General features: G+C 56.9%; 93 protein-coding genes, 2 tRNA genes, 1 other RNA gene and 2 pseudogenes (1 of these 98 running past the window's edge). 51 read left to right on the top strand and 47 right to left on the bottom strand.

What is annotated here, in order from left to right; translation table 11 throughout:
• The 4 genes in view from cas2e to cas6e are tightly spaced (at most 9 nt apart) and all read right to left on the bottom strand, a layout consistent with a single transcriptional unit that may run on beyond the window.
• Positions 1–195 carry the 5' portion of a type I-E CRISPR-associated endoribonuclease Cas2e gene (gene cas2e / locus ACEE09_RS04210; protein ID WP_449082360.1) on the bottom strand. The gene continues 117 nt to the left of window position 1, outside the view, so only the first 195 of its 312 coding nucleotides appear in the window; the start codon lies at positions 193–195; its stop codon lies beyond the left edge, outside the window.
• Between the two features lie 2 nt (positions 196–197).
• Positions 198–1,136: a type I-E CRISPR-associated endonuclease Cas1e gene (gene cas1e, locus ACEE09_RS04205; protein WP_449082358.1), complete on the bottom strand. Its 939-nt coding sequence runs from the start codon at positions 1,134–1,136 to the stop codon at positions 198–200.
• The gene (gene cas3, locus ACEE09_RS04200) at positions 1,133–3,763 is read right to left on the bottom strand and encodes a CRISPR-associated helicase Cas3' (protein WP_449082356.1); all 2,631 of its coding nucleotides are present in this window, start codon (positions 3,761–3,763) and stop codon (positions 1,133–1,135) included. Before cas3 ends, cas1e begins: the two co-directional genes overlap by 4 nt.
• A 9-nt stretch (positions 3,764–3,772) precedes the next feature.
• Positions 3,773–4,462, bottom strand: a complete 690-nt coding sequence (gene cas6e, locus ACEE09_RS04195; protein ID WP_449082354.1) for a type I-E CRISPR-associated protein Cas6/Cse3/CasE — start codon at positions 4,460–4,462, stop codon at positions 3,773–3,775.
• A 258-nt stretch (positions 4,463–4,720) separates the two neighbouring features.
• Here cas6e and ACEE09_RS04190 point away from each other — a divergent pair, with 258 nt between their 5' ends.
• From ACEE09_RS04190 to ACEE09_RS04160, 7 genes are all read left to right on the top strand, one after another.
• Positions 4,721–6,346, top strand: coding sequence for a type I-E CRISPR-associated protein Cse1/CasA (locus ACEE09_RS04190; RefSeq protein WP_449082352.1), 1,626 nt, complete (start codon positions 4,721–4,723; stop codon positions 6,344–6,346).
• Positions 6,336–6,953 (top strand): type I-E CRISPR-associated protein Cse2/CasB, encoded by a 618-nt coding sequence (locus ACEE09_RS04185; RefSeq protein ID WP_449082351.1) that lies wholly within the window; start codon positions 6,336–6,338, stop codon positions 6,951–6,953. Before ACEE09_RS04190 ends, ACEE09_RS04185 begins: the two co-directional genes overlap by 11 nt.
• 12 nt (positions 6,954–6,965) lie before the next feature.
• Complete coding sequence (gene cas7e / locus ACEE09_RS04180; protein WP_449082349.1) at positions 6,966–8,030, top strand: type I-E CRISPR-associated protein Cas7/Cse4/CasC; 1,065 nt, start codon at positions 6,966–6,968, stop codon at positions 8,028–8,030.
• Entirely contained in the window at positions 8,027–8,740 is a 714-nt protein-coding gene (gene cas5e, locus ACEE09_RS04175) for a type I-E CRISPR-associated protein Cas5/CasD (protein ID WP_449082347.1), read from the top strand. The genes cas7e and cas5e overlap by 4 nt, the downstream gene beginning before the upstream one ends.
• A 156-nt stretch (positions 8,741–8,896) precedes the next feature.
• The gene (locus ACEE09_RS04170; RefSeq protein ID WP_449082345.1) at positions 8,897–10,018 is read left to right on the top strand and encodes a pirin family protein; all 1,122 of its coding nucleotides are present in this window, start codon (positions 8,897–8,899) and stop codon (positions 10,016–10,018) included.
• A gap of 397 nt (positions 10,019–10,415) precedes the next feature.
• Positions 10,416–11,255 (top strand): NlpC/P60 family protein, encoded by an 840-nt coding sequence (locus ACEE09_RS04165; RefSeq protein WP_449082343.1) that lies wholly within the window; start codon positions 10,416–10,418, stop codon positions 11,253–11,255.
• 237 nt (positions 11,256–11,492) lie between these two features.
• A complete protein-coding gene (locus tag ACEE09_RS04160) occupies positions 11,493–12,629 on the top strand; it encodes a trans-sulfuration enzyme family protein (protein WP_449082341.1) in 1,137 nt (378 codons plus the stop codon).
• Between the two features lie 62 nt (positions 12,630–12,691).
• On the opposite strand, the gene ACEE09_RS04155 is transcribed toward ACEE09_RS04160, so the two are convergent.
• Positions 12,692–13,213: a hypothetical protein gene (locus tag ACEE09_RS04155; RefSeq protein WP_449082339.1), complete on the bottom strand. Its 522-nt coding sequence runs from the start codon at positions 13,211–13,213 to the stop codon at positions 12,692–12,694.
• Positions 13,214–13,693: 480 nt separating this feature from the next.
• On the opposite strand from ACEE09_RS04155, the gene ACEE09_RS04150 reads away from it, so the two are divergent.
• Genes ACEE09_RS04150 through ACEE09_RS04140 form a run of 3 tightly spaced genes read left to right on the top strand, consistent with a single transcriptional unit; the run spans position 13,694 to position 15,988 of the window.
• Positions 13,694–14,512 (top strand): transporter substrate-binding domain-containing protein, encoded by an 819-nt coding sequence (locus tag ACEE09_RS04150; RefSeq protein WP_449082337.1) that lies wholly within the window; start codon positions 13,694–13,696, stop codon positions 14,510–14,512.
• Between the two features lie 56 nt (positions 14,513–14,568).
• Complete coding sequence (locus ACEE09_RS04145) at positions 14,569–15,246, top strand: amino acid ABC transporter permease (RefSeq protein ID WP_449082335.1); 678 nt, start codon at positions 14,569–14,571, stop codon at positions 15,244–15,246.
• Positions 15,239–15,988 (top strand): amino acid ABC transporter ATP-binding protein, encoded by a 750-nt coding sequence (locus tag ACEE09_RS04140; RefSeq protein WP_449082334.1) that lies wholly within the window; start codon positions 15,239–15,241, stop codon positions 15,986–15,988. The genes ACEE09_RS04145 and ACEE09_RS04140 overlap by 8 nt, the downstream gene beginning before the upstream one ends.
• Before the next feature lie 217 nt (positions 15,989–16,205).
• Here the strand turns inward: ACEE09_RS04140 and ACEE09_RS04135 are convergent, their stop codons facing one another.
• Positions 16,206–16,895, bottom strand: a complete 690-nt coding sequence (locus ACEE09_RS04135; RefSeq protein ID WP_449082332.1) for a hypothetical protein — start codon at positions 16,893–16,895, stop codon at positions 16,206–16,208.
• A gap of 467 nt (positions 16,896–17,362) precedes the next feature.
• Here ACEE09_RS04135 and ACEE09_RS04130 point away from each other — a divergent pair, with 467 nt between their 5' ends.
• Entirely contained in the window at positions 17,363–18,574 is a 1,212-nt protein-coding gene (locus ACEE09_RS04130; protein WP_449082330.1) for a glucose-1-phosphate adenylyltransferase family protein, read from the top strand.
• Between the two features lie 26 nt (positions 18,575–18,600).
• Here the strand turns inward: ACEE09_RS04130 and cls are convergent, their stop codons facing one another.
• Positions 18,601–20,100, bottom strand: coding sequence for a cardiolipin synthase (cls, locus tag ACEE09_RS04125; protein ID WP_449082329.1), 1,500 nt, complete (start codon positions 20,098–20,100; stop codon positions 18,601–18,603).
• A 162-nt stretch (positions 20,101–20,262) separates the two neighbouring features.
• Between cls and ACEE09_RS04120 the strand changes: the two genes are divergently transcribed.
• On the top strand, positions 20,263–20,898 hold the full coding sequence (locus tag ACEE09_RS04120) for a TetR/AcrR family transcriptional regulator (protein WP_449082327.1): 636 nt from the start codon (positions 20,263–20,265) through the stop codon (positions 20,896–20,898).
• Between the two features lie 169 nt (positions 20,899–21,067).
• Here the strand turns inward: ACEE09_RS04120 and ACEE09_RS04115 are convergent, their stop codons facing one another.
• The 6 genes from ACEE09_RS04115 to ACEE09_RS04090 all read right to left on the bottom strand — a co-directional run bounded on the left by ACEE09_RS04115 (position 21,068) and on the right by ACEE09_RS04090 (position 31,368).
• Complete coding sequence (locus ACEE09_RS04115) at positions 21,068–23,215, bottom strand: glucose PTS transporter subunit IIA (RefSeq protein WP_449082325.1); 2,148 nt, start codon at positions 23,213–23,215, stop codon at positions 21,068–21,070.
• 254 nt (positions 23,216–23,469) lie between these two features.
• Positions 23,470–25,995: an HAD-IC family P-type ATPase gene (locus ACEE09_RS04110; RefSeq protein ID WP_449082324.1), complete on the bottom strand. Its 2,526-nt coding sequence runs from the start codon at positions 25,993–25,995 to the stop codon at positions 23,470–23,472.
• Between the two features lie 92 nt (positions 25,996–26,087).
• Positions 26,088–26,864 carry a heme ABC transporter ATP-binding protein gene (locus ACEE09_RS04105; RefSeq protein ID WP_449082322.1) on the bottom strand — a complete coding sequence of 259 codons (777 nt, stop codon included), beginning with the start codon at positions 26,862–26,864 and terminating at the stop codon, positions 26,088–26,090.
• On the bottom strand, positions 26,861–27,895 hold the full coding sequence (locus ACEE09_RS04100; RefSeq protein ID WP_449082320.1) for a FecCD family ABC transporter permease: 1,035 nt from the start codon (positions 27,893–27,895) through the stop codon (positions 26,861–26,863). The genes ACEE09_RS04105 and ACEE09_RS04100 overlap by 4 nt, the downstream gene beginning before the upstream one ends.
• 6 nt (positions 27,896–27,901) lie before the next feature.
• Positions 27,902–29,116 (bottom strand): heme/hemin ABC transporter substrate-binding protein, encoded by a 1,215-nt coding sequence (locus ACEE09_RS04095; RefSeq protein ID WP_449082318.1) that lies wholly within the window; start codon positions 29,114–29,116, stop codon positions 27,902–27,904.
• 71 nt (positions 29,117–29,187) lie between these two features.
• Entirely contained in the window at positions 29,188–31,368 is a 2,181-nt protein-coding gene (locus ACEE09_RS04090; RefSeq protein WP_449082316.1) for an HtaA domain-containing protein, read from the bottom strand.
• A 198-nt stretch (positions 31,369–31,566) separates the two neighbouring features.
• Between ACEE09_RS04090 and ACEE09_RS04085 the strand changes: the two genes are divergently transcribed.
• Positions 31,567–32,223: a biliverdin-producing heme oxygenase gene (locus ACEE09_RS04085; RefSeq protein WP_321104048.1), complete on the top strand. Its 657-nt coding sequence runs from the start codon at positions 31,567–31,569 to the stop codon at positions 32,221–32,223.
• Positions 32,224–32,576: 353 nt separating this feature from the next.
• Here ACEE09_RS04085 and ACEE09_RS04080 read toward each other — a convergent pair whose 3' ends face one another.
• The 9 genes from ACEE09_RS04080 to ACEE09_RS04040 all read right to left on the bottom strand — a co-directional run bounded on the left by ACEE09_RS04080 (position 32,577) and on the right by ACEE09_RS04040 (position 45,535).
• Positions 32,577–33,233: a hypothetical protein gene (locus ACEE09_RS04080; protein WP_449082314.1), complete on the bottom strand. Its 657-nt coding sequence runs from the start codon at positions 33,231–33,233 to the stop codon at positions 32,577–32,579.
• A gap of 441 nt (positions 33,234–33,674) precedes the next feature.
• Entirely contained in the window at positions 33,675–35,993 is a 2,319-nt protein-coding gene (gene purL, locus ACEE09_RS04075) for a phosphoribosylformylglycinamidine synthase subunit PurL (RefSeq protein ID WP_449082312.1), read from the bottom strand.
• Positions 35,994–36,018: 25 nt separating this feature from the next.
• A complete protein-coding gene (gene purQ, locus ACEE09_RS04070; protein ID WP_449082310.1) occupies positions 36,019–36,828 on the bottom strand; it encodes a phosphoribosylformylglycinamidine synthase subunit PurQ in 810 nt (269 codons plus the stop codon).
• A 5-nt stretch (positions 36,829–36,833) separates the two neighbouring features.
• A complete protein-coding gene (purS, locus tag ACEE09_RS04065) occupies positions 36,834–37,085 on the bottom strand; it encodes a phosphoribosylformylglycinamidine synthase subunit PurS (protein WP_449082308.1) in 252 nt (83 codons plus the stop codon).
• 174 nt (positions 37,086–37,259) lie between these two features.
• A complete protein-coding gene (locus ACEE09_RS04060) occupies positions 37,260–38,348 on the bottom strand; it encodes a C4-dicarboxylate ABC transporter substrate-binding protein (RefSeq protein ID WP_449082306.1) in 1,089 nt (362 codons plus the stop codon).
• A gap of 16 nt (positions 38,349–38,364) precedes the next feature.
• Positions 38,365–39,297 (bottom strand): 3-methyladenine DNA glycosylase, encoded by a 933-nt coding sequence (locus ACEE09_RS04055; protein ID WP_449082304.1) that lies wholly within the window; start codon positions 39,295–39,297, stop codon positions 38,365–38,367.
• A 687-nt stretch (positions 39,298–39,984) separates the two neighbouring features.
• Positions 39,985–41,274, bottom strand: a complete 1,290-nt coding sequence (locus ACEE09_RS04050; protein ID WP_449082302.1) for an aspartate kinase — start codon at positions 41,272–41,274, stop codon at positions 39,985–39,987.
• A 145-nt stretch (positions 41,275–41,419) separates the two neighbouring features.
• Positions 41,420–42,310: a recombination mediator RecR gene (recR, locus tag ACEE09_RS04045; protein ID WP_449082300.1), complete on the bottom strand. Its 891-nt coding sequence runs from the start codon at positions 42,308–42,310 to the stop codon at positions 41,420–41,422.
• A gap of 12 nt (positions 42,311–42,322) precedes the next feature.
• Positions 42,323–45,535, bottom strand: a complete 3,213-nt coding sequence (locus tag ACEE09_RS04040; RefSeq protein ID WP_449082298.1) for a DNA polymerase III subunit gamma and tau — start codon at positions 45,533–45,535, stop codon at positions 42,323–42,325.
• Positions 45,536–45,754: 219 nt separating this feature from the next.
• On the opposite strand from ACEE09_RS04040, the gene ACEE09_RS04035 reads away from it, so the two are divergent.
• From ACEE09_RS04035 to ACEE09_RS04025, 3 genes are all read left to right on the top strand, one after another.
• Entirely contained in the window at positions 45,755–45,979 is a 225-nt protein-coding gene (locus ACEE09_RS04035; protein ID WP_449082296.1) for a transposase-like zinc-binding domain-containing protein, read from the top strand.
• 153 nt (positions 45,980–46,132) lie between these two features.
• Complete coding sequence (locus tag ACEE09_RS04030) at positions 46,133–46,411, top strand: transposase (protein ID WP_449082294.1); 279 nt, start codon at positions 46,133–46,135, stop codon at positions 46,409–46,411.
• Positions 46,412–46,433: 22 nt separating this feature from the next.
• Positions 46,434–46,940 (top strand): hypothetical protein, encoded by a 507-nt coding sequence (locus ACEE09_RS04025; protein WP_449082292.1) that lies wholly within the window; start codon positions 46,434–46,436, stop codon positions 46,938–46,940.
• A 123-nt stretch (positions 46,941–47,063) separates the two neighbouring features.
• Here the strand turns inward: ACEE09_RS04025 and ffs are convergent.
• An RNA gene (ffs, locus tag ACEE09_RS04020) (signal recognition particle sRNA small type) lies at positions 47,064–47,160 on the bottom strand.
• A gap of 197 nt (positions 47,161–47,357) precedes the next feature.
• On the opposite strand from ffs, the gene ACEE09_RS04015 reads away from it, so the two are divergent.
• Positions 47,358–47,445: transfer RNA gene (locus ACEE09_RS04015), tRNA-Ser, on the top strand.
• A gap of 102 nt (positions 47,446–47,547) precedes the next feature.
• On the opposite strand, the gene ACEE09_RS04010 is transcribed toward ACEE09_RS04015, so the two are convergent.
• From ACEE09_RS04010 to ACEE09_RS03990, 5 genes are all read right to left on the bottom strand, one after another.
• A complete protein-coding gene (locus tag ACEE09_RS04010) occupies positions 47,548–48,717 on the bottom strand; it encodes a cysteine desulfurase family protein (protein WP_449082290.1) in 1,170 nt (389 codons plus the stop codon).
• Between the two features lie 3 nt (positions 48,718–48,720).
• The gene (gene nadC, locus ACEE09_RS04005) at positions 48,721–49,575 is read right to left on the bottom strand and encodes a carboxylating nicotinate-nucleotide diphosphorylase (protein ID WP_449082288.1); all 855 of its coding nucleotides are present in this window, start codon (positions 49,573–49,575) and stop codon (positions 48,721–48,723) included.
• A gap of 38 nt (positions 49,576–49,613) precedes the next feature.
• Positions 49,614–51,173: an L-aspartate oxidase gene (locus ACEE09_RS04000; protein WP_449082286.1), complete on the bottom strand. Its 1,560-nt coding sequence runs from the start codon at positions 51,171–51,173 to the stop codon at positions 49,614–49,616.
• Between the two features lie 5 nt (positions 51,174–51,178).
• Complete coding sequence (gene nadA / locus ACEE09_RS03995; protein WP_449082285.1) at positions 51,179–52,432, bottom strand: quinolinate synthase NadA; 1,254 nt, start codon at positions 52,430–52,432, stop codon at positions 51,179–51,181.
• A 240-nt stretch (positions 52,433–52,672) separates the two neighbouring features.
• Positions 52,673–53,341 carry a TetR/AcrR family transcriptional regulator gene (locus ACEE09_RS03990; RefSeq protein ID WP_449082283.1) on the bottom strand — a complete coding sequence of 223 codons (669 nt, stop codon included), beginning with the start codon at positions 53,339–53,341 and terminating at the stop codon, positions 52,673–52,675.
• Positions 53,342–53,562: 221 nt separating this feature from the next.
• Between ACEE09_RS03990 and ACEE09_RS03985 the strand changes: the two genes are divergently transcribed.
• The 6 genes from ACEE09_RS03985 to ACEE09_RS03960 all read left to right on the top strand — a co-directional run bounded on the left by ACEE09_RS03985 (position 53,563) and on the right by ACEE09_RS03960 (position 59,398).
• Positions 53,563–54,273: a queuosine precursor transporter gene (locus tag ACEE09_RS03985; RefSeq protein WP_449082281.1), complete on the top strand. Its 711-nt coding sequence runs from the start codon at positions 53,563–53,565 to the stop codon at positions 54,271–54,273.
• 269 nt (positions 54,274–54,542) lie between these two features.
• The gene (locus ACEE09_RS03980; protein ID WP_449082279.1) at positions 54,543–56,000 is read left to right on the top strand and encodes an amino acid permease; all 1,458 of its coding nucleotides are present in this window, start codon (positions 54,543–54,545) and stop codon (positions 55,998–56,000) included.
• A gap of 128 nt (positions 56,001–56,128) precedes the next feature.
• Positions 56,129–57,568 carry an amino acid permease gene (locus ACEE09_RS03975; protein ID WP_449082277.1) on the top strand — a complete coding sequence of 480 codons (1,440 nt, stop codon included), beginning with the start codon at positions 56,129–56,131 and terminating at the stop codon, positions 57,566–57,568.
• A 78-nt stretch (positions 57,569–57,646) separates the two neighbouring features.
• Positions 57,647–58,714: a GTP-binding protein gene (locus tag ACEE09_RS03970; protein ID WP_449082275.1), complete on the top strand. Its 1,068-nt coding sequence runs from the start codon at positions 57,647–57,649 to the stop codon at positions 58,712–58,714.
• A gap of 52 nt (positions 58,715–58,766) precedes the next feature.
• Positions 58,767–58,889: a type B 50S ribosomal protein L36 gene (ykgO, locus tag ACEE09_RS03965; RefSeq protein ID WP_449082273.1), complete on the top strand. Its 123-nt coding sequence runs from the start codon at positions 58,767–58,769 to the stop codon at positions 58,887–58,889.
• Positions 58,890–58,924: 35 nt separating this feature from the next.
• Positions 58,925–59,398 (top strand): acyl-CoA thioesterase, encoded by a 474-nt coding sequence (locus tag ACEE09_RS03960; protein WP_449082271.1) that lies wholly within the window; start codon positions 58,925–58,927, stop codon positions 59,396–59,398.
• A 41-nt stretch (positions 59,399–59,439) separates the two neighbouring features.
• Here ACEE09_RS03960 and ACEE09_RS03955 read toward each other — a convergent pair.
• Positions 59,440–59,640: pseudogene (locus tag ACEE09_RS03955) on the bottom strand (IS110 family transposase); the annotation flags it as partial.
• Between the two features lie 149 nt (positions 59,641–59,789).
• Between ACEE09_RS03955 and ACEE09_RS03950 the strand changes: the two are divergent.
• The 3 genes from ACEE09_RS03950 to ACEE09_RS03940 are packed head-to-tail and all read left to right on the top strand — an operon-like array spanning position 59,790 to position 62,979.
• The gene (locus tag ACEE09_RS03950; RefSeq protein ID WP_449082269.1) at positions 59,790–60,086 is read left to right on the top strand and encodes a hypothetical protein; all 297 of its coding nucleotides are present in this window, start codon (positions 59,790–59,792) and stop codon (positions 60,084–60,086) included.
• A gap of 31 nt (positions 60,087–60,117) precedes the next feature.
• Positions 60,118–62,319 (top strand): hypothetical protein, encoded by a 2,202-nt coding sequence (locus ACEE09_RS03945; RefSeq protein WP_449082267.1) that lies wholly within the window; start codon positions 60,118–60,120, stop codon positions 62,317–62,319.
• A 9-nt stretch (positions 62,320–62,328) separates the two neighbouring features.
• The gene (locus ACEE09_RS03940) at positions 62,329–62,979 is read left to right on the top strand and encodes an ABC transporter ATP-binding protein (protein ID WP_449082265.1); all 651 of its coding nucleotides are present in this window, start codon (positions 62,329–62,331) and stop codon (positions 62,977–62,979) included.
• An 82-nt stretch (positions 62,980–63,061) separates the two neighbouring features.
• Here ACEE09_RS03940 and ACEE09_RS03935 read toward each other — a convergent pair whose 3' ends face one another.
• Positions 63,062–63,562 carry an SRPBCC family protein gene (locus ACEE09_RS03935; protein ID WP_449082263.1) on the bottom strand — a complete coding sequence of 167 codons (501 nt, stop codon included), beginning with the start codon at positions 63,560–63,562 and terminating at the stop codon, positions 63,062–63,064.
• Positions 63,563–63,814: 252 nt separating this feature from the next.
• Positions 63,815–65,182: pseudogene (gene tgt / locus ACEE09_RS03930) on the bottom strand (tRNA guanosine(34) transglycosylase Tgt); the annotation flags it as partial.
• A 216-nt stretch (positions 65,183–65,398) separates the two neighbouring features.
• Between tgt and ACEE09_RS03925 the strand changes: the two are divergent.
• Positions 65,399–67,222, top strand: coding sequence for an ATP-binding protein (locus ACEE09_RS03925; RefSeq protein ID WP_449082261.1), 1,824 nt, complete (start codon positions 65,399–65,401; stop codon positions 67,220–67,222).
• Between the two features lie 20 nt (positions 67,223–67,242).
• Here the strand turns inward: ACEE09_RS03925 and ACEE09_RS03920 are convergent, their stop codons facing one another.
• A complete protein-coding gene (locus ACEE09_RS03920) occupies positions 67,243–68,505 on the bottom strand; it encodes a glycoside hydrolase family 76 protein (protein WP_449082259.1) in 1,263 nt (420 codons plus the stop codon).
• A gap of 117 nt (positions 68,506–68,622) precedes the next feature.
• Here ACEE09_RS03920 and ACEE09_RS03915 point away from each other — a divergent pair, with 117 nt between their 5' ends.
• Positions 68,623–69,933 carry an MFS transporter gene (locus tag ACEE09_RS03915; protein WP_449082257.1) on the top strand — a complete coding sequence of 437 codons (1,311 nt, stop codon included), beginning with the start codon at positions 68,623–68,625 and terminating at the stop codon, positions 69,931–69,933.
• A 14-nt stretch (positions 69,934–69,947) separates the two neighbouring features.
• Here the strand turns inward: ACEE09_RS03915 and ACEE09_RS03910 are convergent, their stop codons facing one another.
• From ACEE09_RS03910 to ACEE09_RS03885, 6 genes are all read right to left on the bottom strand, one after another.
• Positions 69,948–71,057, bottom strand: a complete 1,110-nt coding sequence (locus tag ACEE09_RS03910) for a pseudouridine synthase (RefSeq protein WP_449082255.1) — start codon at positions 71,055–71,057, stop codon at positions 69,948–69,950.
• 61 nt (positions 71,058–71,118) lie between these two features.
• Positions 71,119–72,006 carry a DNA-formamidopyrimidine glycosylase family protein gene (locus tag ACEE09_RS03905; protein ID WP_449082253.1) on the bottom strand — a complete coding sequence of 296 codons (888 nt, stop codon included), beginning with the start codon at positions 72,004–72,006 and terminating at the stop codon, positions 71,119–71,121.
• A gap of 144 nt (positions 72,007–72,150) precedes the next feature.
• Positions 72,151–77,823, bottom strand: coding sequence for an Lhr family helicase (locus ACEE09_RS03900; RefSeq protein ID WP_449082251.1), 5,673 nt, complete (start codon positions 77,821–77,823; stop codon positions 72,151–72,153).
• 105 nt (positions 77,824–77,928) lie between these two features.
• Positions 77,929–78,717 carry a DUF4232 domain-containing protein gene (locus ACEE09_RS03895; protein ID WP_449082249.1) on the bottom strand — a complete coding sequence of 263 codons (789 nt, stop codon included), beginning with the start codon at positions 78,715–78,717 and terminating at the stop codon, positions 77,929–77,931.
• Between the two features lie 5 nt (positions 78,718–78,722).
• Positions 78,723–79,043, bottom strand: a complete 321-nt coding sequence (locus tag ACEE09_RS03890) for a 2Fe-2S iron-sulfur cluster-binding protein (protein WP_449082247.1) — start codon at positions 79,041–79,043, stop codon at positions 78,723–78,725.
• A gap of 210 nt (positions 79,044–79,253) precedes the next feature.
• A tRNA-Arg gene (locus ACEE09_RS03885) sits at positions 79,254–79,326 on the bottom strand.
• A gap of 447 nt (positions 79,327–79,773) precedes the next feature.
• Between ACEE09_RS03885 and ACEE09_RS03880 the strand changes: the two genes are divergently transcribed.
• The gene (locus ACEE09_RS03880; RefSeq protein WP_449082246.1) at positions 79,774–81,597 is read left to right on the top strand and encodes a phosphoenolpyruvate carboxykinase (GTP); all 1,824 of its coding nucleotides are present in this window, start codon (positions 79,774–79,776) and stop codon (positions 81,595–81,597) included.
• 315 nt (positions 81,598–81,912) lie between these two features.
• The gene (locus tag ACEE09_RS03875) at positions 81,913–83,400 is read left to right on the top strand and encodes a sugar ABC transporter ATP-binding protein (RefSeq protein WP_449082244.1); all 1,488 of its coding nucleotides are present in this window, start codon (positions 81,913–81,915) and stop codon (positions 83,398–83,400) included.
• 119 nt (positions 83,401–83,519) lie between these two features.
• Here ACEE09_RS03875 and ACEE09_RS03870 read toward each other — a convergent pair whose 3' ends face one another.
• Entirely contained in the window at positions 83,520–83,888 is a 369-nt protein-coding gene (locus ACEE09_RS03870) for a hypothetical protein (protein WP_449082243.1), read from the bottom strand.
• A 354-nt stretch (positions 83,889–84,242) separates the two neighbouring features.
• On the opposite strand from ACEE09_RS03870, the gene ACEE09_RS03865 reads away from it, so the two are divergent.
• Positions 84,243–84,722, top strand: a complete 480-nt coding sequence (locus ACEE09_RS03865; protein ID WP_449082241.1) for an RrF2 family transcriptional regulator — start codon at positions 84,243–84,245, stop codon at positions 84,720–84,722.
• An 87-nt stretch (positions 84,723–84,809) separates the two neighbouring features.
• A complete protein-coding gene (locus ACEE09_RS03860; protein WP_449082239.1) occupies positions 84,810–85,802 on the top strand; it encodes an FAD-binding oxidoreductase in 993 nt (330 codons plus the stop codon).
• A gap of 103 nt (positions 85,803–85,905) precedes the next feature.
• Here the strand turns inward: ACEE09_RS03860 and ACEE09_RS03855 are convergent, their stop codons facing one another.
• A complete protein-coding gene (locus tag ACEE09_RS03855) occupies positions 85,906–87,309 on the bottom strand; it encodes a phosphomannomutase/phosphoglucomutase (protein WP_449082237.1) in 1,404 nt (467 codons plus the stop codon).
• 130 nt (positions 87,310–87,439) lie between these two features.
• Here ACEE09_RS03855 and manA point away from each other — a divergent pair, with 130 nt between their 5' ends.
• From manA to nrdG, 5 genes are all read left to right on the top strand, one after another.
• Positions 87,440–88,648, top strand: coding sequence for a mannose-6-phosphate isomerase, class I (gene manA / locus ACEE09_RS03850; protein WP_449082428.1), 1,209 nt, complete (start codon positions 87,440–87,442; stop codon positions 88,646–88,648).
• 109 nt (positions 88,649–88,757) lie between these two features.
• Positions 88,758–89,027, top strand: a complete 270-nt coding sequence (locus tag ACEE09_RS03845) for an ACT domain-containing protein (protein ID WP_449082235.1) — start codon at positions 88,758–88,760, stop codon at positions 89,025–89,027.
• Between the two features lie 12 nt (positions 89,028–89,039).
• Complete coding sequence (locus ACEE09_RS03840) at positions 89,040–90,404, top strand: DUF711 family protein (protein ID WP_449082233.1); 1,365 nt, start codon at positions 89,040–89,042, stop codon at positions 90,402–90,404.
• A gap of 302 nt (positions 90,405–90,706) precedes the next feature.
• A complete protein-coding gene (gene nrdD / locus ACEE09_RS03835) occupies positions 90,707–92,647 on the top strand; it encodes an anaerobic ribonucleoside-triphosphate reductase (RefSeq protein WP_449082231.1) in 1,941 nt (646 codons plus the stop codon).
• Positions 92,644–93,258: an anaerobic ribonucleoside-triphosphate reductase activating protein gene (nrdG, locus tag ACEE09_RS03830; RefSeq protein ID WP_449082229.1), complete on the top strand. Its 615-nt coding sequence runs from the start codon at positions 92,644–92,646 to the stop codon at positions 93,256–93,258. The genes nrdD and nrdG overlap by 4 nt, the downstream gene beginning before the upstream one ends.
• Before the next feature lie 10 nt (positions 93,259–93,268).
• On the opposite strand, the gene ACEE09_RS03825 is transcribed toward nrdG, so the two are convergent.
• Complete coding sequence (locus tag ACEE09_RS03825) at positions 93,269–94,426, bottom strand: DNA polymerase III subunit delta' (RefSeq protein WP_449082227.1); 1,158 nt, start codon at positions 94,424–94,426, stop codon at positions 93,269–93,271.
• Positions 94,423–95,127: a dTMP kinase gene (gene tmk / locus ACEE09_RS03820; RefSeq protein WP_449082225.1), complete on the bottom strand. Its 705-nt coding sequence runs from the start codon at positions 95,125–95,127 to the stop codon at positions 94,423–94,425. The genes ACEE09_RS03825 and tmk overlap by 4 nt, the downstream gene beginning before the upstream one ends.
• Before the next feature lie 426 nt (positions 95,128–95,553).
• Between tmk and ACEE09_RS03815 the strand changes: the two genes are divergently transcribed.
• From ACEE09_RS03815 to ACEE09_RS03790, 6 genes are all read left to right on the top strand, one after another.
• Positions 95,554–96,285: an ATP-binding cassette domain-containing protein gene (locus ACEE09_RS03815; RefSeq protein ID WP_449082223.1), complete on the top strand. Its 732-nt coding sequence runs from the start codon at positions 95,554–95,556 to the stop codon at positions 96,283–96,285.
• A gap of 231 nt (positions 96,286–96,516) precedes the next feature.
• On the top strand, positions 96,517–97,521 hold the full coding sequence (locus ACEE09_RS03810) for a hypothetical protein (RefSeq protein ID WP_449082221.1): 1,005 nt from the start codon (positions 96,517–96,519) through the stop codon (positions 97,519–97,521).
• Positions 97,522–98,115, top strand: coding sequence for a hypothetical protein (locus ACEE09_RS03805; protein WP_449082219.1), 594 nt, complete (start codon positions 97,522–97,524; stop codon positions 98,113–98,115).
• Positions 98,116–98,220: 105 nt separating this feature from the next.
• Positions 98,221–99,402, top strand: a complete 1,182-nt coding sequence (locus ACEE09_RS03800) for a trans-sulfuration enzyme family protein (protein ID WP_449082217.1) — start codon at positions 98,221–98,223, stop codon at positions 99,400–99,402.
• A 12-nt stretch (positions 99,403–99,414) separates the two neighbouring features.
• Positions 99,415–99,729, top strand: a complete 315-nt coding sequence (locus tag ACEE09_RS03795; protein ID WP_449082216.1) for a DUF2516 family protein — start codon at positions 99,415–99,417, stop codon at positions 99,727–99,729.
• 126 nt (positions 99,730–99,855) lie between these two features.
• Entirely contained in the window at positions 99,856–100,596 is a 741-nt protein-coding gene (locus ACEE09_RS03790; RefSeq protein WP_449082214.1) for a phosphoglyceromutase, read from the top strand.
• Between the two features lie 81 nt (positions 100,597–100,677).
• Here the strand turns inward: ACEE09_RS03790 and ACEE09_RS03785 are convergent, their stop codons facing one another.
• Together ACEE09_RS03785 and phoU are read right to left on the bottom strand one after the other, a co-directional pair.
• On the bottom strand, positions 100,678–101,982 hold the full coding sequence (locus ACEE09_RS03785) for a trypsin-like serine protease (RefSeq protein WP_449082212.1): 1,305 nt from the start codon (positions 101,980–101,982) through the stop codon (positions 100,678–100,680).
• 192 nt (positions 101,983–102,174) lie between these two features.
• The gene (gene phoU, locus ACEE09_RS03780) at positions 102,175–102,831 is read right to left on the bottom strand and encodes a phosphate signaling complex protein PhoU (RefSeq protein ID WP_449082210.1); all 657 of its coding nucleotides are present in this window, start codon (positions 102,829–102,831) and stop codon (positions 102,175–102,177) included.
• A 182-nt stretch (positions 102,832–103,013) separates the two neighbouring features.
• Between phoU and ACEE09_RS03775 the strand changes: the two genes are divergently transcribed.
• Together ACEE09_RS03775 and ACEE09_RS03770 are read left to right on the top strand one after the other, a co-directional pair.
• Positions 103,014–104,261, top strand: coding sequence for a sensor histidine kinase (locus ACEE09_RS03775; protein WP_449082209.1), 1,248 nt, complete (start codon positions 103,014–103,016; stop codon positions 104,259–104,261).
• A complete protein-coding gene (locus ACEE09_RS03770; protein ID WP_449082207.1) occupies positions 104,262–104,942 on the top strand; it encodes a winged helix-turn-helix domain-containing protein in 681 nt (226 codons plus the stop codon).
• An 88-nt stretch (positions 104,943–105,030) separates the two neighbouring features.
• Here the strand turns inward: ACEE09_RS03770 and ACEE09_RS03765 are convergent, their stop codons facing one another.
• On the bottom strand, positions 105,031–105,552 hold the full coding sequence (locus ACEE09_RS03765) for a hypothetical protein (protein ID WP_449082205.1): 522 nt from the start codon (positions 105,550–105,552) through the stop codon (positions 105,031–105,033).
• A 256-nt stretch (positions 105,553–105,808) separates the two neighbouring features.
• On the opposite strand from ACEE09_RS03765, the gene ACEE09_RS03760 reads away from it, so the two are divergent.
• Genes ACEE09_RS03760 through ispF form a run of 3 tightly spaced genes read left to right on the top strand, consistent with a single transcriptional unit; the run spans position 105,809 to position 107,567 of the window.
• A complete protein-coding gene (locus ACEE09_RS03760; RefSeq protein ID WP_185173529.1) occupies positions 105,809–106,294 on the top strand; it encodes a CarD family transcriptional regulator in 486 nt (161 codons plus the stop codon).
• Between the two features lie 23 nt (positions 106,295–106,317).
• Positions 106,318–107,094, top strand: a complete 777-nt coding sequence (gene ispD / locus ACEE09_RS03755; RefSeq protein WP_449082203.1) for a 2-C-methyl-D-erythritol 4-phosphate cytidylyltransferase — start codon at positions 106,318–106,320, stop codon at positions 107,092–107,094.
• Positions 107,091–107,567: a 2-C-methyl-D-erythritol 2,4-cyclodiphosphate synthase gene (gene ispF, locus ACEE09_RS03750; protein WP_449082201.1), complete on the top strand. Its 477-nt coding sequence runs from the start codon at positions 107,091–107,093 to the stop codon at positions 107,565–107,567. Before ispD ends, ispF begins: the two co-directional genes overlap by 4 nt.
• A gap of 12 nt (positions 107,568–107,579) precedes the next feature.
• On the opposite strand, the gene ACEE09_RS03745 is transcribed toward ispF, so the two are convergent.
• Together ACEE09_RS03745 and ACEE09_RS03740 are read right to left on the bottom strand one after the other, a co-directional pair.
• Complete coding sequence (locus ACEE09_RS03745) at positions 107,580–108,920, bottom strand: alpha/beta hydrolase (protein WP_449082199.1); 1,341 nt, start codon at positions 108,918–108,920, stop codon at positions 107,580–107,582.
• A complete protein-coding gene (locus ACEE09_RS03740) occupies positions 108,921–111,464 on the bottom strand; it encodes a bifunctional lysylphosphatidylglycerol flippase/synthetase MprF (protein ID WP_449082197.1) in 2,544 nt (847 codons plus the stop codon).
• Between the two features lie 127 nt (positions 111,465–111,591).
• Here ACEE09_RS03740 and ACEE09_RS03735 point away from each other — a divergent pair, with 127 nt between their 5' ends.
• The 3 genes from ACEE09_RS03735 (at position 111,592) to rlmB (ending at position 115,003) form a co-directional block, all read left to right on the top strand.
• Positions 111,592–112,488 carry an alpha/beta fold hydrolase gene (locus ACEE09_RS03735; protein WP_449082195.1) on the top strand — a complete coding sequence of 299 codons (897 nt, stop codon included), beginning with the start codon at positions 111,592–111,594 and terminating at the stop codon, positions 112,486–112,488.
• A 2-nt stretch (positions 112,489–112,490) separates the two neighbouring features.
• The gene (cysS, locus tag ACEE09_RS03730) at positions 112,491–113,915 is read left to right on the top strand and encodes a cysteine--tRNA ligase (protein WP_449082194.1); all 1,425 of its coding nucleotides are present in this window, start codon (positions 112,491–112,493) and stop codon (positions 113,913–113,915) included.
• A 107-nt stretch (positions 113,916–114,022) separates the two neighbouring features.
• Positions 114,023–115,003 (top strand): 23S rRNA (guanosine(2251)-2'-O)-methyltransferase RlmB, encoded by a 981-nt coding sequence (gene rlmB, locus ACEE09_RS03725; RefSeq protein ID WP_449082192.1) that lies wholly within the window; start codon positions 114,023–114,025, stop codon positions 115,001–115,003.
• The last annotated feature ends 340 nt before the right edge of the window (positions 115,004–115,343 follow it).

The raw sequence follows: 115,343 nt of genomic DNA, 5'->3' as shown, positions 1-115,343 counted from the left end.
TTCCGACTGTCGGTCGCTGGTAACCATAGTGAATGATCCTTCTTTCGCGGCGAGCACACATCTTGCCCAAAGGTTTTCTCGTACTCGTTTTGACACATTACCGACGTATAGACCTGTCGATGCTTCTGACAAGAACCTGCTGAGATACCCACGCAGATGTTCAGGGATAGCAGTAGCCGAGAGAACTATAAACATACCTATTGTTCACCTCCGTACTGGGTGTGCCCTTCAACTTCTTCGCCGCGGTCGCTGATAAGCCGGTCGTCGTCTCTATTAGGTAAATGTGGGGTGAGCACTTCCATTAAAGTCTGAAGCATACCTTTGAGAACCTGCTGTTTAACAAGTTCCTTTCGAACTCCCGTCCTAACGTCTTCGGCAAGATTAATACTGCTATGACATGCGAAAGCAACGGGGATTGATAGCGAGGGCTTGTAAAGGTCAGCAAGATCAAAAAGAAGAGAGCGGGCGTCACCTCGATGAATAACTCCTAAAGCAGGGTTTACTCCGATAGCAGCACAGGCTGCTGCAGCACACCCGTAGAGGATAGAGTTAGCGATATTAAGCGCCATATTTACATTATCGTCGGCATCGACTTGCCTACGGAAGCCTATAATTTTGTGTTTTTTTGCTGTGTCGCGGTAGAGGTTTCTGATAGTCCGCCCCTCTAGTCCACGCATAGTGGCGATAGTTCCCCCGGGCATATGTTCAATACCAAGTTGCTTTTTATATAGGACGAGAGCCGCTGTGCGTTGATTCTTTTCTTGTGAAACGAGACGCGCTTGGGCGATTGCCCAACGAGCAGATGAGGTCAGCGGAGTTGCATGAGAGTAGGCTGGGACCCCACCGCCACCCGTGAACATGACTGTTGTTCCGGCACGGGTGCAAGAAATTATCGCGGGCTGGGTAATACTTGTTCCGGGACCAAGCATGAGCACTGAGAGTCCACTAACAGGTAACTGAACTCTTTTGCCAGCTATAACGCCTTTATCTGTATCTCCACCGTAAGCGATGACCCCTGTTTTATCTTGCCGGATAACGCAATATTCAAGGTAGAGGAAGGATACACGGTCTTCTAATCTGACTTGGTGGTCAGTGGGGATAGTTGAGAAGGCGAGAGCTTCTTCTGAGTAACTCATTGTTCACCGGTTCCTGTAAAGCCAAGGACAGGGTCGTAAACACTATTGTGGGGTATCTGCATGTAGTAGTAACGATTGAGAAGAGTCTTAGAGCTATCTAGCGAGGGTAGGGAATTGAGGTACTCTCGATTATCTTTTGATACAACAATGGGTAAGGACGCCCGTAGTGCCTTTTGGATTTCTGTTTGGTCATGCGCGGTGAGAGCGCACAGATCTTCTAAAGTTCCTTCCCAAGCACCGGGTATTTGCTCAGGACTTCCACCTACAATAACTTGACGGATTTCGCTATTGATAAGGCGGGTAAAGGCGCCATCATCTGAGTCGTTAAAATTTTTATCCGTCATGTCGCTAAACTCTTTGATGGTACTTAGAGGGTGCAGGGCATTGGCTAGTTTCTCAGATTTATCTTTACCTTTACGAAGGGCGGCAGAGTTTTCAGCGAACTGGTCTAGGTCTTCTGAAGTGAGAATAGAGTCAAGGGTTACAGCGGCAGCATCTACGAAGTCTTGGTTCATAGTTGGACATTCGAAGGTAGGGTTATCTTGTAGAAAACCCCAGGTACGTTGGAGCTCAGCTGGGTAGTATGGCTTAAGCATCCATGTTTCAGGCATATTGGGTTTGACAACTTGAATCGGTAGATTCGTAATTCCAGGGATTCGATTCTTTCTGTCGATATCTTCTCGTCTCCATACGCGTCCTGCTCGTTGAATCAAGGATGGTGCGGGGCAGAGATCCATAGAGAGCAAATCAAGGTCGATATCGAGAGAGGCCTCAATCGTTTGGGTACCAACAACAGTTAATGCCGTTCCTTGACCATTAGAGCCAATTGTTTGTTCAAGAAGTTCAGCATTACGTTTGCGGTGTTCAGCAGTCATGCGAGAATGCAACAGGATAACCGTTTCGCCCAGGTCTGATAGCTTCTGCGCAATGGCTTGAGCCCTTTTGACCGTATTACAGATAATGCCCAGTCTTGCTGAGGGAAATTCGTGTCGGTGCTCGATAGCCCATTGAATATGAGTTGACTCCAAATCAGGGTAGTCAGGCTCTGCGAAAGTAAAGTCAATAGTGTAAGTGGGAACGCTAAGTACGGTTTGGCTAGTCATGAAGTTTTCGACGTCAGCTGACTCGGCTGAAGGGAAAATCCCTTCCTTCTCTGGTTTGTGGCCCGTATACGCTGTGAGGAAGCGCTCGCGTTGCCATTGAGGAAAAGTCGCGGATAGAAAGGTTACCCGAGTGCGAGTGAGACCTAGCCAGGTTAATAGGGGTACTAGTAGTTCACTTTGGTAATGGTCGAGAGTATGAATCTCATCGATGACTACATGGGCGTTCGCGAGTGCTAGTAATCGTAGGTGAGTCCATTTCATGGGGATAGAGGCCATGAGTGGCTGATCGATAGTGCCAACACAAACGGGCGCAAGTAAGCGAGGAGCGCCTGATTTGACGAACTCGGTTGGATAGAGGCCCCCACTATCTTGACCATTACAGGTATCTGAGAAAACAGTGACGGGCCTGGTGTAGAAGTCTTCGATGGAAGATAGCCCATGTGCTAGAGAGGCAACGTTAGGGGTAGTGGAATATGCTTTTTGGACGCGTCGCATGAGAGCGTTAGTTGTGGCTTGGGTGGGAAGAAGGAAAATGAGCCGTTCATCTTTGAGCGAGTGCCGGAGCAGAGCTGCTTCAGTTTTTCCATTGCCAGTTGGTGCCATTGCATTCCAAATGCCTTCGCTTGCCGTGAGCGCTTCTTGTTGCAATGGTCTAGGTGCGTAGTTACCTAGGATAGAGGATTGAGCTGTTTCTGCATTTTCCCAACCGTGGTAAAGGCCTACAGTATCTTTGACGCGTTCTAGGGCACGGTCAGTACAAGCCTCAATCCAAGCTGCAGGTTCTTTAAAGGAAAGCTTCCCTTCCGCCAAAAGTTCTTGGTTCTGTGCTACCCAGTCAGTTCCCGAGGCAATACGGTCGGCAAGAATAACGAGTCCTGAAAGCAAGATGGTGACGGTCGGTGATACTTCTTCAGGAAAATCATCAGGTGAGATTCCAAGGGCTTCAGAGAGAACTTCGAGTAGGTCAGTTTGAGCGTCAGACCAGCCTGCTGCAAGTGCTTGTTGGAACCTTCGCTGGGTGACTTTGTTATTTCCCCGATCGGGGAAAGTGAAAGCGCCGTGATGCCCTAGCGCCGGAAGAGCAAACCAAAAATCTGACGTGCAATCATTACTATCAATTAGCTCTTCCTTAGCGAGGAAAAAAGCTCCAACTTGTTCATGCCGGGCAAGAAATCTATTACCACTTCGAGCTATATCAGCTAGAGTTCTCTCATCTAGGAAGAGACAGTCAGGCTCATGAACAGATATAGACTTGCGTATCTGATCCCATTCAAGGCCTTTTCGACGAGGCTGAGCCTGGAATATGGGTGAAGCCTTACCTATATCGTGAGAACCAGCAACCCACTGAACGATGCGTTCGCTTTCATCCCCTAGCTCGGAGGAGATAATATTACGTAGTCCCGGGCGAAGCCAATATCTGTAGAGTGCTTGAGCTACCGCTGCAGTATCTAGGAGATGCGCTAAGAGAGGATAAGCCTGATTAAGACCATTTTGCTTGGACCATAGATAAGGGTGAGTCTTCATTGTTTCTCCCTACTCAGCTAGTGGACGAATAGAGAGCAAACCACACCCATATGATTTTGCTCGACCGATGCCTTTCAACAGTATTTCTTCCAGATGTGCGGGATCTTCAACACGGGCAAAACCATCGACCGTATCAACTTGCACTACAAAAGGGCTCCCTTGTGCTCGTCCTGATCGGTCAGATCCCAGAACTTGTCGCTGATGGTTCATGATTGTTACATCACTAAGAGCGGGTGAGAGCTTATCAGCTAACCATTCGCTCATACGGGGAAGGGCCTTGTCGGCTTCTACGTCCCCGTCAAAGGGAATCTGAACGATTCCTTGGCCTCGTTTACCGTTGCTTCCTGGTTTGTTGCCCTTTCTCTTAACCGCGTTGAGAGCTAAGCGGAAAGATATATATGTTCCTGCAGGAGGTGAAACCAGTTCAACCTGTTTTGCTTCTACCGGGTGCCCCTCATTAGGGGCCAGACTAGACTGAATGAGGAAGTATGGGGCACTTCCTGCAATAGCATCGAGGCGAAAGAGGATGCTAGAGTCTGCGCGCGGGGTGTCGCCCATAAGTTCTGGAAAAAGGTGCATGATGGCACGATGGCGGAAAATAGGGGAGTTGACATCCCATCCACGTTGTGGTTTGTTGGGGTGATCTACCATGAGAGCTTCATGAACAGGATATTTGGTGAGGAACACTGTGCGAGACACTATTGCTTGCCTTCTTTCTGGCTGTATCAGCTGGGGTTGGTAAAGTTATTCTTGGCTCGGGTTCCTGCTACGTTTTCTGACGAGTGGCGGGGTAGTTCAATATAGTTGTAATGTCCGAGGCCTTCCCCGTAGTTACGGGGGAATCTGTTTCCAGTGTACTTACCTGGGAACAGAAGGGCAATAATTTTCTGGACATATAATTGTATTGTCTGTTCTTATGATTTACTCTGGAGATACAGATACCGAAGGAGGTAGTCGTTGCTATCTAATGCTTTGACTGACATTCCCTGGATTCGTCTTGAGACGGATAAGGGCATGTCTAGTGTCACTATAAGGGATGCGCTCTTATCTTCCCATCAAGAAGAAACAGCCCTTGATAAAAAAATCCCTGGGTACCTTTTAGGAGCCCAGAAACGGATTCTCCGAGACGTACTTGCTATAGTACTACGTCATGAAGAAGGCTATGAACCTCGAAAAGAAAAGAAACTAGCGAAAAAGATTCTTGAGCAGGGATTAAGCGAATCAGCCGTGGATCAAGGGCTTAAACAACTAGAGGACGGCGCAGATGTTTTTTCATCTACCTTCCCCTTCTTACAGCGTCCACCACTAGAGCCCGCCTCTTCCAAAGACTCCGCTCGTCTGCTCGCTCCTGGCAAGCAACCTGTCAAAAAATTGCTCCCTGCTATGCCAGCAGATCAAGGTGAGGACTTCTGGAACCTATCAGTAGCCCAGCAAACTAGCTTGAATCTTGTGGAAGCAGTGCAGAATCTTGCAGTGCATCACCATTACTCAATGGCTGGAAACAACACCTATGACGGTGAAAAGTGCGCTATGGGTTCTCCAGGGATTCGTTTTCTTGGAAAAGGGAACACCTCTACAGAAATTTTTTGGGAAGAGGATAGCCTGCTAGCAACTCTCCTGCAGTCTCTGCCCAAGACCTGGGTACAAGGAGAGGGCCTGCCAGCCTGGTGCGATAGATTGGGGACTACAGCCCTACTAGGTGATGGCACAGAACACCCCCTATGGGCAGGTACCTGGAGCTCCAATACTGCAGCCTGCCTCTGGGAAAGCGACCGCCTAGTCGGCGTGCGTATTGGCGGTATTCCTCAGGAATGGTATCTGCCTACTATGGGACAGGATAAAAATACGCGAAAGAACTGGTGGGACCAGCGCAATACCCACGATCCTTTTTATCTCTATATGGAGAACGAACAAGGCGACCCCAAGGCACAGCGACTTGATTTAGGCCGAGATGCTACAGATCTTGCTGTTGAATGGGCCGCGGCACATAAATCCGTAGCAGCTAAAAGCCAACGAGATGATTGTTTCTACTCATCCACTAAATCCAGGTTAGCTTTTATCCGACATCAGATTGAAGGAACTGCATCATCGCCCAGCATCCGTGCTTCACAGGTTTATACCCCTGACCCCGAGCGTTGGGTCTTTGGGCAAAGTGAAGACATACAAGACCTCATTAGAGAACAGGCTCGCGTCATACAACAGATGCACGCTATCGTCTGTTCACCTTTTAGGCGAAAAAATACGGGAGATGAAAAACGTGCTCAAGAAGGATACGCACCTGTCGTTCTTGATGATTTGGAGCAACTAAAGCCTGACGCTTCTGCTAACTATTGGAGAGCTATCACTCCGGTCTACATAGATTTCCTTCAACACGACTGTAAAGAACAGGGTTATCTGCCAAACTCTCTCCTCGAAGAGGCAATACATGCAGCAATAGGCGCATATGATGCGACCGTTTTGCCTTATCGCAACCAAAACGTGGCCCGCACCGAGTATGTGCGCGGACAACTTTATATGCGTCTTCGAAAAGCGATGAACATTATCAAGGAAACCCCTAACCAGGAGGAAACCGATGACAAATAATCAGCCAGAGACGTGGTATCACCTCATCAAAAAGGTGAACCGGATGGCAGCGCAAGAAAGCGGTCATGCCAAAGAAATTTCTGCCTTGCGCCGCGGAAATAGCCCCGTAACTGAACACTACGCTTACCCTTATGTTCTGCCCTACACAGCAGATTTTAAGTCTAAAGAACAGCAGACGGCTCTTTTAAGGGCTGTTGCGATGCTTGCCGAATATAAGGATATTCCAACATTCAGTAGAGACAATGGGGCGGGGTACCGCTCTTTTGGGTCCTGGTGTTATCACCTCTCCAAGCATCTAGCAGACGGAAAGCAAACGATTCTTAACCCCGATAAGCCTGATGTTGTGGGGCAGCGTCTTGCCTACCTTCATACGCAGCCACTTGAAGAGGCAGTCTTGAGCGTTAGGCGATTACTGGCTCTTGCTAATGGTTTGCAAAACCCACCGGCTCTCGATAAATACAACCTAGCAAAAACCATCATTTACTGGGGTAACGGACTCTCTCCGGCCTCGCAAGATATTCGTCGCCAGGTGCTGCGAGACTACTACTCTTCATTCAACTACACCCTTTCACAGGCCGAGGAAAACTCACCGGCCGACGACCAGTAAGGACAACTGACCATGTCAAACCATCTCACTATTAGCATCCTGACCTCCGTCCCCTACTCCAACCTCAACCGAGATGATAATGGAACACCCAAGCGTGTTACCGTTGGTGGCGCTCTACGTGCCCTCCACTCGTCCCAGTCAGTTAAGCGCGGTATTCGCGTTGCGTACGAAAAATCCTCTCTTGACCGTTCCGTGCGCTCAGGGGACCTTGCTAGTGAAGTCGTGGCTAAGGCTCTAGAAATTTCTCCCGATGCAGATGAAAAAGCTCTCTTGAAAGCGGCTAAAGGTATTGTCGGAACCCTTACTAAGGGAAGCGGTAAAGAGGAAGACAACGAAAGTGGTTCTGCACGTTCATCGTGGCTAAGCGAAGAAGAGATTACTACTGCCGCAACAACTATCCTGGATAAAACTAACTCTGATTTTATTCAGGAAGGTAAGACTGGCTCCCTCGCAATAGCCAGTTTCGGCCGCATGTTTGCCAACGCCCCACAGAAGAACACTGAGGCAGCTTTAAGCGTCTCACCTGGGGTGACAACCCATGCAGCTACTATCGAAACCGACTACTTCTCAACGGTAGACGATGTGAAAGAACGTAGGGGTGAAACTGGTGCAACCTTCCTGGGCGTGGCCCAGTACACCAATGGGATCTTCTACCGCACAATTAGCATTGATAAGGCCCAGCTCAAAGAATCCTGGACTGGCTTTGGCCAAGAGCGTTCAGAAGGTAACCTCCGCGACCTCATTACCGCAATTATTTACGGCCTGCCCCGCGGCAAGGAAAACAGCACTGCCCCCTATATCCAGCCTGCTCTCGTCCTCGCAGAGGAACAGCAGTACCGCACTGCCTATGACTTTGAAACCCCAGTGCTTAACGGCAAAGAGGGGGGCTACCTAGCTCCCAGTATTGAACGCCTTGCCAAGCAGTACCGCCAGGCCCGCAACTTTGACCCTGATAATTTCGGCCCTGTTGAAGCGCTGACTGGAACCTATGAGGGGCTCGACGGCCAGTTCGGCAACCTTAAAGCCACCTCCCTCAATGAATTCATCGATACTGTTGTTGAATGGATCCAGCAGTGAGTGATTCCATTTACATCCGGCTTGCCGGTCCCCTGCAGTCTTGGGCTGGGGCCACAGTAACCGGCAATATTGTTCATACTGAAGAAGTACCATCACCGCGGAGTCTTCGAGGTCTTCTTGCAGGGGCTATGGGATACAAGCGTGATGATGAAATGCCAATCTGGCTTGAAAGTATCCATTTCACTGTACGACAAGAACGCAGAGCGATTTTTGTAGATGACTTTCACACCATCAATCAACGTACTGGTGAAGAGAAATTTCGTCGTCGGTTGCTCTTGGCTCAGGGGATGAAAGCTAGTAGCGCTAAAAATCTAGTTTTTACTCCTGACGCTCAGGGCGGCACATCTATCGTCAACCGCACCTACCTGGCAGACGCGGAATTTATTGTCCGTATTACAGCCGAAGGTCGTACCGAAGAAATCGATCAGGCTCTGCGTAGCCCACGATTCTCCACTTATCTCGGACGAAAAGCCTTCCCTGCGGTTTTTCCCTTCTACCTGGGCGTAGGTAACTCAGAGCTGCTCTATCAGCTTCCTACAGTTGCCACGAGAAAAGGTCAGGAAAAAGCGTTGGTCACTATCCATGAGTTCGTGCAGAATCAGGCTATAGCCCCCTTCACTACGGAAGTCCCTGCGGTTTCTAATCGTGGGACTTGGCTGAAGGACGTTGGCACTCAGCTAAAGCGTCGCAAGACCGTCCTCTCTGCCTAGGGCGCTCCGCCGAACGCGACTCTTTTTCCCCACAGGACGTTAAAACAACGCCCGCTCGGGAAAAGGAGTCGCATTCGGCGTATCTGCCATCTGCCGTCCGCTTGCCCCGGCCGTCCGGTCACCCCACCCCCGTCCGCCCCGGCGTACACTAAACCTATGAAACTCATTGAGCCTCGCCCCGTGCCCCTGGGTGGGTTGCGCGCCATGACCGTCCGCCGCCTGCTGCCCTCTCGCGACCGCCGTATGGTCGGTGCCTGGTGCTTCATCGACCACTATGGCCCCGATGACGTCGCCGTCACCGGCGGTATGCGCGTCGCCCCGCACCCTCACACCGGCCTGCAAACTGCCAGCTGGATCTTCACCGGCACTATCGAACACCGCGACTCCCTTGGCACCGTCGCCGACGTCCGCCCCGGCGAGCTCAACCTCATGACCGCCGGCTACGGCATCAATCACTCCGAATACTCCACGCCAGACACCACTGTGCTGCACGGCATCCAGCTCTGGATCGCCCTGCCCCGCGACGATATGAACACCGCCCCCGCCTTCGAAAACTTCGTGCCCGAGGCCCTCACTTTCGGCGGGCAGGGGAGCGGGCAGAACGCGTCCGCCCCGGCTGGAGTGCAGGCCCGCGTCTTCCTGGGGGAGCTGGGTGTGACTGTCGATGAGGAAACCAAGACCGCCTCGTCCCCCGTCACCACCTTCTCGCCCCTGCTGGGCGCTGAAATCCTGGTGGGTGCCCCCGGCTCAGACCCTCGGGCCGACAAGAACCCGGCAGAAGATGCCCCGCGCCGAACCCTCACCCTGACCCTTAACCCCGAGTTTGAGCACGGCTTTGTGGTCGATACCGGTGCCCTCCTTATTAAGGGCCAGCGCGTTGCCGCCGACGAGATGCTCTTCATCGAGCCCGGCACCGAAGAGCTGACCATTGGGGCCATCGGGGACACCCGCCTGATCCTGCTCGGCGGCACCCCCTTTGGCGAAAAAATCACCATGTGGTGGAACTTCATCGGCCGCACCCATGAAGACATCGTTGAGGCCCGCGCCGCCTGGAACGCCCAGGCCGGCAGCTTCGAGGCCGTTACCGCACCGGCGGGTGCCTCTGGTGCTGACATCGTGACCGGTGGCGCCCTTGCCGCCGGTCAGGGCGCTACCGCCGATCACCCCCGCTTCGGCGGGGTGGTGCTACTGCCCGGTGAATACGACGAAAAGCCCCGCACCTCCGTCATTCCCGCCCCGGAGCTACCTAACGTCCGACTGAAGCTGCGCGGCGACTAGCCCCCGTGCAGGGGGCGGACGTCCGCCCTTACCCCCACCAGCAGTTAAGGTGTAGTCTGTGTCACTGTTTTGTGATGAAACCGTGACTCACCCGCTATTGTGGCGCATATTATGCCAGTTTGCTCCAACTAGGCAGGTTGCTGCCCATTAATCCGCGGTGACCAGGGTTAACGGAAAGCACCCGCCGCCTCTCACACCCCCGCAAGAGGGTGATATATGCCCGAAAAACCAACTTTCTATAACGATTCGGTATACATCGTTACCAAACCGTTATAGGCTGTTCAGAGTCCAATCAGCTTCCGAGGGAAGCATGGGAGCCCACAACCCCACGTACGGGCCACCCAGCAGTAGCAGCAACCCGGCTGCGAAATCTCAAGAAGAGACGAAAGGTACAACATTGCGTCGTTCACTCTCCGTAGGTGCGGTAGGCATCATCCTGTCCGGTGCTGTTCTAGCAGCAGCAAACGCATCAGATAATGAAGCACCGCAGACCACCGTAGACAACGGTGCAACCGTTTCAACCCCCCTACTCAAGTCATTCGCCGTTGCCGGTGAAGGCAAGGTCGTTGACTGGGGCGTACCCGAATACGTCGTGGCCCCCGAAAAGCCCGTTGAAGCAACCCCCGTCATCGAAGAAGCTCCCGCAGCTGAAGAGGCACCCGTAGAGGAAGCCCCCGCTGTTGAAGAAGCACCGGTTGTTGAAGAAGCTCCCGTTGTAGAAACCCTCGTCACTGTTCAGGCAGAAACCATCGAGGTTGTAGAAGCAGCTCCCGCTCCTGCCCCCGTTGAAGAAGTTGCAGCCCCCGCACCCGTTGAGACTGTAGCTCCCGTAGCAGCCCAGGCACCCGCCGCACCCGCTGCAACCCCCACTCTTTCCACCGCCACCAACCAGGCCAAGCGTGACGCTGTTGTAGCAGCCGCCCTCGGCGCTGCCGCAGTCAACGCACAGACCGACTGCACCATGCTGGCAACCAACTCACTGCGCGCCGCAGGCATCAACTTCCACGGCTGGCCCATGGACTACATGTCACTCGGCACCGTTACCGCCAACCCCCAGCCCGGCGACCTGGTCCTCTACCAGTCCAACGGCTTCGGTCAGCAGCACATCGCCGTTTATATCGGCAACGGCCAGGCCGTACACGGTGGCTGGAACGGCATCGGCACCACCGTATTCTCGGTCAACCTGCCCACCGCGTCCGCACCGATCTTCGTATCACCTGCTGGTTACAACAACTAAACCAGCCGCCTCGCGCGTCTTTACGTAAGAAAACCCTCGAACCCACTAGGGATCGGGGGTTTTCTGCTACCTAACTAACCTGCAACAAACATGACGAGCAGGCCTTCCTACACCCCTGGCCTGTACCCCGGTGAACACCCCAGCAGAATGTCATAAAGGCGTAACCTTAATTCCCTGCCTCGCAGATAAGAGGTATAGGCTCTATAGGTAGGATTTTTGATATTGAAGGGAATCACCGTGGCAGGCTTCACCACCCGCGCAATCCACGCCGTGCACACCAACGAAGAGCAAGCCGTGGTGCCCCCCGTCTACACAGCCACCACTTTCGGCCAACCCACAGACGGCACCGAAGGCCCCTTCGAATACCAGCGCGGTGGCAACCCCACCCGCTCCAAGACAGAAACCACCCTCGCCGCCATTGAGGGTGCCCAATACGCCTACCTCTACGCCTCCGGTATGGGTGCCACCGCCGCAGCCATGGGAATCCTCGAACACGGCCAAACCCTTATCATGGGCATGCCCGTCTACGGCGGCAACTACCGTTTTGCCACCATCGAACTGCCCAAGCGCGGCGTCAACCATGAACTAATCTACGACCCCTCCGCCCTCTGCGACGCTCACTTTGAAGGGAAAAACGTGGGCATGGTCTTCATTGAGACGCCCTCCAACCCCACCCTGCGCGTCACCGACATCAAAAAAGTGGCCGACCTAGCCCACCGCCACGGGGCCCTGCTAGTTGTCGACAACACCCTCATGACCCCTTACCTACAAAAACCCCTCGACCTGGGCGCAGACATCGTGGTGCAGTCCGCCACCAAGTACCTGGCCGGGCACGGTGACCTGCTCGCGGGCGTCGCCAGCACCAATAAGGCAGAGTTAGCTGACAAGCTTTTTAAGGCCCAGCTGATCTCTGGCGGTGTGCTCTCACCCATCGACTCCTACCGTCTGCTGCAGAACGTCAAAACCCTGGCCCTGCGCATGGAGCGCCAGCAGGCCAACGCCGCCACCCTGATTGAGGCTGTCGCTGCTCACCCCGCCGTTGACACCGTCTATTTCCCCGGCTCCTACAGCGCCGAAGAAGCTGAAATTCAGGCCGAACAGGCCACCGGCAAGGGCGCCCTCTTCTCCTTCACCCTCAAAGAAGGCCGCGACATCAAGGCCTTCCTCGATGCCCTGCAGGTCTTCACCTTCGCCGTCTCCCTCGGCGGCATTGAGTCCCTGGTCTGCCTGCCCACCACCATGACCCAGGGCGCCTACTCCCCAGAAGACCGCGACGACGCCGGCCTCACCACCCGCCTGGTGCGCGTTGCTGTTGGTATTGAAGATATCGATGACCTGCTGGAGGATATGACCTTTGCCTTGGATGCTGCCTAGGGCGGGGTAAAGATACGAAGGGTGGGCTTCTGCGGTAGAAGCCCACCCTTCTGTGTGAGGGGTCAGTTGAGCGGTTTAGCGGCGAACCCTCGAGGTATCATCTTGATTGAGGTTTTCTCAATGAGACCGTCGACTTGAACGCGGTCAAGTTCTTGACCGGTTGAGCGGTCGTAACGAATCATCTGGATTTCTTCGTCTTGGTTATAAGAGAAGACAACGATATCGTCTTCCCTGAAAACAACCTGTGAGTTGGACAGCCCTTTTTTAGTTGCGGAGATATCGAAGAGTTCTTTGGTGACGCCGGTGGCAACATCGGTCTCATAGATAGTGTTCCCCAGGTACCAGGACAGTTTGCCATCTTTGATAGCTTCATTATCTATGGCTTGAGCATGTGCTACTCCAGTGCCGTCTTCATGGGTAAGAGGTAGCGGGGCTCCTTCTTCATCCGTCACAGGGACCGCTAAGAACTCTCTTGTTTCAAGGTCGAAGGTGAGCACATCGCCGTACTGATAGCTACCGTATTCATTCTCTTCAGGCAGTGTACCCAGGGCAAATACTTTTCCGTCCCACCCTGATGGTTTCATAGGTTCCATCAGCTTTAATGAGGGCAAGATAGCTACGGTCAACGGGGGTCGAACCAACTACTGAAGGGCTGAGGTAGAGCACGTATTCAACGTCCTCTAAGTTATTCCCGGCAAGTTTTGCCTCGGGCCATCCGTCTAAAGCTGGGGGAGGGGTGCAGGCAGTAAGGAGGAAGGCGGCTGTGAGTGCGATAAGGCTTCTTTTTTTCATGGTAATCTCCTTACTTAGCTCACAGTATAGTAAATTTCGGTGTGTTCGGAGTCCTTAATGTTGTAGGGGCTCAGTTCTACAAGCTCGGCGATAGGGTCGTCGCTACTTGCTGAAGCAGCGGTGGCGGTCCCTGCATTGGTAGTGTTTTATGCCGCCTCCAAACTCTCTTGAAAAATTTTCCTCATCATCGCGTAACAATAATTCTTTGCAGGGGCTCCACCTGTTATAAGCTTGCGCCGTTACCCAAAGTGCCACCACCGAAAGGCAAACCCATGCAGAACATCACCCGCCGCACCGCACTCTCCCTCACCGGCGCGTCCGCCCTCGCCCTGGCCCTGGCCGCCTGCAGCTCATCAGACAAGACCGCAAGCACCGCAGCTGCTGACAAACTCCAAGCTATTAAGGACGCCGGAAAAATCCGCATTGGCTTCGAAGGCACCTTCGCCCCCTGGAACTACCACAACGAAACCGGCGAACTAGTCGGCATGGAAAAAGAAATCGGCGACCTCATCGCCGCCGACCTGGGCGTCACAGCCGAATACATCGAAACCCAGTGGGATTCCCTCCTAGCCGGTGTAGACGCTGACCGCTACGACATCGTCATCAACAACGTCTCACCCACCGAAGAACGCCAGAAAAAATACGACTTCTCCACCCCCTACGTCGCCTCACAAGGCAAGGTAGCCGTACTAAAAGACTCACCCCTACAGACCATCGCCGACCTCAACGGCGCCACCGCAGCATCCTCTGAAACCTCCGTCTTCCGCACCCTGCTCGAAGAAGCCGGCGCAAAAATGACCATCGTCACCGGCTTCGACGAAGCCATCGAACAGGTACTCACCGGCCGTGTGGACGCCTGCGGCAACGACGCTGTCACCTTCGCCTACTACCAGGAACAGCACCCCGACGCCCCCATCCGCCTACTCGATGGGCTACTAGGCGAACCCTCAGAATCAGCAATCCTGATGCCCAAGGGCGCCACCAGCCTACAGGCCGCCATCAACGACTCCATCGACAAGCACATAGCCAACGGCGACTTCAAAGCCATCTACGAAAAGTACGTTGGCATCGACCTGACCCCCAAGGCCTAACCGGCCCCGGCAAGCCGCCCACCGGCGTCCGAACCGAAAGTAACCCGTAGAAGACTATGGACCGCTACCTAGAACTCTGGGCACAATCCCTGCCCTCCCTGCTGCTGGCCACCGCCCAAGTGACCATCCCCCTGACCCTCATCTCCTTCGCACTGGCGCTGGTACTGGGTCTGCTGGCCACCGCCGCCCGCAACCTCAGCCGCTACAACCCGCTCAACTGGCTAGCAACAGCCTTCGTCTGGTTCTTCCGCGGCACCCCGCTTCTGGTGCAGCTCTTCCTAGTCTTCTACGGGCTACCCCGCATAGGTATCACCCTCGACACCTGGCCCGCCGCCATCATCGCCCTGAGCCTCAACACCGGCGCCTACGTGGCCGAAACCTTCCGCTCCGCCTACGCATCCATCCCCCGCGGCCAGTTCGAGGCCGCCCGCACCCTCAACTTCACTAAGATGCAAACCCTGCGCCACGTCGTCATCCCGCAGGCCACCCGCATCGCCCTACCCCCGCTAGGTAACGACCTGATCGACCTGGTCAAGGGCACCTCCCTGGTGTCGGTCATCTCCATGATTGACCTCTTCCAAGCTGGCAAGCAGGTCGCCGCCCGCACCTTCGAGCCCCTTGCCATGTACCTTGAAGTAGCCGCCATCTACCTGGTCATCTTCACCCTGCTCTCCATGGCCCAGCGCGCTCTAGAGAAGCACACCAGCCGTTACATAAGGACAGCCAATGCTTAGCCTGAAGAACCTCACCAAAAGCTTCGGCGAGAACACCATTCTGCGTGACATCTCCCTAGACCTAGAACACGGCGAAACCACCGTCATCCTCGGGCCCTCAGGCTCCGGCAAATCCACCCTGCTCCGCTGCCTAAACCTGCTAGAAACCCCCGAGGCAGGCGTCCTCACCATCGAAGGGGACTCGGTAAACTTCGCCACCGGCCTGAGCGAGGAGCAGGTGCGCACCATCCGCAAACACTCGGCCATGGTCTTCCAGAACTTCAACCTCTTCCCCCACTACACCGCCGAACAGAACGTGGCCCTGGCCCCGGTGCTCAACGGCAAGATGGGTAAGGACGCCGCCGCCCAACTCGCGCGCGAGCTACTAGAAAAAGTGGGGTTGGGGCATAAGGCAGACTCATACCCCGATAACCTCTCCGGTGGGCAGCAGCAGCGCGTCGCTATCGCCCGCGCCCTGGCAGTTGCCCCCGACTACCTACTCTTTGATGAGCCCACCAGCGCCCTGGATCCTGAGCTTGAAGCTGAGGTTATTCGCGTCTTGATTGACCTGGCACGCGAGAAACGCTCCCTGGTGGTGGTCACCCACAACATGGCTTTTGCCCGCCGGGTTGCTGACCGTATCATCTTCCTTGACGGCGGCAGCGTGCTCTACAACGGGGCCCCCGAAGCCTTCTTTGACTCCGATAATGAGCGTATTCAGCGCTTCTTGCAGATTTTTGAGATGACGGACTACCACATCTAAGGCGCTGGGGCGCTAGGGGCGGCCTGGGCGTAGAGATGCCGGCCTGAGCGCCGCAGAGCCGACTTCACCCCGTCCTTTCTCTCTTCACCCCGTCCTTTCTCTCTTCACCCCGAGATAATCACTAGGGTGAAGAGAGAACAGAGGGGGTAAAGTTTTGCTTCTCGAAGGCTGCGGTTGCGTGACTCTGGCAAAATTTATCTTTGATTAGCCCCGTCTGCTATTCAGCGAATTCCCCAGCGATAAATTCCTGCATATAGGGTAAGACAAAAGAGAGCTTGCCATGGCCTGTTGCCGCGATAACTTCCGCTTTCAAAAGACGCTGGCGGTAGACGCTGAGCTCTTGAACGGTTTTGCCGAGGCGCCCTGCAATGTCAGCAATTTTGCTTTCCCCTTCGTCATGAGCCATAGCCTTCAGAAATTCCATATCACCGTCAGAGAGTGCAGATAGGGCAGGCTCATGTACAAGATAGGTGAGCTTTGAGCGAGAAACCTGAATTGCTTCTTGCACTGTAGTTGCATCCACCTGAGAACCGTCAGCAGACAGCCGCCAGGCATGGTAGCCCAGTAACTGTATGAGATAGGGGTACCCCTGAGAGGCGATAGCTGCTTGTTCTACCGCCTCTGATTCGATGGTTTTACCGCTACTGGCAAATGCTTCTACAAAGGCGTTGTGTCTGGCTTGCGGTGAGAGAAGCCCTAGCGAATAGCGTTCTGCCCGCCTCAGAAAGGTAAGGACGTTGTCATTCAGCAAATCATGGATCGCGTGGGGTAGCCCGGCGGCAACAAACATGATGTTGCGCCCTTCACGGAAGAGATGTTGGATTGCTGTCGCAATTTCTCTGAGGTCATCTATGTTCTCGCGGTGGACTTCATCGAGGGTAATGAGTAACCTTGAGTTCCTTGGCACGGCCAAAGATATTGGGCGGGGTAGCACCGAAAGATGGGGAGAAAGGATTGCTCATACCCCTCATTTTATACTTTTTATACTTTTTTATACTTTCGTCTAAACCGCTACTCAACTTATCTGAGTACGGTCGGAGTGTGCACCACAATACCGTCACCCTCCCGCCCAAAAATAGGCTTTTTCACCATGCTCCTGCAAGGGGAAAGAAGGTCCGCTCTGCTTCTGCGATGATGAACCGCCCAACAGCGGCGCAACACGAGCAGGGGCAGAATGGTTAACGGCACCAATACCAATAATGGCTGTCCCACCTGCATAAAGGCAGGGGTGGGGGCTAAAATCTAGGCGGACGCCGCCGCACATTTTCTTGCCTGTGGGGCAGGGGAATGTGGGGTGGCGTCCTTGTTTCGGTGTGGAAAGTATGTCACCATATCAATAACGATATGCACGCTTATTATCTGAGGTAGAGGATCGTGTCAGACCCATTTCCCTATGCCCAGCAGTCACCTACTATTGCGCTCATTCTGGCCGGAGGGCAGGGGCACAGGTTATCTCCTCTCACTGATCACCGCTCCAAACCAGCTATCCCCTTTGCCGGTATTTACCGCATTATCGATGTAGCCCTATCAAACCTGGCTCATTCGGGCATCCGCCATGTGTGGGTGGTGGAGCAGTACCAGCCTTTTGCCCTCAACCAGCACCTAGCTGGGGGCCGCCCCTGCGATCTTGATGGCACCCGGGACGGCCTGCGTATTCTTCCCCCGATTGAGGGCCGCCCCGAAGATGGGTTCGCCCAGGGCAACGGCCATGCCCTTTTCCAACAGCTTCCCTTGCTGGAATCTGCCGGGGCCCAGAACGTGATAGTGATGAGCGCCGACCACCTCTACCAGCTTGATTTACGCCCGGTGCTGGCCCAGCACCAGGAACGCAGGTCAGATTTGACGGTGGTAACGACCGAGATAGATGAGGACGCCTCCCGCTACGGTGTGGTGCGCACCGGTAAGGGCGGGGCGGTCACCCACTACGATTACAAGCCTGAGCAGCCTGCCAGCCAGAAGGTTGCCACCGAGATTTTTGTTTTCTCTGTGGCAGCCCTGCGGGCGACCTTAGACAGCCTGCTTGAAGGTGTGGACCGCTCTGATACTGAGGCAGTTGGTGAGGCCCTGGGCGACTACGGGCAGACTATTATCCCGTCCCTAGTGAAGCAGCATACGGTGCACGAGTATCTGCTTGAAGGCTACTGGAAAGATATCGGCACCATTGACGCCTACTACCGCGCCCACATGGACCTCTTGGAAGGCAAGGGGCTGAACCTGGATGCTCCTGGGTGGGCTATTATCCCTCACCCTGACCCCTATGCCCCTGCCTACCTTGCACTTTCGGCGCAGGTGAACGGGTCCATGGTTGCCCACGGTGCCCGTGTGCATGGCCAGGTGGACTCTAGCGTCGTTGGCCCTGGTGTTACCGTCGAAGCTGGGGCTCGTGTGGAGCGTTCTATCCTGATGGGTAATACCGTGGTGCCTGCCGGGGCTCACCTTCAGTCTGTGATTGTTGATGTGGGTGTGAGTGTGCCTGCTGAGAAGGTAGGGCAGACTAAGCCGGGGCCGGGTAATATCACCGTTCTTGCCAGTAAGCCCACCGGCCAGGGTGATGGCCACGGGGATGAAACAGTCGCAATGGCCTAGAACCCTAGAGCCATAGATTCTAGAATCTAGAGCAGTGAGCTCCACAGGCGGCAAATGTTCTCAGCAATTTTCTGGTGGAGGGGGCGTTTGACCCAGTCATTGTACTCTAGGCGCTTGCACTGTGAGATGTAGTCCTGGGCTACATCATCAAGTTCTTGCACCATGCTCTTACTGACGACGAAGGTAGATACTTCAAAGTTCAGGGCGAAGGAGCGGGGGTCCATGTTGGAGGAGCCGATGAAGGTGATCTCTTCGTCCACAATCATGAATTTGGAGTGTAGTACGGTGGGGCCGGGGTACTCCTGAATCTTCACACCTGAACGTAGGAGCTGCTCGTAGTAGGAGCGCTGCCCCATAATGGGTAGAATCTGATCGCCCTTCTCACAGACGATGAGGGTCACGTCGATACCTGAGAGCGCCATGTTAGTCAGGGCCTGGAGCAGGGTTTCTTCGGGTAAGAAGTAGGGGGAGCAGATGATGATACGTTCTTCTGCGTTGTAAATCAGGTGGTTGATCAGGCGCAGGTTGTTTTCGGTCTCGAATCCGGGGCCAGAGGGCACAATTTGGGCGAGCGGACGCTGGCTCTCCTGCTCTGGGTCTTCATGGGCTTCCATGTTCGCGTCGATTTCATGGAGTAGGAGCTCTTTGGTCTCGGCGTACCAGTCAGAGACGAATACGGCGTTGAGTTCGTGGACTACCGGGCCGGTGCAGAAGAAGGAGAGGTCTTTCCATTCCAGGCACTTTTTGATGTTGGCTTTGAGGTTGTAGGTGCAGTCGATGGCGTTTTGGGAGCCGCTAAAGGCCAGGTCACCATCAATGACCACGATCTTGCGGTGGTTGCGTAGGTCGGGGCGCTGCCACTGGCCTTTCCAGGGTTTGAGGGGGAGCATGAGCCGCCAGGGCACACCTGCTGTGTCGAGCTTGCGCTGAAGTTTTTTCCAGCGGGGGTACTTGCGGGAGCCAATATGGTCGATGAGTACGTGAACTGCAACGCCTCGCTGGTGGGCGCGTATCAGGGAATCCCATAGGGGTTCGGTGGTGCTATCGAGGGCGGTGATGTAGAACTCGAAGTGAACGTATCTTTGTGCCTGATCGATTTTCTCCGCTAGTTCTTTGAGGGCTGCGTTGTTGTCGTGGCGTAGTTCGAACTCGTTACCGCCGACTAGCGGTAGGGCACCGAGCTTGTAGTTGAGGTGGGCAGCCACCCGCGCAGGCTCAGGTAGCACTGGGTCACCTAGTATGGCGTCGTCACCTTGGATGGATTTTTTGATGGTCTTGTTCATCTCGCTTTGGCGCTCACGGCGATGTTTGGGCACCAGGTTGGAGCCAAAGACCAGGAAGGCGATGAGGCCTACGAAGGGGAGGAAGAAGATTGCCATGAGCCAGCCCAGCGCCACCACAGGTTTGCGGTTGTAGGGCAACCAGCACAGAACGAGGATACGGATAAGAATGTCAATAGCGACGAGGGTTACCGATAGCCAGTCTGGGAGGTTGGGGATGTCAATAAAAGGCAAGCTGAAGTTCACTAACCTAAGTCTACCGGGGGCTTGGGCTTGAGCCGGGTGCCTGCCGTAACATGGGGTATTTCTGCTAGAGTTACGTTTTTCTCCGCTGTGACTCACCACATTAACCCCTAGCTGTGTGCACTTCTGCAATAAACTGGTGGTGTGAGGAAACCCGAGAAATCTGTGCGACAGCAACGCCGCGAGCGAACCCATGCAGCCATTCACGAGGCTGCTCTCACGCTTGTGCTTGAGAAGGGTCTTAAAACCACCACAACCGACGAAATCGCTGAAGTAGCAGGCGTCAGCCCCCGCACCCTCTTTAACTATTTCGCCAGCAAAGAGGACGCCGTGCTAGGTTTGCGTGCCCCCGTCATCACCGATGAGATTGTGCAGCGCGATATGCAACGGCAGGATCTTTACATTTTTGAGCGTATCGCCCACCTGATGCTTGATATTATCCTTGCCTCAGTTGATAACCCCACCTACCCGCAGGTGCGTTCTTTGGTGCAGGATTACCCGGAGCTGCACTACCGGCTCAAAACCCACCATATCGAGTGTGAGAATACCTTGGCGGGTCTGCTGCGTACCGTTGACTGGGTGGAGTTTAACGCGCGCGGACGCCGCGGGCCCTGGCCCTACCTGCCGGAGAATGAGCCCGGTGAGGGCATCCCAGAGCCTCGCCTGCGTGCAGCTCTTTATGTCACCTCAGCTCTCTTGCGTTACCTGGACTATACCCACGGTGTGCCTGAAGGAGCCGAACACGATAAGGTCATTCGTGAGGCCGTGCAGACCTTCCGTCACCTGCTGCGTGAGGACTAGCCCCTTACCTGCTCTACCTGCCCAGATTAATAAACTTCCTACCCCCCCCGCGGGTAAGAGCGCGCACTGGCGCAAGAAGATGAACTAGCTCAATCTAAATTGATAAAAAGCCGCCCCGCACCGTCTAGAAGGACGATACGGGGCGGCAGGCTCAAAAGCTAAGGTCAGATTACTTGGTAGTAACCTTCAGCAGCTCAGAACCAGGCTGAACATCACCAATAGCAGCCTCAACACCAGCGAAGCGGTTGGTGTTAGTGACCAGAATGGGGGTGACCAGTGAGTAACCGGCCTGCTTGATGACCTCAGGGTCGAAGGTCAGCAGAATATCGCCGGGGGCAACCTGCTGGCCCTTCTTAACCTTCACATCGAAGCCCTCACCGTTGAGGTTGACGGTGTCGATACCTACGTGAATCAGCAGTTCTACACCGTTATCGAGCTTCAGACCTACGGCGTGACCAGAAGGCATGGTCACAGAGACCTTACCGGCAGCAGGGGCCACAACGGTGTTACCGGTGGGTACGATAGCTGCACCCTTACCCAGCTTTTCAGCGGCAAAGATGGGGTCAGGAGTCTCAGACAGGGCGATTGCCTGGCCTTCCATGGGTGAAGCCATGGTCAGCACAGTACCTGCGGTAGGTGCTGCCTCTTCAGCTGCCCAAGGGGTAGCTGCGGTGGGGGCGGCGTCCTGTTTTTCAGCAAGAGCAACAGGGGCGGCAGCAGCAGTAGCTGCTACAGCGTCAGTGCGCTTTTCGGAGGCACCGGGGGTAACTGCTTCAGCAGCTGACTCGCCGATACCGGTCTCTGCAACGGCTGCGGCCTTAGCGGCAGCTTCAGCCTTTTGCTCCTTGGATTCGTAACCGAAAATCAGCACACCTGCCATAGCGCCGAAGTAGGCGATAGCCAGACCAATCATGTAGAGGTACCAGGGCTGCATAGCGGGGATAGAAATCAAGGAGGTGAAGGCAAAGGCGTAGGACTTAACACCCAGAGCTGAGATGGTGGCACCACCGATGATGGCAGGCACCAGAATCAGGGGGAAGACGCGCTTGTAGCGCAGAACAACACCGTAGAGGGAGGGCTCAGAGATACCACCGAGCAGACCTGAGGCGGCCGCACCAGCAGCGGTCTGGCGTAGCTCCTTGTTGCGGCGAGCTGCGATAGCAACACCGGTTACCACGCCGAAGACAGCGAAGTTGTAGGCACCCATGGGGGACTGGATGAAGTCCACACCGTCGGTCTGCAGGTTGTTAATCATGACGGCATTCAGGGGCCAGTGCAGGCCCAGGGGAACCATGAAGAGGTAAAGACCTGCGATAATACCGCCGACCAGCCAAGGAGCATCTTCGTTGACGCCACCGATAAAGTCAGAGATCGCCAGAGCGAACTTGATGCCGATGGGGCCAATCAGGAAGGCAGTCAGAGGCACCAGAATCATCACGGAGAACATGGGCACAAAGACCATGTGCAACATGGTGGGAATGATGCGCTTGAGCAAACGCTCCAGGGGGGCGAGCAGGGCTGCTGCGAAGAGGGGCGGGAAGATCTGGCCGGTGTAGTTCATGACGTACAGGGGCAGGTCAAGGCCCAGGAAGGGAACACGCACAACGCCGTCTACTGCGATATCGGCAAAACCCTGGAAGGTTCCGGTCATCAGTGCTGCGGGGATAGCTGCACCGACCCACATGTTGGCGCCCAGGCGCTTAGCGGCAGTTGCACCCAGCATGATAGGCATGAACTGCAGAACTGATAGGGCCGCAGCCAGCATCAAGAACCAGAAGGGGTAGGCTGCACGCCACTCATTGAGCATGGCCGCAGCAGCGTTTTCATCAGTCAAACGGGGGCCGTTGACGATGTCAACGTTCACAAGCTGACCGGTGAGGTCGGTGTACTGACCGAAGTAACCTAGCTGCTGCAGGAAAACAATCAGGGTCAGAATCATGGAGGTGCCCAGCAGCGCCCAAAGCAGGGGGCGGAAGGAATCTGAGAGCACATCGAAGACGCGGGTGAGAGGCCCAGCCTTCTTCTGATCGGCTGCTACGGAGCCTGCAGAAGAGCTTTCGCCCACTGAGCTCATACCCGGCAGCTTCAGCATTTCGTTGTAGACCGCCTCAACCCGGTCACCAAGGACGACCTGGGTCTGGCCGGACTGCTCAATCAAGGAGAGCACGCCGGGGGTCTTCTCAACAGCGTCCTTATCGACGGCGCTATTGGACTTAAGAGTCACGCGCAGGCGGGTGGCGCAGTGGGTTAAGTGCGAGATGTTCTCGGGGCCGCCCAGGCCTTCAAGAATCCGCTCACCAATCTGTGAATTATTCACGGGTAGAACCTTACTGGTGTGTGCGGACTGCTCACCGGTTGTTAAGACGAAAAAGACCCGAGCTGCTCATCTCACCTGCCTACCCGTGGAGAGTAAACAGGTGCTCATACAAGGGGCCTGGGTGTGGGTACACCGGTGCCGTATGAGCTGATAGCAACCCAGGTCTTGCCTGCTCAACCAGTAACAATCCTGATGATTTACTACATAAGTGTTATGGGTATGAACCCAGTCGTGCTCCAGCGTACTCCTTGAGCCTAGCCTTGTGCAAGTACCTGCGGGTGGTGATCCCGTAACCAGGCGGTGTGCAGGCGCAGGTTAATCTCAAGACCCAGGCAACCAAGAGCTGCCGAACCCACAGTGGCCAGCAGATATGCACCGCTAGGAATGGTGAACTGGTGGTACCAGAGCGAAGGAGGCAAAAGCAGAACAAGCACCAGCCCAGCGTACATGGTAGCCACAATAGCTAAACGTACACCCCGCACCGGTCGTACTACCGTGGTGATGTTATAGATACCCATGAGAGCTAGGGCTAGGAAGGTAGCAGTCTGCACCTCTGAGGTAGTGACCGCGCTAAGGCTACGCCCATAACCGTTGACGAAAACCAGTACCGCTGTGATCACAAGGGCCGCAGGCAGGGCAAAGCGCAGGGCCCTGTCTAAGAAGCCACTGACATAGCGTCGAGTATTAGGCAACATGGTAAGGAAGAAAGCAGGGCCGCCTATCATCAGCAGGTCAACAGTAGAGTACTGGCGCGGTAGGAAGGGGAACTTCCAGCAGAGCACACCCAAAGTCAGGCCCAGCAGGATAGCGAAGGCGGTCTTAGTAAGGAAGAGGTTGGTTACCCGCTCAATATTGGCGATAATCTTACGCCCCTCAGCCAGCACACCGGGTAGGCGGTCAAAGCGCCCATCCAGAAGTACCAGGCGCGACACTGCCTTAGTGGCAGGGGCAGCATTGCCCATGGCGATACCCAAATCAGCGTGCTTGAGGGCCAAAGCGTCATTAATACCGTCACCGGTCATAGCCACCACATGCCCGGACTGGCGCAGACCCAACACCATATTTTTCTTCTGCTCAGGGGAGACACGCCCAAAGACCGCGTGGGTGCGGGCAGCTTCTACCAGTTCAGGGCCAGACTCCGGGAGAGCGGAGGCGTCTATAGCACCGGCTGAGACGTCCATACCGGCGGTAGCTGCTGCGGCCGCTACCGTGCGGGGGTTATCACCAGAGAAGACCTTCAGGTCAATACCCTGACCCCTGAAGTAGGCCAGGGTTTCGGGGGCCTCTGAGCGTACCTGCTCACGGAAAATTACAAGAACCTGAGGCACCAACCCGGCAGGTATCTGGGTGGCAACCTTACCGGAAGGCTCACGCAGAAGAGCTGGGGCATGAGCCAAGACCAGCACGCGTAGCCCCTGTTCAGCCAGCCCACCGGCAAGCTCCCGGGCAGAAGAATCTTCAGGCAAAAGAGCCTCAGGTGCCCCCAGCAGCCAGGCCCCCGTACTACTGAACTCCACCCCGCTAAAACGCAGAGCAGAAGAAAAAGGTAGGACGCCAGTAGCCTCTGGAACACTGGCACCGGCCGGGGCCGCTGCGCCGGCAGCTTCAGCAAAGGGCTCCCTGAGGGCAGCAGCGGTAGAGTTAGCGTTCTGGTCAGCCCCCAACCAGCCCAGGGCAGCAGCCCAGCCGTCCTTAACCTCAGGGGCAGGGGCGCTGGCGTCCTGACCCTCAGCCTCACCACAGAGCACCTGCCCGCTCAAGGCACGAACCGACTCAAAACGCACCCCACCCTCAGTCAAGGTGCCGGTCTTATCAAAGCAGACCGTATCAACACGGGCCAGCACCTCAACGGCAGGCTGCTCCTGAATCAGCACCTCAGTGCGAGCCAGCTTAACCGAGGCAACAGCAAAAGAAATGGTAGTCATCAAAGCCAAGCCCTGAGGAATCATCGACGCCACCGACGAGACAGAAGTAATCAAAGCATCACGCCAAGCCCCTGAATCAAAGGCAAACTGCCAGCCACCAGCAGCCTGCATCTGCCCATTGAGCACCACCGCAATAATAGGAACCAGCGCCCAGGTAATCCAAGTAACCACCCGCTCCATGCCAGCGCGCAACTCAGAATGAATGGTAGTGAACTGGCGGGCCTCAGCGGTAATCTGAGCGGCACGAGACCTTTCACCTACCGCCGTCAGCCGTACCTTACCCGAGCCACCAATCACAGAGGACGCCGAAAGCACACCATCGCCCGGAACCTTACCCACAGGGTCGTTCTCACCGGTCAGCAAAGACTCATCCAAATCTAGGCCATCACTGGTGAGCACCACCGCATCAGCAGGGACCTGGTCCCCGCGCTTGAGTAGAACAACATCGTCACGAACTAGCTGGTCGAACGCGACCGGCACCAGCTCACCATTACGCACTACAGTAGCCGGGTCCCGCCGCAGCAAGGCAATACGGTCAAGCTGACGTTTGGCCGAAAACTCCTGGGTAAAACCAATCACCACATTAGCGATAGCCGCCAAAAGGAAAAGAGTATCAAACCAAGAACCCACCAGAATCACAGCCAACCCACACAAGCCCAACACCAGGTTAAACATGGTGAAAAGGTGAGTGCGGACGATAGTGGCCGTAGAACGGGACGTCGCATTATTTTGCGTGTTCACCAGCCCAGCAGCCTCACGCTCAGCCACCTGCTCGCCGCTCAGCCCAGCAGCCTCCAAAACCTGATCTGCAGGGGTGCTCACCATGACACAGGAAATAGGCGCGGTGCGAGGCATAGGGACTCCTTGGGATAAGGGCAGGTAAGGCATTACCTAGTCTAGTAGCAGAAACTGTGGCCGTGCGTCCGCCCTGAGGATGAAAAAGGGCATTAGTCGCGGGCCGGAAGCACCAGTAGACGCCCGGTTACCGGGTGGGTAAGCACCTCAATGGGATGACCGTAGACCGTGCTGAGCCGCTCGGCGGTGCAGACCTGCTGCGGGCGTCCTTGCGCCACCACCCGCCCCTTGGCAAGGAGCACCAGCCGGTCAGAGTAAGAGGCCGCCACATCAAGATCGTGGAGAACCACCACCACAGCAGCCCCCTGCCGGGCGTAGGCTCGGGCGTGGGTGAGGGTCTGCTCCTGATGAAGAATATCGAGCGCAGCGGTGGGCTCATCGAGTAGCAGCAGGGGAGTACGCTGAGCAAAAACCCGGGCCAGGTGGGTGCGGCCAGTTTCGCCGCCCGAGAGGGTACGGACGTCCCGGCCCGCCAGGCGTTCGGTATCGGTCTCGACAAGAGCGGCGGATACAATTTCGTAATTCTGGCGAGCTTGCTCGGTGCCCCGCCAGGGGGTGCGGCCCATCTGGACTACCTGCTGCACAGTATAGGAGAAGGCCACTGATGTGTGTTGCAAGAGCATGGCCCGGGTACGGGCCAACTCTACCGGTCGGTAGTCTGTCAGCGGACGCCCGCCCAGGGTAATCTGCCCCGAGCTGGGTGAGGTATCCCCTGCCAACAATGACAAGAGTGTCGATTTACCTGCCCCATTGGGGCCGATAAGAGCTAGGACCTCACCGGGAGCAACTTCGAGTGATATGTCGTGCAGAATCTGCCGACCATTCACCTGGTAGCCGACCGAGTCAGCAACGAGTAAAGGTGCGGTCATAAGGCCCCCTTGGCCAGAGTTCGGCGGAGCAAGATGAAAAAGGTAGGGCCGCCCACCAGGGCCGTAAAGATGCCGATGGGAAGGTCAGCGAAGTTCACCAAGGTGCGGGCAGCAAGGTCAGATGCCGCAATGAGTAGAGCACCACCCAGAATTGAGGCAGGCAGGAGCACCCGGTTGGAGGGGCCTATCACCATACGAAGCAGGTGGGGCACAATCAGGCCCACGAAAGCGATAATCCCCGCGTAGGCCACCGCAGCCCCGGTCAGCAAGGCGGTGCAGACGATAGCAGCCAGGCGTAGGCGCTCTACATGAATACCCGAGTGGGCAGCGGCCCGCTCGCCCAGGGCGAGCAGATTGAGCTGCCGGGCTAGAAGCAGGCAGCCAATAATACCGACGCCCACAATCGGGGCGCTGGTAGCTACCGACGCCCAGGTTGCCCCGTTCAGAGAACCCATCTGCCAGAAGATAATCTGGTCGCGGCTGGCGTCATCGGCGATGAAAACCATCAGGGCAATCAGGGCGTTAGCCACGGCGGTCACGGCAATACCGGTAAGAATCATCGATAATACCCCTGCCCGCCCGCCGGAGCGAGAGAAGACATAGACCAGAGCAGTGGTAGCTAGCGCACAGACAAAAGCGCAGAGGGGCACAGTGAACATGCCCAGAAGGTTCAGACCCAGAACGATAGCCCCGCAGGCTCCCACCGCAGCCCCGGCAGAAATACCGATGACACCCGGTTCGGCCAGCGGATTACCGAAGACCGCCTGCATTAAGGCCCCGGACGCCCCCAAGGCGGCCCCCACCAGCAGCCCTAGCAGAATACGCGGTAGGCGAATATTCCAAAGAGTAGCGTCTGCAAGTTGCATGGCAGGGTCAGCGGACGCCAGCCCCAGCTTGCGCAGAATACCCCCGGCAACCTGGGGTAGGGGAATCTCAAACTGGCCCAGACCGGCCGAAATGACTACCGCGCCGAGCAGTAGAAGGGGCAAGGCGGTAAAGACCGCTGTAAGAGTAGAAGAACGTACCTGCACGAGAACCTACTGCTGGGTATAGATAGCGGTAGCCAGCGATAGGAGTACCGCGGCACTGTTCGGCCCGAATGAGAGAACCTGGCCGTCTGCCATATCAATCACACGCTGATTGGCGCCGGCGGTAGTCTCAGCTACGCCAGGGCGGGCGAAGAAGGCCTCGATACCGCCAGTAGACTCCACCCCGCCGGTCATAGTTAAGATTAGGTCGGGGTTAGCCCGGGAGAGTGCTTCAGCGTTAGCGGGAACAGTGCCCGAAGCTCCGCCCTCACTCGCCACATCGCGCCCGCCCAGGGCCGTAATCAGCTCATCAGCCCCTGAGCCTTCACCGAGAATAAAGAAGATACCGGCGGTGCCTCGCACATAGAGGAAGGCCATGCCCACCTTCTGCGCCGGATCCTGCGGGGCTACCTCGGCAATGGTATCTAGTGCCGAATCAATCTCAGCCTGCACCCGCGCACCCAGCTGGGCACCGGCCTCCGGAACGCCCAGAGCCTGGGCAACCGCCTCAATCTGCGGAACTACCTGGTTCAGGGAACGGGAGGGGTCAAAATGAACCACGGTCACCCCTGCGGAGCGCAGCTGCTCGGTAATTTCCAGGGGGCCGTTGGTGGTATCCATGAGCACCACGGTCGGAGCGAGAGAAAGAACCGCCTCAGCAGAAATATCGTGGCCGTTCTGGGTAACCAGGGGCAGGTCTGCCAAAGTTGTCTCTGTCGAAGACGTGACCCGGCCTACCAGGTTGTCGCCCAGGCCCAGGGCCACAACGGTCTGGGCCAGGGTACCGTACATGTCCAGGGCAAGAATCCGGTCGGCGCTGGTCACTGTCACCTGGGTACCCTGAAAATCAGTGACGGTTACGGGTAGCTGCGGGGCCTGCGGGTTCTCAAGGGGCAGTACATCGGGCACAGACGCTGCCGTGGCAAGACCTGTCAGGCTCTTAGGGTTCTCTAGAGCGTGAGTTTTTAGGTAGTCCTCGGCCTGCTGTAGAGCAGTACGGTGCAGTTCTTCACTTGCGGGAGCCTCAATACCCCCGGCCGTTGCCGACGACTGCGCCTCACTCTCAACCGACGTAGAAGCTGCCTCCGCCTGCGGGCCTGTAGCGGCGGCGTCCGCACCGCTCTCTACCGACCCGGTACAGGCCGTTACCGCCAGAACCAGGGCCGCACTCAGAACAGAAAAACCCCGGCGCAGGGGCAGAGAAGAAAAAGAGCGCGTGAGCACCAGAACCTCCTGAGAGAAAGAAAGGGGGTGGGAACCGGGTACATTCCGGCTCCCACCCGGGGAAGGGAGAATTAGGACGCGCGGCGGCGGGCTACCACCACAGCACCAGCAGCCAGCAGGGCGGCACCCACAGCAACAAGGGCACCGACTGAAGCGCCAGTATTCGCCAGCTTGCCACCCTGGGCAGCTGTGCGAGCAGACTCAGCCTTCCGCTCAGCCTCAGCGTTTAGGGCATCACAGTTAGCGCCGTTCTCAGAGACATACTGAGTCTTCTCAATGGTCTGAGAAGCACCGGTGACGGTCTTTGAACCCAGGGTGCCGGTGAAGCTGATGGGGTCAAGGGCCATACCTGCTGAGTAGAAGCCAGCGAAGGCAGCAGCCCCGGCCTCGGTGAGGGTAGCTGAAGCGCCTGAGAGGGAGATGGTTGAGCCGTTAACGGTGAGAGAAGAGGTATCGACCGTGGCAAAAGCGACCTCACCGTAATTGGTGGCAACCCCATCAGTGTTGTTAGAGGTTATGGTCAGGTAGAGGGTGCCGGTAGAACCGTTGATCTCAAGGCGGGGGTTAGCCATCAGGGTGTTGAGGGCGCCCTTGTGGCCGGTGAAACGCACCGAACCGGTGAAGTTAACGGTTCCCTTTCCATCAGCAAAGCTACCGGTGCCCTGCGACCAGTTAAAGGTGCTGTTGGAGTAAGTTGTGTCGCTGAGTTCCCAACCGCCCTGGGCGATACCGCCACCGATGTAATTACGGAAAGACGAGCGCACGCCCCAGCTCAAGGTTGCTGCTGACACAGTGCCATCAGCCTGGGTGCTAGTTGCACCGGCAACTGTCTCAGTGACGGTTACCGGAACACACTGGGGGGCCGGGTCAGCAGGGTTGATGGAGGGCTGGGCAGCAGGCTCCTCAGTGGGCTGAGCAGAAGGAGCAGCCGTCGGCTCAACAGAAGGCTGGGCTGAGGGAGCGACGGTCGGCTCAGCAGTGGGCTGGGTAGTAGGTTCAGCGGACGGGCCAGGGGCGGGGGTCTCGCTGGGGGCAGGAGCCGGAGTTTCGCTGGGAGCCGGGGCAGGCACGTCCTCAACCACCGGCGCAGCCACGCGCAGGTAGAGGGGGTCAAACTCCGTACCCTCAGCGTAACGGGAGCCAAAAATGGTGGCCGCATGCCCGGTGGCATAGGTGGTTACACCGCTCAGGAGCAGATTGCCCTCGGCGTCGGTGGTTAGGGCGCTCGCGTCGAAGCTGGCGATGGGCTGATCAGTGATTTCTCCGGTGTTGGCTGAGGTGCCGGTGGCGTAGATGTAACCCTGGGCCCCATCGGTGACAACCCGGAATCTGTGCAGGTTAATGTTGAGCACCCCGCCGTGGGCTAGCAAGGAGAAACTACCCGGAACACTGATGGAATAGCCGGTGTCTGTTGTCTGCGCGGTCGCACCGGCGAAGGCAAAGTTATTGCCTTCGAGGCTGGTCTTTTCACCGGGAGTTACTGCGTTCTGCGCTAGCAGATAGTTGAGGAAGGAATCCTTAATACCCCAGGTGACGGTTCCCGCTGCATTGGTGACGCCGTCAGCGGTCGGTTCCGGGGTAGGAGCGGGGGCAGGGGTTTCTGCGGGCTTTCCGGTCAGGTCGGCTGAGAAGCTGAGGGGCGCGAGAACCTCGCCGGTCTTGTAGAAGCCGGCGAAGGCGTCCGCACCCTCGGCGGTGAGAGTAACAGGAGCGTTGGTGACTGATACGGTGCCGTTGCTGAAAGCGATGCTAGCAAGGTCTACGGTAGCGAAGCTGACGCCGGTGGCATCCACGTCGGGGGAGCCGTTGTAACCCTTGGACTTTACATCGGCTACCAGGGTGCCCTGGTTACCGTTGACTACAAGTTTGAGGTTGGCGTAGATGATATCTAGGGCGCCGTGGTGGGCGGTGAAGTGGATAGTTCCGGGGTAGTTGATGGTTCCCTGCGCACCGGTGAACTCCCCTTCAGCCCCCTCCCAAGAGAAGGTTGAACCGTTGAAGCTGGGGCCGCCGGTTACCTCTACGCTACCGCCGGCAAAAGTGCCGGTGACATAGCGGATAAAGGAATCTTTGAGTGACCAGGTGAGCTTGGCATTGCTGGCAGTGTGGGTTGCGGACGCAGCAGCGACGGTGCTGCTGGGGGTGTCTGCAGCGTCGGCGGTGGACGCGGCAACCAGGGTCATGCCTGACAGGGTGAGTGCGGCGGTGGCTAGGAGGGCGCAGGAGCGCCGGGCGCTGTGCTGAAGAGACATGGGCATCCTCGTGAAATCTATGTAGCGTAGGGTGGGCATATTTCGTAACATGCTCGGCCTTATTAAATTTAAAGGCATGCCTAAACTAACATTAAGGTGAACCTAATAAAAATAGATCACGAGGTCTTGACTTAATTATTTCCTGGTGACAATCTGTCAGTAAAGATTCCTCTGCAACCCCTCACCAAGGAGAACCCCATGACACTCACCCTTGCCGACACCGAACGTCCTACCTTCTCAGCCCGCCTTAAAACAGAAACCGCAGCCCGCCACAAGCAGGCAGAGCATTCCAGCTTCATGGCTGACCTCATGGGCGGCAAACTCACTGTGGAGGCCTACCGCATGTTGCTGACCCAGTACACCTACATCTACGAGGCCCTCGAAGAAGTGGCTGCTGGCTTCCGTGCTCAGCCCAACCCCATCACCGAACCCTTCGTGCTAAAAGGCCTTGACCGCCTTGCCTCTATTAAGGCTGATCTAGCTGAACTAGGCGGACCCATCGATGACCAGCCGTTATCGGCAACTGCTGACTATGCGGCAGCTATTCGAGCGACGGCGTCCGCCCCCGAACGTTTTCTAGCCCACCACTACCTGCGTTACTTGGGCGATTTATCGGGCGGCCAGGCTGTGGCTGCCCTAGTCGCCCGGCACTACGGGGTGCCTACTAAGGCTCTGAGCATGTACCGCTTTGAAACGCTCCCGAAGCCCAAGGTCTTCAAAGATTCCTACCGGGTTCTTCTGGACGAGGCTCCACTGACGGACGCCCAACGCGATGCCCTAATCGATGAAGCACTGACTGGCTTCGACCACAACACCCGCGTGTTTGCCCAGCTGGGTAAACGCCTAGCCCCATAAAATATCGTCAAGGGTAGCGGCCTACGCCTGATTTAGACAAAAGGACGCCTGAAACCTGTATACAGAACCCGCCAGATGCAACACCAGCGCGATGACCCGCACCACCACCGACCCTAGCCAATTGAGCATCCGATTATTTCGTTTCTGCTCCTTAGTTAGCTTCACCCCAGGCTTGCGCCTTGTCGGTGTGGCCAGCCCCCAAACCTACCTAGCCCTTATCAGCCAAATTTCGAAGAATCAAGAAACTGATCTAGCCCGTGGGCTCTGAAGGCATGGGCTGGTATGGGCGGGTGTTTCCAGTAGTTCGTGGGTTGCTCTTTTTGGCTGCGGGATACCCCTTATGAATAACCCTCCTAGTCTTGAATAAACCCATTGGGAGATAGCGTGAACCCGTGTGTGGTGTTAACGCAGTACAGAGTCTGCGCATCCGTGGGCTTGCACGAGACACCCAGTGCTGTAATTACTGTGCCTACATCAACAGGGGTTGACTGAACGGGGGCGGTAGGGCCGTCGCCAAAATCAGAGAAAGTGGGAGCCCCGGTTTTGCCCATCGTCACGTAGTTAATGCCACCCCCAGCCCGGAAAGCCCGGCAGGTGATTGTTTTGGTGTCTAGAGTGCCAATGCAATCAACGGTCTGAGCGGGAGTGGAGAAAGTGACTGCGGTGCCAGTCATGGCCCCCGGAGGGTCACCGATATGTTTGTTCATATCGACTACATAGCCGGGCAGTACTCGTTCCCCAGGGTAGCGCAGCTCAAGGTAGGCGCCGTTTGCGCTGTTTTGGCAGAGGTACACCTGGCCGCTTAACATTGCGTAGGCACCCATGTATTGCCGGTTCATCTGGCAGGTGTACCCTCCCAGTATGCCTTCAACGACCCCGTATCGGTTGTAGGCAAGATCGGGCATCTGGGGGAAGTAGGAGTTAAAAACTGAGATAGCTTCAGCGCAGCTTACGGCTCCGCCAGAGACATAGACGCTTCCCTCAGTGCTTTGGCCCTCACTATTGACCACGGGGCCGCAGTTGGTACCTGGCGCTGCAATAGCATCTGATGCGGGAGAGGCTTGTTCAGAAGGAGGTGTCTGGGCTTGTGCGGGAGTGGCTTCAGCGGTTGTTTGCTCTACCGCTGGTTCGGAGGAGGGCGTCTCTGCGGTAGGTGAGGGGCTTGATATTGTGGCCGAAGGCGACGGTGTTGCCGAGCTGCTTGATAATTCATGAACGGGGGTGGGTTTTGGAACACCGCCGGATAAGGAGCATGCCGAGAGCGCGAGAGCCGCGATTCCCAAGACGCTCATGAGTGTGGTGCGAGAAAGCATAGAGGTTCCTTTGCTGGTGCGTACAGGTTTAACTTTAGCTTTATTCAGCTGTTAAAAGCAGAAAGACGCCGCCACGCACCTTACCTGCCGTGGGGCAGGGCAGTGCGCGGCGGCGTCCTTACACACAGTAACTAGCGACTAGCTGGGGGCTACCTCGCCAAAGTGGCGGGCCAAGGTGCCCTCGTGGGCTTCGCGCAGCTCCTCCAGGCTGATAGCGACCTCACCCTGAATATCCAGGGCCTTTGAGGCGGCATCAACCACGCCAATGCGGGCGAAGGGGTAGTCGCGGGCGGTGCACATGTCCTTGAAGCGAACTTCCTCAGAGCGGGGCACGGAGACAACCACGCGGCCCAGGGACTCAGAGAAGAGCAGGGTGAACAGGTCGATCCCGTCACGCTCAGCAACCTCACCCAGGCCAATACGGGCACCTACACCAAAGCGCAGGCAACCCTCAACCAGGGCAGCAGCTAGGCCACCGGCAGAAACATCGTGGGCGGCATCAATCATGCCGTCACGGCTCATGTTCACCAGCATGTCGCCCAGTAGCTTCTCAGCAGCCAGGTCAACCTTGGGGGGCTGGCCGCCCAGGTGGCCCTTGAAGCGGGCCCACTCGGAGCCGTCAAGTTCGTCGGCGGTGGTGCCCAGCAGGTAGAGGGCCTGGCCGTCGTGCTCAGGTGCCCAGCCGGAGGGGGTGCGGCGGGTGACGTCGTCCATCACGCCCATCATCGCCACCACGGGGGTGGGGTTGATGGCCTTGCCGCCGGTCTGGTTGTAGAGGGAGACGTTACCGCCGGTCACAGGTACGCCCAGTTCCATACAGCCGTCGGCGATGCCGCGCACAGCCTCAGCGAACTGCCACATGACGTCCGGGTCCTCGGGGGAGCCGAAGTTTAGGCAGTCAGAGACAGCTACGGGGCGGGCACCTACGGTAGCGACGTTACGGTAGGCCTCAGCCAGGGAGGCCTTAGCGCCCTCGTAGGGGTCTAGCTTGGTGAAGCGAGGGTTGGCGTCGGTGGCGAGGGCAACACCCAGGCCGGTTTCTTCGTCTACGCGGATCACGCCGGAGTCATCGGGCATAGACAGGGCAGTATTGCCCTGAACGTAGCGGTCGTACTGGTTGGTGATCCAGGACTTGGAGCACATGTTGGGTGCAGCCATGAAGTCCTTGATTGCCTGGCCTAGTTCGGCGCCGGTGGGGCGGGCGTCGTCCGCGCTGGAGCCGGTGAACTTGTCTGCCTGTAGGGCGTCCTGCCAGTCGGGGCGGGCGTAAGGACGCTCGTAGGTGGGGCCGTCGTGGGCCACGGTCTTGGGGTCCACATCGACGATGACTTCACCCTGCCACTCGATGGTCAGGCGGCCGGAGCCGGTGACTTCACCGAGTACGGAGTATTCGACATCCCACTTGTCCATGATTTCTTCAAAGCGGGAGAGGTTTTCGGGGGTGACCACAGCCATCATGCGCTCCTGAGATTCTGACATGAGAATCTCGCCGGGAGTCAGGGTGGGGTCGCGCAACAGCACCTTGGTCAGGTCAACGTGCATGCCGCCGTCACCGTTAGAGGCCAGCTCGGAGGTAGCGCAGGAGATACCTGCGGCACCGAGGTCCTGGATACCTTCAACGACAGAGCCCTTGAAGAGTTCTAGGCAGCACTCGATGAGGACCTTCTCAGCGAAGGGGTCGCCCACCTGTACGGCGGGACGCTTGGAGGGCTTGGTGTCATCGAAGGACTCAGAGGCCAGCACGGAGGCACCACCGATACCGTCGCCACCGGTGCGGGCACCGAAGAGGATGACCTTGTTGCCGGTACCTGAGGCGTTAGCGGTGCGGATGTCTTCGTGGCGCATAATGCCCACAGCCAGGGCGTTGACCAGGGGGTTGGCCTGGTAGCATTCGTCAAATTCGACTTCGCCGCCGATGTTGGGCAGGCCCAGGGAGTTGCCGTAGCCGCCTACACCGGAGACAACGCCGGGTAGGACGCGGGCGGTGTCGGGGTGGTCGATGGCACCGAAACGTAGGGGGTCCATGACAGCTACGGGGCGGGCACCCATGGAGATAATGTCACGCACGATACCGCCCACACCGGTTGCTGCACCCTGGTAGGGCTCAACGTAGGAGGGGTGGTTGTGGGATTCAATCTTGAAGGTTACAGCCCAGCCGTTGCCGATATTGGTTACACCGGCGTTCTCGCCGATGCCGACCATGAGGTCCTTCTTCATTTCGTCGGTGACCTTAGCACCGAACTGCTTGAGGTGAACCTTGGATGACTTGTAGGAGCAGTGCTCTGACCACATGACCGAGTACATTGCTAGCTCGGCTGCGGTGGGGCGGCGGCCGAGGATTTTCTTGATGTCCTCGAACTCGTTTTCCTTCAGGCCAAGCTCAGCCCAGGGCAGCTCGGTCTCGGGGGTGGCAGCGGCGTGCTCAACGGTGTCGAGGTTAAACTTCTTGTCGCTCAAAATTCTTATTCCTTATGCGAGGCGTTTAGGCCGAAACCAGTTTGTTGAGTACGGAGGTGAAGACGCCTAGGCCGTCGGCGCCTTCGCGCAGACCTACGGTGCCAAAACCTGAGGAGGAGGGGCCAAAGCCGGGCTCAACGGCGTGCTCGGGGTGGGGCATGAGCCCTACGACGTTGCCGCGCTCGTTGGTGATACCGGCGATGTCGTTGCGGGAACCGTTGGGGTTGACATCTACATAGCGGAAGACGACGCGGCCTTCAGCTTCGAGGGCCTCAAGGGTCTTAGCGTCAGCGACGTACTGGCCGTCCTGGTTCTTGAGGGGCACCACAATGTTCTGGCCTGCTTCAAAGTCGCTGGTCCAGAAGGTCTCATTGTTTTCGATTCGCAGAATCTGGTCACGGCAGATGAACTTGCGGTGATCATTCTTGATCATGGAGCCAGGTAGCAGGTGGGTTTCAGTCAGAATCTGGAAACCGTTGCAGATACCTAGCACCGGCAGGGGTGCGGACCCGGAGGCGCCAGCGGCGCTAGCGGCTTCAACGACCTTGCTCATCACGGGGGCCTTGGCGGCGATGGCGCCAGCGCGCAGGTAGTCACCGTAGGAGAAACCACCGGGGACGATAACAGCGTCTACCTTGTGCAAATCTGCTTCATCGTGCCACAGGGAGACGGCGGTGCCACCTGCTAGGCGCACGGCGCGAGAGGCGTCGCGGTCATCGAGGGTGCCGGGGAAGGTGATGACGCCGACGCGCACACCTGCAAGCGCGGCGTCGGGGGTGTTTTCAGAGAAGTCGCCCACGAGGGGAACTTCGGTTGCTGCGAGGGATTCTGCCACGTCTTTTAGTCCTCCAGAGCTTCGACGTTGACGACGTCTTCAATCACGGGGTTAGACAGCAGCTCTTCGGCTGCCTGGCGGGCCTGCGCGAGCAGTTCTTCGGTGACTTCACCGTCGACAGTAAGTTCAAAGCGCTTACCCTGGCGGACATCGGTGAAATTGGTTAGACCGATGCGGGGAAGCTCGTGAGAGATAGCCTTGCCCTGGGGGTCGAGGATTTCGGGCTTGAGCATAACGTCAACAACAATACGGGCCATGAATGGGCACTCCTTGGGTGCTGGAATCTAGATAGAACCGCAACCTATTTTACCGGATGCGTCAAGTGCGCCAGACGGCCCCCCTATTGAAGGTGCAGGAACAGAAAGAGCTGGGGTGTGAGGCTCTTTCTGCTCCTGCGGTGTCTAAGGCTGGCAGGGTGCCAGGATTAGTTCTTATTCGGCGGGCAGGTAGCCCATATCGCGTGCCTTATCAGCGGTCATTTCGTTGACTTCTACGGTGCTAGCGTTGCGGTAGAAGAAGTGCTGAGGCTGGAACTGGATCATTTCCATATCGTTGGGGGCAGAGAGCTGGCTGATTCTGCCGTCCTTGTTGATGTCGATCCGCTGGGGGCGGGATTCGACTCGTCCGTCACCGTCGAAGTCTATTCCTTGGTGGGCGTTCCAGTAGCGGTTGCCGTAGCGGATGGAGAACCCGCGGCCTTGCTGGCCGATACCGCGTGTTTCGATGATGGCGGCCTCGTTCATGGTCATGCCTTCGCTGGTGGAGTAGCCGTAGTAGATTGATCCGTCGCTGCGGCGTAGGCCTTCAAGCTGGTACTTGTAGTTCATGATGCTGGTGTAGTTGGGCTTGTAGTTCACACTGTCGTCACCGCCGTGTTCTAGGCCCAGGTTGTGCCCTAGCTCGTGGATGAAAGTACCGATACGGATCGGGCTGCTAGCGTGGCCCCAGTGGGTGGGGCCAACGGTTACTGTGAAGACTCGGCCGTTGAGGTTACCTGCCCCAGATGAGCCGTTGGTGCCGTGGTAGTCGCCCCAGATCATGTAGTGGAAGGTGCGGTAGCGGGCTATATCTGAGTGGATGGCGCGCAGGTCATGCACGTCGCCTAGGTTGGTGAAGCCTTGGTGGGGCACCTGGTTGCCGCCACCTAGATCGTAGCGGGGGTAGATGCTGCCGGCGTCTAGGTGTAGGTTGATGCCGGTCCTCCCGTCGGGGTTCCACAGGGGCATCTGGGCGAAGGTGTCGACGATAGTGTCGAGTTCGGCTTCGCTGGCCATGAGGCCTGGCATGTAGTCCATCTCAACGAAGATGTCTTTGTGGTAGGGGTCTGCCCCTAGGGCGGGGAAGTCGATGTCGATGTACCCGTCACCGTTGTAGTCGTAGCCTTCAATTTCCCAGATATCTAGTAGGCGGTCGCCGTCAGAGTCGTAGGCGTAGTTGTAGGCTGAGGCTGCCGGGGCGGCTAGGCCCGTAAAAGCTAGGGCAGCGATAGCTACCGTAGCGAGTTTGCGCGAAAAACGCATGGAGGTTGTCCCTTCTTTAGCTTGGGGCCAAGGACGACGTTAGGGAATCGAGCAGACGTTGACGTAAGCGCACAGATCTTTCAGCTAGAGATCTTTGCTGCCGCACGTACTCAGCTTTGCCTTCTGCGGTCTCAATGGGGATGGGTTCGTAGCCCCATTCCTTCAGATCGTAGGGGGCAGCTTTCATGTCGAGTTCGCGTGCCTGCCAGGCCAGCTCGAAGCAGTCCATGACCAGCTCTGAGGCTATCAAAGGTAGGAGCTTATAAGCCCATTTGTAGATGTCCATATTTGAGTGGAGGCAGGCGGGTTGCTCCATGTCACGCTGGGTTTGTCGTGTGGGCCGAAATTCATTCATGGGAGCGGCTTGGGGCATGAAAAAACGGAAGGCATCGAAGTGGGAGCACCTGATTTTATGGCTTTCAACCACCCGGTCGGTGCCGTCTGCCCCTAAACGTAGCTTCAGGTAGTCGTGGCGGATATTGTTTTCAACCGACTTATAGGCCATGGCCCACTCGTGTAGGCCAAAGCACCCAAAGAACCCGGGCTTGGCCGCGGTCTTGCCCACAATAATGCGGGCAAAGTCTATGGCGGTGGCACGGTCCTGGGCGAACTTCTTGGTATCAACGAGGACGCTACTACCCTCCTGGGCGGTTGCGGCAGCTTCTGCTGGGGGCAGGCCAGCTTCTTCTAGCTCTTGTTGGGTTGCGGTCCGGTAGAATTTCCAGTTTGCTCGCTCACTAGCGTCCTGCAGAATGATTCCCGCACCGGGGTGCCAGCGCATGAATTGGCCGGGTTTGAGGGTGTAGTAGGTGAAGAGGAAGTCTTCGACGGGGTGGGCTTGGCCGCGCTTGCGCCGCTCGGCAAAGGGTAGGGCATAGCGGCCTGAGCGCTGTTCATGGGCGGACGCCTGGGCGCGCCAGGTAGCTGCGGTAAGGAGGGTGAGGGGCATGGGGTCTATTCTAGTCTTCGCTGTAATCCTGTTTTGTCTGCTTTTTGAATAACTCTTTATGTACAAAAAGCTTTTTACACTTAGCTCCCCTAGGGATTGGTGAGGGTGTTGGAGATCGGCAGGGAGTCAGGGAATATTTAAGTGCTATAGAGGGATACGACTCCAGCTTGAGAAGCACACAAACTAGATAGAATAGAGCTATACCTTCTCTGCGGCTCTCCACGAGTTACATTATTGCCGAACTGCCGTTGAGAGAGACCAAATGAGGAGGTGAGCGTATGAATAAGGGCCAAGGTATGAAAATAGCCCGCGAAGTTCGCAAGTGGTTGGCGCCGATTGCGAATCTTCTACGGGCTATTGCCGAACTCTGGAACGCTATCAATAGCTAGCAGCACGATAGACGTTTCCTACGCTAGGGGCATCCTCTCAGTATTTTCCGGTTCTGAGGGGGGTGCCCCGCTTTTATACCTTCAGTTTAGCATTGTAAACACCTGTGAACCACCGCGAAATCCCTCGCACTACCACCTACCACCAGAAAATTTGATTTATGATAATTTATCTGCTGGTGCTTCTTGGGTGGTGGCTGTCATGTCTAGCTCTTGTTCAAAAGCTGGGCCCCGGGCCAGCAGCCTTTACGCTACCGGCCCGGGGCCTGGGCGTCCTTACGGGACAAGCCTCTCTTACAACCTAGCGGCCGGTGCCACCATAGACGGTAGCTTCACCCTCAGCATCAAGGTCGAAAGCTGAGTGTACGGCGCGCACAGCCTCATCAAGCTTGGCAATGTCGGTAATGACCGAAATGCGAATCTCAGAGGTAGAAATCATCTCAATGTTCACACCGGCAGCGCTCAAAGCATCAAAGAACTTGAAAGAGACACCGGGGTTAGACTTCATGCCAGCGCCCACCAGCGACAGCTTACCGATGGACTCGTTGTACTGGACCTCCTCAAAGCCCAGTTCAGCCTTCTTAGCTTCCAAGGCAGCTAGGGCAGCGGCGCCCTGATCCTGGGGCAGGGTGAAGGAAATGTCGGTGACGTCGGGGCGGTCGGTGGAGACGTTCTGAACAATCATGTCCAGGTTCACGTTAGTCTCGTTGAGAATACCGAACACCTTGGCCGCTGAGCCGGGAACATCGGGCACACCAATAACGGTGACCTTCGCCTGGCTACGGTCGTGGGCAACACCCGAGACGAGGGGCTGTTCCAAGGGAATCTCCTTCAAATTAGTTTCCATACCCTCATTGTCAGGGATAACGAAAGTGCCTTCAAGCTGTGAAAATGACGAGCGAACATGCAGTTTGAGATTGAAACGGCGAGCGTACTCCACCGAACGCAGGTGCAGAATCTTGGCACCATTAGCGGCCATCTCAAGCATCTCTTGGCTTGTGACGGTATCAAGCTTATGGGCGGACGGCACAATGCGCGGGTCAGCGGTGAACACACCATCAACGTCTGAGTAAATCTCGCAAACATCGGCACCTAGTGCCGCCGCCAGGGCAACAGCGGTGGTGTCTGAGCCGCCACGGCCCAAGGTGGTGATGTCACGGGTCTGGCGGTTCATGCCCTGGAAACCGGCCACAATAGCGACATGGCCTTCATCAAGGGCGGTGCGGATACGCTCAGGGTTGACCTCAACCAGGCGGGCTGAACCGTGCACGCCGTCAGTAATCATGCCGGCCTGGGAGCCGGTGAAAGACTGGGCGCGGCCGCCCATGCTGTTAATGGCCAGGGCCAGTACGGCCATGGAAATACGTTCGCCAGCGGTCAGTAGCATGTCGAGTTCACGCGAGGGGCCAGCGTTGGGGGTTACTTCGGCTGCAAGGTCGAGTAGTTCATCGGTGGTGTCGCCCATTGCTGAGACCACCACGACGACCTCGTTGCCAGCCTTCTGCGTGTCCACAATGCGGCGGGCTACACGCTTAATACCCTCGGCGTCAGAAACCGAGGACCCACCGAACTTTTGGACAATCAGGCTCATTGAAACTTCTCCAGTACAAGGGTGTTGAAGGTGCCGGGCATTTACCGGCCTAAGTCTATCGTAGGGGTGAGAGCCCCAGGTGAACGATTTTTACTCCCCTAAGAGAATATAACGTGCGTTACAGTTTCTTGGTGGGGTGGGGGCACTAGGTCCATGGGTTCACATAGGTCTTGCCCGGAATCGGCGGAATCTCAGGAGCCACCGTGCGCAAAGGAGTCTTTTTCAGCTCCTCTAGCTTGGACTCATAGGCATCCCGCCGCTCCTCAGACTGAGTGGGCTCATCGGCGTCCTCAAGGTCATCAAACATAGAACCAGCCCAACGAGCCCGCGGGCCCTTAGCCGCCTGCTCCGCCGCTGCCTGCTGCTCCTTAGCCTCAGCTTCTGCCTGGGCAGCAGCCTCAAAATCTTCAGCGGGGTTAGCGGCCTCCGCACGAGTTCCCTCACTGATAATACGGCGCCCCTCAAGGGCACGGCCCAGAGTAATCTCATCAGCATACTCCAGGTCGCCACCGACCGGCAGGCCCGAAGCCAGACGTGAAACACGAATACCAATAGGCACCAGCAGACGCGAAAGATAGGTGGCAGTAGCCTCACCCTCAAGGTTGGGGTCCATAGCCAGAATCAGCTCAGTAATGCGCTCATCTGAGAGCCGGGCCACCAGCTCACGGATGCGCAGCTGCTCTGGGCCAACACCAGCCATAGGGTTAATAGACCCACCAAGCACATGGTAGCGGCCAGTAAAAGAGCGGGTGCGCTCAACAGCCACCACGTCCTTTGATTCTTCTACCACGCACAGCACCGCCGGGTCGCGCTGCTCATCACGGCAGATAGCGCAGAGCTTAGTTTCAGAGACGTTGCCGCAGATATCGCAGAAACTCACAGTCTTTTTCACCCGCGCGATAGCGTCGGTGAGTTTAGCCATCTCAGAGCTTTCTGCATTGAGAATGTAGAAGGCGATACGCTGGGCTGATTTAGGGCCCACACCGGGTAGCCTGCCGAGCTCGTCAATCAGGTTCTGGACGGCACTCTCGTACACAAAAACTCCTCGTTAGCCCTGGTGAAGGGGCTGTTCGTCAATTACTTTGCCGCCGAGAATCTTTTCCACGGCCCGCTGGCCGATCAGCACGGACGATTCGAGGGCGGCATCATCGTCGCTGGGGGTGAAGTCCTCAGGGGCTTCTGCCGGGGCAGGGGCCTGGGCTTGCTGCACGGAGCGTTGGCCTGCGGCGATCTGCGCGGCATGGCGCTCGCGGAAGGAAAGTTTCTTCCCGCCGGGCTGCCCGCCCGCTGGTTTGCTCTGTGGTGCGGACGCTTGTTGCGCGGACGCCTGTGGTTGGGCTGTGGGCGCTTGCGCGGCTTGAGCCTGAGCTGCTTGAGCCTGAGCTGCTTGAGCCTGAACTGCTTGAGTCTGCGCGGCTTGGGGCTGGGTGACGTGAGCTTGGGGCGCTTGCGCCAGGGGAGCACCGGAAAGGGGCGCTACCGGGGGGGTCTCTGGCTTCAGGTAGCCGACCCCGGCCACGTACTCAGGCTCATCGACGGAGGCATCATCAAAGTAGCCACCGTCGTAGTCACCGTATTCGTAGGCTACAGGGCCCTGGGGCTTGGTTCTATCGCTCTGAGCTTCTTCTTGTAGGGCCGCGTTATCGGCGTCCTTATGCCCCTGCTCGGCCAGGCCCTCACTGGTGGGGACAGGCTCTAAGGAGACTGCGTGCGGGCTATCTTCGTGGGCTACCTCCTCTTCTGCCTGTTCAGTATCAGATGGAGGGGTGACCTCTCTGGCTAGGGCAATGTTGTGTTGCTCCTGGGAACCATTTGAGGGGTGCTGGGCCTTGGCCATCTCAACGGGGTCTGCCTCCCCGTCAATGACGCGCAGGTGCGGGGGCGAGGGCTGCTCGCTGGGTGCCTGGTCTCTTGGTATCTGCTCGCTGGGCTCTTGCCGGTTTGCTTCTTGCTGGTCAGGCGCTTGCTGATTGGCCTCCTGCTCATTCCCTGCCGGGATGGCAGAGCCCTGTTCTGTAGGTTGGGCAGGGGGTGTTTCCGCTGGGTGCCCTGCCCCTGTAGCTTCGGGGGTTTCAGGGGTATCGCCGCTGGGGATAGCTGCTACCGACCAGGAGGTGACGGGGTTATTCCAGTCATTGGGGCTCCATGAGGGAGGCTCAGGGGAGCGGGGCTGGCCGTGTGCCGCCCAGGCTTGCTCGCCCCCGCGCGGGCCCTCAGCCACATCAGGCTGATGAGGCGCTGCGGGCTGAGGTGCTGCGGGCTGAGGTGCTGCGGGCTGGGAGTTTACCGGCTGACGATTAGCGGGCTGGCGGTTAGGCGACTGGGAGTTCGCGGGGTTCGAGTTCCCACCTTCAGGAGCCGAGTTCGACCCGGTCGGGTGGGGACTACCCCCACCGGGGCTGCCTCCACCGGGGTTGTCTCCGTTGGGGCGTCCGCCCCCGTTGGGGCCGCCACCATCACCGGGTTTCTTAATTTCCCCGCGCAACTGCACTTGCAGACCTAGCACCTGGGCCAGGGCCTGTTGAAGCTGCGGGAGGTATTCTTTGACAGCTTTGAGAACAGGCAGCTCAGCCCGCAGGAAGAGGGCGCCCTTCTCAAACTTGGACGGTTCACAGAGGGCGAACTGGGCGCGGGCAAAGGCCGAGGGAACGCGCGCCACCACATCAGCCCAGGAGTTAGCCACCATATCAACGGTGTTCTCACCAGGTACGCTCTGCTGAGTTGAGTGTTGCGGCACCTGAGATGTCTCAGATGCGTGAGGACGCTGCTGGCCTTGAGACACCTGGGGCGTCTGCTGGGCCTGGGGCGCTTGCTGACCGGTCTTAGCCAGGGGTGCACTAGCTAGGGGAGCTGTGGCCAAGGGGGCACCCGCCATGGGAGCACTTCCCGCAGCCCCCAGAGGAGGCCCTGCCAAGGGCGCACCAGCAAGAGGCGCACCAGTGGGGGTAGTCCCCGTCTGGGCAGATTGCTGCTGTGCACGCGCCAGGGGGCGGGCGGCGTCCGCACCCTTTTGGGCAGAAACAGCCTGTGCCCCCTGCTGGGAGACCCCCTGCTGGGAGGCCCCCTGCTGGGAAGCTCCCTGCGCAGGGAACTGGACTGAAGCCAGCTTGCGTTCTAGCCGGTCCAGGCGGGCAGTGAGACTGCCGATCCCCTGCTCCCCAGCAGCTAAGAGAATACGGGCGCAGAGCAGCTCCAAATGAAGCTGGGGGTTCATGGCCCCACTCATCTCGTTCAGGGCCTCATTGGTGAGGTCCGCCGCCCGCGACAGCTCAGCGCCCCCCAATTTCTCAGCCTGGGCGCGCATACGTTCAAGCTGGTCAGCGGCCAGCCCACGCAGAATTGAGCCGGCCGAATTAGGCACGGCCTTCACAATAATCAGGTCGCGCAGGCGCTCCAGTAAATCTTCGACAAAACGGCGCGGATCCTGACCAGTCTGAATGACCTTATCAACAGAGGCGAAGACCTCAGCGGCAGAACCAGAAGCAAAAGCGTCCACCACCTCATCAAGCAGCTCACCGTGGGTAAAGCCCAGCAGGGCCACCGCCAAATCGTAAGAGATACCGTGCTCATCAGAAGCCCCGGCCATGAGCTGATCGAGAATGGAGAGTGAGTCACGCACCGACCCGCCGCCAGCACGAACCACCAGCGGTAGGACGCCCTCAGAAACCTTCACGCCCTCTTCGGCGCAGAGCGTGGCCAGGTAGTTCCCCAGAATCTGCGGGGGCACCAGGCGGAAGGGGTAGTGGTGGGTGCGTGAACGAATAGTGCCCAGAACCTTATTAGGCTCAGTGGTGGCAAAGATGAACTTAATGTGCGCCGGGGGTTCTTCCACGATTTTGAGCAGGGCGTTGAAGCCCTCGCGGGTGACCATGTGGGCTTCGTCGATGATGAAGATTTTGTAGCGGTCACGCACCGGCGCAAAAGTGGCGCGTTCACGCAGGTCGCGGGCGTGGTCGACACCGCCGTGGCTGGCAGCGTCCATCTCAATGACATCTAGGGATCCGCCGCCATCGCGGGAGAGCTCCTTGCAGGACTCGCACACACCGCAGGGGGTGGGGGTGGGGCCTTGGGCACAGTTGAGGCAGCGCGCCAAAATGCGGGCTGAGGTGGTCTTGCCGCACCCGCGCGGGCCTGAGAAGAGGTAGGCATGGTTCACCCGGTTCTTTTCAAGGGCCGTCATGAGAGGTTCGGTGACATGCTCCTGCCCGATGACGTCGGCAAACGACTCAGGGCGATAACGGCGATACAAGGCAGTGCTCACAATAAACCTTCGGTTGAGTGCAGAAAAACTGAGCCCGGCCCAGGGGGCACAGCAAGAGAAAGACTCAGAAGCTGCCGCCCCGGGTGTGCTGGTTAACAGTCTAGTGGGGGTGGCTGACGTTTTAAGAACCGTGCGCGGCGGGCTTAAGCTGCTCCCTGCGTCCGCACCGCTCTCTTCCGCCCCACGTCAGTAGGGACCAGATTCCTCCCGAAATCTTTGATGCCCACACATACTATTGCAACTTTTCTGGTCCCTAGCGGGGTTATAGGCAGAAAAGTGTGTCCCCAAAACCCCACATGTCTGATATGCAACCAACGAACCAGACGCAACGGCACCACCAGCGCAGGAACCACACGCTACCGCTGCACCCACTGCGGCGCCAGCAGAACCATCAAACGCCCCACCAGCACCCGCAAACACCAACTAGCAACCTTCATCACCTGACTCACCAGTAAAAACACCCAGCAACACACCACCCTAGGAGCTGGACGAACCTTCCGCGCCAATACCGCCTGGTGCTGGAACATCACCCCACCACTGAAACAAACAGGCCAAATCCACCACGAAATCCAACTCGACGGCATCTACATCAGCGGCATGGTCTGCATCATCGCCTACAACCACGCTGTCGGTGTCATCGACTACCCATGGGCTAAAAGTGAGAACACCGCAGCCTACCAAGCCTTGTTATCAAGGATTCCAGCCCCAGATATAGCCGTTGTAGATGGTGGGGCTGGCTTTGCCAGCGCCGCCACAACATACTGGCCAGAAACCCAGATTCAACGCTGCCTAGTACACGTGTACAGAAATACCAGAACCCTGCTCACTAGTGCCTCACGTACTAAAAGCAGGCAAGTCCTTACTAAAGATTTCTAGGGCTCTTCTACGAGTAACTAACGTGGATGAGGCAGCAATCTGGTCAGCTTCTTTAGCGTCCTGGCATGCGCAGTATCAAGGCTTTATCAAGGAGAGAACTTGGTTAGCTGACGGGTCCTGGCAGTACATCCATGAGCGTGTGCGTACTGCCTATAGGAGGCTTGAGCGTTTGGTGAAGCAGGGTGTTGTGTTTACTTTTCTGAATCCAGACTTGCTCAGGGAAGGTCCTATTTCTCGTACTACGAATCATATAGAAGGCTATAACGCGAAAATCCGTGCCATGCTGCGTGAGCACCGTGGAATGCCGGTGGAGCATCAGTGGCCGGCGGTGGGGTGGCTCTTGTGGGTGGATGCTGCTTGGGGTTCTAGTGTTGATGAGGTGATCTGGTTGGAGCCGGTGCCGGTGGTTGCTCTTGCTGGTCGGAGAAAGAAGGCTGCTGTGGGGCGTTCTTTGGATGAGCAGCGTGGTGTGTTTGCTGTGGGTGAGGGTGTGGTGGTGCGGGGTGGTTGGGGTGGTCGTGGTGGGTGACGTGCCCGGGGTGGGACACACTTTTCTGCCTATAACCCCAGATTCCTCCCGAAATCCTTGATGCTCACACATACTATTGCAACTTTTCTGGTCCCTGGTGGGGGAGCGGGCAGATCTGGGCAAAATAAAGACCCCTTACGCACCCGTCAGAGCCCAGATACCCTTGCTGCCTTCCGGCCCTGGGGGAGTTTTCCAAGATGACGCCACGTAAGGGGCTCCAATAACTGTACCCTAAGCCGCCCTGAAAGACAAAGGCAGGCGGTGGCGTCCTTGCCCCTGCTGTTCACCCTTGCCCAGAGGTGCCGGTGCGGATGCCCCACGCGGCTCCGCCTGCCAGATTTGCGCGGACGCGGGGAGTGGGGTATGCTCGTATCTGTTCGCTTTCGTGAAGCTATGCAAATAGCTAAGCAACAGCCTGGAGGATTCGCCTAGCGGCCTATGGCGCACGCCTGGAACGCGTGTTGGGTTCACGCCCTCGGGGGTTCAAATCCCCCATCCTCCGCCAGCCGGTTTCATCGCCCACTTGATGAAACCGGCTTTTTCTTTGCCCTCTAACGACACTGCCGCCAGCTACCCTGAGCTATGGGTGCCCATAACTACTCCGCTATCAGCGGGGACCAGTACCTTGCGCCCGGGCCACCTCATCTTTAATGATGCCAACAATCCTCTGCCTATCCTCTGCCGCCAGTGGCTCAGCCAAGGAAAAACGCAGAGCAGATAGAGCAAGATCCTCGTCAAAGCCCATAGCAGTCAGCACAGGGGAGGGCCCCTGCGAACCGGCCCGGCAGGCAGAACCAGAACTAGCCGCGTACCCGGCAGCGTCCAAAGCCACCAGCAAGGACTCCCCGCTCACACCCTCAAACACAAAGGAGGCATGCCCCGGCAACCGCTCACTAGCATGACCTGTTAACTGCGCCCCAGGAACTTCCCGCAACATAGCCTGAACCAGCTCATCCTTTGACCGAAGAAGCGCTACAGCCTTGGATCCCACACTAGCAAGATGGGCACCAACAGCCGCCGCAAACCCAGCAATACCAGCCACGTTGAGCGTCCCTGCCCGCAGCCCACCCTCTTGTGAGCCACCGTGCATGGTCGGCTCCAAAGGCACCGGGCGCGGCAATAAGAGCGCACCCACCCCCTGCGGGCCACCAAACTTATGCGAAGCGATAGCCATAGAGGTCACGCCCTCACCAGGCCAAGCACCTGCCTTCAAAGAAACCGGCAACTGGGCGGCCGCCTGAACCGCATCAAGATGCAGGCTCACCCGGTGCTCACCAGCTAACTCTAAGAGCCTGTGAGCGTCATTGACACTGCCCACCTCAGCATTAGCCAGCCCCAGGGCCATAAGATTCACCTGCCCGGTAGCCAGCTCAGCTTCTAAAGCCGCATCAAGGACGAACCTGCCGGTAGCATCCACCGGCACATAACCCACCTGCACCCCGTGAAAACGGTTCAGATAAGCGCAACTAGCTAGCACCGATGAGTGCTCCACCTGGCTTGTGAGCACCTTCTGCGCGGAGCGCATAGCTAAGACCTGGCCAATAATGCCCAGGTTGTTGGCCTCTGTGCCGCCAGAGGTAAAAATAACCCCGCCGGGATGAATACCAAAAGCTGAGGCAATTAGCTCACGGGCAGCGTCCACCTCCTGGGCAGCGCGCGCCCCGGCTGAATGCAGGCTCGAAGCATTAGCCTGCCCCTGGGACCAGACCCGCAGCATGGCCTGCTGGGCGGCAGGGTGTAAGGGAGCGGTAGCTGAAGCGTCCAGATAGGCGGCCATTATCTAGCTCTCTAAGGCGTCAAGGCCCAGGTCCAAAGACCCGGCACTATGGGTGAGCTTGCCCACCGAAATCACATCAACACCGGTAGCCGCAATCTTGGCCACGGTCTCTAGGTTCACGTTGCCGCTAGCTTCCACAATGGCTCTGCCTGCAATGAGCTGGACAGCCTGCACCAGCTCAGGCAGCGAGAAATTATCGAGCATGATCGTGTCAATCCCTGCGGCAAGAACCGGCTCTATCTGCTCGATGCGATCAACTTCCACCTCAATATGTACCGTGTGGCCCACCCGCTCACGAACCTGACGCAGGGCAGCAGTCATGCTCTCAGCGTCCGAACCCTTCAGGGCTGCCAGGTGGTTATCTTTGACCATGACAGCATCAGAAAGACCAAAACGGTGGTTGTGGCCCCCACCCATGCGCACTGCATGTTTCTCAAAGGCCCGCAAACCGGGGGTGGTCTTGCGCGTATCAACAATGCGCACATCCCAGCCCTCAACAGCCTGAACATACCGGCTGGTTAGGGTAGCGATGGCGCTCATGTGCTGAGAAAAATTGAGGGCGATACGCTCCGCGGTCAGAATACCCCGGGCTGGGCCTTCAATGATGGCAAGCTGATCCCCAGCGGCCATAGGGGTGCCATCTGCCACCAGGGAAGTGACAGTGATAGCCGGGTCAGTCAGGGCGAAGGCTTCACGCACGATATCCCCACCAGCAAAAATTCCTGCCTCTCGTGCTACCAGGGCGGTGCGTAGCTGGGCATCAGCTGCCACCGCTGCCTGGGCGGTGATGTCGCCCCAGGGGGCGTCCTCGGCTAAGGCCGCGCGCACGGTGGAGGTAATAATCTGAGGAGTGAGCATAGTATTCTTTCCAAAAATAAGAGGGGGGTATAAGGGCGCTAGAAGGTCACCCGAATCAGGCGCGGGGCAGCCTGGGCAGGGTCGGTGAGCGGAAAGTCCTGACGTCGGTGCGCCCCACGAGATTCTTCACGCGCTAAGGCCGCGGCCGCAATAATCTGGCCCAGGGCTGATAGGGCACCCGGTAGCTTCTGAAGTTTCTGGTAGGTGGCAGTGATGCTGGTTGCTGACCGTTCAATCCCTAGGCCACGGTCCAGGGCAGCCCGCACAGCGGCGTCGATATCAGGGTTAGGCTCAGTAGCGCAGACCGCCCCAATACCGTCAAAAAGCTGGGCAGCAGAGACATCCACCTCAAGGGTGGGGGAGCCTGCCCCCTGGGTGCCCTTGGTAGCCGGGAACCAGCTGGCCTGGGGGGTGCTTTCAGCGCGGACGGCATCTGCCCCGGCCGCCTGCCCATAAACGATAGCTTCAAGCAGCGAATTAGAAGCTAGACGGTTCGCCCCGTGCACCCCGGTGCGGGCCACCTCACCCACCGCGTAGAGCCCAGGGACGGTGGTACGCCCTGCCTGATGTGTGTAAATACCACCCATGCAGTAGTGAGCTGCTGGGGCCACAGGAACGAGCTGGTTCTCCCAATCAATCCCCTGTGAGCGCAGCTTGGCAGTAATACCGGGAAACTCCTGGGTGAGCCCGCTAATCCCGCGGGCATCTAACCAGACCTGGCCGGTTTCTTCCAGGGCCCGGTGAACCCCCTGCGCTACCACATGGCGCGGAGCAAGCTCCCCGCGCGGGTCAATAGCTGAGAGAAAACGCTGGCCCTGGGCGTCCACCAACACAGCCCCTGCCCCGCGGACGGCCTCAGAAATCAGGCAACCAGTACCGGCAAGGACGGTGGGGTGAAACTGCACAAACTCCATATCGGCAAGTAGCGCCCCGGCCTGGGCGGCAGCTAAAGCCCCTTGACCGGTTGCCTGACGGGCCCCGGTTGAACGGCCGTAGACACCGCAGTAACCGCCGGTCGCTAAAATCACCGCATCGGCCTGGTAGGTAAATTCTTCACCTTCACCGGCAGGGGCAGTAGCATCTACGGTTACTAGGCCGCAGACCGCACCCTCCTTGGTCAGTAGGCGGTGTAGCTTCTGGCCGGGCACCTGCTGGATGCGGGGGTTAGCCTCTACCTGCTGGGCTAGGAACTGGTGCATCACAGCGCCGGTGCGGTCGCCCCCAGCGTGCACAACTCGTGGCAGGCTGTGGGCTGCCTCTAGGGCGAAATCGACGCTACCGTCTACCTGCCTATCGACCGGCAGACCCTGGTCAAGGAGCTGGTTGATAGCCTGCCGCCCGGCCTCTGTGAGGTAGCGGGCTGCCTGTGGGTCTACCATGCCCGCCCCGGCTTTGACGGTGTCCTCCGCGTGCGCTGAGGGGCTATCATCTGCCCCAATGGCTGCTGCAACGCCGCCCTGGGCCAGCTGGGAAGACCCGGCGCTGAGCACCATAGATTCTCCCGGGTAGATCAGGGTGACCTGCCCACCTTGGCGTGCGGCCGTGAGCGCCGCAGACTGACCGGCCAGACCAGCGCCGACCACAATGATATGGACCATAATCTTTACTTTGGTTTTGCAGCTAGCATACGCTCAAGGGCGACCTTAGCGTCACTAGCAATCTCGTCTGCCACCACAATCTGGTTGGGGGTGCGCCCCTCAACCAGTTCTTCCAGAACCCAAGCCAGGTAGGCCGGGTGAATACGGTACATGGTTGAGCAGGGGCAGACCACCGGGTCAAGACAGAAAATAGTGCGGTCAGGGTACTGCTGGGCCAAGCGATTGACCATGTTAATTTCGGTGCCGATAGCAATAACATCTCCCGGCTGTGAAGCCTCCACCTCTTTGCGAATGACCTCAGTGGAACCAGAAACATCTGCCGCATCGACAACCGGGGCAGGGCACTCAGGATGCACCACAACGCGCACACCGGGGTATTCGGCGCGGGCACGCTCAATCTGGGCGACGGTAAAACGCTTGTGAACTGAGCAGAAGCCATTCCACAAAATGACCTTAGCTGCCTGCAGCTGCTCCAGGGTGTTACCACCTAAGGGCTGGCCGGGGCGCCAGAGAATAATCTGCTCATCAGCAACACCCATAGCGCGGGCAGTATTGCGGCCCAGATGCTGGTCGGGCAAGAAGACCACACGCTCACCGCGTTCAAAGGCCCATTCGAGCACGGTACGGGCGTTCGATGAGGTGCAGACAATACCGCCGTTACGGCCACAGAAAGCCTTGATATCTGCAGCAGAGTTCATGTAAGTAACCGGCACCAGGGGAGCTTTCTCACCCTGGGCAGTCAGCGCTGCCATCATGTCGTCCCAGGCAACTTCTACCTGGGGCAAGGTGGCCATATCTGCCATGGAGCACCCGGCAGCCAGGTTAGGCAGAATAACTGCCTGATCGGGGCCTGAGAGAATATCTGCGGTTTCTGCCATGAAATGCACACCACAGAAAACAAAGGCTTCTGCCTCAGGGTGAGTGGTAGCGGCCTGGGCCAGGTTGAAGGAGTCGCCCACAAAATCTGCGAACTGGATGATTTCATCGCGCTGGTAGAAATGCCCCAGGATCTTGATGCGCTCGCCCAGCTTCTGGCGGGCGGCGGTAATCATAGCCTCAAGTTCAGGGGTGCTGGCCTGGGTGTAGCGCTGCGGCAGTTCTGCCTGGCGGGGTGCTGTGGTCGGGAAGGTATCAGCGATAGATGCGCCGGGGCCGTAGGAATGGTCCTGGTCTACCTGCCAGGGCTGGGCAGGGAGGTTGGCATCGCAGGTGGATTCTTCGCGCGCTGCTTGAAGGATAAGGTTAGTGACAGAAGACATTGTGGTCCTTGTGCTAGTTTGCGTATCGATGCAACGCTGTCGCACCAGCGAACGGTGTTGCGCAGGTTGGTTTCCCGCTAGAGGCCAGACTGATAGGAGCCTGGGTCTTTGAGGGTTTGGGCATGATTAAACACTGATTTGGCCCACACCTCAAATAAGGTCAAAGTGACTTGAAGAAATATTCTGTCATGAATATGACTCTCCTCATAAACAGGCCTTCTTCGGCCACTCCCACACCCCCTAAGAAGCCACCAACAAGTGCACCTTAGGGGAACCATCTAACCGCTGCGGGCGTCCGCTCTCATCAAAACGGGCACCCAACCCCATCTGAATAAAACGAATCGTATTCTCAATGTGGCGCTCGCGGGCAGCCTTATCACTTGCCTCATCGGTGCGATCAGCGCTCGACGATAAGGAACCGTGAACCAACTGCGCCAGCTCACGAATATCATTCTTGGGTAGATAACCGCGCTCAATGGCAGCAGAAAGAATACCGGCTAACACCATCTGCAACTCACGCACATGATCCCCCAACTTGGCAAAAGCCTCAGGGGAAAGCACCGACCGCATAGCAGGGCCAGGGGGCATATGACGGCGGGAAAGATCCTCAATCTGCAGGCGCACATAAATAGCTAGCTGATCAATAGGGTTCTCAATCCCGGCCAAGGCCTCCTGTAGTTCGGTCAGAAAGCGCTCTGTCTCATCCAGAGCGTAGGCAATGAGAAGCTCACCCATGTCAGCAAAATAGTTGTAGACCGCAGTGCGGCCAACGCCAGCATTCTTGGCGATGTGGGTCATGGTAAGACCGGGCAGGCCGCGCTCGTAGAGCAGGCGGCCGAAAGAATCAAGAATGGCGCGTTTGGTGTTCTCGCGCTGGGCGGCGTTGGTGGCGGCAGTAATTCGAGGCATAATGACACTCTACCGCCATCTGTCACTAAAAACTATTGTTCGCCACAGAACCTAGAAAACTGTCAGCAAAACCTGCCAAAAGTTCACCCCAGCGGACGCCAATGCGCCCCACTGCACACCCAGCAAGCAGTGCGACACCACCCAAAAATCGGTAAGCTAGTGGGCGCCCAGGTGGCAGGTGGGCACTTTTCAAACTCATCACTCAAACCCAGGGGATAACTGTGTCTACACCCTCCGCCAGCTCACCGGCGTCCGCCCAGGGGCACCTGGCCGATACCGGCTTTGCCCGCCCAGCCCGCACCTACTACGACCTGCTCCTTGTTGCTACCTGCGTGGTCTTTATCCTCTCCAACATTGGGGCAACCAAGGGCGTAACCTTCGGCTCTATCATCACCGACGGCGGATTCTTCCTCTTCCCCCTGGCCTACGTACTAGGTGATGTCATCAGTGAAATCTACGGCTTTAAGCTAGCCCGTCGCGCCATTATTACCAGCTTCGTCGCTGCCGCCGCTGCCGCCGCCAGCTTCTGGGTGCTCATCGCCCTACCTGCCGCTGACTTCTATGAAGGCCAGAGAGCCCTTGAAACCGTACTGGGGCCCGTGCCTCAAATTCTGGCAGGCTCCCTGCTGGGCTTTTTGGCAGGCCAGCTGCTCAACTCCTGGGTGCTCGTCAAGCTCAAAGCCGCAACCCGCGGCCGCCACCTCTGGGGCCGTCTATTGGGCTCAACCCTGGTCGGTGAACTAGCTGACACCATCATCTTCTGCTCCATTGCCGCCCCCATTATTGGAATTACAAGTTTCGGTGACTTCCTCAACTACGTCATCGTCGGCTACATCTACAAGTGCCTGGTAGAGCTACTACTGCTGCCTGTCACCTACCTGGTCATTGGCTGGTTCAAGCGCCACGAACCCACCTACGGCCCCGCGAGATAGAGCGAGAGCCCACCAGACTCGCGCTGTGCCCACTGGTGTCGTAGACACTGCGAGAGTCTCGTGGGCACTCACGTGGGCAGGTGCCCGCCTCTGCGGACGTCCGCCCGCCGCGTTCTGTCTGCTAAGGGTCCCGCACCCGACGCCAATAAGGTGATGTGCCTCTCACTGCCAAAGGGTGGGTGCTGAAGACCGGTTTTCCCTCAGAAAACCTGTGTAGACTTTCGGTTCATCACGTACACCACATCACCCCTTTGAAAGTGAGGGCACCTGTGGCATCAACCACCACCAGCCAGCAAGAGGGCGGCAAACTCAGCCGCGCCCTCTCCCACGGCCAACTCACCATGATCGCCCTCGGCCTAGCTGTGGGCACCGGCCTCTTCCTCGGCTCCGGCGCAGCTATCTCCATCGCAGGCCCGGCCGTCATCATCTCTTACGCCATCGGCTCACTTGTTGCCGCCATCATCGGCGCCTGCGCTGGCGAAATGGCCGTGCGCTACCCAGTCCGTGGTGGCTTCGGCACCATCGCCGGTAAATTCCTCAGCCCCTACGCCGGTTACCTCACCCGCTGGGCCTACTGGATGACCACCGTAACCTTAGCCGGGGCCGAGGTCGTAGCCGTCGGTGCCTACATGTCCTACTGGTACCCCCAGGTCCCCCTCTGGGTCTGGGTACTTATCGCCGGCGGCGCAATCTTCGTGCTCAACTACACCAGCGTCAAATCTTTCGGTGTTGTCGAATTCTTCCTCTCCTCCATCAAGGTTAGCGCGGTCATCCTCTTCATCATCTTCGGTCTGGCCCTGGTCTTCTTCGGCCTCCCTGACCGTGAACCTACTGGTATCGCCAACCTCACCGCCCACGGCGGGTTCATGCCCAACGGCTTCTCCTCCATCTGGATTGCCCTGGGCGTGGTTATGTTCTCCTTTGGTGGTGTCGAACTCATCTCTATCTCCGCTGCAGAAGCCAAAGACCCAGTACGCTCCGTGCGCTCATCTGCCAAGGCCATGATGTGGCGCCTAGCCACCTTCTATGTGCTCTCCCTCTTCATCGTGGTAGCCATTATTCCCTGGACTACCGCTGCCACCTTGGGTAAAGAGATTGAAGGTTCCCCCTTCGTTACGGTCTTCACCGAACTGGGGATCCCCTACATTGGCGGTATCACCAACTTCATCCTCATGACCGCAGCCCTCTCAGGTGCTAACGCTGCCCTCTACGCAGCTACCCGCCTGCTGCACGCCCTGGGCCACGAGAACATGGCCCCCAAGGTCCTTTCCCGTACCAGCCCCTCAGGCATCCCGGCCCTGGCGCTCACCATCTCATCTTTGGGTGCTGTAGTGGCCATGATCATGGCTATCTCGGGCGTGGGCGGAATCTTCGTCTACATGATGGCTCTCGTCACCGTTTGCATGCTGATGGTCTGGTCCATGATTCTGCTCTCCTACATGGCCTACAAAAAGGCCGAAGGTGATGCCTCCCCTTTCCGTGTCTTCGGCGGCTCAGCTACCGCAGCACTTGGTCTGGCCGGTGTGGTTGCAACCTTCATTGCCATGTTTTTCGCTGGCGGCTCTATGCTCCCCTCCATCCTGGTGGGTCTAGGCTTCTTTAGCCTCATCACCATCATCTACTTCGCCGGAGTCAATAAGAACATCAGCACCTCCGATGATGCCTTTGAAGAGGTCCGCGCTATCACCACTCAGGTGTCCGTGGCTCAGACCCCTCCGCAGCGCTAAAATCAGTAGCAGATCTACATCAGGACGCCGGTAGCCGCCCCCCTGCCCTAGAGCAGGGCAGGGGTGCACCGGCGTCCGCACATTAACACTCCTATCGCACACCACCTTTTCTCACAGTAAGGTTTACCGTGGCACACACACCTTCGCAGGGGCAGGCCAAAGCGCCCACCCTTAAACGCTCACTCACCCATGGGCAAATGACCATGATTGTGTTGGGTTCGGCCCTGGGTACCGGGCTTTTCTTAGGCTCATCTGGTGCTATTGCCCTAGCTGGCCCGGCCGTCATTCTCTCGTACGCTATTGGCTCCCTGGTAGCTGCCGTTATTGCCGCCTCTACCGGTGAAATGGCCGTGCGCTACCCGGTGCGCGGTGGCTTCGGGTCTATCGCCGGGCGCTACCTGGGCCCTTACGCTGGCTACCTGACCCGCTGGGCCTACTGGACTGTCACCGCCGTCATCACCGGTATTGAGCTGGTAGCTGTAGGAACCTACCTGCAGTACTGGTGGCCTGATCTGCCCCTGTGGGTGGGGATTGTGCTGTTTGGCGCGGTGATTGTGGTGCTCAATATCCGCAGTGTTAACTACTTCGGCACCATGGAGTTCTTCTTGTCCTCCATTAAAGTCATTGCCCTGCTGCTCTTTGTGGTCGTTGGCCTGGCCTTGGTCTTTGTGGGCCTGCCCGGCCATGAAGCCAGCGGTGTTGCTAACCTGACCCAGGGCGGTGGGTTTATGCCCGCCGGTTTCCACGGGGTTTGGCTTTCTTTGGCTGTGGTCATGTTCTCCTTTGGTGGTATTGAGATGCTCTCCATTTCTGCTGCTGAGGCTAAGGATCCCGTGCGTTCTGTCCGTGCCTCAACCAAGGCCAATATGTGGCGTCTGGCAACTATCTATGTGGTTGCTCTTTTCATTGTTGTATCGATTATTCCCTGGCAGTCAGCGGCCCAGCTAGACGGTTCTGTGGAGGCCTCACCCTTCGTCCTGGTCTTTTCAGAAATTGGTGTTCCGTCTATCGCCTCGATGACTAACTTCATTATTCTGGTTGCCGCTCTTTCTGCAGCTAACGCTAACCTTTATGCGGGCACCCGCCTGCTGCACTCTTTGGCGAGTGAGAAGATGGCCCCTGCGCCTTTGGCTCGTGTGAGCGAGGGCGGTATTCCTGTGCTGGCCCTGTGGGCTTCAACCTCTGGTGTGGTGCTGGCGATTCTGCTGGCTCTCTTCTTGCCTGGCCAGGCTTTTGGTCTGATGATGACCTTGACCATGGTTTGTGCTTTGACGGTCTGGGTGCTGATTCTGCTGGCCTATATTGCCTTCAAGGGGGTTGAGGGTGATTCTTCAGCTTTCCGTATGTGGGGCGGACGGGGTACCGCGGGCCTGGGTATTTTCTTGCTGCTGGCTATTTGGGCGGCTCTTTTTGCCCGTAGCGGTAATGCTGCCCCTGCCACCATGGGTATTGCTTACTTCCTGATTTTGAGCATGATTTACTTCGGCGTGGTCAAGCGTGTGCATACTGGGCATGAAGACGCTTTTGCTGAAGCGGATGCTGCCGTGGAGTCGTCTATGCGACGCTAGGTACTTCTCGTAGGGCGCTTTTGGGGTGCGTGAGGAGGGGCACCACTATATTGCGTATGAGAATCGTTCTCATATATTATGGCTGGTATGCCCCTCCTCGTCCTATCTTCTGCCAGCCTGCTGGCCCGGAGCGTTGCCGCCGATGCCCTGCGCGCCAACTACCCCACGGCCCCCTACATCCAGCTAGACGCCCACGTCGAAAATGGGGCAGGCACCACCATCACCACCCGCACCTACGCACCTGCCCAGACAGAAGCCACCCAAGAAACCGCTGTCTACCGCAAAACCCAGTGCACCAGCTGCGCAACCCGAACCCACCTAAGCCACCTGCCTGATAGTGGCGAACTGGTCCTTATCGCCCTACCCATTGGTGTCTCCCAGGCGAGTGTTGTGCACCCAGACGACGAAACCACCGGCCACCCCATCACCAGCTGCACCCTAGCTCTCATTGCAGATGACCTAGAAGATGACCTCTGGGACGGCAACTCCCTCACCGACCGCGGCCTCACCGGCTCCTGCAGCGACGATCGCACCCCCGGCGAATTCCTCATCTCAGAACTAGCCTACGCAGACACCGTCATCAGCGTCAGCAACTCCCTACTAAGCACACAAACCGCTCAGGAAACACAAGAGAGAACTGCCGACCTGCTCAGCCACCTGGCCCCCCACGCCCACCTGATCACCGACCCCTCCCAGCCCTTCACCTGCGCTGCTTACCGGGCCGGGGCCGTCACCTCCCGCCTAGTTCCCGGGCACTTAGCAACCTGTCACCCCCAAGCCCAAGAAGCCGCCCAAGGGGCAGAAACCTGCGGGCATCTACACGGGCCCAACTTCACCTCAGCAGTGCTCACCGCAGACTCAATCCTCGATACCCAAGCCTTAGCCCAGCACCTACCCCACATCGTTGAAGGTGCCTGCCGGGTGCGTGGCCACGTCTGGCTCACCGACCACCCGCAAGAACGCGTAGCAGTTGAAGGTATCGGCCCCACCGTCTGGCTTCAAACCTGCGGCGAATGGGGGCCAGATATACCACCGCGCAGCATCATCGTGGTCACCGGCGACGACCTGGACCCCGACCACCTCCAAGACATGCTCAATCAGTGCACCATCGATACCGACGCACTGAGCCGCCAGCTTCTCCACTAGCCACCCCATAAAACCGTGCCCACCAGGGCACCCCACCAGAAAGAAGAAGACCATGAAGGTTCGTAACTCTATCCGCTCTCTCAAGAAGATGCCCGGCGCCCAGGTTGTACGCCGCCGCGGCCGCGTCTACGTCATCAACAAAAAGAACCCCCGCTTCAAGGCCCGCCAGGGTTAAAGCAAGCCAGCAGAGGGAAGAGTAGAGTAGCAGCTATGCACAGCTTTACTTTTCATATTCCTCTGCGCTGGGGCGATATGGACGCCTACGGCCACGTCAATAACGTGACCATGATGCAGATCCTCGAAGAGGCCCGCGTGGCCCTCTTTGGCCCGCCACCCTCGTCCGGTGACCCTGCCCTACATGTGGGGGAGGGAACTGACGGCCAGGCGGGGCGGGCATCCGCGCCACTACCCCTGTTTGATACCCTGCCTACCGGCACTCAGGCCCTGGTTGCTGAGAACTACGTCAAATACCGTAGCCCTCTAGCCTACCGGGGCCTGCCTGCACGGGTAGAGATGCAGGTCAGTAAGGTAACAGCCGCATCCCTGGTTATTACCTACGAGCTCTTTGACTCGGTGACTGGCGTCCACTGCGTCTCAGCGAGCACCACCTTGGCCTTTTTCAACACCGAAACCGGCTCCTTGGTGCGTCTGAGCGCCGAACAGCGCAAGCGACTAGCCGCCTAGGCTGCTAAATCCCTTTTTTGGGGGTGCTTCTATAGTTTTCGTCAAGCCCCCACCGACACACGAGACTCATAAAAACACCCATCCCTAAGCATCGCAAACAAAACATTCAACCGCTTACGAGCCAACGCCATCACGCACCTATTATGCCGCTTACCCTCATCTCGTTTCCGGTCATAATAAAGCCGCGATGAAGGATCACCTTTAATCGAAGCAAAAGCAGATAAGAAAAGCACTCTCTTAAGGGCTCAGTAGATTAAAAACTTACTAAGAGGGATATCTTAATAATTCTTAACTCATGCACTGTTAGAATTTATAAGCTGCTACAATACATGTTGGCGCTAGCATGGTGCTACTTATTATTTATTGAGAAATTACAAAGGAGTTAATTTAGATGAGGAATAAAGTTCTAAAAGTAGTAGCAGGAGTTTCTTTAGCACTTGCAGCCACTTCAGGTATCGGAACGGCTGCTGAAGCCGCAACTGTATATTATAAGGGCAGTGCAGTGAGCTGGGATTATGGGCGCAGCTATGGTGTCAACAGCTACTCTAGCGTCCAAAGCGGTGCATATGAACACTCCGCAACTGCAAATACCACCTTTTCGGGATGGAAGCGGCCAGGTGTTCAGGCAACAGCTGTTCAATATGTTGGTTGGAATCTGGCAACCGCCTACTGGAACTGCCGCGGTTAATTAAACAAAACAAAAGGAAACAAGTAGTACCATGCCCCATGCTCTTAAATATTGTGTCAGCGCCTTACTGCTGTTGCTAGCTATTGTGAATGTAGCTCTTTTCTCCGTCATACGAGCAGACGGTTATGAGAAAGCAATCACCAACTATCTGGATCAGGGGAGGAGCTTTACAATCTCAGATTTAAGCTCCGACCAAGTTGCTCAGGTTGAGAGGTATTTAAACGAAAAAATTCTTCAAGAGCAGGCAGCTCTCATAAGAGCAGATAAAAAACTATCCGCTGCCGATGGGTCAGCTGACGGAACCCATCTCGGCCTACTCGCCGACCCCAACAATCTTAGTAAGTTGCCAGAGCTAAACTATTTGGGTGTAAGTATTCTGAATACTGAAAATATGGCGTCTCTCCTAGTATCTAATCAAGGGAAAACTCTTGGACTCTACACAGTAGAAGAAAATACCCTGCAGGAACTACCTGAGGTTATCTTCGGGCCAAATCTGAGCGTAGGAAAACTTTCAGACATGGTGGAGGAAACGGATACAATTAATGGGCAATACTTCCTGTACGGTTTTAGTGAAGATGATTTTCATGTTTTCCTTCAAGAACTCTCAGCGATAAGTGGCATCAGCCAAGATAAACTTTTAAATCCCCTCTCCGGGAGCAATCAGAGTACTAGCTTATTGCCTATATTTATTCTCATCTCGCTACTTTCAGTATCCGCCCTATTTACTTTAGTTCTCTTTGTCTATATTACTCAGGGTACAAAAGAGCTTGGAGCCTATCTCATTTTAGGCTGGTCAAAAACTAACTACTTAATTAACCTCGCCAAGCCTATAGTCTACACTTTTATACCAGCCTCACTGCTAACGGCTCTCGGCAACTGGTTTACCGTAAAAGATTTCGGAGTAAATCTTGCGATGCTTCCCGGCATGATTTACCCTCTCATGCTTACTATTGGTATTACTATTACTAGTTTTTTTCTGTCATCGCTGCCTGTATTAGGCGTAAAGCCTATTCATGCGGTTCGCGGTTATAAGCCACAAAAGGTCTTTGCAGTTCTCTTAGCCTTAGGGTTTATGACAACCACAGTAGGGCTTTACGCTACCGCATCATTTCTTGATGCTCCGCTCAAAGAAGTAAATAAAATAGCTACAGTGCAAAAAGAATGGGACAGCGTTGCCGACCAATATATTCTTTACTCTCAAGCTACCGGTTCAGATAGCGTGAGTTTCACTGGCCAATCCACAGATTTAGCTGAAGATTTCTACGAGTGGTATACCTCAATTGAGAAAGAAAACGGTGTGTCGCTGGTCAATACCTATTACATAGACCAGGAACTCCTACAACAATGGAAGGCCCTCGGTGAAGAAACCCCGAATCGGGAGTTCTGGTATATGGCAGCTTCTCCTAGCTACCTGTACAAAATTGGTATAGAAATTCCACCAGCTACTCTTCAGCGGGCTGAAACCGGGGAACAAGTATTCTTGCTACCCAAACATTTTAGCTCTCAGGATAAGTCCTCATTGACTAACTGGCTGGAACAAGAAGCCCAGCGGAAGGGGAATGCAGAGCAAAATATAACCACAGCTTTTACACAGAATCCGAGGACCTATGTTGAAGACTATTCTCTCGATAGTGAGATTTTTACTTGGAGTACTGACCCAGAAAAAGAGTTCCTTAGCTCTGATGTAGTTATTTACGTTGCAACAGCTGCTAACATGACCTACTTTGAGACAGAGAGCTTAGTTGCCTCTGGACTAGCAGATAGTTATATAAAACTTTCAGACGAAGCAGTTCAGAAATATACTTCTCAGTCTTATTTGGAGCGTTTCGACCTAGATGATAACCAGCCTATCTTCATTTCGTCTAAAAGCTTTGTGGCTGGTCTGCAGAAGAGCATATACCAGTACCTCCAATTTTTCGGTACAATAACGTTGCTCCTTGGGCTTATCGTCATTTTTGCACTAATAGCATTTGCTATGCTTTATTCACTTATTTTTCGAAATTATATAGCCGTTTCCAGGTTGTTAGGCCACTCCCTTTGGTCTTCTTTCAGATTGACTTTCTTACTCGTTATTTTGATAAATATGCTTGGTCTGGTGGCTATGATTGTTATCGGATCGCGAGTAGGATCGCTCGTTTCTCTTTTGATGCTAGCTGGGCAGCCCGCGCTACTGTACATGCTTTCTAGGAAATTTGCTTACTCACATATGGTGAGTCTTATCAAGGAATCGTAGGTAGATAATATGAAAAATTTTCTTGAATTTTCGAATATTTCAAAAAGTTTTGCTGGAAGGACAGTACTTAATAAAATTTCATTGCAGGTTCCAGAAGGTGGCTCTTTAGCAATCATCGGTAAGTCTGGGTCAGGAAAATCAACGTTGCTTAACATTATCGGCCTACTCGAGTCAGCAGATTCAGGTACCTTGCATCTGGGAGGCGAAGCAGCACCTGGAGTCCATTCTCGCAAAGCAATGCTACTCCGCCGCAACACTATCAACTATCTTTTTCAGAGCTTTGCTCTTATTCCTTCTCAGACTGTAATGCAAAATATTTTGATGGGTATGAATTATGTAAACCAATCGAAAATTTGGAAAAATAATCGAATCATGGAAGTGCTTCAACAGCTTTCTATAGAACATCTTGTTCATCAAAAGGTAGCTACTTTATCAGGTGGAGAACAACAGCGAGTAGCTATGGCTAGGTGCCTTCTAAAGCCTGGAAAATTGATACTGGCTGATGAACCAACCGGCTCTCTAGATAAGGAACTTGCTATGGTAGCTATGAATGAGATGCTTCACCTCCATCGTGCATATGGTAAAACTCTTGTAATCGTTACCCATGACCCCGAGGTAGCGCACATGTGCGATCGAGTTTTTGAGCTTAAGGCCTCATAACCTGAGGCCCCTAGTAAAAGTGCACGTGCCCTGCTATCAGCGGAGGGCACGTGCACTTTTAAATGTAAGCGTGAGAAGGTATCTAGGCTGAAAGCAACTTGGCCAGCTTACCGAAGGAGCCCTGCCAGGAGGCCAGGGTCTGCTCGTGCACACCGGCAGGTAGGGGCCCCTGGGTGAGCTTGAGAATTGTACCCTCGCCGACGCCGTCCTCGGTTACGGCGGTACCTGCCTCCAGCTCAAGGCGCAAACCAATCAGAGTATCTGAGGGCTGGCCGGACGGGGTAGGCAAAGCCTCCCGGTACTCGATAGTGTGGGGCTCAGCTAAGGTCACAAACCGCATGTACATGGGGGCCTGGAACTTAGCCTGATCCTTATGACGCATGACGAACTGCTTGCGGCCACCAATCACCGGCTCCAGGGTCAGGGTGTTGGGAATGATCTTCCAATCAGCAGGCCCAAACCACTTAATAAAAAGTGCCGGGTTAGTAAAAGCCTCAAAGACCTGCTGCGGGGTAGCAGCGAACTCGTGGCGGTAGGTGATGGTCTCCTCAGGTGTGAGGTCTTCAATCTTAAAGTCGTTCATACTCTACTTTTCCTTGCTGGTGCTCTTGGTCGTATCGGCCTGGTCGGTTTCATGTGGGTCGTTCTTAGCCTGCGCGGACGCGTCCGCCCCAGCATCCTGCTCCTGGGCTGCCCTCTCAGCTGCCCGGCGGGCCTCAGCCTCAGCCTTGGCCTTCATGTTAGCCTCCCAGCGGGCCTGGGCAGCGGCAGCCCGCTCAGCCTCCTTAGCGGCCTTACGGGCAACTGCCTCCTCCTGGGCCTTAACCTGGGCGGCCTTCTTAGCGTAATACTTACCTAAGAACTCATCGCGGTAGTCAAAATATTCCCCCGAATCAATGGCTGCGCGGGCATCATCGACCATCTTCACAATAAACCGCTCATTATGAATCGAGGCCAAAGTAGCGGAGAGACGCTCGTCGGCCTTAAAGAGGTGGTGCAGGTAGGCGCGGGTGTAATGAGTGCAGGTGTAGCAGTCACAGCCCTCAAAAATGGGGGAGAAATCAGTGCGGTAGCGGGCATTCGTCAGGTTGACCCGCCCGCCAAGGGTATAGACAGCCGCGTTACGGGCCACACGGGTGGGAGAGACACAGTCGAACGTATCCACACCGTTTTCAATGCCGGTGAAGATATCGTCAGGTTCCGAAATGCCCAGCAGGTGGCGGGGCTTGTTCTCAGGTAGCTCCTCGTTGCACCAGCGCACAATGGTGCCCAGGTTTTCTTTCTCTAGCGCCCCGCCCAGGCCAAAGCCGTCAAAAGGCATGGCACCCAGATCACGGCAGGCCTTACGGCGTAAATCTTCGTACTGGGCACCTTGAATCACACCAAAGAGAGCCTGGTAGGGTTTCCCCACTCGCTCCGCGGTCAGGCGCTGATGCTCAGCAATACAGCGCAGGGCCCACAGGCGGGTACGTTCCAGGGCCTCTTCCTGGTAAGGGCGGGAATTATAGAGAGTGGTCAGCTCATCAAAAGCAAACATAATGTCAGCACCAATCTGGTGCTGAACCTGCATGGACACCTCAGGGGTGAAGCGGTGAATATCGCCGTTAATATGGGACTTAAAGTTCACCCCATCATCATCCACATGGGCCATGCGCTCTTTACCCGCCGCCACATCATCATCACCGATGGGGCGGCCGTCCGCGCCGGTAGCACCGGCCACGGTACCCATATCAATCACCTTTTTGAAACCAGAGCCCAGGCTCATGACCTGAAAACCCCCAGAGTCGGTGAAGGTAGGCCCATCCCAGTTCATGAACTTACCCAGGCCCCCTGCAGCATCAAGGACGTCCGTGCCCGGCTGCAGGTAAAGATGATAGGCGTTAGCCAAGAGGGCTTGGGCACCTAAATCTTTCATGGCCTCAGGCAGCACAGCCTTGACTGTTGCCTTAGTGCCGACCGGGGTGAAGGCAGGGGTGGCAATATCGCCGTGCGGGGTGTGAATGAGACCGGTGCGGCCCAGAAAAGCTCCACCGTTAGCGTCAATCTGTTGGCCGGTGGGCTGGGCTGTATCAGCCAGACGGTTGCCTAGTTCAAAAGAAAAAGTGGGGTCAGAAAATTCGGTATTGAGCACGGGCACAAGTCTACCGGGTGAGTGCGGAAGGAGGCTGTGGTCCCGCTTCTTGAGGGTAAGCGAAAGCTTCATAGGTATGCAGGAAGAACATACCTATGAAGCTTTTGGAGACATTCGGTGGTGTGGGGTGCGAGCTTAGCGTCAGGGATTGTGGGTATCTTAATGGTGCAGAGGTGCAACAGGTAAGGCAGGCCTTGATTGCCCCTGCTTCGCTTCTGGTTACATCATCCTAAAAATTTTCATATCATATTAAAAAATGTTTGAGGAAGATAATTTTAGGATGATGTTATGTCGGTCAACACTGCGGCAATAATCCAAGGCCTACGTGCTCGAAGGTATGAAGGTCCAAAAATTGAGGTCAAAGAGGCTGTAGGTGGGGCCCCTAAGTCTATTCTTGAGACGCTCTCTGCCTTTGCAAATGATTCCGGAGGGACCGTTCTTCTAGGTCTTACTGACCCAGAGAAAGGGGTTCTTCCTGCCCCTAATTTTTCACCTGAGAGAGTCATGAGTCAGGTGGAAGACATGGTCAGAAGTGGTATAACCCCTCCTGTTAGCGCGGAAATTACCGTTGAGACCCTGCAAGACGGAGAGAGAATCGTTCGTATTGATGTTGAGGAAGGTAATTTAGCTGAGAAGCCTTATTACATTACAACAAAAGGCAGGTATGCGGGCTCGTATACCCGTCCAGGTGAGGGCGACCGAAAGCTTACCTCATACGAAATAGACAGATTGCTTGAGAACCGGCGTCAACCTTTACATGACCGTGAGCCAGTACTTGGGGCTAGCATCGAAGACCTTGATCCGGATTTAGTGAAAGGCTATCTTAGGGTAATTCGTGAGCGTGAGATGAGAGCCTTTGAGGGGCTGACCGATGAAGAAGCCTTGTTGAGGTCAAACGTTCTCGTTCGTTGCGGAGAATCCAAGAGAGTCGTTCCTACTCTTGCTGGTCTTTTAGCTCTAGGTTCATATCCACAAAGCTTCTTTCCGCAGCTGGATCTAACTGTAGTTGTACTTCCTACTCCCAATATTGGTGAAACAGCTCAGGACGGTTCGCGCTTTCTAGATAACCAACAGTGCTCAGGCGCCATTCCCTATATGGTAAGTGATGCAATCCGTGTACTAATTCGCAATATGAGGAGTAGATCTGTTATCAGTTCTGATGGAATTGGACGAGAAAACAGATATGAATATCCGATTGAGGTAATTAGAGAGCTTTTAGCAAATGCTCTGATGCATCGAGACTATTCTGAGCAGGCCAGGGGTGCGCAGGTTCAAGTTGAACTCTACCCTGACAGATTGGTTGTTCGTAATGCGGGCGGTATCTATGGCGCTGTGAATCCTGCTGACTTTGGAGAGTATGGGGTTTCATCCTCAAGAAATTCTGTACTAACCCGGATTTTATCGACAACGCCCTTACCAGACGCTGGGTATATGGTCGCTGAAAACCGAGGGTCTGGAATACCTAGTATTTTCCACTCCCTTAAGAACGCTGGAATGCAGATGCCTGCTTTTCGCGTGACTTTGAACGAAGTTGAGGTTACCGTCCCTCACTCTGCTTTGATGGGAGATGAAATCAAACAGTGGCTAAAACGCTTTGATGTATATAACCTTTCAGCAAATCAGACTCAGGTATTGGCTCTGATGCATTCGGGGCGGTCTGTCAGTAACCAGAACTTACAGGCATGGGGGATACATCCTGCTGATGCGACGAAAGAGCTATCTGATTTGGTAGATAAGGGGCTAATCGTAAAACACAGTGATCGGCGTTGGTCTACCTATTCGCTTCTGCCTGAGTATGAGCCTTCTTCATCGCCTGTTGATATCTCTCAAGAGAGAGACAAAACAGTTATTGAGCAACCAAAATCCGGTAAATCCAGCAGTATTGTGGCTCGTAGAACCGTTATCCTGGGTTTAGTTCTAAACAGTGAAGATGGCTTGTCGTCACAAGAAATTGTAGAAGGTCTCTCTGCCCAAAATATTAGTGTTTCTAGAGCTACTATCAATAACGATATTAACTACCTTATCAAAGCTGGCAATTTAGCCCCTACAGCGGCTGTACGAAGCAAGAATCGGAAATATACTGTGGGAGAAAGAATTACCGTAGCTGACTAAAACCTAAGATCTTGTCTATTCTAGAAAACCCGTGCCGCCGCTTCTAGCGCCATCCAGGCCTGCAACTGGGTTGATAAATCCACCGGCTGGGCAGGCTTGAGCACCTGAGAAATATGCCGGGTCACATCGGGTGAAAAGAGAGCCACTGCCTCCCCACGAATCTCAGTGGGATCAATACCCGGCTCATTCAAGGGCAGGTCGGGGTCGAACTCACGCCGACCATCCCAGAAAAGCTCGGCGGTGGCAAGGACGAGATCTCGCGCCTGATCACGCACACTCTGCGGCAAGGCGGGGTGGGTGGCAACCTCCGCAAGGTAACGCACCAGAATACCGGTAAAGAGCCCACCGTCCCCGGCACCCTGGGTTGCTAGAACCCGCAGAGTCTCTGCCTCAGAAATCTCAAAGTCACGGCCAAACTCCCGGTCAATGCCGGCAAGAACCTCAGCGATATGCTCAACCGGGTCAACCGCCAGCAGCTCAGCCCGCCCAGCATCAAGCACCGCCAGATAAGCCCCCAGCACCGGCCCCTGGTTATAGGTGTACAAGGCACCCTCTACCGAGGTGATCTCAGCCTGCTCACCCCGCCCAGTAACCCTAACCCCATCGAGGTAGAGCTTACGCTCTGCATCAAAGAGAGTGGCGTGCAACCAATTCAATAGGGCAGCTGCCTGCTCATACCGGTGAGCCCGCGCCAGAGCCAGAGCAATCGGGGCAGTAGCCGGGGTGTTCTTAAAATCGTGATCCTTGGACCAGAAAGCACCTCCACCCACCTCAGGGGTGCAGGCGGCTGCCAGCTCCCGGTAGAGCCGGGTAGCGGCGTCCTGAGCAGCAGAATCACCATCACCTTCTACCGCCAGTGCCAGCCGGTTGAGGCGCTCGCAGGCCAGGGTCAGCCAGGCCATGTCGTCGTAGTAGTGGTTGGGGTAGGAACCGAAGTTGCGGACCTGAATACCGCGTAGCACTGACCGGGCTTCTTGTAAGGAGGCCTGCGCCTGCTGCTGCCCGCCGGGGGCCCTGAGCTGGCGGAAACCAGCGTCAAGGAGGTTATCTAGCAGGTGAGCCTGCCACCAGTAGTGCCATTCGCTGTTGAGCCGGGTGCGGCGGTTGGTGCTGGGGTGGCTAGTGCGCCCCAAGAGGGTGCCAGGTAGCCCTGCGACCCGGTGGCCGAAGAGGCGGGTGACGGAGTGGGCTGCGGTGTGTGCCCGTTGCCCCAGGGCCTGACGGTGCTCGGCGGTTAGTGCTGCGAGCTGGTCGGGTGCGTGCTGCAGGTGCTTGGGGTGCATGGCGTCTCTTTCTGTGGCGCGTCGGCGGGCCGGGGCATGGTTGGTTTTAGTCTACCGTCTAGGGTGCCTAGTTGTGTCTGATGCGGGAGCGGGTGGTGAGGTGCTAGAGTATGGTGAATGCGCACCTCTTCTACTGGGCAGGTTTCTGCCGTCTGGATTTACCTCTCGTCTGCTGCCCTGTCTATGTTGGGCAACTCTATTGCCGGTATCGTCTGGCCTTGGCTGGTGCTGGAGCGCACCGGCAACCCGGCTGCTGCGGGTATCGTGGCTGCTGCGATTGCGGTGCCGTCGCTGGTTTTTGCCTATTTTGGTGGCAACCTGGTCGATAGCCTGGGCCGTAAGCCGGTGTCGGTGATTTCGGATATCATTTCGGGCCTGTCGGTGATGGCCGTGATTGCGGTTGATATGGTTTTTGGGCTGACGCTGAGCTGGTTCATCATCATCGGTATTTTGGGTGCGGTGGGTGATATCCCGGGTATGAGTGCCCGCGCTGCCCTGATGGGTGATGTGGCTGCGACCTCGCGTAAGAAGGTTGCCCAGATTTCTGGCTGGAACCAGGCTTTGAGCGGGGTCAGCTTCCTGGTGGGCCCGGCTGTAGCCGGTGTGCTGATGACGGCCCTGCCCATTGAGCAGGTCCTGTGGATTACGGCCGGTTGCTCCCTGCTTGCTGCTGCCCTGACCGCCTGCTTGCGCCTGCAGAAGGCGGGGGCAGGCGTCCTTACTGAGGGGCAGGACGCCCCCGCCCAACCGGGTGCGGACGGGCAGGTGCCAGCGTCCTCCCCTGAAGCCCCTACCGAAGACCCCCTCAAGGGGCTGGCGGGCTGGAAGAAAGCCCTGGGCTACCCGGTGATTCGTCTGCTGGCTCTGGATTCTTTGCTATCGATGGCCCTGGTGATGCCCTATCTGATGGTGCTTCTGCCCGCCCACTTCCAGGGGATTGACCAGCCGGGGCTGTACGGGGCATCCATGTCTGCCTTTGCCGTGGGCATGATGGTGACCAGTATGGTGGCGGGTAAGATTGTGCCTTTCCCCCGCCGGGCCTGGGTGGTGGGTATGGTCTTCTATACCCTGGCCTTCTTTGGCATGGCCTTGCTCGAAACTTCCTGGCTGGCCATCGTGGGCATGGGGATTTCCGGCTTGGGCGGGGGTATTATGAACCCCCTGCAGACCCTGCTGGTGATCGAGGGTGTACCCGAGCAGATTCGCGGCCGGTCATTCTCAATCTTTATGGCTATTAGCCAGGTGGCCGGGCCCATTGGTCTGGTAGCAACCGCAGCAATCCTGCCCTTTGTGACCATTTATCAGGTGGCCTGGGCCCTGGCGGCATTATGGCTACTGGTAGCTATCTACCTGGTTATTCGTGGGTTGCAGCTGCTCCCGGCTAGGAGCACTGAGCAGATAGTAGAGGCCGAACCTACAAGTCACTAGGAACCTGTAGGCCGCTATGATGCAGGCCCCACCGCTAGGGTGCGCCTGCTTCTGACCGTCACCACCTCACCAGTAAAAGGGTGGGGGAAAGTCAGCGACCTGGCCAGAAGCTGTAGGGGCAGGGCCGGCTCGTCCTCAGCAATGGGCAAAACGGACGGGTAGACTACATCCCCCAGGATGGGGGCCCCAGCCGCCGCCAGGTGCACCCGCAACTGGTGGGTCTTACCGGTATGCGGTTCCAAAAGATAGTGGGCCAAGGCAGTACCCGCCGCCGGAAGATCCAGGGCCGGGTTAGCCTCAGACACCGCAGGCAAGGTACCCTCAGCCACCTCAAAAACCTTCAGACAGGTAATACGAGACTGGGCGTTCAAGCCCTCAAAGGGGGCCCCCGATCTGCGGCGCTCACGCCTCTGAGCCTTAGTTTCTACCGGCAGGTGGGCTGTGTCACCGGGCAGAAGCTCAATACCGGTATGAGCTACCTGGAGGGCCCCATGCCGGTTATCAATACGCGAGCGCACCGTCAGGCTCTCACCCACCCCCAGACCGGGGATAGGGGCTGCAACCGCCTCATAGGTTTTGGTGGGTTCGCGGCGCTGGAACATGGTTTGAAAGGGGGCGCGGGCCTCAGGTGTCTTGGCGAAAAGTACCACCCCGGCTGTTGCCCTATCTAGGCGGTGAATGGGGATCAGGTCGGGGTTGTTCTCTCGTACCCGCAACTGGGTGAGGGCCGTGTGGGCTACAAAGGATCCGTTGGGGGTGGTGGGTAGGAAGTGGGGCTTGTCAATGGCTAGGACCCATTCATCCTCATAGAGCACCGGCATGTCAAAGGGTACGGGTTTCTCTACACCCAGTTCCCGGTAGTACCAGATCTTTTGCCCCGCCAAGGGGGCATTGGGGGCAACTGACTGCCCGTCGGCGTCCTTGACTTCTTTGCGGTCGAAGCGGGAGGTGAAAAGGGCTCGTTCGTGGGGGTAGAAGCGGGCCACCAGGTAGTCCAGTACTGTGCTTGCCCCTAGGGTGTTGTCTTGGGGGTTGGTTGCGTCGGGTAGCACGAATGAGACGGCGTCAATTCCCTGACGTTGGGGTAGGGGTTTGGGGGTGAGGTGGCGGTTGATTCGGCGCATGGGCTCTATTATCTCAGAGCCCTAGCAGCCCAGAGCCCTAGCAGCCCAGAAGCCTAGTGTCTTAGAGCCCCAGTAGCTCCTGGCAGCCGGGGCAGCGGAAGCTGATACGGTCGGTGTCTTCCTCACGGGCATAGAGGTGGCCTGCTGCGTAGCGGTTGGCCCCGGTGCCGGTGTCTGAAAGGTCCTCTTTGATGATGCTCTGCCCGCAACGGTAGCAGGGTTGGCCTGCGCGCCCGTAGCACCAGAGCGGTTGGGCGCTGGTGCGGGTCACCCGGTGCGGACGCCCGCGGTTAGCATCCAGTAGCAGGCGGGCGATAGAGACCACGGCGGCCACATCGGGTACTGCCCCTACGGGGGTGCGCGGGTCTATGCCGGCCAGGAAGCAGGTTTCTGCCCGGTAGATGGTGCCGATACCGGCTAGGTTTTTTTGATCGAGCAGGGCTATACCTAGGGGCCGTTGCGGTTGGGCGGTTAGGTTGGCTACCGCCTGTTCGAGTGACCAGTCGGGGCCCAGCAGGTCAGGGCCTAGGTAGGCTAGCCGGTCAGTTTCTTGGCTGGTGGGGAAGACTTCTAGCAGCCCCAGGGTAAAGCCCACAGCTTCTACCGGGTGGCTGCCTGGGATTACCTGGCCCTTGTTGTCGAGTCGGGCGTTGGCCTGGATGAGGGCTCGCACCTGGTCGGCAGGGCGCCGCCATTTCTCTGGTGCGCCGGTTTCGGTCAGCCCGTAGAGGTGCCAGATGCCGTCCATTTTCAGGTGGGAGTGTACGGTCATCTCACCGATTCTGAGCAGGATATGTTTGCCCCGGGCTAGGGCCCCGTGGATGGGCTGGCCTGCTAGGTTAATGTCGGCGACCTGGGGGTAGCGTAGGTCGGTGCTGTGGGCAGTTCTACCGGCTAGGGCGCGGTGGAGAGAGCGGGCTTGCCGCCATACGGTATCGCCTTCAGGCATGGTGAGCGCCCCTCCTTAGGTAGCAAGAAATGACCCGTCTGCTAAAGAATGTAGGGGGGCGCTTGGGTGTGCCCCCGTTGCTCACAGTGTAGACCAAACTCGGGGTTAAAGGTGTTTGCCCTCTCTGGGAGAAACCCTGGGGTTTTAAGCGTAATCCTTCCTCATGCGCAGGCCACGCGGGGTAGCGTAGAAGCCTGCGGCCAGTAGGGCCCGGCGCAGGGTGAGCACCGGGTGCTCACCAGTGTCTGCTGGTGCCTGCGGCTTGTCAGGTTCAGGGGGCAGGGGGGCAGGAGAGCTGAGCACATCTACTCCGCCTGCGGTTTCAATGACGATTTTGTCGGCTACCCCGGCGCGTACTAGCTGGCCGATCAGGGGCGCGGACGCCTCCACCTGCTCCGGCTGGTCAGTGAAAGGTAGCAGGGTTTTACCGCCGCGTTCTAGGTAGAGGGTTAGTTGCCCATCGACCAGGATGACGACGGCCCCTGCCTTACGCCCGGGCTTGTGTTTGATGGGGGTGCGGTGCTCATCCCAGGAGACAGGGGCAGGCCAGGGCAGGGCGGCCCCGTAGGGGTTGGCTGGGTCGGTGGCTGCTAGCAGGAGTACGGTGTGGTGGGTAGATCGGACCGGGGCGTAACTGCCGGAGACAGGAGAGCTGAGAGAAGTAGCCGAGTCGGGGGCAGCGTCCTGCCCTTCACCCTCAGCGGTGCTCTCTGCCGCGCGGAGCCTATCGACGGTGGCAGAAGTGGAGAACTGGGCAGCACCTAGACCCTCAATGAAGTAGCCGCGGCGGGCCAGCCCCTTCTCCTCAGCAGCAGAGAGCACCCGGTAGATGCCGGCAAAACCCCCAGGGGTATCTTCTACGGCTACAGCCCCACGGGTGAGCACCCCGTAGCGGTCCATGAGCAATTCGGCGCGGGCAGCTGCTGCCACAGTGCTATCGAGTGGTTCAGCGTCAATACGCGCCCACCGGCCACTATCGATAGGGGCCACCTGGGCGGATACTACCGGGGCCCGGCCCACACCCACACCCAGGCGGGAGGCTGAAAGGCGGGAGGCTCCGCGGCGCATACCCACTGACCGGGCCCGCGGGGTGGGGGCGGCAACCTTGTGGGCAGAAGCCCCACCTGAGATAAGGGCCCGAACTGGGGCGAAAGTATCACCGGTGACAAGCCCTGCCCACACCAGGTTCCACAGGGCGAGGGAAATCTCCTGGGCAGTCGGTGGCCTATTGCCGTGCGAGGTGGCAAGAGCTGAGAGCTGGGTTTGAATCTGGGCGAAAAAGAGACCACCGGTGAGCAAGTCATAGAGGGTGTTTTCTAGGGCGCCCAGAGCGGCCAGCGCCTCAGCCCGCTCCACTTCATCAGGCAGGGTAAGGGCGGCGGTTTCACCCAGATGCAGGGCCACCCAGCCGTCGTCCCCGGCTAGCTGCCCGACGCCCGTCCAGATAATGTCACCGGCGCTCATGGCCGAATCAAGAAGGGCAGGGGTGTAGTCGCTGATGCGGGCCTTGAGAATAAGAGGTTCCAGGGCAGAAGCTGGCACCCTCACCCCGGCCAGCTGGTCAACAACGGTCAGCAGGCCATCGTAGCCGGTGAGCATAGTGCTCTCATCCCGGCGGACGGTCACCGGCTGGGCTGGTGCCCCAAAAGTGCCGGGTGCGGCGGTGGTTTCGGTTACCTGCCAGGAGCCTACATGCTGCCAGGGCGGTAAGAAGCGGGCATAAGTGTGCGGGGCGACCGGCTCAACGTCCGCGCGGAGGGCCGCCAAGGAGCGGGAGCGCAGGGTACGCAGGACCGAGGCGTCCACCCATTCAGTCCCAGCCAGGTAGGCGGGGTCAGTGGACCCGGTGCGGGCGGCAGCTAGCTCGGCCCGTAGCTCTTCGGGCAGGAATTCGCCGGAGATAACGCGCCGGTCGGTTGCTAGAGTGCGCAGGGCCGTATCAACCACCGAAACTCCCAGCCCGAGGGTCTCAGCGGCTTGGGCTGCAGTGAAGGGGGCGTGGGTGCGAGCATAGCGGGCCACCAGGTCAACCAGGGGAGCCTCAACCGGTTCAAGGAAGGCCAGGGGAACCCCCATGGGCAGGGGCACGCCTAGAGCATCGCGCAGGCGGGCGGCGTCCTCAATGGCGGCGTAGAGTTCCCGCCCGTGCAGGCGGAAGCGCAGGGCACGCCCAGCCTGAACCAGGGCTTCGAGGTGTTCGGCGGCTTCGGTTTCTGTCAGGACGCGCTCGCCCGGCTTTTCTGCTGCTGCGTCGGGGCCGGGGGCGTTGGTGTTTGTCTCTGTGCCCTGATTTAGAACTACCCGCAGACGCTGGGCGGCCTCGGCAGCGGTGAGGGGGCCCAGCAGGCGCAGTAGGTCTGCTGCCCCTTCGGTTCCGCGTAGGCGGTAGCCCTCTGCGGTGCGCTGTAGGCGGGCCTCAGCGGTGCGAATGACATCTACATCTAGCAGTTCGCGTAGCTCGTCCTTCCCCAGAAGTTCAGCCAGGAGGGCCGGGTCTAGGGCCAGGGCTGCGGCGCGGCGCTCAGCGAGGGGGGAGTCCCCGTCGTAGAGGAATTGGGCTACATAGCCAAAGAGTAGGGTGCGGGCAAAGGGGGAGGGGTTTTCGGTTTCTACCTCGCTGATGCGCACCTTTTTGGTGTCAAGGTCTTTATGTAAGGCTGTGAGAGCTGGCAGGTCGTAGACGTCCTGCAAACATTCGCGGGCAGTTTCTAGCAGCAGGGGGAAGGTGGGGTACTTGCGGGCCACATCGAGAAGCTGGGCTGAGCGCTGACGCTGCTGCCACAGGGGAGTGCGGCGGCCAGGGTCTTTGCGGGGCAGGAGCAGGGCTCGGGCGGCGTTCTCCCGGAAGCGGGAGGCAAAGAGGGCAGAATTACCGACCCGTTCGGTCACGATGTCCTCAAGTTCGGTCGGGTCAAAGATGAAGAGGTCCGCCCCGGGTGGTTCAGCTTCCATGGCGGGAATACGCAGCACAATGCCGTCATCGGCGGCCATGGCAGAGGCATTGACCCCGTAGCGTTCTTCTGCCCGGGCGCCGACGGCCAGGGCCCAGGGGGAGTGCACGGGTATACCCAGGGGGGAGTGCAGAATCAGCCGCCAGTCGCCCAGTTCGTCACGGAAACGCTCCACCAGCAGGTGCTTCTCACTGGGCACCTGGCCGGTAGCGGCCACCTGCTCACCCACATAGGCTAAGAGGTTATCGGCAGCCCACTCATCTAACCCAATTGCGCGTAGACGGGTATGGGCTGCACCGGCGTCCTTACTGTTCTCCAGGGCTAGCTCTCGGGTAAAGGCACCCAGGGCCCGCCCCAGATCTACTGGGCGGCCTGGTGAGTCCCCATGCCAGAAGGGCAGCCGCCCGGGTATTCCGGGGGCGGGGGTGACGGTGACCCGGTCGTGGGAGATATCTTCAATGCGCCAGGAGGAGGCCCCCAGGGCGATGACGTCCCCGGCCCGGGATTCATAGACCATCTCTTCATCTAGCTCACCGACCCGCTTAGGGGCCTTGGAATCTTCAGCTCCTGCGATAAAGACGGGGAAGAGCCCCCGGTCAGGAATCGTGCCGCCGGAGGTCACCGCTAGACGTTGGGCACCAGGGCGTCCTTCAATGGTTCCGGCGTCCCGGTCCCAGATAATGCGGGGGCGCAGCTCAGCGAACTCATCGGAGGGGTACTTGCCGGCCAGTAGGTCGAGGGTCGCTTCGAAAGCTGCCCGGGGCAGGGTAGCAAAAGGGGCTGTTGCCCTCAGAGCCTCAAACCAGGCTTCTACACTAATTGGCCCCAGGGCGCAGGCTGCTACAGTTTGCTGGGCCAAAATATCTAGGGGGTTAGCGGGGATGGCCAGGGGCTCAATCTTCCCGGCTAGCATACGCTGGACGGTCACTGTAGCGTTGAGCAAATCGCCCCGGTGCTTGGGGTAGAGGTAGCCGCGGGAGACTTCCCCTACCTGGTGCCCGGCTCGGCCTACTCGCTGTAGACCAGAGGCAACCGAGTGGGGGGCCTCGACCTGAATGACCAGGTCAACATGGCCCATGTCGATACCTAGTTCTAGGGAGCTGGTGGCCACTACGCACCGCAGTTGGCCCGATTTGAGGGCTTCTTCAATGAGAGTGCGCTGATCTTTGGAGACTGACCCGTGGTGGGCGCGTGCCAGTACCGGTGGTGCCCCTGGCGACACCGTACCGTCTATCGGCTGTGCAGGTGGCTGTTGTGAAGGCAGGCGGCTGTCATCGGCTTCTAGCCGGGCGGGGGCGTCCTTGGCTAGGGCTTGAGCGAGCACATCAGCGAGAGCTTGGGGCTGGGCGCCGCCGGTGCTGGTGTAGCTACGCGCCCCTGTGGCGGTGCTTGCGGTTACTTCCCCTAGCTGCCCGCGGGCCTCAAGACGGCTCAGGTAAATTTCGTTGAGCCGGGCAGTGAGTTTCTCAGCTAATCCGCGCGAGTTAGCAAAGACAATGGTTGATCGGTTGGCCTCCACCAGATCAACAATGCGCTCTTCCACATGCGGCCAGATGGAGGCCTGGTAGCCGTTGAGACTTGCTGTCTTCTCCTTGGCCTGCCCTGGGGCCTGATCTTCTGGGGCGGGCGCAGTTACCTGTATTTCTTCAATGGTCAGCCTGTTCTGGGCAGGCTCCGGGGGTCTAGCTGCCGTCTCTTCACCAGGGAAGATACCCACAGCATCCCACAGGGGCTGGTCCTTGTTACCCCGCGCAGGGCCAGCTACCGGCCAGATACCCAGGGCATCTGCCAAGGTCACCCCCTGCGGTAGGGATTCTGCTAGTTGCACGGACGCCTCCGGCCGGGTGCCAGCGTCCGCTAGGGTATCGGTGGGCACCGCCCCATCATCGAAGGAACGGTACTCGAAGTCGGCGGCATCCAGGGAGCGAATCTGGGTGCGGGTGCGCTCGGTGAGCTTATCGAGGTAGGCACTTGAGATGCTGCTCTTGCTCACCGGTGCTGGTGGGGTCTTGCCCCCAAAATTATTATCGCCCTCACCGTAGGCGTTGGGGCCGCCCAGGGCCGTCATATCGGGCACCGGCACTGAGAGGGTTAGTTCCCATTCCTTAGCCGATGGTGGCCGCACAATCTGCACTGGAACACTACCGCCCAAAAAGCGGGCTACGGTTTCGACCGGCTCTACGGTTGCTGAGAGCCCCACCCGCTGGGCTGGGGTCTCAAGGATCTGGTCTAGGCGCTCAAGCGTCACTGCCAGATGGGCGCCACGTTTAGTACCGGCAACTGCGTGCACCTCATCAATAATGACCGTGTGCACCTTAGTGAGGGTGGAGCGGGCCTTTGAGGTTAGCATCAGAAAGAGAGATTCAGGGGTGGTGATGAGAATATCTGGCGGGTTAGAAATGAGTTGGCGGCGTTCCTTAGCTGGGGTGTCACCGCTACGCACACCCACTCGCACCTGCGGGGGTTCTACTCCCAGCTGCCGGGCCGTCTGGGCGATACCAATCAGGGGCGCACGCAGGTTGCGTTCAACGTCCACACCTAGGGCTTTGAGGGGAGAAATATAGAGCACCCGGGTGCCGCTATTTCTTGCCTGCTGCCCTTGGTTCCCCTTGGTGCCATCGTCTGCTTCTGCGCCGAGCCCTTCTGTCTTGTGGTTTTCAAAATGTAGGCGGTCAAGGGCCCAAAGAAAAGCTGAGAGGGTTTTACCCGATCCGGTAGGTGCCACAATCAGGGCGTGATGGCCTGCCGAGATGGCCTCCCAAGCCCCTGCCTGGGCTGCGGTGGGCGCAGAAAAAGCCCCCTCAAACCAGCGGCGGGTGGGGGCTGAGAAGAAGCTCAGGGCACGGGAGGTATCGGGTTTTACCATAGCCCCATTATCTCTTTAAAACGAGCAGGCCGGGCGCACCGGGCAACCCTTGGGAGATTACCTGGTACACCCGGCCTGATACAGGGCGGAAGCCCGCCACTTACGCTAGGGGGTGGCGCCCACAGCGCCTACCGAGAGCTGGCCTACTGAGGGGTTGGAGCAGGCTTCTGCAGCGAAGTTCAAGACGAGAGCCTGGGAGGCGCCGGGGGCCTGTATGGAGTAGCCGGCTGCTGAGACGCTCTGGCAGGTTTCCCCGTAGAGCTGGGCGCGGGTTTCACGCAGGGTAGCGGTGAGTGATTCGCCGGGGGCGATCACCCCTCCGGAGGCTGACCATTCGGTGGCGTTGGCGGCTGCTGCCCCTACCTGGTGGCCAGCGGCGTCAACATAGTGCACAGCGGGGTAGCCGCTCATGGTGCAGTTAGCATCACCGGTGTTCGTAAAGGTCAGGGTGATGTAGCGCGATCCAGCAGCTCCTGCCCCTTCAGCGGCAGCAGCTTGAATGTAAAGCTGGTCGTAGTCGCAGACGGCAACGCCAGCAGCGGAGCTGGCAAAGTGGCTCCCGGTGACGGTGGGAGCCTGGGCGCTTGCCGTAGGTTCTACAGTGATGACGGTACCGGTGGGTACCGGTTCAGGGGCAGCAGAGACGCTGGGTTCTGGAGCGACTTCTTGCACGGTGGGTTGCCGCGTGGGTGCAACCGGTAAGGGGGTCTTGCTGGAGGCCGAGCTTGTGCTGGTGGGTGCAGGGGAGGTTGAGGGCGCAGGGGAGGCTGTTATAGCTGGTGCGCTGACGGTGCTTTCTGGGGCAGTGGTGTTGCTTGCTGTACTTCCGCAGGCTGTGAGCGCGGTGAGTAAGCCTAGGGTGAGGAGGGGGAGGAAGGGGGTACGTGCTTTCATGCAGCCTACATTCCTGGCTGTAGAGTGATGCTTGCTCCGTCCATTCCTTCGCTGTATTCGGTCTGGCAGCTCAGGCGGGAGCATTCGTTAGCGACGTCGTCGATCATATCGAGTAGGTCTTCTTCTGCTTCTTCGCGGGGCAAGGTGGCCTCGATGTGGTCGGGGTCGATGAAAGCGTGGCAGGTGGCGCAGGAGGCGTTGCCACCGCAGGTTGCCAGCACGGGGAAGCCAGCGGCAATGACGGCCTCAAGTAGGGTCTGGTGGGATTCCCAGGTGACGTCCTTGGTGGTGCCGTTTTCGTCAGTGACCTTGATGTTTACGCTCATGTGTTCTCCTGTGCTGGGGCAGTCTTTAGGCTGCCGTTCTCTTGGTCTTGTCCCTATTTTATGGGGGCAGGTGCGCCTATCCCTGCTTTTTGTGGTGAAAACTACGGTTGGCTGATGCTCTTGGCATGGTTTCGCGAGGGGGTAGGTGCGCTGTGCTGGAGCTTAGGCAAACAAAAAACCGACCTCCCGAAGGAGGCCGGTTTTGTTTAGTGCGCCCGAAGGGATTCGAACCCCCAACCTTCTGATCCGTAGTCAGATGCTCTATCCGTTGAGCTACAGGCGCATTATGCTTTGACCGGCTCTGTCAGCCCGTCGCGGCAACAGGTAATACATTACGCAGGTTTTGGCAGGTGTGCAAATCGAAAATGCGTGACCCTGCTCTCATGTGGCTCTTTGTGGGTCTAAAAACCGCGAAAACTCGCGGAAAACTAGGGGTAAAAGAAGGGTAAAACTTTTTATTTCAGACCGTAGGGGAGGTTCTGTGGCTCTAAGCTAACTCAGCTGTGACGTAATAAATATTCCTCTATGAGGACAAACCGGAATAAGGTCTGTACTCTGGTGGTACACAATGATGTGACAGTGCACGACACGAAACGCGTTTATTCATTGCTATGGGTGGCGCGTTTTTCTGTTTTCTATATTCCTAGAGATGTCGCAGGTGCCATTTTGTCCCTGCGGCATAGTCAAAGTGCTGTAGCGATCAAACCAAGCTAATAAGGGGAAGCGTCAGATGACTGACATTTCGATTGACAACATAACTGCCCAGGCGCCTACTACTCACGCAGAACTGTTGCAGTGGGTTGCCGAGATTGCTCAGATGACTCAGCCTGAGCGTATCCACTGGGCCGATGGTTCACAGGAAGAATACGACCGCCTGGCCGGGAAACTCGTTGAAGCTGGTACTTTCTGTAAGCTCAGCGACCACGAATTCCCTAACTCTTATGTTGCCTTCTCTGACCCTGATGACGTAGCCCGCGTTGAAGAGCGCACTTTCATCTGCTCCGAGACCCAAGAAGGCGCTGGCCCCACCAACAACTGGCGTGACCCCGCCGAGATGAAGGCTACCCTCACCGAGCTCTTCACCGGTTCTATGCGTGGGCGCACCATGTACGTCATTCCTTTCGTCATGGGCTCACTCGATGCCACCAACCCCAAGTTCGGTGTTGAAATCACCGACTCTGCCTACGTGGTTGTCTCCATGCGCATTATGGCAACTATCGGCACCGATGTGCTCAAGAAGATGACCGAAACCAACGCCTTCTTCGTGAAGGCTCTGCACTCTGTTGGCGCGCCCCTGGCCCCTGGTGACAAGGACGTCCCCTGGCCCTGCAACCCTGAAAAGTACATTGTGCAGTTCCCCGAGAACCGTGAAATCTGGTCTTACGGTTCTGGCTACGGCGGTAACGCCCTGCTGGGTAAGAAATGCTACGCCCTGCGTATCGCCTCTGCTATTGGCCACGATGAAGGCTGGATGGCTGAGCACATGCTGGTGCTGAAGATGACCAACCCCGAAGGTGAGAGCAAGTACATCTCCGCTGCTTTCCCCTCTGCCTGTGGTAAGACCAACTTCGCCATGATGGATCCCACCATTGACGGTTGGAAGGCCGAGATGATCGGTGACGACATCTCCTGGATTGAGTTCCGCGATGGCAAACCTTACGTTGTGAACCCTGAAGCTGGTCTGTTCGGTGTTGCACCTGGCACCGGCTGGTCTACCAACCCCAACGCCATGCGCGCCATTGCTAAGGGCAACACCATCTTCACTAACGTAGCTCTTACCGATGACAACTCTGTGTGGTGGGAAGGCAAGACCGATGAGGTTCCTGAGCACCTGATTGACTGGCAGGGTAATGACTGGACCCCTGAGTCTGGCCGCCCGGCAGCTCACCCCAACTCACGTTTCTGCACCCCCATCTCTCAGGCAGATATGCTGGCTGAAGAATACTACGCTCCTGATGGTGTGCCCCTGTCAGCCATCATCTTCGGTGGCCGCCGTAAGACCACTGTTCCCCTCGTCGCTGAGGCATCTAGCTGGGAGCAGGGCGTTTTCCGTGGTGTAACCCTCTCCTCTGAGACTACCGCCGCAGCTAAGGGCACCGTAGGCGTTATTCGCCGCGACCCCATGGCTATGTTGCCCTTCATCGGCTACAACGCTGGTGACTACATCCAGCACTGGATTGACCTGGGCAAGAAGCACGGTGAAGAGAACATGCCCAAGGTCTACTACGTCAACTGGTTCCGCCGCACCCCCGATGGCAGCTTCGCCTGGCCTGGCTTCGGTGAGAACTCCCGCGTCGTCAAGTGGATCTTTGACCGTATCGACGGCAAGGCTGAGGGCCAGCAGACCTTCTTGGGCGTTGTACCCACTAAGGACGACCTGGATACTACCGGCCTGGACATCACCGATGAAGAGCTCACCGCAGCTTTGTCTGTGAAGAAGGACGAATGGGCAGAAGAACTGCCCGGTATCGACGAATGGCTAGCATTCTTGGGCGATAAGGTACCTGCTGAGATTCACGCCCAGCGTGATGCTCTGGCTGCTGAGCTGAGCTAGGGCGGTTAGCCCTGAGGGTTGCAACTACGTCTTGACCAAAGAATGTAAAAGCGGCCTGATTTAGGAGGTGCCCTGCGTGAAAATTGTTTCACACAGGGCACCTCCTTCTTGCCCGGATAGAATAGGGCGATTGCTCTAAAGAGTGGATGTAAAGCTGGCTTTATATTCTGTAGAATGCTTAAGAATGGCTGAATTTTATGGAGCCCTGCTGTGCTTCCCCCACAAAGCTCATCGACTGGCCACCGACCTACTACAGAGCTTTGTGCACGGCATCATGGGTATATCATTACTCGCATGTTGGAAGGAAAGAACAGAGTGGGAAATTTGCTGAGCGTTAAGAACCTCACCAAGAACCACGACCACCTTCGCGCGCTCAAAGGCGTTAATTTGGAGGTCGCTGCCGGTGAGATTATAGGTCTTCTGGGCGAAAATGGTGCAGGAAAATCAACCTTCCTGTCGATTCTGGGCGGCTGGGACCGCCCCGGTGGGGGAACTATCACCCTAGATGGTGAAAAGTACGCCCCCCACACTCCCGAAGAGGCTCTTGAAGCTGGTGTCGGTTCTATCCGGCAGAAGTTCAAGGTAGACCCCGAACTTACCGTTGCTCAGTCGATTTTTCGTTCTACCGAGCATGCAGGTGAAGATGAAGAGGCCTTGGTTGCCCGGGCCCAGGAGCTCATTTCAGATATTGGCTTGGCCGTAGACCCTCGCGCAAAGATGGGCGATTTGGTTCGTGCTGAGCAGGCCCTGGTTGAGGTTGCGCGTATGCAGGCTGAGAACACCCGCCTGGTGCTCATGGACGAAGTTGCTGCTACCTTCAATGACTATGAGATTTACCAGCTTCATGAGGTGACTCGTAAGCTGGCCGCTGAGGGCCGTGCGGTCATCTACATCACCCACCGTATTGATGAGATCCGCTCACTGGCTAACCGTGCGGTCATTCTTTCTGATGGCACTATCAGCACTGAGATTACTCCCGGTACCATGAGTGCAGAAGAAATCGCTTTTAAGATGTTCAACCGCGAAATTGAGATGGGCGGGCGCCCCCAGGAATTCGCCGGTGAGAGCACTAAGCTGGTCGTTGAGAATCTCACCAGCGCCCAGGGTTCTCTCAATAACGTCACTTTTTCAGTCGATCGCGGTGAAATTTTTGGTCTGACTGGTTTGCGCCGTTCAGGTATTAACGAGGTTGCAGCTGCCCTGGTGGGTGTAGACCCCACGGCTCAGTTTGGCGCCCTCAAGATTAATGGTGAGGACGTCACCATTAGCTCCCCTGAGGACTCTGTCGGTTACGGTATCGGCTACCTATCAGATAATGACGATGAGCTTGGCCTGGCCAATGAGCGTTCTATCGCTAAGACCCTCATGGAGAGCGCTGGCCTTAAGGAGCGCCCTCAGGGTTTCTTGCACGAAGTCTCTGCCTTGCGTGAGGTGGCTGAGCAGATTCAGAAGCTGCGTATCAAGACCACGAACATTCAGGGCGAAGTGGGCAAGCTATCTGGTGGTGATCAGCAGAAGGTTGCTTTGGCTCGCTGGATGACGACCGACTGTGAGATTTTGATTCTCAATCACCCCACCCGTGGTATCGATGTGGGCGCTAAGAGCGAGATTTACAAGATGCTGACGGAACTGACCGATAAGGGTACCTCTATTCTCCTGATTGGTTCAGATATGTCTGAGCTTATTGGTATCTGTAACCGTATTGCTGTGATGCGTTCTGGTGAGCTGGTGTCGATTCAGCAGAATAAGGTTGCGACTGAAGATAGCTTGATGGGTGAGGCTCTAGGCGAAGAAGTGGTCTAGCCGCCCCCCTAGCGGGGCGCTTGTTGTAAGAGGCTCATGCAGAGAACCCCCGGTAGCCCATAGGCTACCGGGGGTTCTTTGGCTATTTCTAGGTTTTAGGCGCTGCCTGTAGCAGTGTTTTACAGGGTGATGCGGCTTGAGATAGCGTTCAGCTTGTGACGGGCCAGGGCCAGGTTAGCAGTGTTGCGGTCCAGTACCAGGTACACGAAGAGGCCGGTGGTGTCTGAAGCGTTCAGAACGTTGATGAGGTGGTACTGGGAAGAGAGGGTAATCATGACGTCTTCGATGTTGCCGGTAAGGCCCAGGTCGTTCATGGTCTTGAGCTTGGCGCGCACTACGTTGGAGTTACCTGCTGCGGCAACGGTTAGGTCGAAGCCGGGGGTACCGCCGGAGGCTAGGGCCATGCCTGAGGAGATGTCAACGAGAGCTGCACCGGTTGCGCCTTCAATGGACAGGAGTTCCTGGATGGAGTTATCAAGCTGTGACAAGATAGTTCCTTATGTCTAGTTCTACACCGGCGCACTAGAGGAAGGCCGGTGAAGAGACGGTGAGTGCGGTCAGTGTGCCCCTTGTCGTCAGATCGTGTGTGATGACTGGGTGTGTGCCCGCGTGTGTTTACAGTATTAATACTACTCGTACCTAACCCCTAACTGCTACAAGTGAGCGGGCAGGTGTGCCGTATGGAACTAGGTGCTCGGTGGTTCATTCTGCCTGTCATTATGGTAAAGACGATGCAACATTACGCCCCTCAAGCGAACAAAAGTTGAATCGTGAACCTTTTTGGCTGTACCGTGAGAAGGAAGAAGCTTCACTCGTTCTCACACTAATCAAGGAGTTGGCCCGTGCGTCTTACCGCATTCTCTGACGTGTCGTTACGCGTCCTGATGCTGTTATCGGGTCTCAAGGGTGAGCAGATTTCTACCCAGAAAATTGCTGAGGGGGTAGGTACCCCCTATAACCATGTGGCTAAGTCTGTGGCTTTCTTAGCTAATTTGGGGCTGGTGGAGTCTACTCGCGGCCGTACCGGTGGTGTGCGCCTTTCAGAGGCTGGTGCCCGTGCTACTGTGGGGCAGGTTCTGCGCGCTTCTGAGGGCGTTATCCCCATGGTGGAATGTGAGGAAGGGGAAAATAAATGCCCCATGAGCCATAGTTGTTCCTTGAAAAAGATTCTGGCTAATGCCCGTGAAGAATTCTTTAAAATCCTTGACCCTGTGGTGATTTCTAAGCTGCCGAGTGAGCCGCAGATGGGGCCGGTTTTTCTAGAACTGGGGCTGGGCCCTTTGGCTCAGACCAAGAAACTGCCCCAGGCATCCTTCCGCTAATGGGTTTTGCTGTCCCGTCCCTGTGCGAAAGGTCGGGAACGAGGCTTTCCACAAAACCAGCATTTTGCATGCTAAATTGATGGTGGTTTGACAACTATTTTGGCCAATCCCGATAAGTATCCCGATGAGGTACTCTCCCGCGACGCCCACAAGCACGCCTCACTGGGCCTGCGCGAAGAAGAATACCCCACCGTCTACAAGTACCTCTTCGAGGCTATCGCCGCTAACCTGGGTGATATTCTGACTCCTGAAATCGCAGAAGCCTGGACCGAGGTCTACTGGCTTATGGCCGACGCCCTTATCAAACTCGAAAAGGGCCTCTACGCCTCCCAGGCCAACGACCTTATGTTCGCCCCCTTCCGCCTGGTCGAGCGCAAGGAAACGGGCGAAAACGTGCTCGACCTTACCTTTGAGCCCGCCAACGCCGTTGCCATGACCGACGCCATTGCCGGCCAGTACGTTTCTATCGTCACCAAGGCTAAGGACGGCCTGCGTCAGGCCCGCCAGTTCACCCTGCTACCTGCCGAGAAGAACCAGCGCCGCGTTGCCATTAAGCTCGACACCGCCGGTGAAATGACTCCCATCCTGCATGAGCTCGAGATCGGCGCTATCGTTGAGGTCTCCAACCCCTACGGCGACGTTACTCTGGGTAGTTTCGGCGACGACGAGTCCCAGCCCCTTTACCTCTTCTCCGCCGGTATCGGCGTCACTCCTATGATTGCCTTCCTGTCCGAACTGGCAGCAACCGGCTCCAATCGTGAGGTCGTTGTTGTACACGCCGACCGTTCCTTTACTACCTGGCCCTTGCGCGATGAGATGACCGCTTACGTTGAGATGCTCGAAAACGGCCGCCTAGTCTCCTTCATCGAGGCCGCTGGCGAGGGCAACTTCGAGGGCCGCGTTAACGTGGCTGAACTGAACGTGCCCGCTAACGCTTCTGTCTACCTGTGCGGCCCCCTGGGCTTCATGCAGGGCGTCCGCTCCCAGCTGATCGAAGCTGGCCTGCCCGGTACTAACATTCGGTACGAGATCTTCGGCCCCGACCAGTGGATGCTGCACGACCAGGCCCGTGCCTCCTAAGCTGACCTAAGGGCAGGTAGAAAAGGACGCCCGCCCCACTTTTCTTGCTCAGAGGCAAGAAGGTGGGGCGGGCGTCCTGTGCCTTAGTAGCTGGCGGTTAGCTCTAGGCCTCACGCACAATCTTGAGGATCTGATCGCGCACACGCTCCATGGTGGCCTGGTCGGGGGCCTCAAGGTTCAGGCGCAGGAAGGGCTCAGTGTTGGAGGGGCGCAGGTTGGCCCACCAGCCCTCGGTCTTGTGCTCGAAGGTGGTGCCGTCCATGGTAGAGACCTCAACGGTGTCGCCGAAGTACTCGGCAACGCGGGCGATAGCACCGGCCTTGTCTTCTAGCTCAGAGTTAATCTCGCCTGAAGGGACGTAGGGGGAGTAGACGGCAGCCAGCTCAGAGAGGGGCTGCTCGCCCTCACCTAAGGCAGCCAGCACGTGCATAGCGGCCAGCATACCGGTGTCTGCGTTGAAGAAGTCCTTGAAGTAGTAGTGAGCTGAATGCTCACCACCGAAGACACCGGACTCTTCAGCCATCACAGCCTTAATGAAGGAGTGGCCCACGCGGGTCTTAATGGCGCGGCCGCCCAGCTTCTCAACCAGCTCAGGCACAGCCTTAGAGGTAATCAGGTTGTAGATGATAACGGGCTGATCGTTACCCTCAGCCTTGGCGCGGGCAATCTCACGCTCAGCTACCAGGGCGGTAATAGCGGAGGGAGTAACCGGTTCGCCCTTCTCGTCGATAACGAAGCAGCGGTCAGCATCACCGTCAAAAGCCAGGCCAATATCTGCGCCGTGCTCAAGAACAGCCTTCTGCAAATCAACCAGGTTAGCCGGTTCTAGGGGGTTAGCCGGGTGGTTGGGGAAGGTGCCGTCCAGTTCGAAGTAGAGGGGAATAATCTCCAGGGGCAGGCCGGGCAGAATAGCATCGCCTAGCACTGCGGGGGTGGTCATGCCGCCCATGCCGTTACCGGCGTCCACCACGACCTTCAGGGGGCGGATGCCAGAGAGATCAACCAGGTTGCGCAGGTACTGGGCGTAGTCCTTGAGCACATCCTTTTCAGAAGCAGTGCCGGTGTTTTCAAGGGCGGGGATTTCGCCCTCGTTCAGGTACTTCTGGGCTAGGTCGCGAATATCGAACAGGCCGGACTCTGAGGACAGGGGAACAGCCCCTGCCTTAGACATCTTCATGCCGTTGTACTCGGCAGGGTTGTGAGAAGCGGTGAAGGTGACACCGGCAGCGTTCTCAACACCACAAGCGAAGTAAAGCTCGTCAGTAGAGATCAGACCGATATTGATGACGTTAGCGCCACGGGCGGTAGCACCCTCAGCGAAAGCTTCCATGAAATCGGGGCCTGAGGGACGCATGTCAGCGCCGACCAGCACGTCCTGACCAGCTAGGTTAAGGACGTCCACGAAAGCTGCGCCGGTGGCGCGGACGGTCTCAGCGGTGATGGTTTCGCCCACAATGCCGCGAACATCGTAAGCCTTAAAAGATGCGGTTAAATCAATAGTATTCACGAAAAATAAGTCTAGTTGCCCTCTGACATGTTTAGACAGTACTCAGACAGATTCCTTATGTGATTTATGGCGATAAACACCAGGTTTTAATGCCACAATCTAGGCGCTGACGGGGAAAGAACATGGTTTGATGGTGCTTATGGGTGAACTTTTTTCTTTAGATAATCCAATCCAGAATTATGCTTGGGGTTCTTATGAGACGCTTGCGCGTATGCGCGGTGTAGTTGCCCCCACCGAGCAACCTGAGGCTGAACTATGGGTGGGTGCACATTCATCTGCCCCTTCTGTGGCGCGTGTAGATGGCGGAGCTTTCCCCCTGGATTTCCTGGTTAAGGAGCAGCCCTCCCGCTTCCTTAACCCGCAGCGTAGCAGCGATATCTTCCCCTTCCTTTTTAAGATTCTTGCCATTGAATCGCCCCTGTCCATTCAGGTGCACCCCACCGATGAGCAGGCCCAGGCAGGTTTTGAGGCTGAAAATTCTCGCGGTATCGCCCTGGATGACCCGGCCCGTAATTACAAGGACCGGTTCTCTAAACCCGAAACCGTTATCGCCCTTTCTGAGATGCGTATTCTGACCGGTGTGCGTGATTTTGCAGAACTACGCGCTATTGCCGAGCACTTCTCTCTACCCTGGCTGGCCGGTGCCCTAGACTCAGCTGCAACAGCCAAGGAACTGCTGACCCTTATTATCCGTATGCCCCAGGATGCCGCCGCCGCGGCTGTAGAGCAGACTGTTGCGTCCGCGCGGGCCTGGGCTGCTAAGAACGGGGACGTTCCCGGTAGCGAATCAACCGCAGCTGGTGTTGCCGAGCTGGTCACCCTGATTGACAGCAAGTACCCCGGCGACCGTGGCCTGCTAGTTGCCCTGGTCATGAACCTCATCTACCTGGCCCCTGGCGATTCTGCTTACACCCCTGATGGGCAGGTGCACGCCTACGTTTCGGGTACTGCCATCGAGCTGATGAACCCCTCAGATAACGTCATGCGTGCCGGGCTGACTCCCAAGCACATCGATGAGGAAGAGCTCATCAAGATCCTGGGGGAGAGCCAAGCTGCCCCCACTATTCAGCGTCCTACTCCCACCAGTGATAAAGCCCTGGAATATTCCATGTGGGATGAGCGCCTATCTGTGACCCGCCTGATGGTTGAAGAAGGCGAGCGCATCGCCCTGCCTCTTTCTGGTGTGGCAACGGCCCTGTGCACTGGCGGTACTGTGGTGGTCAGTGATGAGGTCAAGACTTTTACCCTCACTGGCACTCAGTCGGTTATGTATGTAGGTGAGCCTACTGAGGTAGCTGTTACCGGTGCCGGTGAACTTTATATCGCCTCCCAGCGTTAGTGCCTCGTTCAGGTCACCTTAACGGCTAGAACTGAGTAAAGTAGATAGGGACGAACAAGAGTGCTCTGCCCCGTCTAGGAAGAGCCAACAATATCCCACAAGGAAGCCCATGAAAATTATTCTGACCGTCACCGGCCTTGACCACGAAGGCATTATTGCTGGTGTGACCGCTAAACTTGCTGAGCGCAAGGTCAATATCGAGAACCTTTCACAGACCCTCATGCAGGGCTATTTCACCATGATTTTGCAGGGTAGCTTCGATGATTCTGCCCAGTCCATCACTGACCTGCAAGAGGCTATGAAGCCTGTTGAAGAAGAGCAGCGTGTACAGATTCGTATCCAATCTGACGCTATCTTCCAGGCCATGCACACCCTCTAGGAGTTACCGACTATGTTTAGCGACCGTTCAGGGAACGTCCTTGAGACCCTGCAAATGATCGATGAGGATAAGCTCGATATCCGCACGGTCACTATGGGTATTTCTCTGCTGGACTGCGCCGATTCTGATGGCGCAGTAGCCCGTCAGAAGATTTACGACAAGATTACCTCCCGCGCCGCCCGCCTGGTTGAGGTGGCTGAAGGTATCGAGGCTGAGCTCGGTATCCCCATTATTCATAAGCGTATTTCGGTCACTCCGATTGCCCTGGTAGCAGGTGCGTCTTCTGATGAAGATTACGTAGAATTCGCTAAGACCTTGGATGCTGCCGCTAAGGCTGTGGGTGTCAACTTCATTGGTGGCTTCACCGCCCTGGTTGATAAGGGCATCACCCCCGCTGATGAGAAGTTGATGCGCTCTATCCCGCGCGCCCTCAACACCACTGATGTGGTCTGTGGGTCGGTTAATATTGGTTCTTCCCGTGCCGGTATCAACATGACCGCTGTGCGTACCATGGGCGAGGTTATCCGCGAAACCGCTGAAGGTTCTGCTGAGGCTCACGGCTTTGGCTGCTCCAAGCTGGTGGTCTTTGCTAACGCTGTATCGGATAACCCCTTCATGGCTGGTGCCTTCCATGGGGTGCAAGAGGCAGATACCGTGATCTCGGTGGGTGTCTCTGGCCCTGGAGTGGTCAAGCGTGCCCTGGAGAAGGTTCGCGGTGAATCTTTTGACGCTTGTGCTGAGGCTATTAAGAAGGCAGCCTTCAAGATTACCCGTATGGGTCAGCTGGTAGGTGCCCTAGCTGCTGAGCGCCTGGGTGTAGAGTTCGGCATTGTTGACCTCTCTCTGGCCCCTACCGCTGAGGTGGGTGACTCTGTAGCTCACGTACTAGAAGAGATGGGCCTGGAGTCCGTTGGTACTCACGGCACTGTGGCTGCGCTTGCTCTGCTCAATGACGCAGTGAAGAAGGGTGGGCTCATGGCCTGCTCGCATGTGGGTGGTCTCTCTGGTTCCTTTATCCCGATTTCTGAGGATATCGGCATGATTGAGGCTGCTGCTGCTGGCAAGATTACTCTCGATAAGCTGGAAGCTATGACCGCTATCTGCTCTGTGGGTCTAGATATGGTTGCTGTTCCCGGTGATACATCGGCTGCTACTCTTGCGGCCATGATTGCCGATGAGGCCGCTATTGGCGTGATGAACCATAAGACCACTGCTGTGCGTGTGATTCCGGCTATTGGCTTGGAAGTTGGCGAGATGGTGGAGTTCGGTGGCCTGCTGGGTCGTGCCCCCGTCATGCCTGCTCACCCTGAATCAGCTGAGGTGTTTGTGGCCCGTGGCGGGCGTATCCCCTCCCCGGTGCACGGTTTCCGTAACTAGTGTTGTAGCTAGTTTCACCTCGCCTTGTCTGTGTGATGATGCCCGTCTGCTTCTCTGTGAGAGGTAGGCGGGCATTTTGGTGCAGGGGGTAGGTAGGTGCTGGTGGGATTAGTCAGCTTCGCCAGCTCGCCGTGTTCTGCCATTGTATTGGGTCTCACAGCTAGGGGTTTTAGGGGGCTGTTTCCCCTGTATTTAAGGGCTGGGTGGTGTGTGGTCCTGCCTCTGGTAGACACTGTGTGCCTAAAACCGGGCACCATAGGCCAACTACTATATCTTGTGTCCCTAGAAGAATAGACCACAAGATGTTGTTGATTGATATGAGCCTTGCCCCCGCTGAAGCTAGCCCCACACAGCACCCTAAGCACCAGCGTCCTGCGGTTGCACCCTCCGCTCTGACCGCCCTACAAGAAGGCGCACCAGAAGCCCTCCACGAGAACGCCAACAAGGACGCCACCGTCTTTAACACCCAGCGCGACCTCACCGCCGGGGCCGTGGCCAAGGACTTCGCCCTTGAACACCTTCTGCCTGCCCAGGTGGCAGAAGCCCACCGCAAGGGGGACATCCACTTCCATGATTTGGACTACTCACCCTACACACCCATGACTAACTGCTGTCTCATCGATATTGAGGGCATGCTCGCAGGCGGCTTCACCATCGGCAACGCCCAGGTGGAGTCCCCCAAATCTATTCAGACAGCCACCGCCCAAATCTCACAGATTATCGCCAATGTAGCCAGCTCCCAGTACGGGGGCTGCTCCGTTGACCGCACCGACCAGGTACTGGCACCCTACGCCGCCCTCAACTACGAAAAACACCTGGCGGACGCCCGCCGCTGGGTTGCCCCTGACCTGCACGCAGACTACGCCAGCGCAAAAACTATCAAAGACATCTACGACGCTATGCAGTCCCTGGAGTACGAGGTCAATACCCTCTACTCCTCAAACGGGCAGACCCCCTTTGTCACTTTAGGTTTTGGGCTGGGCACTGGCCGCTGGGAGCGAGAGATTCAGCAGGCCATTTTGAAGGTACGCCTTGCCGGTATTGGCTCTGAGGGGCGCACCGCTATCTTCCCCAAGCTTGTTTTTGGGTTGCGCCGCGGGGTCAATCTAGAGCCCAGCGACCCTAACTATGACATCAAACAGTTAGCCCTTGAATGCTCAACCCGGCGCATGTACCCCGATGTTATTAACTACGAGAAACTGGTAGAGATTACCGGCTCCTACAAGGTGCCCATGGGCTGCCGCTCCTTCTTGCAAGACTGGCAGAACCCCACCGCAGAAGACCAGGATAGTAGCACCTCACCTGCTGGCCGCATGAACCTAGGGGTCGTGACCCTCAACCTGCCCCGCATCGCCCTAGAAACCTACCAGCAGGGGCAGGACGCCTTCTGGCAGCTCTTTGAGCAACGGCTAGAACTAGCCCATCAAGCCCTGGCCTACCGGGTAGCCCGCTGCTACGAGGCCCTACCTGAGAACGCCCCTATCCTGTACCAGCACGGTGCCTTTGGGTTGCGGGCAGAACGCGGGCAATCTGTTGCCCCCTTCTTTGATTCTGGCCGGGCAACAGTCTCCTTGGGGTACATTGGCCTCTATGAGGTGGCGGCCCTCTTCTACGGGGGGCAGTGGGAGAACCAGCCTGAGGCTAAGAGCTTTACCCTAGATATTGTGCGCCGTCTCAAAGAGGCCTGCACGAGCTGGAACCAGTCCCAGGGCCCCTGGTACTCGGTCTACTCCACCCCTTCTGAGTCTCTGACTGACCGTTTCGCTCGCCTAGATGCGCAGCGTTTTGGGCTGATAGATGATGTGACAGATAAGGGCTACTACACTAACTCTTTCCACTACGATGTGCGCAAAAAAATTAGTCCCTTCGCCAAACTGGACTTTGAAAAGGACTACCCCCTCTACGCCTCTGGCGGGTTCATTCACTACTGTGAGTACCCCAAACTGAGCCATAACCTCCAAGCCCTAGAAGCTGTCTGGGACTATGCGTACGAGCGGGTAGGCTACCTGGGAACTAACACCCCCATCGACCGCTGCTACGAGTGCAACTTTGAGGGGGACTTTGACCCCACTGCCCAGGGCTTTACCTGCCCCCAGTGCGGCAACACCAACCCAGAAACCTGCGATGTGGTCAAGAGAACCTGCGGCTACCTGGGTAACCCTGTTAAACGTCCTATGGTGCGCGGGCGACACGAAGAAATCATTTCTCGAGTCAAGCACATGAGCACCCCGTCCGCCTCATGACGACTTCTCACCACCAGCAAGCAGATGGCCCTGCCCACCTACCACCGACCCCTGGCGCCTGGAATGCCGCTAAATTTAGCCGCAAATATATAGCGGACTACAAGCCAGACGGGTTTACGGACGGGCCGGGAGTGCGCTGCTCCCTCTACGTCTCAGGCTGCCCTTTTGTCTGTACCGGCTGCTATAACAAGGCCGCCCAGTCTTTCGCCTACGGCCAACCGTATACAGCAGAGCTAGAGGAGAGAATCCTAGCTGATCTGAGCAAGAGCTATATTGCTGGTCTGTCCCTGCTGGGGGGTGAACCCTTCTTGAATACCGGGGTCTGCCTGCCTCTAGCTCAGCGTGTGCGCAAAGAACTTACCGGTAAAACTATCTGGGTGTGGAGCGGCTTCACCTGGGAGCAGCTCATCGCCTCTATTGAGGCTGGCAATAAGGATCAGGGGGAACTCCTGGCCCTGTGCGATGTGCTGGTCGATGGGCCCTTTATCCAGTCACAATTTTGCTCTTCGCTGGCTTTTCGAGGCTCAGGCAACCAGCGGGTCATTGATGTTCCGGCATCTTCAGCCGCTGGCCAACCTGTGCTGTGGGAAGAGCCCACAGCACAGGGCTAGGCTGCGAATCTTAGGCCACGAAACTGGTCATCATGGCTTCAAAGGCCAGACGGGCACCGGCGTTGGTGCGCATACGGCGCCGGGTAGTTGCCACCGTATCAAGGCGCGCTAGGGTGCCTTCTGGTCTGGTGCGCTCAGCATAGGCATAAATATCGTCTGCTAGGTGTGCGTTGATGATGTCTGCCCCGGTAGAGAGCTGCACGGTCAGCACATCACGGAAGATGGTTTGGATATCCGCTAAGAACCGGTCCAGGGTGTCGGTCTGAATACGCTTGGCCCGGCGCTTCTGGTCCTCCTCGAGCTGGCGTATCTGTGCCCGGTGGGTGGGGGAGAGCTTCTCGCCATCCTCATACCCTAGGGCTGTGAGCAGGGTGGCGCGTTCTGCCTCGTTGCGGGCCTCTGCGTCAGCTTCAGCTTCTGCCTCAGCAATGGTGATGAGACCGTCGGCTGCTTCCATCGCTGCGGCGATAGAGCGCAGGGTAATGGGCATTTGTACCACGGTGCTGCGGCGTTTGCGAGCTTGAGCATCGGTAGCTAGCTTATGGGCTACCTCCAGGTTGCCCTGGGCTAGGCGGGCGACGAACTCTGCCTGCTGGGGCTCTAGGTGGGTGCCGGTGGCTTGTGCCTCCGCTAGTAGCCGGGCGGCGACGTCCGTAACTGAGGGTAGGCGGAGCTTAACCGGGCGGCAGCGGGAGCGGATAGTGACCAGGACGTCGGCAGGTGAGGGGGCGGTCAGTAGCCAGATGGTGTAGGGCGGGGGTTCTTCAATGGCTTTGAGGAGCACATTGGAGGTTCGTTCTGGCATGCGGTCAGCGTCCTCAATGAGCATGACGCGCCAGCGCCCAACAGAGGGGCGGTCTTGGGCTTTGACCACGAAGTCGCGGGCTTCTTCGATGGTGATGGTGGTTTTTTCGGTGGTGAAGTGTAGAAAATCAGCGTGGGAGCCGCTGAGCACTGTCTGGCAGGAGCGGCAGTTCCCGCAGCCGCGGGCTGCTGGGTCTGGCTGGTCGCAGAGTAGGGCTGCGGCGAAGGCTAGGGCTGCTTGGGTTTTGCCTGCCCCCGGTGGGCCGGTGAAGAGCCAGGCGTGGGTGGGTTTTTCTTCGGCGGCGGCGCGGGTGAGCTGGGCGCGCACCTCGAGCTGGCCGGTGAGGGTGTCAAAGACGCTCATGAGATGCTCTCTAGGGCTGTTGCTAGTACGTCCTGGTGTACCTCGTTGATGGGGCGGGCACCGTTGATGAGGGTGTACCGTTGGGGGGCTTCTTGGGCTAGCTGTAGGAAGGTGGCTTGCAAGGTGCGGTGGAAGGTGTCGTCTGCTGATTCCATGCGGTCGGCTGTGCCTCGGGCACCTGTGCGGGAGCGTCCTTCGGCCAGGGGCACGTCGAGCAGAATGGTGGTGTCAGGTAGCAGGTTGCAGGTAGCCCAGCGGCTGAGGTTTACGACGTTTTCAATGCCTAGGCCTCGCCCAGCTCCTTGGTAGGCGGCTGATGAGTCGATGTAGCGGTCGCAGAGCACTATCTGCCCTGCTTGGAGGGCGGGCCGTATTTTTTGGTGGGCGTGGGCGGCGCGGGAGGCTGCAAAGATGAGGGCTTCGGTGTGTGGGTCTATCTCTCCGTTGCCCTGTTCTAGTACGAGGGCGCGGAGTTTTTCGCCGATCTCGGTGCCGCCGGGTTCGCGGGTGACCAACACCGAGTAGCCACGTTCGGTTAGGGCCTCGGCCAGGAGGGCGATTTGGGTGGTTTTGCCTGAGCCGTCCCCGCCTTCAAAGGCGATGAAGGTGCCGGGGTAGGGGCGCTGGGTCTTGTCTGCCTCTGCTAAGGGTGCGCGGACGCCAGGGTCGGCTTCTGGGGTGTAAGAAAGTGCGTGGGTCACGGGTATAAGCCTATCAAGCTTGTGAGTTTGGTCCTGGCTAGCTGCCGCACGGTTCTTATGTATTCGAAGTCTCCGTATCCGGTATCAGCGGTACGTTGAAAATATTTACGTATATAGATTTCTCTATAAAAATCTCTTGGCACAGCTTTTCTATTGTTGCTCTTAGCCCGGCTGTCTTTGTAGGAGCTACTTCTGTTTGAAGGTGAGGGTGAATCTCAGTTCTATCGACTTAGGCCTTTGGGATAAAATGGGGCTATTCCCAGATTATAGATCTGGGGGGATTAATCAGAAGTGTGGAACATACGATTTTGGCCGTATGACGAGGCCTAATGAATATTATTTCAAGGTTGAACGGTTGAATAATCAGTATGTTAGTAATCACTACCTCGATGTTTCTTATGTGAAGCAGACCTACTAGAAGGTTCTATGATTTTTGTAGAAAATCTTAGTTATATACGGCAACGGCGCCGGGTGCTTTATAACCTCAGCTTTAGTCTGGCACCCGGCGCTACAGCCCTGCTTGGCCATAATGGGGTAGGAAAAAGTACGCTCTTTTCGCTCCTTGCAACAGCGCTCAAGCCTACCCAAGGCACAATAGGTCTACAGGTAGAGTCTCATCGACTCGATAGCCGTCAGCAGGTTAAGCAGTATCGAAAACATATAGGTTTGGTACCTCAACATTACAAGCCGATTCCCGGACTCAGCGTAGAGCAACACATTCAATATGTCAGTTGGTTAGCTTCAAACTCAAGTTCAACGGCGAACCGTCTTACCCAAGAGGCTATAGAAGCAACTTCCCTCCAGGAGCTAGCAGAGCGTAAAGCCACGGAACTCTCAGGTGGCGAAACACAACGTCTGGCTATCGCAGGTGCTCTTGCGACAGGTGCTAGAACTTTGCTCCTGGACGAACCTACCGCGGGTCTTGATCCCTCACATAAGAACGTCATTAACCAACTGATTCAAACTGTCGGGCAAGAGCGGGTTGTACTTGTCGCCACTCACGATCTTTACCAGCTCGATGAGATTTATCAGTATGTTCTTGCTTTGAACCAGGGGCACCTGACGTTTTCTGGGCATACCTGTGACTTCCTCGCCCCCTTCAGTGGAACATCACAACAGCAAGCCCTAGCAGCCTTTGACCACTTCATGGAGCAATAGACCATGCGGCCTGTATATCTAGACGTATTCACACATCATCTAGCCTTCAAGTTGCTTCCTGCCGCCCTAATCCTGAACCTTCTTTACATCCTGGTATACAGCAACTCAGCAACCATCGTAGGCAATGCTGAATCTGCTGCCGGTCAGGCTTCGCTTTTACTTATATTTTCGGCAGGTTTGGCTTCTCTCGCTTCTTGCTGGGCAGGGGTGCAACTTTGCCGTACTAGGTTAATGCACACTGCAGCGGCAAGACCGAGCTGGCAAATAATAGGGTTATGGATTTTTCCTGCCTTTCTCGGCGGAGCAGCGGTACAGATAGCTGGAGCGATTGGATTGCTTGCGTTATCAGAAGCTTTGCCCAATTCTCGGTTTGCACTGATTCTTGTAGCTCAAATTTCAGCCTTGATGGTTCATACCGCCCTCGGTTACTGGTGTGGTAGATTCTTATGTCCTTTTCTTGCCTACCCCCTTGCCCTGCTGACGAGCTACTTATGGCTAGCCTTTACTTGGACGCTACCTATCACCTTTATACGGTATCTGGCTGGTCCCGCTATGGTTATGTGCTGCTCGCCGGTAGAACGTATAGATCCTGCCGCCCCTGCGGCTCTTCTTATCTTTTCTGTGATAGTGGGCTGTGGTCTTCTTGGCCTAGCTACATGGCGGGGTGGCCATAAGCTGGTCAAAATAGGAGTTGCTACACTTTGCTTAACCCTGGGTGGTGGCGCAGGATATCTTGTGGCAGGTCACTTGGGCCCAGTTGCAACCTCTTATCTTGCTGACCAGGATCTTGTTTGTGCAGGTAGCGCACCGCAGGTCTGTGTGGGAGAAGTATCTTTGGCGAGGAATGACCTGCGGGAGCAGATATCGTTTGACTTCAAGAAAATGCAGAATATAGGGCTACCCCCTGTAGAACAAGCCCTGATTTACAGGGGTGAAAATCTCCCTGCCCTGCATGAAGGAACAGCCTATATTGCTTACCCTCCGACGATGACAGGAGAAGAAGCTCATCGCATGGTGGCCTCGATTTATACTGCCCCGTTAGAGCAGTGCTTCGATGTCTTTTTGACTCAAAATGATATGCAAGCTTTCAGCGCCTATAGTGCTTCTACCGACCTGCTTATGAATCAGCTCACCGACTATCTGGCAGACTCTGCAGATGTAGACTCTACGCGAGAACAAGCGATTCGAGAGCTCTACACAACTCTGAGTGGCTGTTCTCTTCCTCCAGGAGTTTAAGTGCGCTATTTTCTCAAGTCACGTAATCTCATGCGACCCACTTTGGTGCTTTTGCTGAGTTCGGGTTTGCTTGCCCTCTGGAAGGGGACTTCACTTTATCTCCCCCTGCCTGATTTTATCCCTACCCTGGCGCGGTCTGTGCCTGTTGATGCTGTACTGATTGTTTGCTCCGTTACTGCAATTGCTCTTGCAGCTTACCCAGGCGCTCAATTGTGGGAAAGAGTGGCTCCGCGTAGTATCCAGATGTATTCCTATTTTCTAGCAACCGGTCTCGGTCTTTTTACGTGTTTTACTTTTGGCATAGCCTGCCTGGGAGATTCTACTGTCTGGCTTGTACTTATGAAGCTACTGGGACTGTTGGGTGTCGTCTCGGTGCTCTATCGCTGCCTCGGTGCCTACGTCAGTTTAATTCCCTCCATTCTTCTTGTGCTGAGTACAATTTTTGCCCGCCGCTCAGGGGGAGGGCTTGCTCCCTGGGCTTGGTTGGTTAATAATGACCCGCAACTGTATCAGGTTATTTTGACTCTTGTTGCTGCTGGAATGGGTGTAGTTCTGGCAGAACGTTTTCATCTTGTTATCGACAGTAGCCGCTAATTCGCTTCCGCGCGCTACCTAGTTAATACAGCCACACTGCCCCTTGTATGACCATTGATGAACAGCTGGTAGCGCCCTCCCTGCTCAGTGCGTATCGTTGAATTTATGACTGAACAGAATCTTGCTCCCGAAACCCGCCTGGTCGCTGGTGGCCGCCCCGCCCATGATGATCTGGCTCCTGTGAACCCGCCCATTGCCATGTCTTCTACCTTCCGGCAGACAGGCCCCTCAGATGTTAACACCTATGCTCGTTTCACTAACCAGAGCTGGGATGGCATTGAAGAGGTTGTAGCTGATCTTGAGGGGGCAGAACTACCTGGTTTGGTCTTTGCATCCGGTATGGCCGCTGTTGCTGCTGTGCAGGATCTAGTGCCTGTTGGCTCCATTATTTTGCAGCCTGAGCACACCTACATGGCTTCAGTTTCTATGGCTAAGCGTCTTGAAGCTCGCGGTATTGCCACTCTGGTGCGTCTTGATATTGAGAACACTGAGTCCGTTATCGCTGAAATGGAAAAGGCTGCCGCCACCGCTGGCGTCACCCCTGAGAACATCAACTATGCAGCCCCTAAGGTGCTGCTGTGGGTAGAGTCACCCACCAACCCCATGATGGAGGTCGCGGATCTGCCCGCTATCCTCGATGCTGCTCAGCGCCTGGGCATTGTTTCTGCGGTTGATAACACCTTCGCCACCCCGCTGGGGCAGAACCCGCTAGCGCTGGGTGCGGACGTCGTCGTCCACTCTGCTACTAAGTCCATCGCCGGACACTCCGATGTGATATTGGGTCTTACCGTTACCTCTAACCCCGTACTGCGTGATGCTATGGTCGCCCACCGCACCACCAATGGCGCCATTGCTGGGCCTTTTGAAGCTTGGCTGGGTCTGCGCGGTATCCGTACTTTGGGTGTGCGTTTGGAACGTGCAGCCGCTAACGCCTTAGAGCTAGCTGAGCGTCTGCAAGCTCACCCTGCTGTCAAGGCTGTGCGCTACCCTGGCCTGCCGACTGATCCCGGCTTTGAGCGGGCGTCCGCACAGATGCGTACCTTCGGCTCAATTCTTTCCATCACCCTAGATGCCACTGCCGAAGAAACTGACCGCGTGGTTCAGGCCCTGAACATTTGGACGCCTGCAACCAGCCTCGGTGGCGTAGAATCTCTGATTGAACGCCGCCGCCGTCACGGTTCAGAGCCGCACTCAATTCCTGAGTCGCTGCTGCGTATGTCGGTAGGTATCGAGAACGTTGATGATCTCTACAACGATCTGGCCGCGGCCCTAGAAAACCTCAAGTAGCGAACGGACGCCATGACACCCATTGCCCTCATTATTCTGGTTACCCACTATGTGGGCCTTGCCCTGGCCCTGGTAGTTGCCGCCCTGGCGGTCTTTGCCTTGATTGAGGCGGCCCGCGCCTCAAGTCACGCCTATCAGAGCGCTTTTAGGCGCACTAAGGGCTTCTGGGTGGGGGTGACCGGTGCGGCAGCAGCCTTCTCTGTTGTGACGCTCTGGCAGACCTGGACTTTTGGTGGGGGCTCTATTTTTCTGCAGCTCATTGCTGCTACGGCGGTGGGCGTATTCCTGGCGGACGTCCGCCCTGCTGTGGCGGTGCGTCGCCGCTAACAGCAACTTGCGTTCTGCCTGAAAAACCCACACATAATCATAATTATTCCGTATTTTGCCGGTCATATTATGAATATGTGTGGGTTTTTCTAGGGTTTGGCGTAGCGAAGTGGGATAATGGGGGCTATGACTTATAAATTGGTACTGCTCCGTCACGGGCAATCAGAATGGAACGAGAAGAACCTCTTCACCGGTTGGGTCGATGTTGCCCTGACCGAGAAGGGCCGCGCCGAAGCTACCCGTGGTGGTGAACTACTCAAGGAGCGCGGCATCCTCCCCGATGTTGTGCACACCTCCTTACAGCGTCGCGCCATTAACACCGCTAACCTGGCTCTTGATGCGGCTGACCGCCACTGGATTCCCGTTAAGCGCACCTGGCGCCTGAATGAGCGCCATTACGGTGCGCTCCAGGGCAAAGATAAGACTCAGACCCTGGAAACCTACGGCGAAGAGCAGTTCATGACCTGGCGCCGTTCCTACGATGTTCCCCCGCCGGCACTGGATGATAACGACGAGTTCTCCCAGGCCAATGACCCCCGCTACGCAGATATTGAGAACGCTCCGCGCACCGAGTGCCTCAAAGATGTTCTTGAGCGTATGCTGCCTTACTGGGAATCAGAGATTAAGGAAGATTTGAAGGCCGGTAAGACCGTTCTGGTGGCAGCTCACGGTAACTCCCTGCGCGCTGTGGTGAAGAACCTTGAAGGTATCTCAGATGAGGATATTGCCGGGTTGAACATCCCTACCGGCATCCCCCTCTACTACGAGCTGGATGAAAACTTTAAGCCCCTGGGTGCCGGCGAGTACCTGGACCCCGATGCCGCCAAGGACGCTATTAAGGCTGTTGCTAACCAGGGTAAGAAGTAGCTTCTTTCCTGTCATTTAAGCTTTATCGCAGTAGATACCGGGCGCTAGCACCTCTAGAGGTGCTAGCGCCCGGTATGTGTTTTACTTCTGGCTGGTGGGGTTGCGCCGAGTGAGGGCGACTCCAGCTAGTGCGATAGCGGCGGCTAAGGCGGTCAGAACCAGCAGGGGCGCACCGGTGCGGGCCAAGCTGGCAGGTTCCTGCTTCTGGTGAGCTTCTTGGGCTCCCTTATGCGCTAGGGGCGCGGTGCCGGTCTGATGTGCGTTAGATTCTGCGCTGGGTTCTACCTTGGGCTCTGCGGGGTTTCCATTGCCCTGCGCGGACGGCTGCGCGCTGGGGCTTGCTACAGGGGTGGTTTCGCTGGGCTTGGGTGAGCTGGTGGGTTCTGCCGAGGCGCTCGGTTCAGAGCTGGCTTCAGGCTGGTTGGGGGCTGGGAGCGCAGGTGCTGTGCTGGGGGTGGGCTCTGCACTGGGTGCAGGTTCTGGGGCTTCTGTAGGTACTGGGGTTTCTGTAGGTGCTGGGGCATCTACCGGTTCCTGGGGGGCATCAGGTTCAGGAGTAAGGGTGGGCAGGTTACTTGGTGCTGGGCTGGCCTCTGGTGCTGGGCTGGCCTCTGGTGCTGGGCTTGTTTCAGGTTCAGGGCTTGTTTCAGGTTCAGGGCTAGCTACACCGGTCATGGGTTGTGCCTGGATGCCTGCGGTTTTTTCTATCCAGGAAACGAAGGGGCGCAGTTCCAGGGCGCCAGAAACTTCACCGATCCAGTAGTCGTTAGCTACGTGAGAGCCCATGACGTTAATGCCAACGAGCTTGTTATCGACCATAAAGGGCCCACCGGAGTCGCCATGGTTGGAGGTCCCGTCAATACCTTCAAGTCGGTAGACCTCGTTCCAATAGGCATCTCGGCTTTGGAAAGATTGTTTGACTGTTGCTGTGCGGAGCCAGGGCATAGTTTCGCCCTCTATTCCTCGCCCGTAGCCGTAGATGTACCCTTCTTGATTCATAGTGAAGCTGTGATCTGAGGCTAGGGTCGCGTAGCTGCTGAGCTCTTGGGGCGTGGAGAGCTGGATGAGGGCTATATCAGCCTGGGAGGATTCGATAATGTTGGCGGAGCTGATGGGGGTGCCGGGGTTCAGCTTGTCGTTGGAGAAGTAGATGTCGGCGGAGGTGGGGGTGGCGGCATCTTCGGTGCAGTGGGCTGCGGTGATGACCCAGGTGGGGCTGAGGGCTGTACCGGTGCAGCGGTCGTAGGTTTGGTCTTCTTTTTGGATAGCGAGTTGGACGATGAACTCGGAGTTGGTTTCTTGACCTCCTGAGATGGCTTGGGCGGAGGTGAAGGGGGAGAGGGCTGCTCCTATAGCTAGGGCAGCTAGTAAGGGGTGCTTGCGCATGGGGGCTCCTTATCAGGTTTATGAGAATCATTCTCATTTACGATTATCTATCATAAACCCAAACTCAGGCAGCAAGAAGACTCTGTGAGCGGCGTCCACACCCCATAAAAAACCTGGTGCCCCACCCCTCATACAAGGAGTACAGCACCAGGTGCATCAAGCTCCTACTCCTAGAGCAGGCAAGAATAAAAACTAGATGCTAGGTACAGCATTCCAGTCACCGGTCACCAGGTAGGTGACCTTACGAGCTACCGAGACGCCATGGTCACCAAAACGCTCCAAATAGCGGGATGTGAGAGTGACGTCCACGGTCACCTGGGCGCTCTGATTCCAGTCAGGAGCCGCCATGCGGTTAAAGACCTCAACGTGAAGTTCGTTGATACGCATCTTGTTCTTGATGATGTTCTGGGTGTGAGAGAGATCGCGGGTCTCCAGCAGGCTGATGACGCTGGCGATAATTTTCTGGTCCAACTCAATAATCTCGCGGAAGACCGGCACGATGGACTCAGGCAGAACATGCTCAGGGTAGCGCATACGGGCAACCTGAGCTACGTGACGGGCAAGGTCACCCATGCGCTCAAGGGAAGAGCTCATGCGCAGGGCACCTACAATCATGCGCAAATCAGAGGCTACCGGGCCCTGCAGGGCTAGGATGTCGATGGCGCGTTCATCGAGCTCATTTTGCATGAAGTCGATGCGGGCATCATTGCTGATGACTTCTTCAGCTTCTTGCACGTCAGCCTGCAAGAAGGAGTCCGAAGCACGGTTAAGGGCTTCCTGGACTAGGGTGGCGATATGAATCAGCTCTTCACCGACGTGCTGTAGTTCGGCTTGGAAGACTTTGCGCACGTGCGCGTCCTTTCCATCTGGGGAAGTGTGGGGTGCCGGGCAGACTCCTGCCTACGGCTACCTCTATAGAGTGCCAAGGCCACATGAACACAAACACATGGTTGGGTAAACGTTAGTTGAACCCCCAAATATTTAGGGCTTTAAGGGACTCAGGGCGGGGTGCAGGCCCTAAGCTGGTAGATGTGAACCCTACTGTGATTGCTTTATCTGCCGCTGTGTTGGGGCTCCTCATTGGCGTGGTGAGCATGCTCGCTGTGCAACGTAGTGAGCGTCAGCGCGCTCGCTGGGCTGATGTTGAGGAGCCAACCATTAGCGACGGCGCCGCTGAGGTGCTGGCGGTCATTGGCCGTGCCTACCTGGTGGTAGATGCTGTGGATGGGGTAGTGCAAGCATCCCCCGGTGCCTATGCCCTGGGGCTGGTGCGCGGGCATACAGTGGTCTTCGATGAACTCTTAGAGATGATTGATGCGGTACGTTCTAAGAGCGTCATTGTTGAGAGAGAGATTATTTTAACCCGCGGTTTTTATGACCAGAGCCGCCTGGTGCTTGATGTGCGGGTAGCGCCCCTGGGCGATGAATATATTTTGGTGTTAGCTGATGACCGCACCGAAATCGTCCGCGCGCAGACTGTGCGTACCGACTTTGTGGCCAATGTTTCGCACGAACTAAAAACCCCGGTGGGTGCGGTGGGGCTCATGGCTGAGGCGATTGAGTCCTCAGCCGATGACCCTGAGTCAGTGCGCTATTTTTCGGGCAAGCTGAAGAAAGAGTCCCAGCGGCTTGCAGCTCTGGTGCAAGATGTCATTGAGCTTTCCCGTCTCCAGTCAGCTGATATGGTACTGAACTCCACCCTGGTCGATGTTGAGCAGATAGTAGCTGAATCAGTAGACCGTAACCGCCTCACCGCTGAGGGCAAAAATATTGAGCTTCTGGTGGGAGGTAAGGCACCCTACCCGGTGCATGGGGACCCGGAGCTACTGGGCACTGCCTTACGCAATCTCATCGAGAACGCTATCCGCTATTCACCTGAGAACACGAAGGTGGGTATCGGCATGGCGGTGAAAGGTGACGCTGTTAGAATTTCTGTGAAAGACCAGGGCCCCGGCATCCCAGAGGATGAACAAGACCGCATCTTTGAGCGTTTTTACCGGGTAGACCCAGCCCGTTCACGTCAGACCGGAGGCACAGGCCTGGGGTTGAGCATTGTGAAACATATTATCGGGCAGCACGGCGGCGAAGTGACCCTCTGGTCCCAGCCTGGTTCCGGCTCAACCTTCACGATTTCTCTACCCCTTGTTGACGAAGAGACCAAACAAGACCTGCTGGGAGAGCACCCACTGACCGGGCCTCTCACCCAGGTAACAGATCACAACACCCACACAGCGCCGCGCCCCATAGGGTCGGCTCAAACTGCGAAGGAAACAAAGTAAGTGACCCGTATTTTAGTGGTTGAGGACGAAGAGGCGCTGAGCGAGCCCCTGGCCTTTTTGCTGGGTCGTGAGGGCTTTGAGGTGCAGGTCGTTGATAATGGCCTGGACGCTGTCGTCGAGTTTGAGCGTAACGGAGCAGATTTGGTATTGCTCGACATCATGCTTCCGGGCCAATCGGGCACCGAGGTCTGCAAGCAGATTCGTGCTACCAGCGCGGTCCCGATTATCATGCTCACTGCCAAAGACTCAGAAATTGATAAGGTGCTTGGCCTAGAACTCGGTGCTGATGACTACGTCACTAAGCCCTATTCCTCCCGTGAGCTCATAGCCCGTATCCGCGCAGTGCTACGACGCCAGGGCGAATCTGAAGAGCATGATGCGGGAGCTATCGAGGGCGGGCCAGTGCGTATGGACGTTGAACGCCACGTGGTTACTGTTTCTGGTGAAACTGTGGCCATGCCTCTCAAGGAGTTCGAGCTGCTAGAGATGCTTTTGCGTAACGCTGGTCGCGTGATGACGCGCGCTCAGCTCATTGACCGGGTCTGGGGTGCTGACTATGTAGGTGATACCAAGACCTTAGATGTGCATATTAAGCGTCTGCGTTCCAAGGTGGAGCCTGACCCCTCGTCCCCGCGTTATGTGGTGACGGTGCGTGGTCTGGGCTATAAGTTTGAGCCTTAAACCGCTCTTATACGCCGGGTAAAGCAAAGGGGGCTGGTAGTTCGATGATGTGAACTACCAGCCCCCTTGGGTGTGAAGGAGAAAGTTTTTAGCGGTTGTTGCTAGCTGCTGTGGTAGGCAGGTAGGGAGCATATTCTTCCAGGGTGCCATCAAGTACCGGCACGTTGAAGGTTTCAGTGCCCGGGGTAACGGTGGAGGATACTTCGACGTCCTTCAGGAGCAGGCCGGGGGCAACGCCAGCTTTGTCGAGCAGAAGCTGGTTCTTATCGTCTTCTAGGCGGACTTCTTGGCCTGCGGGGATCTTAAGGGTGAGAGTTTCGGTGGGGAAGGCCAGAGTGACGGTGGCGTCTTCTTCAGTCTGGTTTAAGATGGTGCCCAGGAGGCGGCCCTGTGAGGTTTCATCTGCTGCGATGACCATGATGTTGCGCAACTGGATATCTTGCTGGCCGTTTTCGCCGATGAGGTTGACCATCTGGCCGTCTGATGCTGAGTAGACGATGGTGGTGGCGGGCTGGTTGGTGTAGGTGCAACCGGTGGTAGCTAGCATTGCACCAGCAATAGCGGCGAGGGCGCTGACGCGCTTGAGGGTCATAGAAGCGGTGTTCTTCACAGCTCTAGCTCCTTGTGTAGGGTCGTAATCTGCTGCTGGGCAGAGAAAGTGTGTGCTCCGCGCCGAGGTACGGATTTTTATTTCGTTCAGGTCACATTCTATCTGCTTTATCGACGATACGTCTGTATCAAGGTGGTAAAAGGCCCTAAATGAAGTGCCTAGGTTCGCTCAGAGCGCCGGGCCTATTCTTGAGACTTTTAAGGGTGCTGTCTTTCGTCGCATGGTAGAATAGGTAGGCTGAAAGGGGTTTATCCATATGGTTTTTGAGGTTGGCGAAACAGTCGTTTACCCTCACCACGGTGCCGCAACGATTGAAGAAATCAAGATGCGCAAGATTCGTGGCGAAGAGAAGATGTACCTGAAACTCAAGGTTGCTAACGGTGACCTGGTGATTGAGGTGCCCGCTGAGAACGTCGATATGGTGGGCGTGCGCGATGTTGTTGACGAGCGCGGTCTGCAGGAAGTCATCGATGTACTCCAGGCAACCGATACCGAAGAAGCAGCGAACTGGTCACGCCGTTACAAGGCTAATGTTGAGAAGCTGGCTTCTGGTGATGTGCTGAAGGTTGCTGAGGTCGTGCGCGACTTGTGGCGCCGTGAGAATGACCGTGGCCTGTCTGCTGGTGAGAAGCGTATGCTGGCTAAGGCCCGTCAGATTCTGTCATCTGAGGTCGCTCTGGCTAAGGACATCGACGAAGAAGCTGCCGAGGTTGAACTCGATAAGATTCTCGAAGGCGTCTAAACTTTCGGGTATGCTCACTAGCTGTGAGCACTCTAGATTTTTCTGATACAGCGGGCACCGCAACCACATCGGGTGGTTCGGTGCTCGCTCTTGTTATTGTGGCGGCTGGTTCCGGGTCGCGTTTGGGAGCGGGCAAGCCCAAGGCCGAGGTTCAGGTTGCCGGGCGCACTCTCTTAGAGTGGGCTTTACAAGGGGCCTTGTCCTCCGGTGTGGCTGCGCGGCTGGTAGTGACGGTACCACCCCAAGATCGTGAGTTGCGGCACGTGTGTGCCCGCTATGGTGCTCTAGCGGTGGCCGGGGGCGCTACTCGCGCCGAGTCGGTAACCAGCGCCTTAGCCGCAATTGCGGACGCACCGCCCCTATCTGGGGCCTCCCAGCAGCTGCCTACCGGCGTCCTGGTGCATGATGCGGCCCGCTGCTTTACCCCTGCCAGCGTCTACCACCGGGTGGCTGCTGCCTTGGCGGCAGGAGAGAAGGCCGTGATTCCTGCCCTGCCTGTGGTAGATACCATTAAGACTGTGGATTCTGCCGGGTACGTCAGCGGGACCCCGGCTCGTGCCCAGTTGCGGGCGGTGCAGACCCCCCAGGGCTTTGATCTTGCTACCTTGTTACAGGCTCATCGGGATGTTGCCTCTTTGAGCCCTGAAGTTGCTGAAAGCATCACTGATGATGCCATGCTGGCAGAAACCCTGGGTCTGCCGGTCGCTACTGTCGAAGGGGCGGCCCAAGCCTTTAAGATAACAACCCCTCTAGACCTTACCCTCGCTACAGCCCTCTATTCTGAAAAGAGAGAAGTATGATTCCCCGTATTGGTACCGGCAATGATGTTCACGCTTTTGGTGAGGAGGGCACCGAACTGTGGGTGGCTGGTCTGCACTGGCCAGGCCAGCGGGGCCTGTCAGGTCACTCAGATGGTGATGTGGTGGCCCATGCTGCTGCTGATGCCCTTTTTTCCGCTAGCGGTACAGGCGATTTGGGGTCTAACTTTGGGGTGGACCGCCCTGATATGGCGGGGGCTTCTGGGGTGCGTATCTTGTCGGAGGCGGCGGCAATCGTGCGGGCTGCCGGTTTTGAGATCGGCAATATTGCTGTGCAGCTGATTGGCAATAAGCCTAAGTTTTCTCCTCGCCGTCAGGAGGCTAACCGCGTCCTATCTGAGGCTGCCGGTGCGCCGGTGACGGTGACCGCTACAACCACCGATGGGCTGGGTTTGACCGGCCGTGGTGAGGGGCTTGCTGCGGTTGCGGTGGCCCTGGTTTACCCGCAGAGCTAGGCTGCTTCAGGGTTACTGGAGGCCGGTGCGCTGCCCTAGCCAGGGCAGGGCATCAGCGAAGGCCGCCTCCCAGACTTTCCATTCGTGCTTGCCGGGGTAGGTTTTCCATTGCACATTGAGCCCGGCCTGTTGAGCGGCGGTATAGAGCCCTTCTAGACCTGATGTGTAGGAGGGGTCGTCTTCGGTGCCGATAGAGAAGATGCCGCTGGGCCCTGGCTGGGTGTAGGTACCCTGTTCCAGCATGGTTGCTGGGTCATTTGCCTGGTAGGTGGCTTGGTCGCCGTCGAAGCCGCGGGTGAGGGTGAGCTTTTCGTTGCCGAGGGAGGGGTGAGCCTCCCCGGACATGTTGATGAAGGCCGGGTAGGTGTCGGGGGCGCGTAGTGCTGTTTGCAGGGCGCAAGTTCCCCCGTTGGAGAGTCCTGCGATAGCCCAGTGGGAGCGGTCAGTGTCGACCTGTAGATTACTGGTCAGCCAGGTGGGGACAGTCTCTTGCAGGTAGGTAGCTACCTGGCCGTGGGCGGTGTCGCTACAGAGGGGGTTGGTCCAGTCACCGCCCAGTTGATCAACAACGACGACAACCGGTGCCAGCCCGGCCTGGTCTGCTGCGTAGGAGTCGAGTATGGTATGCACCTGGCCCAGGTTGAACCAGTCAGAGGGTGAACCGGGCTGCCCAGCCATGAGGACCACAACAGGCAGTAGCGGGCGGGGGTTGCTGAAGTAGGCCGGGGGCAGGTAGATGTAGGCATCGCGCGGGGTGAAGGCTGAGTCGTGGGCTGGTATGTTCTCCCGGATGATGGTTCCCTCACTGGCTAGATTAGCGGGCGCTGTCCAGGTGCTAGCTAGGGTTTGCCCGCCGGTATCGTAGACGGCGACGGGGGTAGAGGCCCCTGTTTCAGCCAGGGTGCTGGTGGGCACAGTAATCCCCAGGGCGGACGCCAGGGTGGGGTAGCCCCCGTAGTAGGCGTTGATTCCTAAGCCGGTTAGGGCAAACCCTAGACCAACTGCGAGGGCGGCTGTAAGTACTGAAAGTGTTGGGCGCAGACGTCCGCGCTGTGGCCAGTGTGCCCTGGCGGCAAGTACAGCGTAGATGACTACCCATAGGGCGTAGCCTGACCAGAGCCAGGTGGGTGCCCCAATAGCGTCAGCTACGGGGTGCCAGACATTGTTGGTGAGGTAGGCGCTCAGTGCGACGAGGGCTGTAAGGCCTAAGAGAATGATGAGGTGGGTGCGCCAGCGCACTACTGATAGAGCCCGCCCCAGCAATGCTAGGGCCAGGAGGCTTGCAAGAATGATGGTCAGCGGCCCCCAATAGTCGGCGCGTAAATCAATGGAACGGGCAAAATCAGCGAACATTTATTTCTCCTGGGATCCCATAGCTTGTAAGATGCCCAGCACATCTTTTGGTTTCATCTCAGGCAGGTAGGCGTGAGAGACTGCGATTCCGATAGCTGGTAGATCCCCGGAATCGGGGGTGACTAGGTACATGGGTTCAAAACGGGGGCGGAACTTGGCTTTAAAGGTGAGCAGGGAACGGAAGCCGTAGAGGGGTTCCATGCGCTCCCCTAGGTAGTCCAGCAGTCGATCAAGGCCGCTGCGTACTGCCGGGGCTACGGAGTGGGCCAGAGGGGCGCCGGAGAGGGAAAGAATCTCAAGTCCTTCATCCTTGGCGTCCTGGGCTGCTGAGGCAATCAGATATTCCATGGAGGCCGCAAAGACGCCCTCGGCGTCGCGGCGGCGCATGAAGTCTAGGGTTAGGCCGATGAGGCGCCCTTCTCTGTACACGGGCATCCAGGAGGTGACACCGTGGATGAAGCCGCTCTCATCAAGAGCAAGGAGGATGCGAGTCTCGGGGTCTTTGAGCTCCTCAAGGCCACCGAGGGTAAAGCCCATCTCTGGTAGGGACTTTTCTGAGACCCAGCCTTCAGAAATCTCCACAATCTGGGCCCACTCGGCTAGGAGCAGTTCGTTGTAGCTGGTCCATTTGGTGGTGATTCCCTGTTTTCCGGCCTGGTTGAGGGCGGTGCGGATAGACTGGAATTTTTTACCTGAGAACTTGAGTTCAGCTAGGTCGATGATAGCCTCTTCGGCTACCTGCCAGGAGCTCCAGCCCAGGGCCTGGGAGACCTGCTGGGTGGGGGAGTGCACCGAATAGAGGGCCGGTGCTAGACCCCGGTTGGTGCAGAATCGGGCAAATTCTTGCACGGCCTGCTCAACCCGATTGGGGGCTGCAGCAGGGTCTCCTACGGTAAGAGCAACGCCCCCGTGCTCCAGGTAGGCGAAGCCTTCTTCTCCACTCTCTGAGATCCAGTAGCTGCGGTTGTCCCAGGTGCCGATCCATCCCAGGGTCCCTGCCCCGTGTTCACGAACCAGTTCAAGGTAGTGGTCACGGTTCTGGGAGGTGTCACCGGCGGGGGCGACCATGACCCGGTGGGTGCACATAATGAGGGCAAGCCAGGTGAGGGCGGGGGTTAGCCAGTGCAGAGAGGCCGTGAACCAAAAGGTTCCTGCGTAGGAGGGCGGGAGCACATACCAGGCTGCTGAGGGCAGGAGCTTAACTAGGTAGTCCCCGGCAAAAGCTAGCGGGTGAGGTTGAGGGGCAAAGCCCTGGGGGAAAAGGACAGCTAGAGCTGTCACCAGCACCAGCCCTGAGAGGGCTACTAGCCCTACGGTACGAGCGGACGCCCATACCGCCTGCCGTGATGAGGGTAGGGGAAAAAAGCGGAGGGTAGCTAGCACTAGGGCTATGAGGGCGGCAGGTACTAGTACGGGTACGAGCAGGCGGGCACCGGCGTCCTCAAGTTCTGCGATGGCATTCAAAGGGGCTAAATGGTGGCCTAGAACGCCGGAGTAAATTACCAAACTGAGGAGAGAAAAGAGGAGGACAACACCTTGAAGTGCTAGGGTTCCGTAGGCTGCTAGACGGCGCCCCCGCACTAGGCCTAGGGCGAGAACAAGTTGAAGAATCAGGGGGAAGAGCGCTAGGATGCTGGCTAAAAATCCCTTGGTCTGATCTACATATACCTGGTGGGCGCAGAGGGAGCTTGTAGCCTTGTCGGCGCACAGCGCATCGAGGGCGGCGTCGGTCAGGGCCCCTGGCCCCACCACGTAGCGGGCTGCTGAGAGCGGACCTACGGGGTTGGGTGAGTGGGCGGCGAAGAAAATCCCGAGGGAGACCGCGGTGATAGCGAGAGCTACTAGGGTGCGGGCCTCATAGCGGGTGCCGACGAGGGAGTGTTCACGTTCGGGAGCTGGAACTAGGAGAATCCCACACGCCCAGCCTGTGGCTGCCGCTACGATGAGGGCGATATCGTTCAAGGAACCACCGAAAAGTAGGAGCCCCAGAAGGAGCGTGCAGGTAAGTGTGCGGATGCGGCGGCGCCAGACGGTGGAGTAGGTGCGGCTTGCTGCTAGCAGGGAACCTGCCAGCATGAGGGGTAGGCCGAAGACGGAGTGGATTGTGAGTGCTTGAGCCCAACCGGGAAGGAGGGTTTGTGCGGCAGAGAAGATAACGGTGATTGCCGCTGCTGGGAACAGGTAGCTAGCGAGGGCGGTGAGAATGAACCGCCAGGTTCCTAGAGCTCTTTCAATGAGGGGGCCGGTGAGTGTAAGAATGGCAAGGAAGAAGAGGGTGCTTACTGGCTTGTGGTTAATGATGATGCCGGTGAGCGGTTCCCAGGTGGCGGTAAAATTACCGGGCTGGAAGGTGAGGGCGGCGGCTTTTTCTTGCCCTAAAAGCAGTTCAATGACGAGCCCACCGAGAGCGAGCCCCACCAGTAGGGCTGAGAAGGGGGCTACAGTGATGTAGGTGGTGATGTATTCGCGGGTCCAGCGCAGGCGCCTGGTGATGACGGGGTGTGACTCGATGTGAGGTGAGGCCGGGGTAGAAGTCAAAGGCACAGTAGCCTCCTGGTCAGCGATGATGGGGAATAAGATATTTGGTCTCGTTCAGTATAGTCATGCCTAACAGGGCTAGAATAAGGCTGTCCCTCCTAGAAAACTGGCTCTAACCTGTAAAGAAGTGTCTGTGAACGTCGATTCTCTTGAACCCCGCCCCCATTCCTTTGTGTATGAGGGCACCCGCCGTATCGCCTGGCATGAATTTGGGCAGACTAATTCTCCTGTGGCGACTGCACTGTATTGTCATGGCACTCCCGGTAGCGGCTATGAGGCTCTCTTTCTTGATGGGGCAGCTAAGGAGCTGGGCATTCGTATTATTGCCCCGGACCGCCCTGGCCTAGGTCAGTCGGATCCTGTAGCTCACCGCCGGGTCAGTACCTGGGCTGAAGAGGACGCTGCTGCCCTCCTCGAGCACCTGGGGCTGGGGCAGATTAGCGTGATTGGTTTTTCCGGTGGTGGTCCGTACGCCATGAGCCTGGCAGCTTTATACCCGCACAAAGTTGATCAGCTCATCTTGCTTGCCCCTTTCACCCACCACAGCCTGTGGAGCACCCGTATCGGCTTGTCCCTTACTCCCTTGCGGGTGCACCTAGCCTGCCTCATCTCTTCTGTGATACCTAAAGGCTTACTTGACCGGGCTACCGCTGCGGTCTGTGCCCCTTTATCGCCTGTCTCGCCTCTTGCTGCGGCCCTGGGGCAGAAGGTGCAGGGGCGGACGGCTGCTTATCGTATGGCTGTCTCTCACGACTATGCTCTCCCATCTTCTATAGATATAGAGGGCGGGGTGCAAGATGAGCACGCGATTCAAGGTGATTGGGGTTTCTCTGAGTCCACTGTTAAAACCCCTGTGCATGTGTGGATAGGTGGCAGTGATCGGGTGGTGAAGCCTGCTCGCGCTCGCAACTTGGGGTTGCGTTTGGGGGCGCAGATTCATGAGCTGCCTCGTGATGGGCATTTTTCCTTGTTGATGAGTTGTGCGGGTAGTTTTCTCGCACCGGTTTTGTCTCGCGCGGTAAACTGGTAGGCGTGACTTTACGTTTTTATGATTCAGCAACAGCAAGCGTCCGTGACTTTACCCCGGTTCATCCTGGGGAGGCCCGTATCTATTATTGTGGTGCCACTGTGCAGGGTGCCCCGCATATTGGGCATGTGCGCTCGGGGCTGGTTTTTGATCAGCTTTCTCGCTGGCTGACTTACCGCGGTTATAAGGTCACTATGGTGCGTAACGTTACCGATATTGACGATAAGATTCTGGTGAATTCGGCTGCGTCTTTTGAGGCTGACTATAGCGGGGAGTACCCGGCTGAGCAGTGGTGGGCTTTGGCTTACCGTTTTGAGCGGGTTTTTGGGCAGGCTTATGCTTCTTTGAATATTGCTCCTCCTACCTATGAGCCGCGCGCTACCGGGCATATTCCTGAGATGTTTGCTCTTATTCAGCGTTTGATTGATCGTGGTCATGCGTATCCGGCTACTGATGGGTGTGGGGATGTTTACTTTGATGTGCGTTCCTGGGAGAACTATGGTGCTTTGACTCGTCAGAAGATTGATGACATGCAGGATGCTCCGGACGCTGACCCCCGAGGCAAGCGCGACCCGCGTGATTTTGCCTTGTGGAAGGCATATAAGGAAGGGGAGCCTGTCACTGCTTCTTGGGAGTCTCCCTGGGGTAAGGGCCGCCCCGGTTGGCATTTAGAATGCTCGGCTATGGCCGGTAAGTATCTGGGTGAGACTTTCGATATTCATGGTGGTGGCCTTGATTTGCGTTTCCCTCACCATGAGAATGAGATGGCTCAGTCTCAGGCAGCTGGTTACGGTTTTGCTAACTTCTGGATGCATAACGGGCTGGTCAACTATGAGGGTGAGAAGATGTCTAAGTCTATTGGCAATATCATCACCCCGGCCCAGATGCTGGAGCAGGCGCGTCCTTTGGTTGTGCGCTATTACTTGGGTCAGGCTCACTACCGTTCTGTGCTTGATTATCTTCCTTCCTCGTTGGAAGAGGCCCGTGTTGCTGTTGAACGTGTTGAGGCTTTCCTGGCTGCGACTCAGGAGTATCACCGGGAAGGAGCTCAGGTTCCTCAGGCTTTTGCTGAGGCGATGGATGATGACCTCAATATCCCTAAGGCTCTTGCTGCTTTGCATGTGGGCGTCCGCTCAGGTAACGCCGCTTTAGCTGCTGGTGAGTCTGCCCAGGATGCCGCTGAGCAGGTGTATGCCATGGCTAAGGTTCTGGGGCTGGTGGAGCTTATGTCTTTCAGCCAGGAGGGCGCTGCCGCACATGAAGCTGGTGAGCATGCAGCACTAGATTCTCTGATTCAGGCCATGCTGACTCAGCGTGCTGAAGCCCGTGAGGCTAAGGACTGGGCTCGGGCTGATCAGATTCGTGATGCTTTGGTTGCTGCTGGCATTACCGTCAAGGACGGTGCGGCAGGGTCTACCTGGTCGCTCTAATACTTCCTCCTTCTTCTGGTTACCGTGCTCCATCTCTCGCCCTGTATAGGGCGTGGGGTCGGTAAGCTGGAGAATAATTCATAGACATCTAATAAAGGACAGTAACCATGGCGAAGGCAGGTTCACGCCCCGGCGCAACAAGTAAGAAGAAGGGCCCTGTTAAGGGCACTGGCGGTCACGGCCGTAAGGCCCTTGAAGGTCGTGGCAACACCCCTAAGGCGGAAGAGCGCGTCTACCACAAGGCCTACAAGATGAAGAAGGCTACAGAAAACCGTAAGGCAACCGGTACTTTGCGTTCTCGCCAGCCCCGCTTGGGTGGTAAGCGCGCCTCTGATGAGCTGGTGACCGGTCGTAATTCTGTACTTGAGGCACTTCAGACTGAGATTCCTGCTAAGACTCTTTTTGTCATGTCCCGTATTGAGGTTGATGACCGCGTCCGTGACATTATGACCGAGGCCAACAAGCAGGGTCTTCCTATGCTTGAAATTGGCCGTAATGAGCTAGATCGTCTCACCGATCACGCCGTTCACCAGGGTGTTGCGCTTCAGATTCCTCCCTATAAGTATCCGGACGCTGGCAACCTGGTTCTCGATACGATGGACCGCTGGTACGACAAGCAGATGGACACCCCGCCTCTCTTTGTTGCTTTGGATGGTATTACTGATCCCCGCAACTTGGGTGCCATTATTCGTTCTGTTTCAGCTTTCTCGGGTAACGGCGTCATTATTCCTGAGCGCCGTTCAGCAGCTATGACTGCTTCTGCTTGGAAGACTTCTTCTGGTGCTGCTGCCCGTATCCCGGTTGCTAAGGCTACTAACCTGACTCGCGTTATCCAGCAGGCTAAGGACGCTGGCATTTTCGTTGTTGGGCTAGATGGTGGTGGCGATATTGATTTGCCCAACCTTGAGCTAGCTTCTGAACCGCTCATGATTGTTGTTGGTTCAGAAGGTAAGGGGCTGTCGCGTCTGGTGACTGAGAACTGTGATCAGATTGTTTCGATTCCCATTAGTTCAGCGATGGAATCTCTGAATGCTTCTATGGCTGTCGGTATTTCTCTCTATGAGGTATCACGCCGTCGAGCTTCCTAAGCTTTAATGCCGATAAGTGCTCTCCTGCAGATAGTGGGGGAGCACTTTGTGTATAGGAGCTGATGAGGCTTCTGTGAGCCATACTAAGGGCGTGGCTCACAAAAAATCCCTAAAATCAAGTCTCTGAGTGGTCTTTAAAAAAACTTTTAAAAAACTTTTGATGTCTTTAATACGTCTTTGACTAGTCTCTTTGTTGGTATGAGGGTGTTTTTTGGGGCTGAATCTGCCTCAAAAGTGCTCAGAGTGGGTTGCATGGTCTGAAAAACCTGCGTAAAGTATTACCAGTCGCCACGGCACAGGGGAAACCCACCCAGCGACAAAACAACTAGTCACATAGCGA

This window comes from Rothia sp. 88186D007BW, assembly GCF_053544215.1.
Note: the sequence above shows the minus strand (reverse complement) of the source record. Positions and strands in the feature narration are given on the sequence as shown.

Excerpts from the sequence above, each read along its gene's own strand:
- cas1e (WP_449082358.1), bottom strand. The coding sequence starts at position 1,136 with ATGAGTTACTCAGAAGAAGCTCTCGCCTTCTCAACTATCCCCACTGAC.
- cas3 (WP_449082356.1), bottom strand. The coding sequence starts at position 3,763 with ATGAAGACTCACCCTTATCTATGGTCCAAGCAAAATGGTCTTAATCAG.
- ACEE09_RS04185 (WP_449082351.1), top strand. The coding sequence starts at position 6,336 with ATGACAAATAATCAGCCAGAGACGTGGTATCACCTCATCAAAAAGGTG.
- cas7e (WP_449082349.1), top strand. The coding sequence starts at position 6,966 with ATGTCAAACCATCTCACTATTAGCATCCTGACCTCCGTCCCCTACTCC.
- ACEE09_RS04170 (WP_449082345.1), top strand. The coding sequence starts at position 8,897 with ATGAAACTCATTGAGCCTCGCCCCGTGCCCCTGGGTGGGTTGCGCGCC.
- ACEE09_RS04155 (WP_449082339.1), bottom strand. The coding sequence starts at position 13,213 with ATGAAACCATCAGGGTGGGACGGAAAAGTATTTGCCCTGGGTACACTG.
- ACEE09_RS04150 (WP_449082337.1), top strand. The coding sequence starts at position 13,694 with ATGCAGAACATCACCCGCCGCACCGCACTCTCCCTCACCGGCGCGTCC.
- ACEE09_RS04145 (WP_449082335.1), top strand. The coding sequence starts at position 14,569 with ATGGACCGCTACCTAGAACTCTGGGCACAATCCCTGCCCTCCCTGCTG.
- ACEE09_RS04140 (WP_449082334.1), top strand. The coding sequence starts at position 15,239 with ATGCTTAGCCTGAAGAACCTCACCAAAAGCTTCGGCGAGAACACCATT.
- ACEE09_RS04110 (WP_449082324.1), bottom strand. The coding sequence starts at position 25,995 with ATGCCTCGCACCGCGCCTATTTCCTGTGTCATGGTGAGCACCCCTGCA.
- ACEE09_RS04105 (WP_449082322.1), bottom strand. The coding sequence starts at position 26,864 with ATGACCGCACCTTTACTCGTTGCTGACTCGGTCGGCTACCAGGTGAAT.
- ACEE09_RS04090 (WP_449082316.1), bottom strand. The coding sequence starts at position 31,368 with ATGTCTCTTCAGCACAGCGCCCGGCGCTCCTGCGCCCTCCTAGCCACC.
- ACEE09_RS04085 (WP_321104048.1), top strand. The coding sequence starts at position 31,567 with ATGACACTCACCCTTGCCGACACCGAACGTCCTACCTTCTCAGCCCGC.
- purS (WP_449082308.1), bottom strand. The coding sequence starts at position 37,085 with ATGGCCCGTATTGTTGTTGACGTTATGCTCAAGCCCGAAATCCTCGAC.
- ACEE09_RS04060 (WP_449082306.1), bottom strand. The coding sequence starts at position 38,348 with ATGCGTTTTTCGCGCAAACTCGCTACGGTAGCTATCGCTGCCCTAGCT.
- ACEE09_RS04055 (WP_449082304.1), bottom strand. The coding sequence starts at position 39,297 with ATGCCCCTCACCCTCCTTACCGCAGCTACCTGGCGCGCCCAGGCGTCC.
- ACEE09_RS04050 (WP_449082302.1), bottom strand. The coding sequence starts at position 41,274 with ATGAGCCTGATTGTCCAAAAGTTCGGTGGGTCCTCGGTTTCTGACGCC.
- ACEE09_RS04035 (WP_449082296.1), top strand. The coding sequence starts at position 45,755 with ATGCCCACACATACTATTGCAACTTTTCTGGTCCCTAGCGGGGTTATA.
- ACEE09_RS04030 (WP_449082294.1), top strand. The coding sequence starts at position 46,133 with ATGGTCTGCATCATCGCCTACAACCACGCTGTCGGTGTCATCGACTAC.
- ACEE09_RS04010 (WP_449082290.1), bottom strand. The coding sequence starts at position 48,717 with ATGGCCGCCTATCTGGACGCTTCAGCTACCGCTCCCTTACACCCTGCC.
- nadC (WP_449082288.1), bottom strand. The coding sequence starts at position 49,575 with ATGCTCACTCCTCAGATTATTACCTCCACCGTGCGCGCGGCCTTAGCC.
- ACEE09_RS04000 (WP_449082286.1), bottom strand. The coding sequence starts at position 51,173 with ATGGTCCATATCATTGTGGTCGGCGCTGGTCTGGCCGGTCAGTCTGCG.
- nadA (WP_449082285.1), bottom strand. The coding sequence starts at position 52,432 with ATGTCTTCTGTCACTAACCTTATCCTTCAAGCAGCGCGCGAAGAATCC.
- ACEE09_RS03990 (WP_449082283.1), bottom strand. The coding sequence starts at position 53,341 with ATGCCTCGAATTACTGCCGCCACCAACGCCGCCCAGCGCGAGAACACC.
- ACEE09_RS03970 (WP_449082275.1), top strand. The coding sequence starts at position 57,647 with ATGGCTGGTATGCCCCTCCTCGTCCTATCTTCTGCCAGCCTGCTGGCC.
- ykgO (WP_449082273.1), top strand. The coding sequence starts at position 58,767 with ATGAAGGTTCGTAACTCTATCCGCTCTCTCAAGAAGATGCCCGGCGCC.
- ACEE09_RS03960 (WP_449082271.1), top strand. The coding sequence starts at position 58,925 with ATGCACAGCTTTACTTTTCATATTCCTCTGCGCTGGGGCGATATGGAC.
- ACEE09_RS03950 (WP_449082269.1), top strand. The coding sequence starts at position 59,790 with ATGAGGAATAAAGTTCTAAAAGTAGTAGCAGGAGTTTCTTTAGCACTT.
- ACEE09_RS03945 (WP_449082267.1), top strand. The coding sequence starts at position 60,118 with ATGCCCCATGCTCTTAAATATTGTGTCAGCGCCTTACTGCTGTTGCTA.
- ACEE09_RS03940 (WP_449082265.1), top strand. The coding sequence starts at position 62,329 with ATGAAAAATTTTCTTGAATTTTCGAATATTTCAAAAAGTTTTGCTGGA.
- ACEE09_RS03935 (WP_449082263.1), bottom strand. The coding sequence starts at position 63,562 with ATGAACGACTTTAAGATTGAAGACCTCACACCTGAGGAGACCATCACC.
- ACEE09_RS03925 (WP_449082261.1), top strand. The coding sequence starts at position 65,399 with ATGTCGGTCAACACTGCGGCAATAATCCAAGGCCTACGTGCTCGAAGG.
- ACEE09_RS03920 (WP_449082259.1), bottom strand. The coding sequence starts at position 68,505 with ATGCACCCCAAGCACCTGCAGCACGCACCCGACCAGCTCGCAGCACTA.
- ACEE09_RS03915 (WP_449082257.1), top strand. The coding sequence starts at position 68,623 with ATGCGCACCTCTTCTACTGGGCAGGTTTCTGCCGTCTGGATTTACCTC.
- ACEE09_RS03910 (WP_449082255.1), bottom strand. The coding sequence starts at position 71,057 with ATGCGCCGAATCAACCGCCACCTCACCCCCAAACCCCTACCCCAACGT.
- ACEE09_RS03905 (WP_449082253.1), bottom strand. The coding sequence starts at position 72,006 with ATGCCTGAAGGCGATACCGTATGGCGGCAAGCCCGCTCTCTCCACCGC.
- ACEE09_RS03900 (WP_449082251.1), bottom strand. The coding sequence starts at position 77,823 with ATGGTAAAACCCGATACCTCCCGTGCCCTGAGCTTCTTCTCAGCCCCC.
- ACEE09_RS03895 (WP_449082249.1), bottom strand. The coding sequence starts at position 78,717 with ATGAAAGCACGTACCCCCTTCCTCCCCCTCCTCACCCTAGGCTTACTC.
- ACEE09_RS03890 (WP_449082247.1), bottom strand. The coding sequence starts at position 79,043 with ATGAGCGTAAACATCAAGGTCACTGACGAAAACGGCACCACCAAGGAC.
- ACEE09_RS03880 (WP_449082246.1), top strand. The coding sequence starts at position 79,774 with ATGACTGACATTTCGATTGACAACATAACTGCCCAGGCGCCTACTACT.
- manA (WP_449082428.1), top strand. The coding sequence starts at position 87,440 with ATGGTGCTTATGGGTGAACTTTTTTCTTTAGATAATCCAATCCAGAAT.
- ACEE09_RS03845 (WP_449082235.1), top strand. The coding sequence starts at position 88,758 with ATGAAAATTATTCTGACCGTCACCGGCCTTGACCACGAAGGCATTATT.
- ACEE09_RS03840 (WP_449082233.1), top strand. The coding sequence starts at position 89,040 with ATGTTTAGCGACCGTTCAGGGAACGTCCTTGAGACCCTGCAAATGATC.
- nrdD (WP_449082231.1), top strand. The coding sequence starts at position 90,707 with ATGTTGTTGATTGATATGAGCCTTGCCCCCGCTGAAGCTAGCCCCACA.
- nrdG (WP_449082229.1), top strand. The coding sequence starts at position 92,644 with ATGACGACTTCTCACCACCAGCAAGCAGATGGCCCTGCCCACCTACCA.
- ACEE09_RS03825 (WP_449082227.1), bottom strand. The coding sequence starts at position 94,426 with ATGAGCGTCTTTGACACCCTCACCGGCCAGCTCGAGGTGCGCGCCCAG.
- ACEE09_RS03815 (WP_449082223.1), top strand. The coding sequence starts at position 95,554 with ATGATTTTTGTAGAAAATCTTAGTTATATACGGCAACGGCGCCGGGTG.
- ACEE09_RS03810 (WP_449082221.1), top strand. The coding sequence starts at position 96,517 with ATGCACACTGCAGCGGCAAGACCGAGCTGGCAAATAATAGGGTTATGG.
- ACEE09_RS03800 (WP_449082217.1), top strand. The coding sequence starts at position 98,221 with ATGACTGAACAGAATCTTGCTCCCGAAACCCGCCTGGTCGCTGGTGGC.
- ACEE09_RS03795 (WP_449082216.1), top strand. The coding sequence starts at position 99,415 with ATGACACCCATTGCCCTCATTATTCTGGTTACCCACTATGTGGGCCTT.
- ACEE09_RS03790 (WP_449082214.1), top strand. The coding sequence starts at position 99,856 with ATGACTTATAAATTGGTACTGCTCCGTCACGGGCAATCAGAATGGAAC.
- ACEE09_RS03785 (WP_449082212.1), bottom strand. The coding sequence starts at position 101,982 with ATGCGCAAGCACCCCTTACTAGCTGCCCTAGCTATAGGAGCAGCCCTC.
- ACEE09_RS03760 (WP_185173529.1), top strand. The coding sequence starts at position 105,809 with ATGGTTTTTGAGGTTGGCGAAACAGTCGTTTACCCTCACCACGGTGCC.
- ispF (WP_449082201.1), top strand. The coding sequence starts at position 107,091 with ATGATTCCCCGTATTGGTACCGGCAATGATGTTCACGCTTTTGGTGAG.
- ACEE09_RS03745 (WP_449082199.1), bottom strand. The coding sequence starts at position 108,920 with ATGTTCGCTGATTTTGCCCGTTCCATTGATTTACGCGCCGACTATTGG.
- rlmB (WP_449082192.1), top strand. The coding sequence starts at position 114,023 with ATGGCGAAGGCAGGTTCACGCCCCGGCGCAACAAGTAAGAAGAAGGGC.